Source organism: Pseudomonas sp. P9_35, from assembly GCF_034008205.1.
GTDB classification, from domain to species: Bacteria; Pseudomonadota; Gammaproteobacteria; order Pseudomonadales; family Pseudomonadaceae; genus Aquipseudomonas; species Aquipseudomonas kilonensis.
Map to the genome: position 1 here is coordinate 1,711,649 of NZ_CP125373.1, position 110,278 is coordinate 1,821,926.

Here is a 110,278-nt window from a genome sequence, read left to right on the forward strand (position 1 = left end):
ACCGGCGAAGGCACCCTGGAGATCTGGATCCCGCTCAAGCCAAACTGATCGTCGCGGGTCCCTGTGGGAGCGAGCTTGCTCGCGATAGCGGCGGATCAGCCAACGTCGATGGCGACTGATATGCCCTCATCGCGAGCAAGCTCGCTCCCACATTTAGCATCTATTGATCGTTGACTCTGTTTGTCAAAACACCAACCCCATCCGCCGCTCGTAACCGATGCGGCCCTTGTAGGCCTCGCCACTGTCGACCCAGCCCAGCCGGGTGTACAGGCCGATGGCCGAGTCGTTATCGGCGTCAACCGACAGTTCCAGCCCGCGGATTTCCGGCCAGGCGGCTCGCGCCACGGCGGGTAGCGCCTGCAGGCAGGCCTTGCCATAACCTTTGCCCTGGACCCGGTGATCGACTTGCAGGGCATGCAGGGTGGCGCTGTGTTCATTGGCCCAGGCGGGCAGTACCGGTGGGCGCTTGAGCAGCAGGAAGGCCACCGGCACCTCTTCAGCCAATAGTGCAAACCCTTTGACCCCCGGGCCGGGCTTGGACAGCAGCGTGTGCAGGGCACCGTGGATATCGCCAGCGAACTTGATCTGTTCGGGGTGGATTTCGATGGCGCTGACCTGTTCGCGTTGCAGCGGGGTCAGGTCTTCATAGGGTACGAGCTGAGCGGTCACAAGAACGTCCGTTGTTTGCCGGCAGAATAGGACCTGGATTCTAGCGAATTTTTTCTTTGAATTATTTTTGTTGGGTTGTCGATTCGCTGTTTCTCCAAACGACAAAGGGTGTCTTCAACAAAAACCTGCGGAGAATCACCATGAATACCCAAGCCACTGAAACCGAAATCCAGGCCCTGATCGACACCTATCGCCAAGCGGTCATGGCCAAGGACGTTGAAAAGGTCATGGCACTCTATGACGAAGACATCGTCTCGTTCGATGCCATCCAGGCCTTGCAATTCAAGGGCAAGACCGCTTACCGGGCCCATTGGCAAGCCTGCATGGAAATGTGCCCCGGCCCGCACAAGTTCGACTTTCATCAGGTCAAGATTACCCCGGCAGAGAACATCGCCTTCGCCCACTGGCTGACCTATTGCGGCGGCACCAACGACAAAGGCGAGGAGCAGGCCTGCTGGATGCGTGTGACGGCCTGCTACCGGCGTGTAGCCGGGCAATGGCGGATCGTCCATGAACATTGGTCCGCGCCGTTCGACCCGATGGCCGGTACGACGCTGTTCGACCTGCAACCCTGATCGTCGGTTTTTTTGCTGAGCCTCATTCTGCCGTCCATAGTTGATCAGTCCGATCACGGAGCCTTCCATGAAGTACCTATGCCTGGTGTATAGCAACGAACACACGCTGCACAACTCGCCCGACAGCCCGGAGGACGCCGAGTGCATGGCCTATGCCGAGTCGATCCAGGGCAGTGGGCGGATGCTGGCCGCCGAGGCCCTGGAGTCGGTGCAGACCGCCACCACGGTGCGCATGCGCGGCGGCAAGCTGTCGATCACCGACGGTCCGTTCGCCGAAACCAAGGAGCAACTGGCGGGCTTCTACCTGATCGATGCCAAGGACCTCAACGAAGCCATCCAGGTCGCCGGCAATATCCCGGCGGCCCGGGTCGGCTGCGTCGAAGTACGACCGGTACGCCAACTGAACCCCTGAACAACAAATACAAACAGGACTTCATTCATGAACCTTGCAACTGCTCCTTACGCGTTATCCATCAACCGAATGATCGACGCCCCGCGTCAGAAGATTTTCTGCGCCTGGAGCGAGCCGATCTTGCTGGTCCAAGGGTGGGGCTTCCAAGGCATGCCCGACTGATGTCGGTCGAAGCGGTCAAGGCGCGGGTCGAGCAGGTTTATCGGCAAGACTCGCGGCGGATCCTGGCGACGTTGATTCGCCTGCTGGGGGACTTCGACCTCGCCGAAGAAGCCATGCACGAGGCCTTCTTCATTGCGGTCGAGCGCTGGCAGCGCGACGGGGTGCCGGATAACCCGCGGGCCTGGCTGGTATCTGCCGGCCGTTTCAAAGCCATCGACAGTTTGCGCCGGCGCGCGCGTTTCGCCGCGTCCCGGCCGATGTTGATCGCCCAGCTCGAAGCGCTGGAGCAGGGCCAGTGGAGTGACGAAGACGTGGAAGACGATCGCCTGCGGCTGATTTTCACCTGTTGCCACCCGGCCCTGGCGGCGGACGCCCAGGTACCCCTGACGCTGCGGGAAGTCTGTGACCTGACCACCGAGCAAATCGCCCGGGCGTTCCTCGCCGCCCCGGCAGCCATTGCCCAGCGTATCGTGCGGGCCAAGGCGAAAATCCGCGATGCCAGGATCCCCTACCAAGTACCGTCCCGCGCGGAACTGCCGGAACGGCTGGACAGCGTGCTGCGGGTGATCTACCTGGTGTTCAACGAAGGTTATTCGGCCTCGATGGGCGCCGAGCTGACCCGCGAAGACCTGACGCGCGAAGCCATTCGCCTCGGGCGTCTGCTGATGGAGTTGCTGCCCGAGGCTGAGGTCATGGGGTTGCTGGCGTTGATGCTGCTGCACGAATCCCGGCGCCCGGCGCGAGCGTCATCGACCGGTGAGCTGATCCTGCTGGATGAACAGGCGCGATCCTTATGGGATGCCGAGCTGATCGCCGAGGGCTGTGCGTTGGTGGAAGCCGCGCTGAAAACCCGGCGGTTCGGGCCGTACTGCCTGCAAGCGGCGATTGCGGCGGTGCATGCCGAAGCCCCGACGGCGCAGGAGACCGACTGGCCGCAGATCGTCGGGCTTTATGATGTGCTGTTGCGGGCCGTGCCGTCACCGGTGATCGAACTCAACCGCGCCGCCGCTCTGGCCAAGCGCGATGGGCCGGAAGTCGGCTTGCGCCTGGTCGAGGCGATCCTGGGGCGTGGGGAATTACTCGACTATCACCTGGCCTACTCGGCGAAGGCGGAGTTCTGTCGTCAACTGGGACGATTGGACGAGGCGAGGGCGGCGTATCGACGCGCGCTTGAGTTGACGCAGCAATTGCCGGAACGGCGGTTTATCGAAGGGCGGCTGGCGGGGTTGCAGTGATGACCACGAGCGACGAAATTCCTGTGGGAGCGAGCTGGCTCGCGAAAGCGTCGGCACAGTCAGCATCGCTGTTGCTTGACCCACCGCTATCGCGAGCAAGCTCGCTCCCACAAGGGAAGTGATGACTGATCACGCATTTTCGAACCACCGGAAACCACTGTGGGAGCGAGCTTGCTCGCGATAGCGGCGGATCAGCCAACATCAATGTCGACCGATAGACCCCAATCGCGAGCAAGCCCGCTCCTACAAGGGAAGTGATGACTGACCACGCATTTTCGAACCACCGGAAACCACTGTGGGAGCGAGCTTGCTCGCGATAGCGGTAGACCAGCCAACATCAATGTCGACCGATAGACCCCAATCGCGAGCAAGCTCGCTCCCACAGGTGTGTGGCTTGGCTGGCTGCGTTAATCCGCTTCAGCCAGCCGGCGTTGATCAGAACTCGTGATCAGCGTTGTCCGGGTTCAGGTCGCTGATGCCCAGTTTGCCCGCTGCCTGTTCGATCGAACCGGTCTGCTTGACCAGTGCGGCGATGGCGTCGCGCACGATCTGGTTGCCCGCGGTGTTGCCGGCGGCGATCAGTTGGTCGTAGTGCTCACCTTTGTTGGCGTGATCGACCATGACCTGGATCTTGGCTTCGGTGTCGGCCAGGTCAGCCTTGAGCGCGGTGTCCGCGGCCGGATCGGCCTTGGCGACCAGGGACGACAGGCTCGCGCCGGTCATCTTGGTGCCGTCGGCGCGGGTGTATTCGCCCAGGTACACGTTACGCACGCCCTTGGCATCGTAGAAGTGCGAGTTGTGGGTGTTGTCGCTGAAGCAATCCTGCTCGTCTTCTGGCGAGTTGGCTTCCAGGGACACCTTCATGCGCTCGCCCGCCAGTTCACCCAGGGACAGGCTGCCCATGCCGAACAGCATCTTGCGCAGGCCGCTTTCGGCGGGCTCGGCTTCCAGGGTGGCGCGGTAGTTTTCGGCCACGTTCGGCTTCCAGTTGCCGACCATCTCTTCGAGGTCGTTGACCAGCAGTTGGGTCACAGACTTGAGGTAGGCACGACGACGGTCGTTGTGACCGCCGGTGGCGCCAGCACCTTGCAGGTAGTCCGACGCAGGGCGGTTGCCCGCACCCGGGCCGGTGCCGTTGAGGTCCTGGCCCCACAGCAGGAATTCGATGGCGTGGTAGCCGGTGGCGACGTTGGCCTCGGAACCGCCCAGCTCGTTCAGGCTGGCGAGTTTTTCCGGGGTGATGTCCTTCACGTCGACCTTGTCTTCGCCGACCTGGACTTCGGTGTTGGCGATGATGTTGGCGGTGGCGCCCGGGTTACCCAAGGCGTGCTCGTAGGATTTGTCGACGTAGTCGATCAGGCCCTCGTCCAGGGGCCAGGCGTTCACCTGGCCTTCCCAGTCGTCGATGATAGTGTTGCCGAAGCGGAACACTTCGCTTTGCAGGTAAGGCACGCGTGCGGCGACCCAGGCAGCCCGGGCGGCCTTCAGGGTCTCGGCGTTCGGCTTGGCCAGGAACGCGTCGACGGCGGTTTGCAGGGTTTTTGCCGTGGATTCGGCATCGCTGTAGACGGCATAGACGATGTCGGCATAGTGCGCGACAACGGCCTTGGCGGCAGCTTCGTCGACTTTGCCGGTGGCAGCAGGGGCGACCGGTGCCGCGGTGCTGGCGGCAGGCGTTGGCGCTTGCGGCGCGGCGGCCTTGTCTTTGCCTTCACCGCAACCGGCGAGGGAAATAGCGATAGCCAGCAGACTGGCGGTAGCCAGGGGCATACGAATCATGGCAAACATCCTGCTTCGATGATGGATGGGACAGGCGCGAGGGTGCGCAAAACTGCGACATAATGCGAAAGATTTGCATTATGTGTAAAGGGTTGCAGGTGTAAATATTTCTTATTTAATGATGGGAGATTGCCGCCTTCGATAGCGTCTGTAGGAGCTGTCGAGCGAAGCGAGGCTGCGATCTTTCCCTGGACGCTTGAGTCTCAAGCGAGCAAACCAAAGATCGCAGGCTTCGCCAGCTCCTACAGGGACGTGGCAGATGGGGGAGAAATCAGATGATGGAAACCTTGCTGCGCTCGGCCTGCTTCAAGTAAAGGCCTAATTCCCGTGCCGGCAGCGGTTTGCTGTAGTAATACCCCTGACCTTCGTGGCAGCCCTCGGCGATGATGTAGGCTTCCTGCTCGACCGTTTCGACGCCTTCGGCAATGACCTGCATGCCCAGGCTCTTGCCCAACTGGATGATGGCCCGGACGATGGTTGCATCGTCCTCGTCGTCGAGCAGGTCCTGGACGAAGCTCTTGTCGATCTTGATCTTGTCCAGCGGCAGGCTCTTGAGGTAGCTCAGGGACGAATAGCCGGTCCCGAAGTCATCGATCGCAATCAGCGCCCCGGAGCGGCGCAGGCTCAGCAAATGCTGGGCAGCGGTGGTGATGTCCTCCATCAGGCCGGTCTCGGTGACTTCCAGCTCCAGGCTGCGCGGCGGCAGCCGGTACATTTGCAGGAGATTGTTCACCACCCTCGGCAGTTCGGCGTGGTGCAGTTGCACCGTCGACAGGTTGACCGCCATGCGCAGGTCGAGGAAGCCCTGGTCGTGCCATTCGCGCAATTGCCTGCACGCCTGGTCCAGCACCCATTCACCAATGGCGATAATGGTGCCGTTCTGCTCGGCCAGGGGAATGAACAGATCCGGCGGCACCAGGCCGTGCTCGGGATGGTGCCAACGGATCAGGGCTTCGGTGCCCACCACCCGCAGGTCGCGGTAGCTGATCTGCGGCTGGTACACCAGGCTGAATTGCTCGCGGGCCAGGGCCTCGCGCAGGTCTTTTTCCAGTTCGCGACGGCGGCGCATCTCGCTGTCGACGCTGGCGATGTAGAACTGGTAGCGATTGCGCGAGCGGCTCTTGGCCAGGGTCATGGTCTGCTCGGCTTTCTGCAACAGTTTCTCGGTGCTGTCGCCGTCTTCGGGGAAGAGGGTGATGCCGATGGTGGCCCGCAGGCGGATTTGTTGATCGTCGATGGCGAACGGCGCTTCCAGGTCGTCGAGGATACTCTGGGCCAGTTCGGCGGCTTCGTAAGGCTGTTCGATGTCGGCCTGGACCAGGGCGAACTGATCGCCCCCCAGCCGCGCCAGTGCGCCGAGCCGGCCGCTGTGGGCCCGCAGCCGATCGGCCAGGGCCAGCAGCAGCTGGTCGCCGGTCTGATAGCTGAACTGTTCGTTGATGCCCTTGAAATCATCCAGCCCCACACACAGCACCGCCACCCGGCGTTGCAGGCGCCCGGCGTCCACCAGGATCTTGTCCAGTTGCTGTTGCAGCTGCTGGCGGTTGGGCAGGCCGGTGAGGAAGTCGTACTGGGCCATGCGCAGCAGGCTGTTTTCCGCTTCGTGGCGCAGGTGCGTGTTGCGCTCGATGGATTCGAGCAGTTGGTTGGCCGTATTGATCCACAGGCCCAGCTCGTTTTGTTCGTGGCCGCGCAACTGCGGGATCTTGTGGGCGCTGGGGCGATCGGGGTTGATTTCGGTCAGGTGCTGGATGATCCGCGACAACGGTTTGGTCAGCAGCCAGTGATAGACCAGGTACAGCACCAGGCCCATGGCCAGGGCCCGCAGCATCCCGGAAATGAAAATGATCACCGAGCTGACGATGAAACCCTCGCCGTAGGTGGCGGTGTCGAGGGTAATGCTCAGGTCGCCGTAATATTCGCTATAGGGGCCGCGTCCCACCAGTTGCGTGGTGAAGGTGCGCTCCTTGCCCAGGATCAGGTCGGTCAGCCAGCGGCTTTCGGAGTGCTGCAAGGGCCGGGTTTTTTCGGCGAGCATGGTTTCGCGTGGATGGCCGATGGAAGCCATGCGTACGGCTTCGTCCTGGAACAGCCCCTCGATCACTTGCATGCCCATCTCCCGGTCCAGGCTGTAGACGGCCTGGGTCGAAGGATCGCGGAACATGTCGAGGATCCGTTGGGCGTCACTGGCGACGGCCTGGTTGGTTTTGTAGGCATCGAACACAATCTGGGCGCAGCTCAAGACCATGCCAACGATCAATGCCGAGAGGAGCACGACTCGGAGCAACTTCACAGACAAGCTGTTCTTGAGTTCCAGCTTCAAAGAGTGGTTCCTTGTTCCGTGCGGGTAGCGTCAAGTTGCCATGAGTATTGGCAATCCTGTGATGTCAGTCAAAGGGACAATCAAACACAAGGGTTTTCGCTTGAAACCTGACCGATGTACGTTCTTTCCAGAGTGATTGCTCTACGACCATTGTGTCGGTTGGAAGGGGCCGGAACTTGAGGCCTCCAGGGATTTTTTCTTGGGGTTCCAGACGCGAGGTATTTTGCCTGCGGTCATTTTTTTCCGGCAAAAAAAACCCGGCACGACGCCGGGTTTTCTTGTCTGGCATCGGCGCTTAGGCGGTGAAGGCTTTGCCTTCGAACTGCTCGGCGACGAATTTCCAGTTGACCAGGTTCCAGAACGCTTCGACGTATTTCGGACGAACGTTGCGGTAGTCGATGTAGTAGGCGTGTTCCCACACGTCGCAAGTCAGCAGCGGAGTGTCGCCGCTGGTCAGCGGGTTGCCGGCGCCGATGGTGCTGGCCAGGGCCAGGGAACCGTCAGCCTTTTTCACCAGCCAGCCCCAGCCGGAACCGAAGGTGCCGATGGACGTCTTGCTGAATTCTTCCTTGAACTTGTCGAACGAACCGAAGGCCTTGTTGATGGCTTCAGCCAGCGCGCCGGTTGGTTGACCGCCGGCGTTTGGCGCCAGGCAGTTCCAGTAGAAGGTGTGGTTCCAGACCTGAGCGGCGTTGTTGAAGATACCGCCCGAGGAAGTCTTGACGATTTCTTCCAGGCTCTTGCCTTCGAACTCGGTGCCAGGCACCAGGTTGTTCAGGTTCACGACATAGGTGTTGTGGTGCTTGTCGTGGTGGTATTCCAGAGTTTCTTTGGAGATGTGCGGCTGCAGTGCATCGTGTGGATAGGGCAGCGGCGGCAATTCGAAAGCCATGGTGATTCTCCTAATCAGGTCAGTTGCGGTGAGCGCAAGGCCGATCACGGGCGGCCAGACTAGCGCCGGGGAGTTTGTACTCTTTGCGGCGCAGGAGTCGGATCATAGCACCGGGGGTGCGGCATAACCACGCAACAACTGTGTGGAATAGAGGTTCCAGAGCGGTTTGGAATAATCAGCCGTTGACGATCAATTGCACCGCCACGGTCAACATCATCACTGCCACCAACAGGTCCAGGATCCGCCAGGTGCTTGGACGGGCCAACCAGGGGGCCAGCCATGCCGCGCCGATGGCCAGGGTGAGGAACCACAGCAGCGAGGCACTGGCCGCGCCCACGACATAGGCACCGGGTACGCTCTGCTGGGCACCGAGGGAACCGATCAGCAGCACGGTGTCGAGGTAGACGTGGGGGTTGAGCAGCGTCACCGCCAGGGCGCTGAGCAGCACCGCCCGCAGCGAGCGCACGGCCTGGTTCTCACCTTGCTGCAGGCTTTGTTTCGAACAAGCCCGACGCAACGCCTGGCTGCCGTACCAGAGCAGGAAAACCGCGCCACCCCAGCGGGCAATTGCCAGCAACATCGGGCTCTGGGCCAGCAGCGTTGCCAGTCCGAATACGCCAGCGGCCACCAGCAGTGCATCGCAGGTGATACACAATGCGGCTACCGGCAAGTGATGCTCGCGGCGCAGGCTCTGGGCCAGCACAAACGCGTTCTGCGCGCCGATGGCCATGATCAGCCCGAGGGCCACCAGCAGTCCGTTCACATAACTTTGCCACATGATTTTTACTCCCCATCGATACCTGAATGCTGGCCATTCTCCGGTGGCAAGCTGTATAAGAAAAACCAATCCTGCTGATTGCTCATTAGGAAAACTGATGTTCGATTACAAATTGCTTTCTGCCCTGGCTGCCGTGGTCGAGCAGGCCGGTTTCGAGCGCGCGGCCCAGGTGTTGGGTTTGTCGCAATCGGCCATCTCGCAACGGATCAAGCTGCTGGAGGCTCGGGTCGGCCAGCCGGTGCTGGTGCGTGCCACGCCGCCGGCACCCACGGAAATCGGCCGACGGCTGCTCAACCACGTGCAGCAGGTGCGTCTGCTTGAGCGCGACCTGCAAAGCCTGGTGCCGGCGCTGGATGAAGAGGGCCTGCCGGAGCGTTTGCGCATCGCCCTGAACGCCGACAGCCTGGCGACCTGGTGGGCGGCGGCGGTGGGCGATTTCTGCGCCGAGCAGCATCTGTTGCTCGACTTGGTGGTGGAGGACCAGACCGTTGGCCTCAAGCGCATGCGCGCCGGTGAAGTGGCGGCGTGTGTCTGCGCCAGCGAACGCCCGGTGGCGGGCGCCCGCAGTGTTTTGCTGGGGGCGATGCGCTACCGGGCGCTGGCCAGCCCGGCGTTCATCGCCCGGCATTTCCCAGGCGGCGTGCGGGCCGATCAACTGGCCCGTACGCCGGCATTGGTGTTTGGCCCGGATGATTTCCTGCAGCACCGCTACCTCGCGTCCGTGGGCGTGGAGGGCGGTTTCGAGCACCATCTGTGCCCCTCGTCCGAAGGTTTCATTCGTCTTGCTGAAGTCGGGCTCGGCTGGGGGCTCGTGCCGGAGCTGCAAGCGCGCGAACAGCTGGAGCGCGGCGTGCTGGTGGAATTGCTGGCAGATAAACCGATCGATGTGCCGCTGTACTGGCATCATTGGCGCAATGGCGGGCAGTTGCTTGGCTTGTTGACCGAACAGTTGATCCGCGCCTCCCGGCAGTGTCTGGTGCCTTGGGAGGCGCCGTAGACGTCAAGCTGCAGGTAAAGCGGCGCACAGATAAATTTGCAGGTTGTAGCGCGAGGCTCGTAACCGCATTTCTTAGGAGCATTCATGAAAATTCTGGTCACCGGCGCGAGCGGCTTCATCGGCGGGCGCTTTGCGCGTTTTGCCCTGGAGCAGGGCCTGGATGTACGGGTCAATGGTCGCCGGGCCGAGAGCGTGGAACACCTGGTGCGTCGCGGTGCACAGTTTGTCCAAGGGGATCTGAGCGACCCGCTGCTGGCCCGGGATTTGTGCCTGGATGTCGAGGCCGTGGTGCATTGCGCCGGCTCCGTGGGGCTTTGGGGTCGCTACCAGGATTTCCACCAGGGCAATGTCCAGGTCACGGAAAATGTCGTCGAGGCCTGCCTCAAGCAAAAGGTTCGCCGGCTGGTTCATCTGTCCTCGCCGTCCATCTACTTCGACGGTCGTGACCATCTCGGGTTGACCGAAGAACAAGTGCCCAAGCGTTTCAAGCACCCTTACGCCGCCACCAAGTACCTGGCCGAGCAGAAAGTCTTCGGCGCCCAGGAGTTCGGCCTCGAAGTGCTCGCCCTGCGCCCGCGTTTCGTGACCGGTGCCGGTGACATGAGCATTTTTCCGCGGCTGTTGAAAATGCAGCGCAAGGGGCGCCTGGCGATTGTCGGCAACGGGCTGAACAAAGTGGATTTCACCAGTGTGCAAAACCTCAACGAAGCGCTGCTCAGCAGCCTGCTGGCTACTGATTCAGCATTGGGCAAGGCCTATAACATCAGCAATGGGGCACCGGTTCCGCTGTGGGATGTGGTCAATTATGTGATGCGCCAGATGGAAGTCCCACAGGTCCGGCGTTATCGTTCCTACGGCTTGGCTTATAGTGTCGCGGCCCTGAATGAAGGTTTCTGCAAATTGTGGCCGGGCCGCCCCGAACCAACGCTGTCGCGCCTGGGCATGCAGGTCATGAACAAGAATTTCACCTTGGACATCAGCCGGGCCCGGCATTATCTCGATTACGACCCGCAGGTCAGCCTGTGGACCGCCCTCGATGAATTTTGTGCGTGGTGGAAGGGTCAGTGGCCTGTATGACTCGTCGCAGCGCCTTGGCTATGAATTTCTGGCATCCGAATTTGAACTAACGAACTAGCCATACAGGCAACCGAACACCCGCTGATCGGCCCGTCATGAACCGAGTGCCATGTTTGGGGTCAATCGGTGCGGCGGGCGAGGGGGTTATACTTGCCGTATCAAGCCATCACCGGTTTCCCAAAGGTTGAACCAATGCCCATGCGTAACGATGCCAACGACGACTTCGACGATGTACCGAGCCTGCGGATGCGGGCCGACATTCCCGATGACGATGACTTTCTGCCCAACCGCCAGCCCCCTGCGCAAGCCCGCTCTGCGCCCGCTGCCGCGGCGGCCAAGGTCAAGGGCCCCAGCACCGGGCCGCTGTGGGCATTGGTCGGTGCGTTGTTGTGTGCGTTCGGTTTCCTGGCATGGTGGAGCTTCCAGCAGATTTCCCTGATGGAACAGCAATTGGTGGCGACCCAGGAAAGCTTCGCTCGGATCAGTGAAGATGCGGCGGGGCGCTTACAGGAATTTTCCGGCAAGGTCGTCGCCGGCCAGTCCAATGTGATGAGCGACAGTGAGGCCTTGAAGCTGCAGATCAAGCAGTTGGAAAGCAAGCTGCAGGATCAGGGCAAGCAATTCGACAGCAAACTGCTGGAGCAGTACAAGCAACAGCAAGCTACCTTCGGTCCGTCCGCCGACCTGGACAAGGAACTGGCCCAGCTCATTGCCCAGGCCACTGAACAGCAGAACACCAACACCCAGTTGCAAGCGTCCAACAAGGAGCTCCAAGCCCAGGTCAAGACGCTGGTGGCTGAAGTTACCGCCCTGAAAAGCCAAGGCGAGGGTGGTGCCCTGGATGCTCAACTCAAGAGCATCGGTGCCGACATCACTGCCCTGAAAAGAGCCACCTCCAACTCGGCCATCGACCGCCTGGAGCAAGACGTGATCGTGCTCAAGAGCCAGCAGGACAAGGGCGGCAACACTGCCGAGTTCGACGCCTTCCGTGGCCAGGTCACCCGTAACATCAACACCTTGCAAGCGCAGATCCAGAACTTGCAGCAGCAACTGCGCAGTCAATAAGCCTGTTGGCGTTTGTTCGCGATAGTGGCGTGTCAGTGCGCATCATGCTGAATGTGCCGCCGCTATCGCGAGCAAGCTCGCTCCCACCGGGTAAGCACCTCCAGTGTGGGAGCGAGCTTGCTCGCGATGACGTCCTGTCAGTCAGTATCAATACCCACTGACGCACCAGGCCTCCCCAGCAATTCCCTGAATACTCCAACATCACCCCACGCCGTCTACGCTCTTGAAACACCAACAAGAACGAGGGGCGCGCATATGGGTTTTTTTAACAGGATGGCCTGGCTGGGCGCAATGCTTGTGCTGGGGCTGGCACCGGTTCATGCAGCGACACCGGATGACGGCCAGGCGGCCCGCTCGCTGCTGGAAAAGGCCTTGGCCTACTACCACGACAACGGCGACAAAGCTTTTGCCGCCTTCAGTCGCCAGGGGGAATTCGTCGACAAGGATCGCTACGTATTCGTGGTGGATACCCAGGGTGTGATGCTCGCCAGCGGCGGGCCTTCCTCAGCGTTGATCGGGCGAGACGTGTCTGAAGTGCTGGGCCCGGACCTGCGCAAAGCCTTCAAGGACGCCTTGAAGACTCCCGAGGCCAGTGGCATCCAGCAAGCCGAGTACCGTTGGCAGAACTGGTCGGACGGCAAGGTCGAGCGCAAGCATGTGTATTTCCAGCGCGTTGGCGAGCGGATCCTGGCCGTCGGCTACTACCTGCCACGGGCTTCCGCCGAACAGGCCAGGGCGTTGCTGGACAAGGCCTCGAGCGACCTGCTGAAAAACGAGAAAGCCACGCTGACGGCGGTCAATTCCCTCAAGGGCGGTTATCTGCAGGATGACCTGTATGTCTTTGTCGTTGACCTCAATACCCGGCGGTATGTCGGCCACGGCACCAACCTGCGCTTGATCAATACCGATTTCGCCAAGGTCAAGGACCCCGATGGCAAGCCGGTGGGGGAGCCGATCCTGGCCATGATCGGCAAGCAGGATGTGGGGGAGTATGAGTATCGCTGGAAGAACCCGGTGACCGGGAAGGTCGAGGACAAGCATGCGTACCTGAAGAAGGTTGGGCATTTTCTGGTGGCGGTGGGGTATTACAGTCCTTGAGGGAGCTTCGTTTGGTGTGTATATCCGTTTCTGCGGTAACGGCGGCTGACGGTTCCGCCCTTACGGCGGGTCACTTTTGGAAGAGCCGGGAGCCGGACCAGCCAAAAGTAACCAAAAACGCTCATGCCCCACCACTCGGTGCCTCGCCTAGGCTCGGCATGCCTGAACGAAGGCATTGCTCCGTGGGCCGCCGCGAAGGGCCATCCATGGCCCAGCGCGGCTACCTCGGCATCCATGCCGAGGTGCCCACTGCGCAATGCCTGCGTTCGGCCATCGTGGTTAACGGGGCGCCCGAGATCAACGTCCGCCACGAGGCGGCCTGATAGCCGACCTGGTTCTTGGTGGGACCGCGTTTCTCCTGTGGGAGCGAGCTTGCTCGCGATGGCGGTGGTTCAGTCACATGGATGTTGTGCTGACTGGCCCCATCGCGAGCAAGCTTTGCTCCCACAGATCTGATGGGTGTACGACCGGGAGAGCCAGGTCGGCTATCAGGCCGCCTCGGTGAGGACGTTGATTTCGGCGCCCCGTTAACCACGCTGGCCGAACGCAGGCATTGTGGAGTGGGCATCCCGGCATGGATGCCGGGATAGCCGCGCTGGGCCATGGACGGCCCTTCGCGGCGGGCCCACGGAGCAATGCCGGAGTGAGGGCATGCCGAGCCTAGGCGAGGCACCGAGTGGTGGGGTATGAAGCGTTTTGCTTACTTTTGACTGGGCCGGCTCCCGGGCTTCTCAAAAGTGAGCCGCTGTAAGAGCGGAACCGTCAGCAGCCGTTACCGCAGCAACGGATATACACCCGATAAAACCACCACAACGGCCCCAGCCAAACTCAGCCCGCCACCAACACCCGAATCGCCTCCAAACGCAACGCCGCCTTCTCAAGCATCGCCAGCCCTTGCTCGCGCTGTTGGCGCAGGGCTACCAGTTCGCTGTCGCGCACGGTCGGGTTGACCGCTTGCAGGGCGGTCAGGCGGGCCAGCTCCTCGTCGGTATCGGCGGCCAGGCGACGCTGGGCCTCGGCCACGCGTTCGGAGTGACGCGGGGCGATCTTTTCTTCGCCGGCATTGATCCGTGGCGTGAGCTGGTCGCGCTGGGCCTGGATGAACTTGTTGGCGCTGGCGCGTGGCACGCTTTCGAGCTGGTCGTTCAAGGTTTCGAACGAAACCCGGGCGGCCAGGTCGTTGCCGTTGGCGTCAAGCAGGCAGCGCAGGGCGGCCGGCGGCAGGTAGCGGCCCAGTTGCAGCGAGCGCGGGGCCACTACCTCACTGACGTAGAGCAGCTCCAGCAACACGGTGCCGGGCTTGAGGGCCTTGTTCTTGATCAGCGCCACGGCAGTGTTGCCCATGGAACCGGACAGCACCAGGTCCATGCCGCCTTGCACCATCGGGTGCTCCCAGGTGATGAACTGCATGTCTTCGCGCGACAGCGCCTGGTTGCGGTCGTAGGTGATGGTCACGCCTTCGTCGTCGCCCAGCGGGAAGCTGGCGTCGAGCATTTTTTCGCTCGGCTTGAGGATCAGCGCGTTTTCCGAATGATCCTCGCTGTCGATACCAAAGGCGTCGAACAGGGTTTCCATGTAGATCGGCAGGGCGAACTGGTCGTCCTGCTCGAGAATGGCTTCCACCAGCGCATCGCCTTCACCGGCACCGCCGGAGTTGAGCTCCAGCAAACGGTCGCGACCGGTGTGCAGCTCGGCCTCCAGGCGCTCGCGTTCGGTGCGGGCTTCGTCGATCAGCGCTTGCCACTGGCCATCGTCGGCCTCTTCCAGCAATGGCAGCAGGCGCGGGCCGAACTGATGCTGCAAGGCGTTGCCGGTCGGGCAGGTGTTGAGGAAGGCATTCAGGGCTTCGTGATACCACTGGAACAGCCGCGCCTGTGGGCTGGTTTCCAGGTACGGCGCGTGCAGCTCGATGGTGTGCTTCTGGCCGATCCGGTCCAGACGGCCGATACGTTGCTCGAGCAGGTCCGGGTGCGCTGGCAGATCGAACAGCACCAGGTGATGGGCGAACTGGAAGTTGCGCCCCTCACTGCCGATTTCCGAACAGATCAGCACCTGGGCACCAAACTCTTCGTCGGCGAAATAGGCCGCTGCGCGGTCGCGCTCCAGGATGTTCATGCCTTCGTGGAACACTGTGGCCGGAATGCCGGAACGTACGCGCAGGGCGTCTTCCAGGTCCATGGCGGTTTCGGCGTGGGCACAGATCACCAGTACTTTGGTGCGCTTGAGCATCTTCAGGGTGTCGATCAGCCACTCGACCCGCGGGTCGAAACGCCACCAGCGTTCTTCTTCGCTGGCGTCCGGCTGGGCTTGGAAGCTGACTTCCGGGTACAGCTCGGGGTGATCGCCCAGGGGCAGCTCGAGGTACTCGTCCGGGCACGGCAGCGGGTAGGCGTGCAGCTTGCGCTCGGGGAAGCCCTGCACTGCGGCGCGGGTGTTGCGAAACAGCACGCGGCCGGTGCCGTGGCGGTCCAGCAGTTCACGCACCAGGCGGGCACTGGCTTCGACATCGCCATCATTGACGGCGGTCAGCAAGGCTTCGCCTTCGTTGCCCAAAAAGCCGTGGATGGTCTTGTGGGCCTCAGGCGAGAGACGGCCTTTGTCCAACAACTCCTGCACGGCTTCGGCCACTGGGCGATAGTTTTCGCTCTCGGCGCGGAAGGCCTTGAGGTCGTGGAAGCGATTCGGGTCCAACAGGCGCAGGCGAGCAAAGTGGCTGTCCTGGCCCAGTTGTTCCGGGGTCGCGGTCAGCAGCAGCACGCCCGGGATCGTCTCGGCGAGTTGTTCGACCAGTGCGTATTGCGGGCTGGCCTGGTCTTCGTGCCACACCAGGTGATGGGCCTCGTCGACCACCATCAGGTCCCAGCCGGCGGCGAACAGCGCGTCCTGGGCCTTCTCGTCGTCCACCAGCCACTCCAGCGCCACCAGGGCCAGTTGAGTGTCTTCGAACGGGTTGCTGGCATCGCTTTCGATGAAGCGCTCTTCGTCGAACAGCGCGACTTGCAGGTTGAAACGTCGACGCATTTCCACCAGCCATTGGTGCTGGAGGTTTTCCGGCACCAGGATCAGGACGCGGTTGGCGCGGCCGGACAACAACTGACGGTGGATGACCAGGCCGGCCTCGATGGTCTTGCCCAGGCCCACTTCGTCCGCCAGCAACACCCGCGGCGCAATGCGGTCGGCTACTTCACGGGCAATGTGCAATTGGTGGGCGATAGGCTGGGCACGGACGCCGCCCAGGCCCCAAAGCGAAGACTGCAACTGGCGGCTGGTGTGTTCCAGGGTGTGGTAGCGCAGGGAGAACCAGGCCAATGGGTCGATCTGGCCGGCGAACAGACGGTCGCTCGCCAGGCGGAACTGGATAAAGTTCGACAGTTGGGTTTCCGGCAGGGTGACGACTTCGTTCTGTCCGTTGAGGCCGTGATAGACCAGCAGCCCGTCGACGTCATCGACTTCGCGCACGGTCATTTTCCAGCCTTCGAAGTGAGTGATCACATCGCCCGGCGAAAACCGTACACGGGTGAGCGGCGCATTCCGTAGCGCGTACTGGCGAGTGTCGCCAGTGGCCGGATAGAGCACGGTCAACAAGCGGCCGTCCTGTGCCAGAACGGTGCCTAAACCCAGCTCGGCTTCGCTGTCACTGATCCAGCGTTGCCCCGGTTGATACTGCTGCGCCATGCTGCCTGACTCCCGCCTTGAAAAAGCCGGTTATCTTAACGGAAGGATCCCTCAGACCAAAGGAATTACGTACGTTGATTAGTGAGCGACGGCACGGAACTTACGCGTGCCCAGCGATCAAACAAGCTCGGCCCTGGGGATCGCTGTAATGCCAACTGGGTCACAAGTTTCAGACCGGCGGTTCAAGCTGCCACTTTATCAGCCGACAACCTGAAGACAGGAGACCTTTATGTTGCCACCCATGCTCCCTTTGAGCGCCGTACCCATCACCGCTCAACAGGATCCGGTTCGCCAGCGACCGGACATACCGCCCGTGGTCCCGGTGCAGCAAAGTTCCAACGAAAGCACCATCGACCTGCAAAACCGCGACCCGGAAGAGGCCGCGCTGCTGTTGCGCGAGGAACAGCGTCGCCGGCAGGAGCGCGACAAGCGCCACCGCGAGGCCAATGAAGATCCTGAAGAACATCTGGCCGTACCGGGTACCGAACTCAACGCCGACAACACCGTGCCGGTGGTGCCGCTGATAGACGAAGAGTCGCGCCAGGGCTTGTGGGTCGATATCCAGATCTGATTCAGGCGTTTGCCGACGTACGCAGGCTGGTCAACGCCGCCGACAGCCCGCATCATGGACGCATCCGCAATTCACTGCACGATGCCCACACGCCATGAGCCAAGACGACAAGCTGATCGACCTCAGTGCCGAGCGCGCCAAGCGCGTTCACGACCTCAACGAAAAACGCCTCAATGAAGTCCGCCAGGCTTTCGAGCAGGCCATGCCGTTGGGCAAGCCCAAGAAAAAGTCGAAAAACAAACCGAAAAAGCGCTGAACCCCCTCGATCCATTGATGCAGATCAGTTATTTCCCCACCTTTTCGCCCCGTTGCGGGCGTTATTGACCCCGGTCAATTTTCATCCGGGCCTGATTGGTTAACTTGAACCCATCGCAACAGGGGCAAGACCAGGAGGCCAGTCATGTTTTTCGATAATGTGGTGTTTGCCGGGGTGTTGACGGTCGGCCTCATGTTCGTATTTTTCGCAGGCTTTGGATTATTCATCTGGAAAGACGCACACAAGCGGAAAAAACCGTAGGTCTTTCCGGCTAAAACGAGCACGCAAGGCATTTTGGGCGACTTCGGTCGCCCTTTTTTTTGGGGCAAGTTTTCTGTTTTACACAAAGCCATTGTGGGAGCGAGCTTGCTCGCGATAGCGGTATGCCTGTAGATACATGTGTTGACTGACCCACCGCTATCGCGAGCAAGCTCGCTCCCATAGATGTCTGACGTCAGGGCATAAAAAAAGGTGCGAACCGCAAGGATCGCACCTTCTTTTTTGAGCCGCTGGAATCAGCTGCCCAGGGCCTTGGACGCCAGCCAGAACAGCCCGGCCGACAGCGCCACCGTTGCTGGCAGGGTCAGCACCCAGGCCAGCAGGATATTGCGCACGGTGCCACCTTGCAGGCCGCTCTTGTTCGCGACCATGGTACCGGCCACGCCCGAGGACAATACGTGGGTGGTGGAAACCGGCAGGCTGAAGATGTTCGCCATGCCAATCATGCATGCGGTGGTGATCTGCGCCGACATGCCCTGGGCGTAGGTCATGCCTTGCTTGCCGATCTTCTCGCCGATGGTCAGTACCACACGCTTCCAGCCGACCATGGTGCCCAGGCCCAGTGCCAGTGCGACCGCCAGGATCACCCAGAACGGGGCGTACTCGGTGGTGCCGGTCAGGTCCTTGCGCAGTTTGTTCAGGTCGTCTTTCTCACGAGCTGCCAGGCCTGGCAACTTGCCGACCTTCTTCGCCGTGTCGTCCAGGCAGAGCAGGTAGCGACGCACTTCGATACGGCTTTCCGACGGCAGCGAATGGTAGTCCGCCACGCCCTTGAGGGTGCTGAGCAGGGCATCGATGGTGGGTTCGGTCTGCTGTGGGTTGCAACGGAATTTTTCCGGCAGATCGCCTTCCACGCTCTTGCCCAGTGCCAGGAATTCACCCAGGGATTCGTTGTTGCGCTGGTAGAACTGACTCAGGTGCAGGGTCGCGTCGCGGGTCCGCTCGATCTGATACGTGGTGCTGCTCAGGTCGAGTACGAACTGCGAAGGCACGATACCGATCAGCACCAGCATGATCAGGCCGATGCCTTTCTGGCCATCGTTGGAGCCGTGCACAAAGCTGACGGCCATGGCCGAAATCACCAGCACCAGGCGATTCCAGAACGGTGGGTGCTTCTTGTCATCGATCTTGCGACGCTGTTCCGGTGTCTTGTGCATCTTCGACAGCGGACGCCACCATTTCAGGCCGATCAGCACCAGGGCAGCGATCAGGAAGCCGGCCATGGGCGAGAACACCAGGGAGGCGCCGATATCGATCGCCTTCTGCCAGTTCACCCCATCGGCCAACGGGATATCGTTGATCAACGCGTTGGCCAGGCCCACGCCGAGGATCGAGCCGATCAACGTGTGGGAGCTGGACGCCGGGATACCGAAGTACCAGGTGCCCAGGTTCCAGGTAATGGCCGCTGCGAGCAGCGAAAACACCATGGCGAGCCCGTGTCCGGTGTTCACATTGATCAGCAGCTCTACGGGCAGCAAGTGAACGATGGCGTACGCCACCCCCACACCGCCCAGCAGCACGCCGAGGAAATTGAACACACCGGAAAAGAACACCGCCAGATGGGGCGGCATGGCTTTGGTGTAGATAACAGTGGCAACCGCGTTAGCGGTGTCATGAAAGCCGTTGATGAACTCGAAGGCGAGGACAAAAGCCAGGGCGAGCAAGAGGCTCACAAGCACCCAAGCATCCAGTCCGCTGAATAAATCGATCATGAAGGTTTTCTGACCCGGTCATAAGGGGGCGCGATTATGCCAGAAAACCATGGCAATCGATGCATTGCCTGCTCATCGGCAACATTCTTCAACGAAATAATTTGTAGGAATACCTCTGGCGCGAGGTTTTCCGTGGGGCGCGTAACCCTTTGATTCAGGGGCGCAAAGCCTCCCGGAACCTGATCGCCGCCCGCTGTAGAGCACTTCGAGCGGTTGTATGAAATATCTGAAAAGAAGGTCGGCCATGAGCCTTCCCGGCCGTCGGACGGGAGCGGATGGCGGCCCGCTCATGGCGGGCGTGCGCTGCGGTTTCCGGCCTGGGTGGCGGCCGGAGACCTCTTCACAAGAACATCAGGCCCAGAGCGTCACTGCTCTTCGGCTTTGAGTTCTTTTTCCATTTTCTGGAGTTCCTGGGTGAAGGCCTGGTCCTGAACGGTGGCGCGCTTACGCCAGGGTTTGCGTTCCGGTTCAGGTTGTGCGGCGTAGGTGGTGACTTCCCCGCCGTAAACTTCCTTGTAACGTTGTTCCTGGCGCTCAAGTTCCGCGCGCAGTTCGTCTTTCGTCACAGTTGTACCTAATTAATTGAAATTGAATCTGGTGATACGCACTGCATGTAGACATGCAGACGGCCACGGCACCAGAGCTGACAGCTGACGTAGCATCAGGGCTTCGTGTTGTTGCCAATACAGGGGAAGCGACCCTAAAGGTGCTTCGGGCACCAGGGTATTAACCAAGGTGCCTGCGTACGGGAGCGGTCGATTGGCCGTACCGTCGCTGAGTTGCATTATAGCGGTCCAGCTGAATAACACTATCGGGAAATATTTAAAGGGGGCCTGTTGTTGTGTGAAACGATGTTTGTATGTGCAAACTTGTGTCAATCAGGTTTCAGAAGATGCTTGCTAGTGCCGATATCCTGATGCCGTTCAAGGCGACAAGTTCAATATCGCCGACGTCTTCACGTCAAATCGCTTGTCACTCTCGCTCAACTTGTTATGGCGCGTTCGACGGCTGGCGAACTCATGATGCCGGGCAGGATTGCGATTATCGGTTGCTGGTTCGATAATCGAACACTGTTGACGGTCCGAGCCTTGTCTGTCCGTCGGACAGCCGCTTGTAATAGCCGTCATTCCCGGGGAAGGATCAGACATGAACGACCAATTGCGCAATGCTTTCACTTCAGTCGCGCCACCGATCGTCGCCTCACCGGCCAAGCGGATCCAGGCCCTGACCGGCGATCCTGATTTCATGACGTCCCTGGCCCGCGGGTTGGCTGTGGTCCAGGCCTTCCAGGAGCGCAAGCGGCACCTGACCATCGCCCAGATCAGCCATCGTACGGAAATCCCTCGCGCCGCCGTCAGACGTTGCCTGCATACCTTGATCAAGCTTGGCTACGCCACCACGGATGGACGGACCTACTCACTGCTGCCCAAAGTGCTGACCCTGGGGCACGCCTATCTGTCCTCGACGCCTTTGGCCGTTTCTGCCCAGCCGTACCTGGACCGCATGAGCGAGCAACTGCACGAAGCCTGCAACATGGCGACGCTCGAAGGCGACGACATCCTCTATATCGCCCGGTCAGCCACCACCCAGCGCCTGATTTCGGTCGATCTGTCGGTCGGCGGGCGTCTTCCAGCCTATTGCACTTCGATGGGCAGGATTCTCCTGGCGGCCCTGGATGATGCTTCGCTGCGCGACTACCTGGACCATGCCGACCTGCAAGCCAAGACCAGCCGCACCTTGCACACTCCCGAGGCATTGCTTGAATGCCTGCAACAGGTGCGGCAGCAAGGCTGGTGCATCGTCGATCAGGAACTGGAACAGGGCCTGCGTTCGATTGCCGTGCCCGTGTACGACGCTTCCGGTCAAGTGGTGGCCGCGCTCAACGTCAGCACCCATGCCGGGCGGGTCAGCCGCAATGAGCTGGAACAGCGTTTCCTGCCAGGCCTGCTGGGCGCCAGCCGCGACTTGAGCGCGCAACTGTTCACTTAAGCTGTTCGATAAACGCACACAGTCGGCGGCGATGAATTGACGGTATTTGCTTGCCCTCATTAATGTCGCGCAGCGTCATCCGGCGTGTTTCGCCGGTCCCTGATCGTTCGCCTGCGTTTATCGCGTGGAATAAAAATAAAATGAACCAGCCCCAGACCTCCGTAGGCAACTGCCTCGATGTGCAATCCTTCATCAATGCCCAACCCATTTCGCGCTACCAGTGGAGGGTGGTGATTCTCTGTTTCCTGATTGTTTTCCTCGACGGCCTTGATACAGCGGCCATGGGCTTCATCGCCCCGGCGCTGTCCCAGGATTGGGGCATCGATCGCGCCAGCCTTGGCCCGGTGATGAGCGCCGCGCTGATCGGCATGGTGTTCGGCGCGCTGGGCTCAGGGCCACTGGCTGACCGCTTCGGGCGAAAAGTCGTACTGGTGGGCGCGGTCCTGCTGTTCGGCGCGTTCAGCCTGGCGTCGGCCTACAGCACCAATGTCGATCAACTGTTGGTATTGCGTTTCCTGACCGGCCTGGGATTGGGCGCCGGGATGCCGAACGCCACCACCTTGCTCTCGGAATACACCCCGGAACGCAAGAAATCCCTGTTGGTGACCAGCATGTTCTGCGGCTTCAACCTGGGCATGGCCGGCGGTGGGTTCATCTCCGCCAGGCTGATACCGGCGTTCGGTTGGCACAGCCTGCTGCTGATTGGTGGGATCCTGCCGTTGATCCTGACCGTCGTGTTGCTGTTCTGGCTGCCGGAGTCGGCGCGTTACCTCGTGGTGCGCAATCGCGGCACCGACAAGGTGCGCAAGACCCTGGCACCGATCGAACCGAACACGGTGGCCCAAGCGGCGAGCTTCAGTGTGCCGGAACAGAAAACCGTGAAAGCCCGCAATGTGCTGGCGGTGATTTTCTCCGGCACCTACAGCGCTGGCACCTTGCTGCTGTGGCTGACCTATTTCATGGGGCTGGTGATCGTCTACCTGTTGACCAGTTGGCTGCCGACCCTGATGCGCGACAGCGGCGCGAGCATGGAGCAGGCCGCGTTTATCGGTGCTTTGTTCCAATTCGGCGGCGTGTTGAGCGCCGTCGGTGTGGGTTGGGCGATGGACCGGTTCAATCCGCACAAGGTCATCGGCCTTTTCTATCTGATGGCCGGGGTGTTTGCCTACGCAGTGGGGCAGAGCCTGGGCAGCATCACCTTGCTCGCCACCCTGGTGCTGGTGGCCGGCATGTGCGTCAACGGCGCGCAATCGGCGATGCCTTCCCTGGCCGCGCGTTTCTACCCGACCCAGGGTAGGGCCACCGGTGTCTCGTGGATGCTGGGCATCGGTCGTTTCGGTGCGATCCTCGGCGCCTGGATGGGCGCGACCCTGTTGGGCCTGGGCTGGAACTTCGAACAGGTCCTGACCGCCCTGGTGATCCCGGCGGCCCTGGCGACCACGGCGGTGGTGATCAAGGGCATGGTCAGTCATGCGGATGCGACCTGAGCCCACGATCTAACTCCAGTGGAAACAAATCTGAGGGCATGCAGGGCACTTGTGGGAGCGAGCTTGCTCGCGATAGCGGTGGATCAGACATGCATCCATCGCTGACACATTGCTATCGCGAGCAAGCTCGCTCCCACAGGGGGCTCTGTGTCCTTGGATGAATCGATAGCTCAACAACAATATGTTCGATAAACGAACACTTAGTCGATTATCGGATTGTTTGGCTTTTCCCCCAGGCTTAATCTTCAGTCACTGCGGCGCTTAACCTCGCGCCTTTTTCTTCATGTCGGTCTACTGGAAAACGGGAGCCTGCCCCATGGCTGAAATCCTTTCGCTGCACGACGCGGTGAAGCAATTCGTCAACGACGGCGATATCGTCGCGCTCGAAGGCTTCACTCACCTGATTCCTACGGCGGCGGGTCATGAAATCATTCGTCAGGGAAAGAAAGATCTGACCTTGGTGCGCATGACACCTGACCTGATCTACGACCAGTTGATCGGCGCCGGTTGTGCTCGCAAGTTGATTTTCTCCTGGGGTGGCAACCCTGGCGTAGGGTCGTTGCACCGCTTGCGCGATGCCGTGGAGAAACAATGGCCGCACCCGCTGGAGATCGAGGAACACAGCCACGCCGACCTGGCCAACGCCTACGTCGCCGGCGCTTCCGGCCTGCCGTTCGCGGTGCTGCGAGCCTACGCCGGTTCCGACCTGCCGAAGGTCAACCCGCTGATCAAGAGCGTGACCTGTCCCTTCACCGGTGAAGTATTGGCCGCTGTACCATCGGTGCGCCCGGACATCACGGTGATCCACGCCCAGAAAGCCGACCGCAAGGGCAACGTGCTGCTGTGGGGCATCCTCGGTGTGCAGAAAGAAGCCGCCCTGGCCGCCAAACGTTGCATCGTCACCGTGGAAGAAATCGTCGACGACTTGAACGCACCGATGAACGCTTGCGTACTGCCGACCTGGGCATTGAGCGCCGTGTGCCTCGTGCCGGGTGGCGCTCATCCGTCCTACGCCCACGGCTACACCGAGCGTGACAACCGTTTCTACCAGGCGTGGGATCCGATCGCCCGGGACCGTGAGACCTTTACCGCATGGATCAACGAATACATCCATGGCACTAAAGACTTCAGTGAATTCCAGGCCAGACTGGCAGCCGCTTCGCAGGTGAAACCATGACTTACTCCACCAACGAAATGATGACCGTCGCCGCGGCGCGTCGCTTGAAGAACAATGCCGTGTGCTTCGTTGGCATCGGCCTGCCGTCGAAAGCGGCCAACCTGGCGCGGCTGACGTCGTCGCCGGACGTCGTGCTGATCTACGAATCCGGCCCGATCGGTGCCAAGCCCAGCGTACTGCCGTTGTCCATCGGTGACGGTGAACTGGCGGAAACCGCCGATACTGTCGTGCCGACCGGTGAGATTTTTCGCTACTGGCTGCAGGGCGGGCGTATCGACGTCGGTTTCCTCGGCGCAGCCCAGGTCGACCGTTTCGGCAACATCAACACCACAGTGGTGGGCGACTACCATCAGCCGAAAGTCCGCCTGCCAGGTGCCGGTGGCGCGCCGGAAATCGCCGGTTCGGCCAAGAGCGTGTTGATCATCCTCAAGCAGTCGGCTCGCTCGTTTGTCGACAAGCTGGATTTCATCACTTCGGTCGGCCACGGTGAAGGCGGCGATTCGCGCAAACGCCTGGGCCTGCCAGGCGCCGGTCCCGTCGGTATCATCACCGACTTGTGCATCATGGAACCGGAAGCCGGCACTCATGAGTTCGTGGTCACTGCGCTGCACCCCGGCGTGACCCGCGAGCAAGTCATTGCGGCCACCGGGTGGGCGATCCGTTTCGCCGACCAGGTGCAAACCACCGCCGAGCCGACCGAAGTGGAGCTGCGCGCACTGCGCGACCTGGAAGCTCGTACCGCGGCGGCCCACGGCCAGGCACCGGGAGAAGCCTGATGCGCGACGTTTATATCTGTGATGCGATTCGAACCCCCATCGGTCGGTTTGGCGGCGGTTTGTCCGCCGTGCGTGCCGATGACTTGGCGGCCGTGCCGATCAAGGCGCTGATGGAGCGCAACCCATCGGTGGACTGGAGTGCGGTGGACGAAGTGTTTCTCGGCTGCGCCAACCAGGCCGGCGAAGACAACCGCAACGTGGCGCGCATGGCGCTGCTGCTGGCGGGCCTGCCGGAAAGCATTCCCGGTGTGACCCTCAACCGCCTTTGCGCCTCGGGCATGGATGCCATCGGCACGGCGTTCCGCGCTATCGCCAGTGGTGAAATGGAACTGGCCATCGCCGGTGGGGTGGAGTCGATGTCCCGTGCGCCGTTCGTAATGGGCAAGGCCGACGCGGCGTTTTCCCGCAACATGAAGCTGGAAGACACCACCATCGGCTGGCGTTTCATCAACCCATTGATGAAAGCCCAGTACGGTGTGGATGCGATGCCGCAGACCGCTGATAACGTGGCTGATGACTACGCCGTGTCCCGCGCCGACCAGGACGCTTTCGCCTTGCGCAGCCAACAGCGCACGGCAGCGGCCCAGGCGGCAGGCTTTTTCGCCGAAGAAATCGTTCCAGTGCGCATCACCCATAAAAAGGGTGAAACCGTGGTCGAGCAGGATGAGCATCCTCGCGCCGACACCACGCTGGACACCTTGAGCAAACTCAAACCGGTCAACGGCCCCGACAAGACCGTCACGGCTGGCAACGCCTCGGGTGTCAACGATGGCGCGGCAGCACTGATCCTGGCGTCGGCCGAGGCGGTGAAGAAACACGGCCTGACGCCGCGCGGCAAAGTGCTGGGCATGGCCAGTGCCGGCGTGGCGCCCCGAGTGATGGGCGTCGGTCCGGTGCCGGCGGTGCGCAAGCTCATTGAGCGCTTGGGCCTGGCGGTCGCGGATTTCGATGTGATCGAACTCAATGAAGCGTTTGCCAGCCAGGGCCTGGCGGTGTTGCGCGATCTCGGCCTGGCGGACGATGCGCCCCAGGTCAACCCGAACGGCGGCGCCATCGCCCTCGGTCATCCCCTGGGCATGAGCGGGGCGCGCTTGGTGATGACGGCGCTCCATCACTTGGAAAAGACCGGCGGCAAGAAAGGCCTGGCGACCATGTGTGTCGGCGTCGGCCAAGGGCTGGCGCTGGCGATCGAACGCGTCTGACGCGTCGTCCTACTAATAAGAAATCGAGGAACGCTGCATGACTGACAAGCCTGGTTATCGTCGCCCCCAAGCGGGCACCCAGCCGGAGTATCTGCATCCGCCGTACCAGTCCACCAACCTGCGCTCGCCGTCCAAGCCGTTGGTGTTCCTGCCTCATTCGCTGTCGGAAATTACCGGCCCGACTGTCGGTGCCGACCGCGTGCAAGAGAAGGACCACGACCTGACCGCCCAGCATGCCGGCGAGCCGCTGGGGGAGCGGATCATCATTCACGGGCGCGTGCTGGATGAGCATGGCCAGCCGGTGCCGGGCATCCTGGTGGAGATCTGGCAGGCCAACGCCGCCGGTCGCTACAACCACGACCGTGACGACCATGACGCGCCGCTGGATCCGAATTTCACCGGCACCGGTCGTACCGTCACCGACGCCGATGGCTGGTATCAGTTCCAGACCATCAAGCCTGGCGCCTATCCGTGGGGTAACCACCACAACGCCTGGCGCCCGGCGCATATCCATTTCTCACTGTTCGGGCCGAGCATTCTGACGCGCCTGGTGACGCAGATGTATTTCCCTGGCGACCCGTTGCTGGCCTACGACCCGATCTACAACTGCGTGCCGGACACCCGTGCCAAGGAACGTCTGATCGCCAGTTTCGACCTGGAAAAAACCGTCCCTAACTATGCCCTCGGTTACCGCTGGGACATCGTCTTGCGCGGCCGCGATGCCACGCCGATGGAGAAATAAGATGACGCTCACCGCCACCACGTCCCACACCGTTGGCCCGTACTACCACATCGGCCTGACCTGGCTGAACCGCGAAGACCTGACCGACACACAAACCCTCGGCCAGCGCGTGGCGATCACCGGCCAGGTGGTCGACGGCAATGGCCAGTTCGTCAACGACGCGATGCTGGAAGTCTGGCAGGCCAACGCCGCCGGTAAATACGCCCACCCGGAAGACGACCAGGACAAACCCCTGGACCCGCACTTCGAAGGTTTCGGCCGGGTGCCGGTGGATGCCGAAGGGCGTTTCCGGTTCACCACCATCAAGCCGGGCACTGTGCCAGGGTTGAACGGTACGACCCAGGCACCGCACCTGGTGGTGCTGGTGTTCGCTCGCGGGTTGGTCAAGCATTTGCTGACGCGTATCTATTTCGACGGCGAACAGGCCAACGAAACCGACCCGCTGCTGGCCTGCGTACCCGAGGAGCGTCGCGCCACGATCGTGAGCAAGCCTGATGCATCGGGCGTGTATCAGTGGAACGTGATCCTGCAGGGCACAGATGCCGAGACGGTGTTCTTCGATTACTGAGCCGCGGCTTCTTGTGGCGAGGGAGCTTGCTCCCGCTCGGCTCTGTAGGAGCTGGCGAAGCCTGCGATCTTTTGATCTTTCACTTGAAACTCAAGTGATTGGGAAAAGATCGCAGCCTCGCTTCGCTCGACAGCTCCTACGGGCGCAAGCCAGCGGGAGCAAGCTCCCTCGCCACAGAGATGACACACGCCCTGTGGGAGCGAGCTTGCTCGCGATGGCGACGGTACAGGCGCTGCTGCTTGAAAGTCTGTTTGTGGAACGGGGCTGTTACTAAGTGTGTCTAGACTTTGTTAAGTCCCCAACGAGTGAATAACCCATGACCACCCCAATCAGCCACTACACCGGTGAAGAACGCAGCAAGCGCATCTTCGCCATCGTCGGTGCTTCATCCGGCAACCTGGTCGAATGGTTCGACTTCTACGTCTACGCGTTCTGCGCGATTTATTTCGCGCCAGCGTTCTTCCCCTCGGACAACCCTACGGTGCAACTGGTCAACACGGCCGGTGTGTTCGCCGCCGGGTTCCTGATGCGACCCATCGGCGGCTGGATTTTCGGCCGGGTGGCGGACCGTCATGGGCGCAAGAATTCAATGATGATCTCGGTGCTGATGATGTGCTTCGGCTCGTTGCTCATCGCCTGCCTGCCCACCTACAAGGACATCGGCGTCTGGGCGCCGCTGTTGCTGTTGTTTGCGCGCTTGCTGCAGGGCCTGTCGGTGGGTGGCGAATATGGCACCACTGCCACCTACATGAGCGAAGTCGCCCTCAAGGGCCAACGCGGCTTTTTTGCTTCGTTCCAGTACGTGACGCTGATCGGCGGGCAATTGCTGGCGGTGTCGCTGGTGGTGATCCTGCAACAGTTCCTCAGTGAAGACGAACTGCGTGCCTATGGCTGGCGGATTCCATTCGTGGTGGGCGCCGTGGCTGCATTGATTTCCCTGTTCCTGCGGCGCTCCCTGAAGGAAACCAGCAGCAAGGAAATGCGCGAGAACAAGGACGCCGGCAGCATCATGGCGTTGTTTCGCAATCACAAGGCCGCGTTCATCACCGTGCTGGGCTACACCGCCGGCGGCTCGCTGATTTTCTACACCTTCACCACCTACATGCAGAAATACCTGGTGAACACCGCTGGCCTGCACGCCAAGACCGCCAGCTACATCATGACCGGCGCGCTGTTCCTGTATATGTGCATGCAGCCGTTGTTCGGCATGTTGGCGGACAGGATCGGCCGGCGTAATTCCATGCTCTGGTTCGGAGCCCTGGGAGCGTTGTGCACGGTGCCGATCCTGCTGACCCTCAAAAGCATCAGCAGCCCGTTCCTGGCGTTTGTCCTGATTACGTTGGCGCTGGCGATTGTCAGTTTCTACACCTCCATCAGTGGCCTGGTGAAAGCGGAAATGTTTCCACCTGAAGTGCGGGCGCTGGGAGTAGGGTTGGCTTACGCGGTGGCCAATGCGATTTTTGGCGGTTCGGCGGAGTACGTTGCCTTGAGCCTGAAGGCCCAGGGCATGGAGAACACTTTTTACTGGTATGTCACGGTGATGATGGTGGTGGCGTTCCTGTTCAGCCTGCGCCTGCCCAAGCAGCCGGCGTATTTGCACCACGACCTTTGACCCTACCGCGCCGGCCGTGAGGCCGACGCACCCAAGGACTGTTTATGAGCGAACGACCGGGCAATCAGCTGTTCGATGCCTATTTCACGGCCCGCGACATGCGCGAGGTGTTCTGCGATGCGGGGCGGGTCCAGGCCATGCTGGATGTCGAGGCCGCGCTGGCCCGGGCCGAGGCGCGGGTAGGGTTGATCCCCCGGGATGCGGTGGCGCCGATCGAGAGCGCCTGCCGTGCCCAGTTGTACGATTTTTCTGCATTGAGCGAAGCGATTGCCAGTGCCGGCAATTCGGCGATCCCGTTGGTCAAGGCATTAGGCAAGCGCATCGCCACCGAGAACGCCGAGGCCGAGCGCTATGTGCACCTGGGCGCGACCAGCCAGGATGTGATGGACAGCGGGCTGGTGCTGCAACTGCGCCAGGCGTTGGGCTTGATCGAGGCAGAACTGGCGCAACTGGCTGGCACCCTGGCCCGACAAGCCGAACGCTACGCCGCTACGCCGCTGGCCGGGCGCACTTGGCTGCAACACGCGACGCCGGTGACCCTGGGCATGAAAATCGCCGGTTGGCTGGGGGCGATCACCCGCAGTCGCCAACGTTTGAATGAACTCAAGCCGCGCTTGCTGGTGCTGCAATTCGGCGGCGCCTCCGGGACGCTCGCCGCCTTGGGTGAACAGGCCTTGCCCATCGCCGAAGCCCTGGCCGCCGAGTTGCAACTGAACCTGCCGGAACAACCGTGGCATACCCAGCGCGATCGCCTGGTGGAGTTCGGCGCGGTGCTGGGTTTGATCGCCGGTAGCCTGGGCAAGCTGGGCCGTGACATCAGCCTGTTGATGCAGACCGAGGCCGGCGAAGCGTTCGAGCCGTCGGCGCCGGGCAAGGGCGGTTCGTCCACCATGCCGCACAAGCGCAACCCGGTGGGTGCGGCAGTGCTGATCGGCGCGGCGACGCGGGTGCCCGGTTTGTTGTCGACGCTGTTCAGCGCCATGCCCCAGGAACACGAGCGCAGCCTGGGCCTGTGGCACGCCGAATGGGAAACCCTGCCGGAGATCTGCTGCCTGGTGTCCGGTGCCTTGCAACAGGCGCGGCTGCTGGCTGAAGGGCTGGAAGTGGACGCGGCGCGCATGGCCCGCAACCTGGAACTGACCCAGGGGTTGGTGCTGGCCGAAGCGGTGAGCATCGTCCTGGCCCAGCGTGTCGGGCGCGACACGGCGCACCATCTGCTGGAGCAATGTTGCAAGCGCGCCGTGGCCGAGCAACGGCATTTGCGTGATGTGCTGGGGGATGAACCTCAGGTCACTGCGCAGCTATCCGCGACCGAGCTTGATCATCTGCTCGACCCGGCGCACTACCTCGGACAAGCCCAGACCTGGGTCGCCCGGGCCGTGGCCGAACACCTTGCCTTGAATGCCTGAAAGGAGATTGTTGTGGGATTCGTCAAACTCGCCGAGGGCGATCTGAACTATCGTTTTGATGGGCCGCAAGACGCCCCTGTGTTGGTGCTCTCCAATTCCCTGGGCACCGATCTGCACATGTGGGACGAGCAGGTCGCGGCCTTCAGCGAACACTTTCGCGTGTTGCGCTTTGACACGCGCGGCCATGGCCAGTCGCTGGTCACCGAAGGACCGTACAGCATCGAACAACTGGGCCGCGATGTGCTGGCGATGCTTGATCAGTTGAACCTCGACAAGGTGTATTTCTGTGGCTTGTCCATGGGCGGTTTGATCGGCCAGTGGCTGGGGATCAACGCCGGCGAGCGCCTGCACAAACTGGTGGTGTGCAACACCGCGGCCAAGATCGGCGATCCGTCGGTGTGGAACCCGCGCATCGAAACCGTGCTGCGCGACGGCAAGGCGGCGATGGTAGCGTTGCGCGATGCCTCGATTGCCCGTTGGTTTACCCCTGACTTTGCCGAAGCCCAGCCTGCGATGGCAAAAAAAATCACCGACATGCTCGCCGCCACTTCGCCTCAGGGCTATGCCGCCAACTGTGCGGCGGTGCGTGATGCCGATTTTCGCGAGCAGTTGTCGTCGATTCGCGTACCGTTGCTGGTGATCGCTGGCACCGAAGATGCCGTGACGCCGCCGTCGGGTGGGCACTTTATCCAGGAGCGGGTCCGTGGGGCCGAGTACGCCGAGTTCTACGCCGCGCACCTGTCCAACGTCCAGGCCGGCGCCGCGTTCAGCGCGCGGGTGCTGGATTTCCTGCTTGATTCTGGCCGTGCCTGAGGAGTTTTTTGTGGACGAGAAACAACGTTACGACGAAGGCATGCAAGTACGCCGCGCGGTGCTGGGCGATGCCCACGTCGATCGCAGCCTCAATGCCCTGACCGAGTTCAACAGCGAGTTCCAGGAGATGATCACCCGCCACGCCTGGGGCGACATCTGGACCCGCCCGGGCCTGCCGCGCCACACCCGCAGCCTGATCACCATTGCCATGCTGATCGGCATGAACCGCAACGAAGAACTCAAGCTGCACCTGCGCGCCGCCGCCAACAACGGTGTGAGCCGCAGCGAGATCAAGGAAGTGATCATGCAGAGCGCCATCTACTGCGGCATCCCGGCGGCCAACGCCACCTTCCACCTGGCCGAGTCGGTGTGGGATGAATTGGGCGTCGAATCGCGGGCTTGAGAACCACCGCCAATCCCTGTGGGAGTCAATGCTGTGGGAGCAAAGCTTGCTCGCGATGCAATGCCACACTCACCAGAAATGCCACTGACCCACCGCGATCGCGAGCAAGTTTTGCTCCCACACGGGATCTTCAGTGAGCACAGGTTTTGTGCTCGGCACCGATTCCCTGTGGGAGCGAGCCTGCTCGCGATGACGGTGGTACAGCCTCCATCCAGGTTTGGCTTTTACAGCAAGCTGATCGGATAGCTGATGATCAACCGGTTCTCATCGAACTCATTGGTGCTGTAATCCCGACGCATCGTCGAGTTGCGCCACTTCACATTGAGGCTCTTCAGCGCGCCGCTCTGCACGGTATAGGCCAGCTCACTTTCACGGCCCCATTCCTTACCGTCGTCGACCGTGGCGGTGTGCACGTTGTCACCGCTGATATAGCGGTTCATCAGGGTCAGGCCCGGCACGCCGACGGCGGCGAAGTTGAAGTCGTGGCGCAGTTGCCAGGACTTTTCCTTGGCATTGTCATAACTGGAGTTGTAACTGTCGTTCGCCAGGGTGCCGCCGCTGGTGCCGTTGACGCGCATCCAGGCATCGTCACCACCGACTTTCTGCAGGCCGACATAGAAGGTGTTGCCGCCGTATTTGGCCGAGAGCATGGCGAACGCGGTCTTGTTGTCCAGGTCGCCGGCCAACGCACTGCCGTTTTCCTTGCCGGTGAAGTAACCGAGGTTGGCGCCCAGGGTCCAGTCGCCGATGGGCTGGCTGTGGGTCAGGTTGAAATATTGCTGCTGGTAGATGTCGGACAGTTCCGCGTACCACACGCCGACCTGGGTGCGTTTTTCGTTGAAGGCGTATTCACCGCCGCCAAAGTTGAAACGGTCGGAGGTGAACGCGCCGCGGCCGTTCATGGACATGTCTTCCATGCTCGCGTCGTTGCGCGGGCTGTTGCCACGGAACTGGCCGCCGTAGAGGCTCAGGCCGTTGATTTCAGTGGAAGTGACCTGGCCGCCGCGGAAGGTCTGCGGCAGGGAACGGCCGTCGTCGGAGCGCAGGATCGGCAGCACCGGCATCCACTCACCGACTTTCAGTTCGGTCTTCGACACCTTGGCCTTGAGGGCGACGCCCAGGCGACCGAAGTCATCGGCTGGACGACCGTCATCGTGCACCGGCAGCAGTTGCGTACCGGCCGTACCACGACCGCCGTCGAGCTTGACCGAGTACAGGCCCAGCACGTCCACGCCGAAACCGACCACACCCTGAGTGAAACCGGACTTGGCGTCGAGGATGAAACTCTGGGTCCATTCCTCGGCTTTACCTTGGGTGGCGTTCGAGTTGGTGAAGTTGCGGTTGAAGTAGAAGTTGCGCAGGTTGAGGTTGACCTTGGCATCTTCGACAAACCCCGATTCCGCGGCCAGGACGGGCAGGGCGGTACTGGTCAGGGCGACGGCAATGAGGCTGGGGATAAAGTGCTGTGTGGGCTTCATGGGCGTTGTCTCTATTTTTTGTGGACGAAGCGAGTTGCTGCCGCACGTTTGAGGTGCAGGCGCTAAGGGTGGAGCCAGGGTCGTCAGGGCGATTGGGGATCAGCCGGGTGAGGCGGGGTGTAGGGGCATGGCGTCGAACCTGTTGTTATTGGTTTTGTGCGAGCGATGGTGAAGGGCCGCCCGGGATTGGTTCAATTGGCGTTTGCGGGTTTTGGGCGATTATCGAACGGCAAAACAACTGATTGAATGGACGCATTCCACTGTGGGAGCGAGCTTGCTCGCGATGGCGGCCTGTCAGCTGTCGAGTACATATCCATTGCTGCGGTAACGGCTACTTATGGTTCCGCTCTTACAGCGGCTCACTTTTGCGCTCTTCAAAAGTGAGCCTCCGTCAGGGCGGAACCCTAAGTCGCCGTTACCGAGAAAATGGATATGTACTCAGTCAAAAACATCCTGGCCGACTGACAGGCCGCCATCGCGAGCAAGCTCGCTCCCACAAGATTTGTGGCCGGTCTGACAGACGCGACGACTTTTCCGACGAGGTTTTAAGGTTGCTGCTCGGAAGCGGTATCTCTAGCTTGTTCGGGTCGCTGCCCATTCAGCGATCGGGACTGCAAGCCCGCCGAATTCGTTAGGCGCCAGCGCCCGGACCCAATGTCTCGGGCTCCAATTGATGCAGGAGCGCCGTTATGAAAAAACATCATCCTTCTTCGCCATCAGAGAGCACCTTCCCCTACAACGACCCCGATCCAGAAAAGCTCCAAGAGGCCGCAGACCGAGCACTCGATTACCATCTGGGCACCCACCCTGATCCCAAACCCAAAACCTCAACTCAAGTTTTCACCGTCATCGATACCCTCGACACCGAGTGCCTACTGGCAAATCTCAGCGAAACCCTGGCCTCGGCCAGTGCCATGGTCAATGACCTGGCGTTCGATCTGAAAGGCTCTCGGCGGCATGTCGCATTAGGCGTGGCGCAGATGATTGACTTGAGTGAGTTGTTGGCCAATCGAGCGCTGGATCTCGTCGACCCGCGTTAACCAAGTGTGGCGAGGGGATTTAGCGAAGCGTCGCATCGCCCCGCTGGGCTGTGGGAGCAAAGCTTGCTCGCGAAACAGGCGCCTCGGCTCCTGAAAGCCCGCATCGCCTCCATCGCGGGCAAGCCTTGCTCCCACATAGGCCAGCGTTAAAGCGCACACAAACAAAAAGCCCACCTTTCGGTGGGCTTCGTGTTTCAACACTCAGGCATCAAATCAGAACAACTTCATCTTCGGCGCTTCTTCTTTCACCGGTTCGTTCTTGCCCGTCTCGGCGTTCCAGCCACCGCCCAGTGCCTTGTACAGATTGACCTCACTGGTCAGTTGCGCAAGACGGTCAGTGATCAGCGATTGTTGCGCGCTGAACAACTGGCGTTGGGCGTCGAGGAAGGTCAGGTTGCTGTCGACGCCGATGCGGTAGCGACGCTCAGCCAGGCGGTAGTAGTCCTGGTTGGCGGCGACAAAGTCAGTCTGGGCCTGCAACTGTTCGTTGTAGGTCTGGCGCGCGGCCAGGCCGTCGGAGACTTCCTGGAACGCCGTCTGAATCGACTTCTCGTACTGCGCGACGTTGATGTCTTTCTGGATCTTGGCGTAGTCCAGGCTCGCACGCAGGCTACCGGCGTTGAAGATCGGCAGGTTGATTTGCGGCGCGAAGGTCCAGGTGCCCGAACCACCCTTGAACAGGCCGGACAGGTCCGGGCTCAGGGTGCCAGCGTTGGCCGTCAGGCTGATGCTCGGGAAGAACGCGGCCCGTGCGGCGCCGATGTTGGCGTTGGCAGCCAGCAGGTTGCGTTCGGCCTGGAGGATATCCGGACGACGCTGCAGCAGGTCCGACGGCAGCCCGGCCGGCACTTCGCTGAGCAGGTCATCGCTCAGCGGTTGCGAGTTCAGGTTGGCCGGCAGGCCGGTGCCCAGCAGCAGGGTCAGGCTGTTTTCGTCCTGTGCGACCTGGCGGGTGTAGCGGGCCAGTTGCACACGGGCGTTTTCCACGGCGGTGCGGGCCTGGCTCAGGTCCAGGGCCGAGGCCACGCCGACTTCGGCGCTGCGCGAGGTCAGCTTGAAGCTTTGTTCGTAGGCACCGAGGGTTTCCTGGGTCAGCTTGAGCAGTTCCTTGTCGGCTTGCCAGGTCAGGTAGGCATTGGCGACGTTGGCCACCAGGCTGATCTGGGTGCTGCGACGGGCTTCTTCGGTGGCGAAGTAGCTTTGCAGCGCTTGCTCGCTCAGGCTGCGAACCCGACCGAACAGGTCCAGTTCATAGGCGCTGATGCCCAAGGTCGCCGAATACGAACTGCTGATCGCCGCTTCACCGGTTTGCGAAGCCCGTGCCGGTACCCGCTGGCGGCTGCCGGAGCCGGTGGCCGAGACCGCCGGGAACAGGTCCGCGCGCTGGATGCGGTACTGCGCGGCATAGGCATCGATGTTCAGCGCCGCGACACGCAGGTCGCGGTTGTTTTCCAGGGCGACCTGGATCAGCTGTTGCAACGCCGGGTCATGGAAAAACTGTTTCCAGCCTTGCTCGGCGGCGGCCTGGCCGGGCGCATTGGCCGCCTCGTAGGCCGGCCCTTGCGGGTATTGCGCCGCGACCGGTGCTTCGGGCCGCTGATAGTCGGGGATCAGCGAGCAACCGCTGAGCACGACGGCGGCGATGGTCAGGGAGAGTAGCGACTTGCTCATTGGCCAGCCTCTTTGGAAGTTTCAGGAGTGTCGTGCTCGTCGGTGTTTTTTCGACGGCCTATCGACGACACGGTCACGAAGAACAATGGCACCCAGAAGATCGCCAGGATGGTAGCGGTGATCATACCGCCAATCACCACGGTACCGATGGCGTGTTGGCTTCCCGAGCCGGCACCCGTGGAAATGGCCAGTGGCACCACCCCGAGAACGAAGGCCAGGGACGTCATGATGATCGGGCGCAAACGCATGCGGCAGGCCTCAATGGCGGCCTCCTGCAAACTCCTGCCCTGTTCATGCAGGTCTTTGGCGAACTCGACGATCAGAATGGCGTTTTTCGCTGCCAGACCGATGGTGGTCAACAGACCTACCAGGAAGTACACGTCGTTGGAAAGACCACGCAGGCTGGTCGCCATCAACGCACCGACAATCCCGAGTGGCACCACGAGCACGACCGCAATCGGAATCGACCAGCTTTCATACAGCGCCGCCAGACACAGGAACACCATCAGAATGGACAGCGCGAACAACGCTGGTGCCTGAGAGCCTGCCAATCGTTCTTCGTAAGACAGGCCTGTCCAGGAAATACCAACACCGGCTGGCAGCTTCTTGGCCAGTGCTTCGACTTCGGCCATGGCTTCACCGGTGGAGTAACCTGGTGCCGGAGTCCCGAGGATTTCCATGGCTTCCACGCCGTTGTAACGAGCCAGCTTCGGCGATCCGTAGACCCACTCACCCTTGGCGAATGCGGTGAACGGCACCATGGTCCCGGCGCTGTTGCGTACGTACCACTTCTTCAGGTCTTCGGGGCTCATGCGCGCGCCTGGCTGGCCTTGCACGTACACCTTCTTCACCCGACCACGGTCGATGAAGTCGTTCACATAGCTACTGCCCAGGGCAATCGACAGGGTGTTGTTGATGTCCGACAAGGTGATGCCCAGCGCGCTGGCCTTCTCGTCATCGATCTCCAACTGGTATTGCGGTTCGTCGTTCAGGCCGTTCGGACGCACCTGGGCCAGCACCTTGCTCTGGGATGCCATGCCCAGGAACTGGTTACGGGCTTCCATCAACTTGTCATGACCGATACCGGCACGGTCCTGCAGGAATACGTCGAAACCGGTGGCGTTACCCAGTTCCATCACCGCCGGCGGTGCGAAGGCGAACACCATTGCGTCGCGGAAGGTGAAGAAGTGTTGCTGGGCGCGGCCAGCGATCTTGAACACGGAGTTGTCAGCGTTACGCTCTTCCCACGGTTTGAGCATGATGAATGCCAGGCCGGAACTCTGGCCTCGACCGGCGAAGTTGAAGCCGGTCACGGTGAACACCGAGGCCACGCCATCACCTTCACCGCCGTCCTTGCTCGGACGCAGCAGGAACTCCCGCATCTTGTCCACCACCACCTGGGTACGCTCGGCGCTGGACCCGGCCGGTGTCTGCACTTGGGCAAACAGCACGCCCTGGTCTTCTTCCGGGAGGAACGAGGATGGGATGCGCATGAACAGCCAGATCATGCCGGCGAAGATGATCACGTATACCAGCAGATACGGCGCCTTGTTGCGCAGAATATTGCCAACGCCACGTTCGTAGCTCATCACGCTGCGATCGAAGTTGCGGTTGAACCAACCGAAGAATCCGCGTTTTGGTACGCCGTGCTCGCCTTTTGGAATGGCTTTAAGCATGGTGGCGCACAGGGCAGGAGTGAAAATAAGCGCCACCAGTACCGACAGGGCCATGGCCGAGACGATGGTGATGGAAAACTGCTTGTAGATCACACCGGTGGAGCCGCCGAAGAACGCCATCGGCAGCAGTACTGCCGAGAGCACCAGGGCGATACCCACCAGTGCGCCCTGGATCTGCCCCATGGATTTCTTGGTGGCTTCCTTGGGCGACAGGCCTTCTTCGCTCATCACCCGTTCGACGTTTTCCACCACGACGATGGCGTCGTCCACCAGCAAACCGATGGCCAGCACCATGCCGAACATGGTCAAGGTGTTGATGCTGAAACCGAACGCCGCGAGGATCCCGAAGGTCCCCAGCAGTACCACCGGCACGGTCATCGTGGTGATGATGGTGGCGCGGAAATTCTGCAGGAACAGGAACATCACCAGGAACACCAGCGCGACCGCTTCGACCAGGGTTTCAACCACACCCTTGATCGACTCGCTCACTACCGGCGTGGTGTCGTAGGGGAACACCACTTCCAGGCCTTGCGGGAAGAATGGCTTGAGGTTTTCCACGGTCTGGCGCAGGGCCTTGGCCGTATCGAGGGCGTTGGCACCGGTCGCCAGTCGCACCGCCAGGCCGGAGGCCGGGGCGCCGTTGAACTGGGCATTAATGGCGTAGCTCTCACCGCCCAGGCCAACATCCGCCACATCGCCGACGCGCACTTGCGAGCCGTCCGGATTGACCTTGAGCAAAATGGCCTTGAACTGCTCGGCGGTCTGCAGGCGGGTCTTGCCGATGATGGTGGCGTTCAATTGTTGACCGGGCATGGCCGGCAGGCCGCCGAGTTGGCCGGACGAGACCTGGACGTTCTGCGCGGAAATGGCCGTGCTCACATCCACCGGGGTCAGGTTGAAGTTGTTCAACTTGGCCGGGTCGAGCCAGATCCGCATCGCGTATTGGGCACCGAAGACCTGGAAGTCACCAACGCCCTTGGTGCGCGAGATCGGGTCCTGCATGTTGGACACGATGTAGTTGGACAGGTCTTCCCGGGTCATGCTGCCGTCGCGCGACACCACGCCGATCACCATCAGGAAGTTTCTCACTGACTTGGTCACGCGGATGCCCTGTTGCTGCACTTCTTGCGGCAGCAGCGGGGTGGCCAGGTTCAGCTTGTTCTGGACCTGGACCTGCGCGGTATCGGAGTTGGTGCCTTGCTCGAAGGTGGCAGTGATGGTCATGCTGCCGTCGGAGTTACTTTCCGACGATACATAACGCAGGTTGTCGATGCCGTTGAGCTGCTGCTCGATCACCTGCACCACGGTGTCCTGCACGGTTTGCGCGGACGCGCCCGGGTAGGTCACCTGGATCGCAATGGCCGGCGGCGCAATGCTCGGGTACTGGTTGATCGGCAACTTGAGAATCGATAGAGCCCCGACCAGCATGATCACCAGGGCGATCACCCAGGCGAAAATCGGACGGTCGATAAAGAATTTCGACATGGTTTACTCCCCTTTGCCGCCGGCGGCTTTTTCAGCTGCCTGTGCGGGGGCCGGGTTCTTGGTATCGACGTTGGTGGCCTCGGTGGCTTTGACTTCCACGCCCGGGCGTACGAACTGCAACCCTTCGGTGATCAGGCGATCGCCGGCCTTGAGCCCGTCTTCGATCAGCCATTGGCTGCCAACGGTGCGGCTGGCCTTGAGCTGACGCAGTTCGACCTTGTTGTCAGCGCCAACGACCAAGGCGGTCGGCGTACCCTTGAGGTCACGGGTCACGCCTTGCTGCGGGGCGAGGATCGCCGCGCTGTTCACGCCGGCCTGCAGTTGTGCATGGACGAACATGCCCGGCAGCAGGGTGTGGTCAGGGTTGGGGAACACGGCGCGCAAGGTCACCGAACCGGTGGTCTGGTCAACCGACACTTCGGAAAATTCCAGCTTGCCCTCGTGCGGGTACAGGCTGCCATCTTCCAGGGTCAGCTTGACCATGGCGGCGTTATCGCCAGCCTTTTGCAGACGGCCGCTTTCCAGCTCACGGCGCAGTTGCAGCAACTCGACCGAACTCTGTGTCACGTCGACGTAGATCGGGTCCAGTTGCTGGATGGTTGCCAGGGCATCGGCCTGACCATTGCTCACCAACGCGCCCTCGGTCACCGAGGAACGACCGATGCGGCCGGAGATCGGCGCGTAGACTTTGGTGTAGCGCACATTGATCTGGGCAGTTTGCAGATTGGCTTCCGACTCCAGGCGGTTGGCCACGGCGGTGTCGTATTCCTGACGGCTCACCGCCTGTTCGTCCACCAGTTGCTTGTAGCGATCGGCAATCGACTTGGTGGAACGCAGGTTGGCCTCGGCGCTCTTGAGAGTCGCTTCATAGACGGCTGGGTCGATCTGGTACAGCTGCTGGCCGGCCTTGACGTCGGCGCCTTCCTTGAACAGGCGCTTGAGAATGATGCCGTTGACCTGTGGCCGCACTTCCGCGACGCGGAACGCGCTGGTGCGCCCCGGAAGCTCCGACGTCAGGGTGAAAGGCTGGGTCTTGAGGGTTACGACGCCGACCTGAGGAGGCGGAGGAGCAGGTGCAGCCTCTTCCTTTTTGCATCCGCTGAGCAGCGATGCCAGGGCGATGGCAGTAACCAGGGCAGTAACAGCTGGCTTGAATTGCATGGAAATCCTCGGGTCCAGGCGCGCAACTGGCGCACTCGAAAGGTGGAAAGGTAAAAAGGCGCACTATTTCAATTAGTAGGATGCTAAGAAATATACTTACGTACATGGTTGTTTGTAAACAGCCAAATTGCGTAACATCCGGATTTACAAAAGCCTGACAAAGGCCAGCGTAGATCGGGGACGCGTTCCAAGAGACGTCGCCTCATATTTTGTTCCGTTGATTCTTACGCATTGCTGACGTGTTGCTGTCGCGTTGCTGACGCATCCTGATTGAGGTGTTTACTGCCATGGTCCGTCGTACCAAAGAGGAAGCCCTGGAGACTCGCAGCCAGATACTCGAAGCCGCCGAAAAGGCGTTTTTCGAGCGAGGCGTGGCGCGTACGACCCTGGCCGACATCGCGACACTGGCCGGAGTGACGCGCGGCGCCATCTATTGGCATTTCAGCAACAAGGCGGACCTGCTCCAGGCCATGCTCGATACCCTGCACGAGCCGCTCGATGAGTTGGCCCGTGCCAGTGAGAATGAGGAGGAGCTTGACCCGCTGGGCTGTATTCGCAAGCTGCTGGTCCGGTTGTTCCAGCAAGTGGCCCTGGACCCGAAAACCCGGCGCATTAATGAGATCCTGTTCCATAAGTGTGAATTCACCGATGAAATGTGCGATTTGCGCCAGCAGCGACGCGAGGTCAGCCTCGACTGCAATGTGCGCATCGCCCTGTCGTTGCGCAATGCGATGAAACGCGGCCAGTTGCCGGATGATCTGGATCCCGAAAGGGCGGCAGTTGCCATTCATGCCTACATCGACGGCATCTTGTACCAATGGCTACTGGCCCCCGACAGCTTCGCCCTGGCGGCTGAGGCCGAGCGCTGGGTGGAGATCGGGCTGGACATGCTGCACTTGAGCCCCAGCCTGCGCAAATGAAACAAAACGCGTAATTGCGTCGGTTTGTGTCAATACGTCCGCGTAAGGATGCTTTTATAAACCGACACTGGCGCGGTTGGTAGGCAATTGGCGGCGAATTTTGTAGGAAATTTGTTTCGCGCGGGTGAATGTGCAGGAAGAATCCGCTCGGCAAGGTCATCCGACCGGGCCGCCAGATGCCTCGCCAGACGGCCCTGGCGAGGCTGTAATACTGTTCTTAAGAAAAACTATGAACCTGTGGCGAGGGAGCTTGCTCCCGCTTGAGTGCGAAGCGCTCACAAGAAAGGGCTGCTACGCAGCCCAGCGGGAGCAAGCTCCCTCGCCACAAGGATTCAGGCAAGCCTTAAGTGAACAGCATTACGGGCGAGGCCGAATTGTTTAGCTCAGCGTGAGTTCCACAGTAAAACCATAGGGCTCTTCACTGGCGGTGCGAGTGATTCGAGTCGTGCATTGGATCGGGCTTGTTCCAATAGAAGTCAATATGTGGGTCCGGACGGGTGTCAGCGTCGGTGAAATAACACCGAAGGATGTATTGACGCGCAAACCAAAGTCAAAGCGAAAGCCAAACTCTTTATCGCCGAATACAATGAAGTGTTTGAATATCTCCCTACTGGGACTGCCCAGGCGTCGGGTATAAGCGAAGTCGAACTTCCAGGTTTGGATATCCCAGGGAAGAATCAGTGTGGGGTGTTGCTCGTGCGCATTCAACGGCAAGTTGTGTTCGCCGACTTCAAAATCCAAATCGGTATGATTGATCAACTTTACGATGAGACGGGTACGGTTTGGGTTGATGCGCTCCTGTTCCCAGGCTTGAACCTGCTCGTTGACCTTGTCGTTCAGGTTCGCTTTCTCTATCAGTGCCGTGAGCATCGGCATGTATTCTTGCGTATCGAGTGACTTGAGGTATTGGTACAACACGGCCAACGGTGCCCAACTGAATTGAGAGGCGATGAGTTCATAAATGCCATTGTTGGTCTGTTGACTGTTTTCAGGGGAGGCGTTCATTTGAAATCCTTTTCAAAGAGAGTGACTGCAAGCAAGACGTTTTGTCTTGTTGCTGGCGATAATAGGAAGGGTTGAACGGCTTTTAGAAGTTTGGATGTTTGACTGGATATTTAGCGCACATAAAAAAGCCCTGGCTCTTTCGAGGCAGGGCTTTTGTTTTTTACGACTTAGAGTACGGGGTAATCGATATAGCCCACCGGACCCTTGCCATAGAAGGTCTGCGGATGCGCTTCGTTCAGCGGTGCATCGGCTTGCAAGCGTGCTGGCAGGTCCGGGTTGGCAATGAACGGCACACCGAAGGCCACGGCATCGGCCTTGCCCTCGGCCAGCCAGGCATTGGCGCTGTCCTTGGTGAAGCGTTCATTGGCGATGTACGGGCCGCCGAAAGCCTGCTTGAGTTGCGGGCCGATGCTGTCGTCGCCTTCCTTCTCACGGGAGCAGATGAAGGCGATGCCACGCTTGCCCAGCTCGCGAGCCACGTAGCTGAAGGTTTCCAGGCGGTTCTCGTCACCCATGTCATGGGAGTCGGCGCGCGGTGCCAGGTGCACGCCAACCCGGCCGGCGCCCCAGACTTCAATGGCCGCGTCGGTCACTTCCAACAGCAGGCGGGCACGGTTTTCCAGGGAGCCGCCGTAGCTGTCGGTGCGCTGGTTGGTGCTGCTTTGCAGGAACTGGTCGAGCAGGTAGCCGTTGGCGCCGTGGATTTCCACGCCGTCGAAACCGGCAGCCTTGGCGTTCTCGGCACCGACTCGGTAGGCGTCGACGATGTCGGCGATTTCAGCGGTTTCCAGTGCGCGTGGGGTCGGGTAGTCGGCCAGCGGACGCACCAGGCTCACGTGGCCCTTGGGCTGGATCGCGCTGGGTGCCACCGGGGTTTCGCCGTTCAGGTACGACGGGTGGGAGATCCGGCCCACGTGCCACAGTTGCAGGAAGATCTTGCCGCCAGCGCCGTGGATCGCCTTGGTGACGTTGGACCAGCCGCGCACCTGGTCGTTGGACCAGATGCCCGGGGTGTCCGGATAGCCCACGCCCATCGGCGTGACCGAAGTTGCTTCGCTGAGGATCAGGCCGGCGGAGGCGCGTTGCACGTAGTACTCGGCCATCAGCGCGTTGGGCACGCGACCTGCGTCGGCGCGGCAGCGGGTGAGCGGGGCCATGATGATGCGGTTTTTCAACTCGATGTCGCCGAGTTTGATGGGGTCGAAAATAGTCGCCATGAAAACAACCTCGAAAGTGGAAGGGGTTAAAAGTCAGTGAGTCGCCGGGGCCAGGTCGGCATTGCCGCCCTGGCGGAAAGTGATCAGGGTGACCAGCAGCGCCAGCACGGCCAACGCGCCGGCGGCCAGCGGCACGGAGGTCAGGCCCAGGCCATGGTCGATGACACTGCCGCCGACCCAGGCGCCCAGGGCGTTGCCGATGTTGAAGGCGCCGATGTTCAGGGTGGAGACCAGGTTGGGCGCATCTTTGCCGAAGGTCACCACGTTGACTTGCAGGGCCGGCACGGCGGCGAAGCAGGCGGTGGCCCAGAGGAACAGGGTGATTTCGCTGGGGATCAGCGCCACGCTGGTCCAGCTCAATACGGTGGACACCACGGCCATGGTGAGGAAGACGCCCATCAGCGTGTTCGCCAGGCTCTTGTCCGCCAGCTTGCCGCCGATGATGTTGCCCAGGGTCAGGCCCAGGCCGATCAGCACCAGGGTCCAGGTCACGCCGCGGGGCGATACGCCGGTCACTTCACCCAACAGCGGGGCGACATAGGTGAACAGGGTGAACACCGAGGCGGAGAACAGCGCGGTCATGCTCAGGGACAGCCACAGGCCGGCCCCCTTGAGCGCCATCAGTTCCGAGCGCATATCGAGCGTTTCTTCATCGCGCTTGGCCGGCAGGAAGCGGATCAGGCCGATCAGCGCAATTACGCCAATGACAGTCACTGCCCAAAAGGTCGAACGCCAGCCGGCTTCCTGGCCCAGTGCGGTGCCCAGCGGTACGCCGAGTACGTTGGCCAGGGTCAGGCCGGTGAACATCAAGGCCACGGCTGAAGCGCGCTTGTTGGGCGCCACCAGACCGGCAGCCACCACCGAACCGATACCGAAGAACGCGCCGTGGCACAGGGCCGTGACGACCCGGGCAAACATCAGCACGTTGTAGTCGCTGGCAATGGCGCAGAGCAGGTTGCCGACGATGAAAATCCCCATCAACACCACGAGGGCGGCCTTGCGCGGCAGTCGCGCAGTGGCCAGGGCCATGAACGGCGCACCGATGGCCACGCCCAGGGCGTAGCCGGTCACCAGCCAGCCGGCGCCAGGAATCGACACGCCCAGGTCGGCCGCCACGTCGGGCAACAGGCCCATGATGACGAACTCGGTGGTGCCGATGGCGAAGGCGCTCAGGGCCAGGATCAGGAGTGAGAGGGGCATGATGAGGTCCTTGTCAGGTCAGAGCTCTTGGCTCATTTGCTTGAGGAACTGCTGGATCACTTCCTCGTTGCGCTTGAAGAAGTGCCATTGACCGACCTTCTGGCTGGTGATCAGCCCCGCCCGTTGCAACACCGCCAAATGCGCAGACACCGTCGATTGCGACAGGCCGCAACGCTGGTCGATCTGTCCGGCGCAAATGCCGAATTCGTGGTTGTGCAACTGTTCCGGGAACTGGACCTTGGGGTCTTTGAGCCAGTTGAGGATGTCTCGCCGTACTGGGTGCGCCAGGGCTTTTATTATTTCGTCGAGGTCAAGGGTCATGGGTGGCAAGCTCGGGGTTGATAAAACGCTATATCGCGATGGAACGAACCTTAAATCGTTATTTCGCGATATACAAATATGGATTTGATCTGAATGCCGAACAAATCGCTATATCGGGTTATAACGATATTGGCGGGGTGGTGCTAAGCTGCGGGCCATGAACTATCTCGCGCACCTGCACCTCGGCGGCCCTGGCCGGGAACAACTGCTCGGCAGTCTCTATGGCGATTTCGTCAAGGGACCGCTGCAAGGGCTCTACGACCCACGGATCGAAGCGGCGATTGCCCTGCATCGGCGCATTGACATGTACACCGACCGCCATCCCTTGGTGGACATCGCCCTGTCGCGCTTTTCCACGGTGCGACGGCGCTATGCCGGAATCGTGCTCGACGTGTTTTTCGACCACTGCCTGGCCCGGGACTGGGCGTTGTACGGCGAAGGGCCGCTGGTGGATTTCACGGCCCGGGTGTACCAGGTGCTCGGCACCGAACCGCAGTTGCCGGGGCGCCTGGCGCACATCGCACCGCATATGGCGGCGGATGACTGGCTGGGGTCTTATCAGGAGTTCGAGGTGCTTGGGCAGGTGCTGCGCGGCATTTCCCGCCGGCTGTCCCGGCCCGAGGAACTGGCCGGGGCGATGCCGGAGCTGATCAGGCTCTATGAGCCGTTGAACGAGGATTTTCGGTTGTTCTACCCACAGCTGCAGGATTTTGCTCAAAACCAAGTCACGCCGCAGGACTAATTGTGGGAGCGAGCTTGCTCGCGATAGCGGAGTATCAGCCAGCGCATCTGCTGAATGTTAAGCCGCTATCGCGAGCAAGCTCGCTCCCACAAGGGGGGCTGCGCTGAGATCGGATCAGGCCGCAATCGCAGCAGGTCGCATCGGCGCTTGCTGTTTCTCTGGAAGCACCCCGAACAATGCCTTGTGCACCGCCTGTTGCGCCTGGAATGCCAGTGCCGCGCGTTCCTGGCCGTGGCAGGCAATCGGTTCCAGCAGATGGATTTCCACCTCACCCCGATCATTGGCAAACAAGCGCATCAGGTGCGACAGCAAATCATCATCGCCAATGAACGGTGCCAGCGAATCCGGTTCACCGTTGCGCAGGTAACGGATCGCCACCGGCTGCAGCGCGACATCGGCGTCGATGGCCGCTGACAGCAGGCGACCGTGGAAGGTGCGCAAGGTCTGGCCATCGGTGGTGGTCCCTTCGGGGAACATCAACAGCGAATGGGCCTGTTCCAGATGGCGGCTCATCTGCTTGCGGATCAATTGGCTGTCACCCGAACCGCGCCGGATAAACAGGCTGCCGGCCTTGGCTGCCAGCCATCCGGCCACCGGCCAGGTGCGCACTTCGGCCTTGGACAGGAACGACAGTGGCGTGAGCATCCCCAGCAACGGGATGTCGGTCCAGGACACATGGTTGCTGACCCACAGCATCGGCCGTTGCGGCAGGTGACCGTGGACGGTGACTGAAAAGGGCAGGGCACGGCTCAGCCGTGCCATGAAGAACCGCGACCAGCGCTGGCGGCGGACCATCGAGTTGGCGATCCCCAGGCGTTCGAACAGACCGAAGACACTGGCCATGCTCAGGCCCAGCGCCACCACCAGCAATACTCGCGCGATTCGCGCGTACACCCGCAGCCGGCTCATCAGACCGCTGCCTTGAAGTGGCGGGCGTAGCGCGGGCAGAGCTCGTCGCGCTTGAGCAGGATGAACACGTCGGCCACCTGGAAATCCTCGTCCCAGCACGGCTCGCCGCAAATCTTCGCGCCCAGGCGCATGTAGGCCTTGAGCAGCGGTGGCATCTCGGCGATGACGTTGGACGGCACGTCCAGGGTCGGCAAGGGTTTTTTCGGTACGGCTTGCAGGTGTTCGGTGCACAGGTAGCGTTCGCGCAGGCGCTGCATGATCGCCTGGGCCTGGATCCCGCCGTCCTGCATCGGAATGCTCGCGCAGCCCATCAGGTAGCTGTAGCCGCCTTCGTTCAGGACTTCGGCCAGCTCGCCCCAGAGCACCGCGATGGTGCCACCGTTGCGATAGGCCGGGTCGACGCAGGTACGGCCGATTTCCAGGATCGGGCCCTTGAGATGGACCAGGCCGTGGAGGCTGAATTCTTCTTCGCTGTAGAACCGACCCAGGCTGCTGGCGGCCTGGTGGTCGAGCAGGCGAGTGGTTGCCACGAGGCGGCCGGTGTTCAGGTCGCGTACGCCGATGTGGGCGCAGTGAACATCATAGTCATCCATGTCCAGACCCATTTCCGCGCCCTTGAGCTTGGCGTTGAATTCGCCGCTGAAGACGTTGAAACGCAGGGCCTGTGCTTCTTGCAAGGCTTGGGCGCCGATCAGGCGTTCGGCTTGCAGGCGGCGTTCATTGCCGGTGTCGCTGATGCGGGCGATCTGGGTCATAGCGAATCTCCGTGCGGGCTGTTCAGTTGCAGCCAATCGACTTTCTTTATGCAGCCATGTTGTGCAAAGTCAGGCTATGTAGCCCCGGTGTCATCGCCATGAAGCTTTGGTGATGCTTATATGACAGCCCTCGAGGAGCTCCCCATGCCCTGGCACACCCTGATCGAACGCGGCGAGCGCCTGCCCGCCCATCCGGACCTGGCCGAAGGTTATGCCGCGTTGTTGCAACGCCTGGGGCCGGTGACGCCGTTCGAGCTGGCCGTAACCGGAGCGCGGTTGATGGCGACACCGGGGCTGGCGTTCCTGGTGGGGTATCAGGCGGCGCTGCGGGTGCTTTGGCCCAGTGCGCCGCAGAGCCTCGGCGCCTTGTGTGCCACCGAACAGCGCAGCCTGCGCCCGGCGGACATGCAAACCCGCCTCGACGACTTGCGCCTGAGCGGACGCAAGGATTTCGTCACCGCGGGCGATGCCGCCGAGTGGCTGTTGATTGCCGCTCGCTGCGAAGCACCCGGTGAAACGCCACGGCTGAACCTGGCAGTGGCCTATGCGGGCGAGCCCGGCGTGACCCTGGAAAAACTCCCCGCCATTGCCCTGATGCCGGACATCAGCCATGGCCGCGTGCTGCTCGACGGCGCGTTGTGCGAGTTGCTGGCAGGCGACGGTTGGGACGCCTACGTCAAACCGTTCCGCACCCTGGAAGACCTTTATGTGCTCAGCGCGATGACTGCCTGGTTGTATGGCGTCGGGCAGGAATGTGCCTGGCCCCAGGCGTTGCAATTGCGCCTGCTGGCGTTGCTCGCCGGCTGCGCGCAGGTGAGTCGGCATAACCCGTCCAGCGCTGCCGGGCACGTGCTGCTGGGCGGGTTGTTCGCTCAGTTCCAGGGGCTCGACGGCGAACTCAACGTTGCCCTGGCCGCCGGACCTGCGGCGTGGCGCGAGATGTGGACACGGGATAAAGGGGTGATGGAGATTGGAGCGGGGGCGCGGGCCAAGCGGCTGGCCAAGGCGTTGGGCTAGTCCCTCAAGCGACTGCCCCCTGTGGGAGCGAGCTTGCTCGCGATAGCGGAGTGTCAGCTAAGCATATGGCGACTGACAAACCGCCATCGCGAGCAAGCTCGCTCCCACAGGGGAGCACACAAGCCTCGAAACTGTCATCAAGTCTGAATAGGCTCTGAAGGTTCAATCCTGCGAGCCCCGAGCATGTCCAAAGGCTGGTTCCTGATCCCGCTGCTGTTGCTCAACCTGAGCGCCCACGCCGAAGACTGGCCCGGCGAGCAATGGCCAAGTGGCCCGACCCCGAGCGGGCCGGCCATCGAAGCCTTGGAGCGATACGCCTTCCCGCCCCGGGACGATGCGAGCCGCGAAGGCATCCGCACCGATGCGCTGCTGGTGATCCAGGACGGTCGGCTGGTCTACGAACGCTACGCCGGGCCGACCACTGCCCAGACCCCGCACCTGACCTGGTCCATCAGCAAAAGCCTGCTGGCGACGGTGTTTGGCGTGGCCTACGGGGAAAAGCTGTTTGGCCTGCAAGACCCGGCCGCCAAGTACTACCCACCACTGAGCCGGCACCCGGGCCTGACCCTGGCCGATCTTTTCCACTGGGCCTCGGGCCTGGATTGGCAGGAAGACTACGAATACGCGCCGCTCAACTCTTCGGTGGTGGCGATGCTCTATACCCGCGGGCGTCATGACATGGCGGCGTTCACTGCGCAGCATGAAAGCGCCAGCCCGCCGGGGCAGGCGTTCCGTTATTCCAGCGGTGACAGCAACTTGCTGGCGGCGGCCTTGAAAACCATCGTCGGCCCGGTGCGCTACCCCGACTTCCCCTGGACGGCCTTGTTCGAGCCCCTCGGTATCCGCCACGCCATCTGGGAAACCGACGCCAGCGGCACGTTCGTGGGATCGTCCTATGCCTACCTCACCGCGCGAGACCTGGCGCGTGTCGGGTTGTTGATGCAACGGGACGGTCGCTGGGGCGAACGGCAACTGCTACCCAAGGCATGGGTCGCGTTCAATCGCCAACCTTTTGCCCACTTCCAGGCCGGCCAGGACGAAGCCGTGCCCGGCGGGCATTGGTGGCTCAACCGCGCCGCCGATCCGGCAATCCAGCCTTGGCCCGATGCGCCGCCGGATACCTTTGCCGCGTTGGGTCATTGGGGCCAGGCGTTGTACGTCATCCCCAGCGCCAAACTGGTGATCGTGCGCTACGGCGACGACCGCGACGGCAGCTATCGCCATAACGAACTGCTCAAGCGCGCCATGGAGGCGTTCACCGGGACGGTGCAGCCATGAAGCGCAGAGTGTTGCTTACCCTGTTGTCGATGCTGCTCATCGCCCTGTTCACTTGGGTCTGGCTGGAGCGGGTGGCATTGCGGGCCTTCCCCGACATCATCAGCGCCTACACCGCCAAGGAATATTGCTCATGCCGCTATGTGATGGAGCAATCGGCGGACTACTGCCGTGGCTATGTGAAGCAGTCGGTGCCTATCAGCGAATTTCTCGAGACCGCTGAAGCGAAACGCATCACCGTCAGCGGGTTGGGGCGTAGCAACAGCGCGCGGTGGATGGGGGAGCGGAAGGGGTGTCGGTTGGTGCCCTGAACTAACCGTTGGCAACAAGGCCTGTGGGAGCAAGGCTTGCCCGCGATGGCATCCTTGAGGCCGCCATCGCGGGCAAGCCTTGCTCCCACAGATAAACCCCTTCATCTCAGGTTCTCTGTATTCCTGATCGTTGTTGCAACAGACAGTTTGCAAGCGCCCTCGGCCCGGTTAAGGTTCGCCACAGGTTTATCTGCCCTCCGAGTGTGTATGTTCAAGCGGTTTTTCCCTCACGCTGCCGCCAGCTTGCTGCTGGCCTGCGCCGCGCTGCCAGCCCAGGCCGACTGGTACCTGGACGGCGAGTCGTCGCGGCTGTCGTTTATCAGTAGCAAAAACGGCAATGTTTCCGAGGTCCAGCGTTTCCTGGTGCTGCACGGTCAAGTCCAGCCCGAGGGCTTGGCGCGCCTGGAAGTGGAGCTGGAGTCCGTCAACAGCGGCATTCCCCTGCGCGATGAGCGCATGCGGGCCGAGCTGTTCGAGATCAAGCAGTTTGCCGAAGCCACCGTCACCGCCAAGATCGACCTGGCGCCGATCCAGGACCTGGCCAGCGGCGCGCAGTTGGAATTGCGCCTGCCGCTGACGGTGAACCTGCACGGCAAGCAGCACGAATACAACGTCGAACTGCTAGCGACGCGCCTGGACGAACGCCGCTTCCAAGTGGTGACACTGGAACCGGTGGTGCTCAACGCGGCGGATTTCGATCTGGCACCGGGGCTGGAAAAGCTGCGAAACCTGGCCGGGTTGTCGGCCATCAGCCTCTCGGTGCCGGTGAATGCGGTGCTGATCTTCACGGCGCGCTGACATGAGCGGCCCGGTATTTCCCTGGCGTGAAGGCAATCGCTTCGAGCTGTTGATCGATGGCCCGCAGTTCTTCCCGCGCATGTTGGTGGAAATCGCCCGTGCCCAGGAACAGGTCGAGCTGGAACTCTATCTGGTGGAGGCGGGCACATGCGCCGAGGCGATGGTCCAGGCGCTGGTGCAGGCCGCCGAGCGTGGCGTTCGCGTGCGGTGCCTGTTCGATGACTACGGCAGCCTGGCGTTTACCCTGGCCCTGCGCAAGCGTCTGACCGAGGCCGGGGTGGAGTTGCGTTTCTACAATCGCCTGAGCTGGCGTCGCTGGGTGCGCAACCTTTACCGGGATCACCGCAAGCTGCTGTTGGTGGACCAACGCCTGGCCGTGGTCGGCGGCACCGGGGTGACCGATGAATTCTGGAACCCCCTCGACGACCGCAGTGAGTGGCACGAAGTGATGGTGGAAATCGTCGGCCCGCTGGTGCTCGACTGGCAGTTGCTGTTCGACCGCCAGTGGCTCGCCAACCGCCATCGGCGAGCCTGGAAACCGGCGTCCAACTTCGGTTTGCCGCGCCTGCCGCGCGTACCGCCAGTGGGCGAGGGCATGGGCCGGGTGGCGTATGCCGACGCCCGCCAGCATCGCGACATCCTGCAATCGCTGTCGCGGGCATTGAACAGCGGCCAGAAACGCATCTGGATGGCGACGCCGTATTTCCTGCCGACCTGGAACGTGCGCCGTTCCTTGCGCAAGGCCGCCGCCCGCGGCATCGATGTGCGCCTGCTGCTGACCGGCCCGCGCACCGATCATCCGTCCGTGCGCTACGCCGGGCACCGTTACTACCCGCGATTGCTCAAGGCTGGCGTGCAGATTTTCGAATACCAGCCATGTTTCCTGCACCTGAAGATGGTGCTGGTGGACGACTGGGTCAGCATCGGCTCCTGCAACTTCGATCACTGGAACCTGCGCTTCAACCTGGAAGCCAACCTCGAAGCCCTGGATTCCAGGCTCAGCAGTGCAGTGGCGGCCAGTTTCGAGCGGGACTTCACCCAGAGCCTGCAAGTCAGCCTCGACGCCTGGCAGCGCCGGCCATTGTGGAAGCGCTTCAAGCAGCGGTTGTGGGGGTTGGTGGATCGGGTGGTGGTGAACTTGCTGGATCGACGCGGCTAGCCCGAACACCCAGATACAACTGTGGGAGCGAGCTTGCTCGCGATGGCGGTCTGATATTCAACATCTGAGTTGAATGTTAAGCCGCTATCGCGAGCAAGCTCGCTCCCACATGGGGTTTGTGTTGCCTGGGGATCAGAGCAACTCAAAACTCTGCTGCTTCACGTCCTGGGAATCCAGGCCGATCTGCACGTTGAACTTGCCCGGCTCTGCCGCGTACTTGAGTTGGGCATTGAAGAACTTCAGGTCGTCTTCGGTGATGGTGAAGTGGATGACTTTCTTTTCGCCGGCCTTGAGCATCACCTTGCGGAAGTTCTTCAGTTCCTTCACCGGGCGAATGATCGAGCCGGTCACGTCCTGGATGTACAGCTGCACCACGGTTTCGCCGTCACGCTTGCCGGTGTTTTCCAACGTCACGCTGGCATCGAGCTTGCCGGTCTTGTTCAGCGTGGTCGACGACAGGGCCATGTCCGACAGGCTGAACTCGGTGTAGCTCAAGCCGTAACCGAAAGGATAGAGCGGGCCGGTGGTGTCATCGAAGTACTGTGAGGTGTAGTTGCCCGGCTTGCCTGGCGTGAATGGCCGGCCGATGCTCAGGTGGTTGTAGTAGGTCGGAATCTGCCCCACCGAGCGTGGGAAGGTGATCGGCAGTTTGCCCGACGGGTTGTAGTTGCCGAACAGCACATCAGCGATGGCGTTGCCGCCTTCGGTGCCGCTGAACCAGGTTTCCAGGATCGCATCGGCCTGCTGCTTCTCGTCCAGCAATGCCAGCGGACGGCCATTCATCAGCACCAGCACCAGCGGCTTGCCGGTGGCCTTCAGAGCCTTGATCAGTTCGCGTTGGCTGGCCGGGATGTTCAGGTCGGTACGGCTCGAGGATTCATGGGACATGCCACGGGACTCGCCTACGGCGGCCACCACCACATCGGCATCCTTGGCGGCTTTTACCGCTTCGTCGATCAGCACCTGGGCCGGACGCGGGTCGTCTACTACTTCCGGAGCATCGAAGTTGAGGAAGTTCAGGTAGTCGAGCACCTTCTTGTCGCCGGTGATGTTGGCGCCACGGGCGTAGATCAGCTTCGAGTCAGCGCCCAGGGCGCGGGTCATGCCGTCGAACAGGGTGACCGATTGCGCAGGACGCCCGGCCGCGGCCCAACTGCCCATCATGTCGATCGGAGCCTTGGCCAACGGGCCGACCAGGGCGATTTTTGCTGTCTTCTTCAGGGGCAGGGTCTGGTTGCGGTTTTCCAGCAGGACCAGGCTGCGGCGCGCCACGTCACGGGCGTCGGAGCGGTGCATGCGGCTTTCGGCGTAGGTGTCGGCCGGGTCGTCCTCGGCTTTGCCGATGCGCAGGTACGGGTCCTTGAACAGGCCCATGTCGTATTTCGCCGCGAGCACTTCGCGCACCGCGTTGTCGATGTCGCTCTGCTCGATTTCACCGGCCTTGAGCAACCCTGGCAGTTCCTTGCCATAGAGCGAGTCGTTCATGCTCATGTCGATGCCGGCCTTGATCGCCAGTTTCGCCGCTTCGCGACCGTCCTTGGCAACGCCGTGCTTGATCAGTTCGAAAATGGCGCCGTGGTCACTGACCGCCAGGCCCTTGAACCCCCATTCCTTGCGCAGCAGGTCGTTCATCAGCCAGGTGTTGGCCGTGGCCGGCACGCCGTTGATGGAGTTCAGCGCGACCATCACCCCACCGGCCCCGGCGTCGATGGCGGCGCGGTAGGGTGGCAGGTAGTCCTGGTACATTTTCAGCGGACTCATGTCCACGGTGTTGTAGTCCCGGCCACCTTCCACTGCGCCATACAGGGCGAAGTGCTTGACGCTGGCCATGATGCTGTCGGCCGCGTTGGCGCCGTTGCCCTGGAACGCCTTGACCATCACCCCGGCGATGCGCGACACCAGGTAGGTGTCCTCGCCGAAACCTTCGGAGGTGCGGCCCCAGCGCGGGTCGCGGGAAATGTCGACCATCGGCGCAAAGGTGATGTCCAGGCTGTCGGCCGCGGCTTCCTGGGCCGCGATGCGGCCGGAGTGGTAGATCGCGTCCATGTCCCAGCTCGAGGCCAGGGCCAGGGGGATCGGGAAAATCGTGCGGTGGCCGTGGATCACGTCATAGGCGAAGAACATCGGGATCTTCAACCGGCTGCGCATGGCCGCGTCCTGCATCGGACGGTTTTCATCGCGCGTGATGGAGTTGAACGTGCCCCCGATGTTGCCGGCGGCGATTTCCTTGCGAATCATCTCCCGGGGCATTTCCGGGCCGATGCTGATCAGGCGCAATTGGCCGATCTTCTCTTCGAGGGTCATCTGCTTCATCAGGTGGCTGATGAAGGCGTCCTTGTTCTCTATGGGGGCTGGCAGGTTGTCGGCTAATACGGATTGACTGGCCAGACTGACAAACAGGCCCAGCAAACACAGCTTCTTCATGAATAATTTTCTCGCAAGCCTAAAGGGCGGTAATCAGGACACGCCGGTCAGCCAAAATGTGAGGAGCGGCTATTGTTGTTCAGTTAAATGCAGCACACTTTCGAACCCATTGGGCTGAACTTAGTTTCGCACTGCGCATCTTTTAGCCCATCGACCCGTTTCAATCCAGTGCGGCGGCAGATTATGCCCCAGGCGCCGGTGAGATAGGTGGCCGTGTTTTTCCAATGTCATGCAACGGAGAGCTCCACCCGATGAATCCACGACTGAACCACCTTCGCAGCTTGCCGATGCTGGCCCTGATGCTGCTCACCACGTTGCTGGCCGGTTGCGGCATCAATAACATCCCGACCCTGGACGAACAGGCCAAGGCCGCCTGGGGCCAGGTGCAGAACCAGTACCAGCGCCGCGCCGACCTGATTCCCAACCTGGTGGAAACCGTCAAGGGCTACGCCCAGCACGAGCAGGAAACCCTGACCGCGGTGATTGAAGCGCGGGCCAAGGCGACGTCGATCCAGGTCGATGCCAGCACCCTGGACAACCCGGAAAAACTCAAGCAGTTCCAGCAGGCCCAGGACCAGCTGACCGGCGCGTTGAGCCGGCTGATGGTGGTGTCCGAGCGTTACCCGGACCTCAAGGCCAACCAGAATTTCCTGGCGTTGCAGTCGCAGCTTGAAGGCACCGAGAACCGCATCGCCGTGGCCCGCCGCGACTTCATCCTGGCCGTGCAGAAGTACAACACCGAAATTCGCACGTTCCCGGGGCGCCTGTGGCACAGCGTGATGTACAGCGACCTGCCGATCCGCGAAACCTTCGAGGCCACCAGCCCCAATGCCGAAAAAGCCCCTGAAGTGAAGTTCTGAAAAAACTGTGGGAGCGAGCCTGTGGGAGCAAAGCTTGCTCGCGATGAACGATAACGCGGTCATTAGAAAGACCGAGGTGCCTTCATCGCGAGCAAGCTCAGCTCCCACACCCGCTCTCTCCCACACAGGAGTTCCAATGCGCGTGTTGAAATTTGGCCTGGTGCTGTTGCTCTGGGTGTTTGCCATCACGGCCCAGGCCGAGCTGAAGTTTCCGGCATTGACCGGGCGGGTGGTGGACGCCGCCCAGATGCTCGAACCGTCGGTGCGCGCGCAATTGGAAGCGCAGCTCAAGGCCCATGAACAGGCCACCGGCGAACAGGTAGTGGTGGTCACGCTGGCGGATTTGCAAGGCAGCAGCATCGAAGACTTCGGTTATCAACTGGGGCGCCACTGGGGCATCGGGCAGAAGGATAAAAACAACGGCGCACTGCTGATCGTCGCTCGGGATGACCGTAAACTGCGCATCGAAGTGGGCTACGGCCTGGAGGATCGCCTGACCGATGCGCAGAGTTCGGTGATCATCAACCAGGTGATCACCCCGGCTTTCAAGACCGGCAACTTCAACAAAGGCATCAGCGACGGCGTCGCGGCGATGCTGGTGGTGCTGGGCGGCAGCCCGTTGGACGAGCCGGCACCGGCGTACAGTGCGCACGGGCAGCAAGAGCCGAGTGATTTCGTCGAGCGCCATCCCGGGCTGTTCATCTTCCTGGTGATCCTGTTTATTTTGACGATATGGGTCTGCCAGATGCTCGGTATCCTGCCGACCGGAAGCGGTGGCTCCAGCCGTTCGGGCGGTTCCGGTGGAGGCTTCGGCGGCGGAGGCGGCGGGGGCTTCAGTGGTGGCGGTGGCGGCGGGGGCTTCAGTGGTGGCGGTGGCAGTTTCGGGGGCGGCGGTTCGTCGGGCGGCTGGTGATAATAATAATGAGCAGGCACTTTTAATATGGCATTACTGACTGAACACGAACAACGCAAAGTCGCCGAGGCCATCGCCCGGGTCGAGCGGTATACCGACGCTGAACTGGTCACGGTGCTGGCCGCCCGTGCCGACGACTACGCCTATATCCCGCTGTTATGGGCCAGCCTGCTGGCCCTGGTGGTGCCCGGTGTGGTCCATTACCTCTCCGGTTGGTTGACGATGCACAGCCTGTTGCTGGTGCAGTGGGTCAGTTTCATTGTGCTGTGCCTGGTGTTTCGCATCCCCAGGATCACCACGCACCTGATCCCCCGTTCCGTGCGTCACTGGCGGGCCTCCAATCTGGCGCGCCGGCAATTCCTCGAACAGAACCTGCACCACACGGTGGGCAGCACGGGGATACTGATCTTTGTCTGCGAGGCTGAGCGGTACGTGGAAATCCTGGTGGACGAAGGCATTTCCAAGCGCCTGGACAACAAATGCTGGGATGCCATCGTCGCAGCGTTCACCCAGCAGGTTCGCCAGGGGCAGACCTTGCAGGGTTTCGTGACCTGCATCGAAGCGTGCGGCGAATTGCTCAAGGAGCACGTGCCCGTGACCCAGGAACGCAATGAACTGCCGAATCGGTTGGTGGTGCTGGGCTGAAAATTCGCTGCCAGCACAAGCCTGTGGGAGCAAAGCTTGCTCGCGATGAACGATAACGCGGTGAGCCTGCACTATCGCGGCGTATTCATCGCGGGCAAGCCTTGCTCCCACAGAGGCTACTGCTTGCCACACGAACTTTTCCGTGCCCTCGCTGCCCATCCCCCCTAAAATACCCGCCATTCCCGATTTGCCCCGCCCCGAGGCCGTTTTTTCATGTCTGCCACCGCAACGCCCGTCCGTCCCGCGCCGGATCACCACGCCCAGTTCATCGAGCTGCTGCGCACCAGCCTTGAACAGAACGCTTTCATCAAACTGGTGCTGGCCAAGTACGTGGGTGAAGAAGCGGACCTCCAGCGGCTGATCATCAAGCAGCTGACGGTCAAGGATCAGCCGTGCCTGTCCTTCGTCTACCGCTACAAGACCCGCGACATCACCAAGAATTTCCCTGTGGCCGAAGGGGTGGAAACCATTGCTGCGCTGTTGCCGGCATCGTTCAAGAACGCGCATTTGCTGGCGGTCACCGACGAGGCGCAGCTGGAGTACAGCAAGAAGGGCAAGAGCTCGCTGTTCAAGAGCCAGCCCCAGCAACTGCGAGAAGTGCCATCTGCCGAGCACAACCGTGAGAAAAACCGCTTTCTCGACCTGAGCCGGCCATTTTTGGCCGACCTGGGCGTGACCAACCACAAGCACGAGCTGATTCCGGCGATGTCGCGCAAGTGGAAGCAGATCAACAAGTTCATCGAGGTCTTCAGCCATGCGCTGACGTCTTCGCCGCTGGCCCTGGACAAGCCGGTGCGGGTCTCGGATTTCGGTTCGGGCAAAGGCTACCTGACGTTCGCCATCCACGATTACCTGCGCAACACCTTGCAGGCCGAAGGCGTGGTGACCGGTGTCGAGCTGCGCGAAGACATGGTCAAGCTGTGCAACGAAGCCGCCGCGCGCCTGGAACACCCGGGCCTGAGTTTTCAGCACGGTGACGTGCGCAGCGTGGCGCCGAGCGCGGTGGATGTGATGATCGCCTTGCACGCCTGCGACATCGCCACCGACTACGCGATCCACATGGGCATTCGCTCGGGCGCCTCGATCATCATGTGCTCGCCGTGCTGCCACAAGCAGATCCGCTTGCAGATCCAGAGCCCGGCCTTGCTCAAGCCGATGCTGCAATACGGCCTGCACCTTGGCCAGCAGGCGGAAATGGTCACCGACAGCTTGCGGGCGCTGTTCCTGGAAGCTTGCGGCTACGAGACCAAGGTCTTCGAGTTCATCTCCCTGGACCACACCAACAAGAACAAGATGATCCTGGCCGTCAAACGCGCCGACCCGGTGGACCCCACCGAGCTGCTGGCCAAGATCCAGGAGCTCAAGGCCTTCTACCACGTTACCGAGCACTGCCTCGAAACGCTGCTACGGGCCGATGGTTACCTCGCCTGAGGCTGGTGCCCCAAATACTGTGGGAGCAAAGCTTGCTCGCGATAAGGGCGACACGGTTTAACGGCTAGAACCGCGTCATCGTTCATCGCGAGCAAGCTTTGCTCCCACAGGACTCGCTCCCACAAGGGCTGAGGTGCATCCCGTCAGGTAATCAGCGCTTATCCCTCATCTACCGACGTAGCGGGCTACCTTTAATGCGTTAACCACTCACGCATCCCCCAAAGGAGCCCTTCCCATGGCCGCGAAGAAAATCCTCATGCTGGTCGGCGATTACGTCGAAGATTATGAAGTCATGGTGCCGTTCCAGGCCCTGCAGATGGTCGGCCACACCGTGCACGCCGTGTGCCCGGACAAAACCGCTGGACAGACGGTGCGCACGGCGATCCACGATTTCGAAGGCGACCAGACCTACAGTGAAAAACCGGGGCACTTGTTTGCCCTCAACCATGACTTTGCCAACGTCCAGGCCGCCGACTACGACGCGCTGCTGGTGCCGGGTGGGCGAGCGCCGGAATACCTGCGCCTGAACGAAGCGGTCCTGCAACTGGTGCGCGATTTCGATCTGGCGGGCAAGCCGATTGCCGCGGTGTGCCATGGTGCGCAATTGCTGGCGGCGGCGGGCATCCTCGAAGGGCGTGAATGCAGCGCCTACCCGGCGTGTGCGCCGGAAGTGCGGCTGGCGGGCGGGACCTATATCGACATTCCCGTGACCCAAGGCCATGTCCAGGGCAACCTCGCAACCGCACCGGCCTGGCCTGCGCATCCGAATTGGCTGGCGGGGTTCCTGACCCTGCTGGGCACGGCGATCACTTTGTAGTAACGCACTGGCAAGGCAAGCGCGGCGGGTCTTTACTCTCGGAGCATGTCTTCATTGCCAGGAGAAAAATCATGTCCGGATGGTACGAAATCAGCAAAAGCAGCAGTGGCCAGTTTCGGTTTGTACTCAAGGCGGCCAACGCCGAGACAATCTTGACCAGTGAGCTGTACACCACCCGCAGCGGTGTCGACGGTGGCATTGCTTCGGTGCAGAAAAACAGTCCGTTGGCCGAGCGTTATGAACTCAAGAACACCAAGGACGGCCATCCGTATTTCAACCTCAAGGCGGCCAACCATGAAGTGATTGGCAGCAGTGAGGCTTATTCATCGGACGCGGCCCGGGACAAAGGCATCGCCAGCGTCAAGGCCAACGGACCGACGACGGTCATCAAGGACAAGACCGTGGCTGCGCTCTGAACCCATCCCTATGGGAGCGAGCCTGCTGTAACGAGTGGGCTTTTGTGGCGAGGGAGCTTGCTCCCGCTGGACCGCGGAGCGGTCCCCATCGGTTCCAAGGCCAGGCAGCAGGCTCACAAAATGACGACTGCTGCGCAGCCGAGCGGGAGCAAGCTCCCTCGCCACAGTCATGCGCTGACCTGGCATTGAGTTTCCAGGTCATGTAGTCCGAGACTAAACCTCCACCGGCACCGACAATTTCGGATCACCCAGCGGGTGGCTCTTCGCGTCGAAGAAGTGCAATTGCACCTCCAGCCCCTGGAATACCTTGGCGTAATGCCGCTTCTGATGCTGGATGAACGCCTGGCTACGGGGATAGATCGAAATCGCCACGGTTTTCGGTGCGGCCAGGCGCAAGGCTTGCACAATGTGGTTGTCCTGCTCGCCCAGGGCATGGCCGAACAGGCACAGGTTGTCGCCATGCTGCAGCAACTGGTCGTAGCAGAACGACAGGTAATCGCTGCTGCGGATGGTCTTGAGCTTGTCCTGGCTCGGGCCTTCATTGACGAACAGCGGCACATCGTCGAGGGTCTTGATCGTGTTGTTGATGGCGAAACTGCCCAGCAAGGTGCCTTCGGTGGAGGTGAGCTTGCGCGCCGTGCCGTCCTGGTTGCGCACCAGGTGCAGGCCGCCGTGCAGGTACAACAGGCGTGGTTTGTCGGTGGTCGCCTGGCTCAGGTCGAAACTGTGGTCATCGCCGAAGAACAGGTCGCTGATGCTCTCGGGCGCCTGCTGGATCGCCCAGTAGTTGAGCAGGTCGTAGTTGGTGGTGAACACCGTGCGGTAGCGGCCCAGCTCCTGGTTGAGCGCCGCCAGGGTCGACGGTTGCACCAGCCGCCATGGGATGTGCACCGCATGCACGGTGTTGATCAGCGCTTCCTTGATCGCGTAATAGCGATTGCGCGGCGCGGCAGAGCTGACGGCCAGGGCCTTGTTGACCCGACTGGTGGTTTTCAGCGCAGCGAGCACCTGTTCGAAACTGCGCGTCTGCATCGCGTCGAACACGCTCAGCTCCGACGGGCTCAGGGGTTTTTCCTCGACGGTGCGGGCATTTTCGAACAGCGAGTCATAGCCGAAATCATCCCACACTGCGCGGCTGGCCCCATTGCCCACCAACAGGCCGCTGAAGGCGGTGTCGGCGCGCAAGGCCTCCCAGTCTTCGAGCCGGGTGTCGTATTCCTGGAAATCGGTCATCGCAAGGATCATCTCAAAACGTGGCAAAGGCAGGGCGCGACTTTATCACGACCCAGTCTTGAGCCAGATCAAGATGCGTCATGACTACTCGGTCATTCTGTAGGCCCTGCCGATCCGGCCTCAACCAGGAGCGTGACCCCATGAGCAGCACTTTTTTTATTCCCGCCGTGAACATCATGGGGCTGGGCTGCCTCGATGAAGCGATGATCGCTATCCGCAACTACGGCTTTCGCAAAGCCCTGATCGTCACCGACGCGGGGCTGGCCAAGGCCGGCGTCGCCACCAAGGTGGCCGAGTTGTTGGCGATACAGGACATCGACTCAGTGATTTTCGACGGCGCCAAGCCCAACCCAAGCATCGCCAACGTCGAGCTCGGGCTGGGGCTGCTGAAGGAGAGCCAGTGTGATTTCGTCGTGTCGCTGGGTGGCGGTTCCCCCCACGACTGCGCCAAGGGCATTGCCCTGTGTGCCACCAACGGTGGGCAGATTCGCGATTATGAAGGCGTCGACCGTTCGAGCAAGCCGCAGTTGCCGCTGATCGCCATCAACACCACGGCGGGCACCGCCAGCGAAATGACCCGTTTTTGCATCATCACCGACGAGACACGCCACGTGAAAATGGCGATTGTCGATCGCAACGTCACCCCATTGATGTCGGTGAACGACCCGGCACTGATGGTGGCGATGCCCAAGGGGCTGACGGCCGCCACCGGCATGGATGCACTGACCCACGCGATCGAGGCTTATGTCTCCACCGCCGCCAACCCCATCACCGATGCCTGCGCCCTGAAGGCCATCACCCTGATCAGCAACAACCTGCGCCTGGCCGTGCGTGACGGCAATGACCTGACCGCGCGGGAGAACATGGCCTACGCGCAGTTTCTCGCGGGGATGGCGTTCAACAATGCATCGTTGGGTTTCGTGCATGCGATGGCGCATCAGCTGGGTGGCTTCTACGACCTGCCTCACGGCGTGTGCAACGCGGTGCTGTTGCCTCATGTGCAGAGTTTCAACGCTTCGGTGTGCGCCGTTCGCCTGACCGACGTGGCCAATGCCATGGGCGCCGATACACGCGGTTTCAGCCCGGAAGAGGGAGCCCGGGACGCCATTGCGGCGATCCGCAAACTGGCCCATGACGTGGACATTCCGGCCGGTTTGCGTGACTTGGGCGTACGCCTCAACGACGTACCGGTGCTGGCCGCCAACGCCTTGAAAGACGCCTGCGGCCTGACCAACCCACGGGCGGCGGACCAGCGGCAGATCGAAGAGATTTTCCGCAGCGCGTTTTAAACGACCCGCGGCGGCATGCACTTCACACAGAGCATCGCCGCCGCCCCCAGCAGTGCGCACAACGCCGCCAGCGGCCAGGCCTGTTGGCTCAACAACAGGCTGGCCATGGCACCGATCACCGAGGCCATCAGTTGGTGCAGGAACCCGCTCAACGCCATGGCATAAGCGCCGGCCACCGGTGAGCCTTCGTTGGCCAGGGACAGGCTGATGGGGTAGATCAACGACTGGCCAAACACCGCGAAGCAATACGGCAGCCAGAAGAGCAGCGCGATGCTGCTCAAGGTGAGGCTGCCTGCCAGCATCGTCATGCTCCCGCCCAGCACCAGGGCGATGCCCCAGCCCATCATTCGCCGTTGACCGCTACGCAGTACAAAAGCGTTCACCGCCAGCGCCCCAAGCAAGTACGCCGCACTGACCGGCCAGCCCAGCAGGCCGTATTCAATGGGCGACCAGTGGAAGGTCTCCTGCAGGATCAGCGGCGCGGCGGTGTTGAAGGCGACGATCACGCCGTAACCCAGCCCACCGGCCAAGGCCGGCAGCAGGAACGCGCGTTGTCGCAGGATGTGCCCGTAGATGCCCCACGCCGATTGCCCGTTGCCGGCTTGCACCAGCACCGGGAACCTGGCCCGGGACACCGCCGCTGCCATGGCCAGGCTGACGGCACCCAAGCCATGGAAAATCGCCTCCCAGCCAAAAGCGGCCTGGATCAGCGAGCCCAGGTACTGGCCGATACCGAGGGCAATCACAAAGGCGATCGATATCCAGGACAGCGCCTTGGCCAACAGGTCGCCGCTGAAGCTGTCCCGAATCAATACCCGCGCCATCACCGAGATACCGCTGGCGCCGATGCCCTGGATCAACCTGAGCGTCAGGAACGCCTCCACGGTTGTGCCCAGCGGCAGGGCCAGATTGCCCAAACCGTACAACCCCAAGGCCGCCAGCAAGACCGGCTTGCGCCCCAGTCGCTGGCTCAGGCTGCCCCACAGCAACATCGGCAGCGCCATGCCGATCAGGTACACCGACAAGCCCCAGGAAACCCGGGACGCATCGGCGCCCAGGTCCCGGGCGATATCGGGCAGGGCCGGCAAGTAGATGCTCATGCCCAGTTGGGCCAGGAAAACGGTGGCGCAGGTGACGATCAGGGTTGTACGGTTCTTCATCGAGCGTCCTGTCTCAAGGGCGGATGTCACGCCCGTGGGTCAGCAGCAGTTCGGTGACCTTTTCGCAAAACGAGCGAATCACGTTCGGCTCCATGTCGGCGCGCAGGGTAATGCGAATGGCGGCCTTGCCTTGCGGCACCACGGGGAAAAAGACCGCTGAAGTGAAATACCCCAGTTCGGCCAGTTCGACGGCCAGGCTGTTGGCCAGGGTCGCTTCACCGCAGGGCAGCATGCGGATTGCCATGGGATTGCCACGCTGTTCAGTGCGCACGAGGCTGTCGAAGAAGCGGATATTAGCTTGCAAACGCTCCTGCAGGGCGCTGAATTCTCGACTGTGGTGCAGGCGGATCGACGCCATGCCGGCGCCGATGGCCGCTGCGTTCAGGCTCTGGGACCAGTTGCTCGGCCCACCGTAACGCTGCACCAGCGTCTTGTGCCGTTCACTGCCAAACATGATCAGCCCGCCACTGGCGCCAAATGACTTGGCCAGTGAAGCAACGATCAGGGTGCGTTCATCCACGGCCGGGACGCGCGAACGGACCAGGCCTGCGCCGGACTCCCCGACCGCAGACAATGCGTGGGAGTCGTCCAGATAGAGAAACAGGCCATAGCGCTGCTTGAGATACATCAGGCTGTCCAGGTCCGCCAATCCGCCCATGCTGTAGGCGCTGTCGGCCACGTACGCCACGCAGCGCTGGCGTTTGCACAGGTCTTCGATGAAGTCCATGTCGTTGTGCGGGCAGGTGACGACCTGGGTTTCATCGGCGCAGGCGGCCTTGCTGTGGTTCATCGAGTAATGGGCGTATTTGTCGAACACCATGACCGGCGAACACTGGTTGGTGAACGCGCCGCTGGCCAGCAACGGCAGGATTCCAGCACTTGCCGCACTGCACGACAGGGCACTGAGGCAACTGGCCCCGAACAGCTCCGACAATTTGGTTTCGTACTGGTCCAGGATCGCCAGCTTACAGCGATTCCTTGAGTTGGCGACCCGCAGGGTTCCGGTTTCCCACAGGGCAGTCATGGCGCCGTCCAGCAACGCGGGGTGATAGTCCAGGCCCAGGTAGGACGTGGTACAGAAATGATGAAAGGTACGACCGTATTGGTCGACCAGCACATTGGGTGTCTTGACCTCGACATTCAGCCCTGAGATTTTTCCGGCTTCGGTGCCCTGCCAGTTCTGGTCTGCCAGGGAAATCACTTTGCGGTAGTGGGTGAAGTGATGGGGCGCTTGAGCAGTCTGGTTCATGGTGCGATTACATTCCTTGGTGAGTGGTGCTGTCCGTGGGGTGTTTCGATAGCGGGGTGTTTCCAGACTTTACAGATTGTTGTGCAGGGCTTTGAATCGGCTGTTTCCGGCGTGCTTGAGTGTCACTGGAGATTTCTGCGTAGGACTTTGCCTAGGACCTTGGACGGGGAATCCATCAGTGGTGTCGGAGCTTCGGAGCACCCTGGATTTGCCCCAAGCCCGCTGGGTTATCACTCTTTTCTGGAAGGTAGCTTGCTGATGCTCTCAGGCCTCAATCATCTGACCCTCGCTGTCACCGACCTGGATCGCAGTGTGGTTTTTTATGGCGAGCTATTGCAGCTGCGTCTCGAAGCCAAGTGGGACCGCGGGGCCTATTTGTCGCTGCCGGGTTTGTGGTTGTGCCTGGCTTTCGACCCGTTGCGCAGGCCCGAGCCGGCAGCGGACTACACCCATTACGCTTTCAGCATCGCTGCCGAGGATTTCCCGGAGCTGGTGGCGCGGCTGAGCTCGGCCCAGGTGTCATCATGGCGAGACAATCGCAGCGAGGGTGATTCGTTCTACTTTCTCGACCCGGACGGGCACAAGCTCGAGGTCCATGTGGGCGACTTGGCGTCGCGGTTGAAGGCCTGCCGGCAAGCACCGTATGCCGGCATGGTGTTTTTTACGGAGTTCTGACGGGTCGGTGCCGAATCGAGTGGCTGACCTACTTGGCGTTTCATCCCCTACGAATGATTGCCTGCGCTATCCTCATCGGTACTGGGCGCGTCGGTCTCGCTCGTTGTATCGGCGTCAAGAACTGACCAACACTCGCTTCGCTCACCGTTGCATTATCCGGATGACCTCCAGCCCCATGGACACTCGAAGTTCCGCGCCGCTGGCCAGCTACATCGACCTTCTGCTGGACGCCGTATGTGCCGTCGACGGCCAAGGGCGTTTCGTGTTTGTCAGTGCTGCCTGCGAGCAGATTTTTGGCTACACCCCGCAGGAGCTGATCGGCCAGCCGATGATCGACCTGGTGCACCCCGCCGACCGCCAGCGGACCCTCGAGGCGGCGCGGGAGATCATGGACGGCGAGCCCAAGCTCAATTTCGAGAACCGTTACCTGCGCAAGGACGGTCGGGTGGTGCACATCCTGTGGTCGGCGCGCTGGTCGCCGGCGGACCAGCTGCGCATTGCCGTGGCCCGGGACATCACCGAACGCAAACAGGCCGAGTCCCGACAGGCGGCGTTGTATGCGATTTCCGAGGCGGCCCATGCCGCGGCAGACCTGCTGGCGCTGTTCAAACGCATCCACCTGATTATTGGCGAGTGGCTGCCGGCGCTGAATTTTTCGGTTGCGCTGTATGACGAACAATGTTCGCAACTTAACTTCCCTTATCACGTCGACGACCGGGAAGGGCAACCCGAATTGCCGGGCACGGTCACGGGGCGTTTGTGCGCCGAGGTGATTCGCAGCGGCCAGCCAATCCTCCTGACGCCCGGTTGCAACGACTTGCCGCCGGGGTTCGACGACCTTGTGGCGCAGCCGGATGCGCCGTGTTGGCTGGGCGTGCCGCTGAACTCGCAGAGCGGCACGATTGGCGCGCTGATCGTCAAGAGTGCGCCGCACAACGAGCGCTATACCGAGCAGGACAAGGAACTGCTGCAATACGTCTGCGCACAGATCACCGTCGCCATCGAGCGCAAGCAATTGCACGCCCGGTTGCAGCACATGGCTCAGTACGATCAATTGACCCAGGTGCCCAACCGCGAATTGCTCCGTGAACGGTTCAAGTGCGCATTGGCGAGCGCTCGCGCGGCGTCCGGGCGCATGGCCTTGCTGTACATCGACCTGGACCGTTTCAAGCAGATCAACGACACCTATGGCCACGGGGTTGGCGACATGCTGTTACAAGCGGTGGCCAATCGTCTCAAAGGCTGTATCCGCGACACCGACACCGTGGCACGTATTGGCGGGGACGAGTTCGTGGTGCTGCTGCACAGCATCCAGGCCTTGGAGGATGCCCAACGCGTGCAGGAAAAAATCCGCCATGCATTGGCCCAGCCGCTGCGTCTGGACGGGCACTGCCTGAGCATCGAACCGAGCATCGGCGTGGCCTGTTTCCCCGACCATGGCACTGAAGATATTGCCCTGTTCCGCCACGCCGACGAGGCGATGTATGCGGCCAAACGCCAGAATCACAGGACATTTGGCATCTGAAAGCGCGCCACCGTTCGTCGTGGCACGAGCACCTTTCTCAAACCTTCAACCCGTATCCAATTCGAATGTGAGAAGAGGGCTGCGCGCCCTGCATCCACGAATTGGGGGCTGGACCATGCCCGCTTCAGGCGGTATTTATCTGGCAAACATTGCTCATGATCGAACGAAGATGTCCGAAGCGGGTCGCAGAAGTGGGAGAACCACCATCACGACCGTCGATAGAAACCGTCGAAAGTCGAGTCGCACGTTTCGCTGTATTCATGGCTGGTTCTGATTCAACGGTGGATAAACCACCAGAACTTTCATCAGAGGAGGGCGCGACCATGAGCCGTATGGCCAGCTTTTTTCGCACCACCAGTGTTGTCGTGTTGATGGGCCTGGGCGCCAACAGTGCCTGGGCCCAATCGCCTGCCGAATTCATCAACGATGCTTCCGCCAAAGGCATGGCCGACATCGAGACAAGTCGCATGGCCCACGGGAAAGCCGAATCCAGGGAGGTCAAGGACTACACCATCATGGTGATCAATGACCGCACCACGGCCAATCAACACCTGGCGAAGATCGCCAAGAAGCTCGACTTGCCTGTCGCCCCCCGGGAGGAGGTGGCGGACAAGGCCAAGGCCCTGATGCCGCAGGTCAAGGAAGGCGAGTCGTTCGAGGCTGCGTATGCCGCCACCCAGGTCAAGGCCACCGAGGAGGCCATCGCGCAGATCCAGCAGGAGGCCCAGACCACCGAAGTGCCGGAGATCAAGGCCTTCGCCGATGAAACCTTGCCTAAACTGCAGACCCATCTCGAAATGGCCAGGGCGCTGCAAGCCAGCCGCTGATCCGCTGCGTTTTTTGTATTCAGGGCCGGGACGTTCGCGTCCCGGCTGATTTTTGCCCGCCAAAAAGGAGAACCTTCCAGCGCGTCTGCGTCAGCACTGGTTCAGGTCTACTTTGTTCTTTTCTTCCAGACCTTCAAGACTCTTGGCTTCGCCCTGGCCCATGGCCTGGTAATGCTTTCTCAGCGCTTCCAGTTGCTTGAGGTCCAGCGACTCAAGGCCGAGCATGGCATTCTGCGCCTCCTTGGTCGCTCGCAATAACTCATCGACCTTGAGATGCAAAATGTCGGTATCGCGGTTCTGCGTGTTTTGAATCAGGAACACCATCAGGAAGGTAATGATCGTCGTTGATGTATTGATGATCAGTTGCCATGTGTCATTGAAGTCGAAAAGCGGTCCGCTGAGGGCCCAGAGCGCCAACAACACGATGGCCCCCAGAAACGTCTTGGGGCTCCCCGCCCAAAGGGCCAGTTTTTGAGCGATTTTTGCGAAGGTCATTGCTGTGTTCCTTATGGATGCACCTGTCTGGTGTGACAGCAACGAAACGGTGAAAATTCTGCTTACATTTTCAGGCGCCGCTGTTCGGCAAGTTTTTCGTGCAGCCTGAAAATCATCGCAACCAATTGCCGCGTTGGCTGGTCACTCCTTAAGGTCCTCAGCTTCGGAGTCCACCATGAACCTCGCACGCACTGTTTGCCTTGCCTGCTGTTTGTTCGCCCTGCAAGGCTGCTTCGACAACTCGGGTAACGAGACCAAGGACAACACCGATGGCACCAAGTCCTCGGTGCAGATGAAAGAGTCGGGAACGGAAAACAAATAGTCGTCTAGCTCAACCCTGTGGGAGCGAGCTTGCTCGCGATGGCGTCGGCTCAGCAATAGCAAGAGTGCCTGACGCACTGCCATCGCGAGCAAGCTCGCTCCCACAGGTTATGGCGGCTTTCTTAGCGCCCTTGCTGCAACACCTTCAGCGCTGCCGAAGCCAGGAACCCGGAACGGCTCTTCTCTTCAGGGTGGTGCAACACGTATTCATCAATACGATTGAGCAGGTAGCCGGGCAACGTGATGTTGAGTTTCTGCGCCTTGCCCAGGTACTTGGTCACATCGATGTCCACCAGCGCCCAAGTGCAGCCGGCATATGCCGGATTGGCGGCGTGCAAGGTGACGGTGTTGGCCGGCGGAATCGGCGAGCCGTCTTCAGCCAGAATCTCGAAGTGACCCTCGATGGCCTCACGCGCCATCGCCATGGCCTCGTCCAGGTCGTCGCCTGCGGAAAAACAACCGGGAATGTCCGGCACTTCAACACCCCAGGCGTGCTTGTCATCGCCCATGGAAATCGCAATCGGGTAAAGCATATTCATCGTCCTCCGCGAACGTCGCGCAACGGGCCGGCTGAAGCAGTGCCTGTTGCAAAATACTGATGGCCGTTTTCTTGAGCAGGTCCTTCTTCGGATGAGGAACCGTGACCAATCCCGGTTTGGTCGGGTGCTTGAAGTGATGGTGGCTGCCCCGAACCCGCACCAGATACCAACCGTCTGCAATGATCTGGCCTATCAAAAATCGGCTATTCACAACACCTCCGTGTGGTGCGCTTGGTAGGTACTATACCTACTTAAAATGAATGATCAACACTATAACCACCGAAGGTGACCTCGGGAGGCATGCGCAGTCACTGCAACGAAGTCTAGAAGCGGCGTCGCACAAGGGCGGCGGCGAGGCGGGACGGGTTTATTTCGGGATGTGAAGCCGGACGTAATGCTTGTGTGGCGAGGGAGCTTGCTCCCGCTGGGGGGCGAAGCAGCCCTCGAGTTTTAGCTGTTGCAGAAAAAAGTGCAAAAAAACCGGCCATGTTGGACCGGTTTTTTTGATCTTGAGATGCTGCTGCAGATTGGTGTTGAGTCGTTATGTATTACGCAACGTCCGACAGTAGGCTCTCGTAAGGAATTCGCAATCCGTCGTGCAGGCGTTTAATCATCGCCAGACTCAACTTGCGTTTGCGGTTCAGCACTTCAGACACACGGCCGCTCGAACCAAGGAACGGTTCCAAGTCACGCGGAGTCAAGCCTTGTTGATCCATTCGGAATTTAATTGCCTCAATTGGATCGGAGGGGGGCATCGGGTAGTGCTCGTCCTCGTATTTTTCGATTAACAAGGCAAGGATTTCCAGTTCATCGCCTTCAGCCGAACCGACTTCCGCACCCCAGAGCTGTTCGATGCGAGTAAACGCTGCATTCAAGTCATCCTGGTTGCGAATGGGTTTGATGTTCATCATACGGTCTCCGCGTTGATTTGGTCGTACTGGGCGTGGGTGCCGACGAATCGTACAAAACCAAGCTGTCGCTGATAATCGATTGCCAGAATTACTCGGTATTTGTTACCGCCGATGTTGAATACAACCCTGGCGCTTTTGAGAATACTGGCTGTTCTGAGTTCAGCCTTAATCTCTTGAGGCGTTCGATAGGTCGCTTTCTCCATGTGTCGATACCATTCAACCAATGGCGTCTGGGAATCGGCATAAGCTGGATTGCTTTCCCAAAATTCCCGCAAGGTACCTCTCGCGATAATTCGCACCTATTTTCTCCCATTTTGGGAGGAGTCTAGTCTGACTGGGCCGGCGTTGCAATTGGGTTTGTTGGGAAGGTTGATGAACGATTTGCTCGACCCCTAGCACCCCATGCTAGTGCGCTGTTATCAGTTGCGAGGTAGACAATGGATAACGGCCACGCAGCCTATGATCTAGAAGGAAAAATGTATTCGTGGCGAGGGCGTTTGCTCCCGCTGGGGGGCGAAGCAACTCCTGGATTTACAGTCCAAATACCAGGAGCCACTTCGCGAAACTACGGTCGCTATGACTGCTGCACAAACGTCAACCGTACCGCAAAACCAATCAGAAGACTGCCAAACAACCACTGCTGCACGCGCTGGGCCGAAGGCGAACGCTGAAGCCAGCGACCGAGTGCGACACCCGCCAATGCATAGGCGCTATCGAATAGCAGGCCGACGCCGACCAGTACCATGCCCAGAGTCGCGAATTGCCCCAGCACTGGTCCGCCTTGTGGATCGATGAACTGCGGCAACAGCACTGAGCAAAACAGCAAGGCCTTGGGGTTGAGCAGGTTCGTCAGCAGCCCACGCCGAATCGCCTGGTGCCAACGCCGCTTTCCGGCCTCGACAGCGGCGCTTTCAAAACTCGGCAACAAGGTGGTCCGCAGGCATTGAAAACCGATCCATAACAAGTAGGCAGCCCCGGCCAGGCGCACCACATCGAATGTCCATGGTGCTGTCTTGAACAAGGCCGAAAGCCCCAACGCCGCCAATGCAACATGACACCCACGAGCAACCCCCAGGCCCACCGCCGTCGCCAGCGCCGCGCCCCTGCCCTGACGGGCACCGGTTTGCAGCAGCAGAATCATGTCCGGCCCGGGCAACACGTAGACCACCATCAAGGCCATCAGGAACAACCAGAGCTCTGCCACGTGACACCCCTTTGAGCGACGATTTGATAGCGTCAGTCTAGAGCCGAGAGGTAGGGCAGGTGGTTGCGAAGTCAACTTCTAAAGCGTTGCTAATTGGCATAACCTGCCACTTATTCGTGCCATTAAATCGGAATCTGCCAATCCATGAAACTGGACGCCTTCGACCGCAAAATCCTCGCCGCGCTGCAACGGGACGGCCGCCTGAGCAACGTACAACTGGCCGAAGAAATCGGCCTGTCCCCGTCGCCCTGCTTGCGCCGCGTGCGGATGCTCGAAGAAGCCGGTGTCATTCGCGGTTATCAAGCCATCCTGGACCGTGATGAAGTGGGCCTCGGATTAACGATCTTTGTCGGCGTGAAAGTTGAACGGCACAACGACGAACAAGCCGAAGCGTTTCGCCAGGCCGTCACGGCGTTGCCGGAAGTGATCTCGGCGTTTCTGGTGTCAGGCGAATCGGATTTTCTGTTGCAAGTGGTGGTGCCGGATTTGCGGGCCTACGACCGTTTTCTCACTGGGCGGCTGCTGAAACTGCCGGGTGTGAGTGATATCCGGAGCAACTTTGCGATTCATACGGTGAAGACGCCGGGGGCGTTGCCGTTGGGGCATTTGCCGGGGACTGAGCAATGAACGACACAAGTGGGCGGCCAAGATACAAAAAGCCCCGCTGCGAAAAACGCCGGGGCTTTTTGTTTTGTCGTTAGGTGGGAGTCGGTCGGGGACTTGAGAAACCGCCGCCATCCTTTCCTAGATTCGGGTGGCGGCCGTACGTGGGCTAGGAACCGGGAATCAAGGCACCCGGCACACCCGAGGGTGTCCCATGCACAGCCGCCATAAAACATCATCGCAAACACAAAAAACGCCTGCAGTTTTATGGGCGCTGTGCGCCTTGAATTCAACGGGTTCCTAGGCCCGGTCGCTGAATTTGCAGCGACGTCTGGAGAGTAGCCATCGAAGGACAAGGGCAGCAAGGCGAAAACTCGCCGAAAAGCAACGTAAGCGCACCCCCTACGCAATTCTCGGATTTTGCCTACAAATCTCCCGGGTCCATGCAATACGTGGCGAGGGAGCTTGCTCCCGCTGGGCTGCGCAGCGGCCCCTCTTGTGAGCGCTTCGCACTCAAGCGGGAGCAAGCTCCCTCGCCACGGGACTCATTTGTTCTCAGGACTATGTCCGAGGTTGCCTCTACCTAAAAACAAGCGCCAACAAGACGATCAACTGACCGAAAAACAGTTGATTCTCTGTCGTACGCAACTCTCTGATCTTGCCTACAAACGAAGCGGGAGTTACCCGCTATCCACAGCAGGGTAGATAGGAAATAGTGCCCCGCAGAACGGACTGCACGATTAGTGATAAGCCATTGACGTCCGACAGATTTTGCCGGCTTCGCAGAAAACGACGCTTGGTGCGGCGGCTCAAACCTTGGAAGGATGATCAATGCTTCAGAACGACCGCGATAATTTAGAACTCGATAAACTATTGGTCGAAACCCGAAAGCTGTTGGCTGAGACTCGCAAACTTACGGCCGAGGAAACGAAGCTGAAGCACGAGGCCTTCTGGTACCCGTACGCAGTAGGGGCAGGGGTTGCGACCGCCCTTGTCGCCGTTGCGGGTTTTGGGATTAAAATTTGAGCGCTGGTTCGCCAGAATGCGCCAATACCCACCCAACATTACTGGTACTTGAGCTTCGCAAGCATACGGCTCACATTGCTCGAAATGGTTCAGGCTCAGCGCGACCCACGACCTCGGAGGAGAAAGAAACATGCCTACACCTCGTAGTTATCAAGCAAGCATCGAGCAATTGCATCAAGAGGTAGAGGCGTTAGCTGAAGAGATGAGACGCCCGGCTCCGACCACGCTCCGCGTTACGTTGCTGCCGTTCAGCATCGGTGCTGCGTTCGCCTTGACTCTGTTTGCCGTCGTCGCTTTTATCGCAAAACATGTTTGATTCTCTGTCGCCCAAATACTTTTTTCGGCATAGCCCAATCCGGTTCGGTCGGCACCCTTGCCGCCTACCAGTTCCCCTCTTGGCGAGGGCGCGGTGAAATCTTCTTCATGAGCGCTCATTCATGCTCTTGGCGTACTGCTCTTCAAAGCGCCTGCTGCACAACGCCTCGCAATAGCCTTCAGCATGCGCCGACGGATAAGCCCGCTGACCGGCCGAATCAAATACCAATACGACGTAAAACTTCGCAACGCATCCGCGTCGAGGCAATGCACCCGTGTCTGCGTGGTGACCCTCGTCAAGCCCGGTCGCAGCAACTGGCAGGTGAAGCTAATGACCAGCTTCACATTCCCCGACTCATTGAATAGCTCGAACGCTTCGGCATCCGCGACAACGACTTGACCATAGTCAGCTTTCCACAGCTTGCCGGCGAGCCCGTAAGCGACCTCTACATCGCCGTTGCGCTGAAGCAACGTGAAATTATCCATGCCGAAAGAAGCGCGTTGATCAGCCTCTGGGTGCCGGGATCGACCCAGCAGGCGCATGGGGAGTTCGCGAAGCTTGATTGCATACCGAAAAAAACGATCGTCTTCGGGGCGATGGGCGAGGATTGCCGCCATGGCATGGGAAGGGTCTACGGGGATGTCCATGGTATGCAATTCACTGAACTGATACGTAGGCAGATATGAGTCAATCAGGTGCATCCTTGCTCTCCTTCATAGGTACTCGGGTGCCAATCCCACAAAATTCCAGACCAAAAAAAACCGGCCACCAAGAGCCGGTTTTTTAATCCCTCGCCAAAAAAACATACGACGCAGGACCAGAATTCGATTGGAGCGGGTGAAGGGAATCGAACCCTCGTTATCAGCTTGGGAAGCTGGAGTAATGCCATTATACGACACCCGCTCAGAGCGGCTGACTTTGTACCAGATGTGGGCACGGATTTGAAGTTTTTCTTCACGCAACGTGCGGTCAGTCGTCTATGCGAGCCTCAAACCAGAGCGGTCGTTGGCGGGCAAGTCCCGTTGCTGAAGGCGCAGGACGGGGCTTGCTCGCCAGGACTCGGTTTCAGATGGCCAGTGCATGGTAGCCCTGTACGTAGCTATAGCGCGGTCGGCTTTCGTGGTGTTCCGGTGTGAGGAAACCCAGCAAGGCGTTACGGCTGTCGCGGCAGGCGGCTTTGTGTTCCATGTCCAGGAAGTGCCCGGTGGCTTGCAGTGTGCTGAAGCTGCTGTACTGCACGTGATCGGCAAAGAGCCTGGCGTCGTCGGCCGCGGTGTATTCGTCCCATTCGCCGTTCAGGAACAACACCGGCACGTTGATTTTTTTCGCGGCGTTGACGTAGCACAGCTGGTCGCTGTGGAGCACATCGCTGATGTGGAAGTGCATCTGCCCGTACTCATGCTCGGCCAAACTGCTGACATGGCGATAGTTGAAGCGCTTGAACAGCGGCGGCAAATGCTTGCCGATGGTGCTGTTGACCAAGTGCCCGACACGGTCGCCGTCCAGGCTGCCGAGGTAATCCACACCGCGTTCCAGATAGTCGCGCATCGGCGCATTGAGCACCGGCGAGAACGAACTGATCACCGCTTTTTCGATGCGCCGTGGCCGTTGCGCCAAGGCGGTCAGCGTAGCGGCGCCGCCCCAGGAAAACGACAGCACGTGCTCGGCGGCGAAGTGGTCGATCAGTTCCAGGAGAATCTGGCCCTCGATCTCTTTCGTCAGCATTTGCTCATGTCGGTTGTGAGCTTTTGACTTGCCCGCGTAGGGTTGGTCGTACAGCACAACATTGAATTGCGGGTAGAGGTTTTTGGCGGTCTGTGCAAACGACGCGGTGGTGGCCATTGAGCCGTTGACCAGGATGATGGTCTTTTGTGCGGCGTCTGCGCGATAGAACTCCGTGTAAACCCGATACTGACCCTGTATATCCAGCACAGCGATTTCTGGCCTCATGTCATAAGACTCCTGGCAAGCGGGTATGCGCGCAATGAGATTGCACGGGCAATGTGACAGGTAGGCATACGCCTGGAAGATAAAGCCCATGTCGATCCAAAAAAAACGGTCGACGGGTATTGTTATAGGCGGGCAGTTCGCCGGCGGGACAAGGCGGAACCTGAGGGTTCCAGCCGGCAAAAAGTTTCTTGGAAGTATGTTGTGACTCATCGGTCACATTTCGGCCGACGACCTGATTCAAGCAGGGGGACGACCGTTGCGCAAGTACCTATCGGAAAATTGTTCGACACTTCTGCCCAGCGGTAGCAGGTTCAGATGAGATGGACTTCTTCAAGGCTCAAGGCGCGGTACTGGCCCGGCTCGAGATGGGCGTCCAACGTCAGCGGGCCCATGCGCTCGCGGTGCAGGCGCAGCACCTTGTTGTTGAAGTGGCCGAACATGCGCTTGACCTGGTGATAGCGCCCTTCAACGATGCTCAAGCGCGCCGATCTGGGCCCCAGCAGCGTCAGCTCTGCTGGTTGGGTGGTGAGGTCTTCGAAGGCAAAGTACAGGCCCCGGGCAAAGGTGTCGGCGTATTCGGCCGTGATGATTTGCTCGGTTTCGACGTAGTAGACCTTGGGCAGTTTGGTCTGTGGTTGGGTCAGGCGCCGCGACCAGGCGCCGTCATTGGTGATCAGCATCAGCCCGGTGGTGTTGAAATCCAGGCGCCCGGCGATGTGCAGGTCGTCCTTGTCCGGTTCGTCCAGCCAGTCGAGGACAGTGGGGTGTTGCGGGTCGCGAGTCGCACTGACACAGCCGGGCGGCTTGTGCAGCATGAAGTAGCGCGCCGGCCGGCCTGCTTGCAGCACTTCGTCGTCGACTTCTACACGGCTGAATTCACGGACTTGTGCATGGGGATCGCTGACGGTCTGGCCGTCGATCCGCACCCGGCGCTCCACCAGCAACAGGCGCACTTGTTGGCGATTGAATCGCGGCAGATTACTGAGGAAACGGTCGACGCGCATGGGCAGTTCAGGCAAGGCAACGGAGGGCGGGCATCTTACGCGATCGGCTGGGGCTTGGCGCGCAACTGGGCTTCGACCTGGGCGCAGCGTGGGCACAGGCAGGACTGATCACGCAGCTCGGCTGGCAATGCCTCGAGCACGGCCGGGTCGATGCTCACGCCGTAACACCAGCAGGCGCGGTCGGCGGTTCGTGGGTCGGCCAGGGTGCAGTCATTGGCACCGCCGCAGGCCGGGCAAAGATCGGGTTTATTCATAACTGGAGTGAGGCATTTCCACGCAGGTTCGATTGCACCCGGTCTGCCGGGCGCGTTGCAGCGCATGATCGGTCCGCGACAGCAGGCTGTGCAAGGTGTCTTCGTCCTGCAAGGTGGTGAGGCCGAGGCTGACGGTGACCAGCAATTGGTTTCCACTGCAGAAATAGCGCTGCTTTTCGATGTGCTGACGAATTTTCTCAGCGATTTTCAGACCGGTCTGTCCGTCGGTGTCCTTGAGCAGGACGACAAAGGCTTCCGTGCTCCAGCGGCACACGATGTCCGAATACCGCAGGCTTTGCGTCAGGTCGCGGGCGAACCCGGTCAGCAGTTGATCGGTGGCGATATGACCATGGGTGGTGTCCAACCGCTTGAAATCGTCCAGTTCCACCAGCAGCGCAGTCAACGGTTTGGGCTCGCGCTGGGCTTCGTGCAGGGCTTGCACGGCCAGCAGGTCGAAACCACGGCGATTGGGTAGTTCGGTCAGGCTGTCGAGGGTGGCCTGGGCGTCGATGCGTTGTTGGTAGCTGTTGATCAACCGATAAAGGATTGCCAGGACTGCCAGCGTCACGAGTATGCCGATCAGCAGGTTCACGTACAGCGTCTTGAGGATGTTATCGCGTACCGAGGCATGGGCTGCGTAATAGCCCAGCAACGCAATGATCAGGAAACCTATACCGAGCAGCGTCACCACCGCCAGGAGCGGCTTGCGCTGGGAATACAACGGCGAACGGAGCGACATGGCGATTCCCTTGGCGCAGACCCAATGAAATCAGTTTAGTGGCCTTGTGGGAAAAGACATTCGGATTTGCAGGTTTGTAGGACCATGGGGAGGGAGCAAGCTCCCCCGCCACAGGTTCAGCCTTATTCCAGGCTACGCAGATAAGCCCGCCACCCCCCCAGGTGACTGATGTCCCGAGCGCCGTCCAGGCCGTACGATTCGCAGATGAATCCGCTTTCCCAGCGACCATCGGCCAGTTGCACCTTGCCCAGCCCCAACGGTGCGGGGATGCCAGTCAGGAATGAACCCAGTTCGCTGCTCGGCAGTTCCCAGACCTCCACCTCGATTGCCACGCCGCCCTCGCTGACCCGAAGCATGCCGGGGCGCAGGGGTGGGCCCCCGGCCAGGGCGTAGAGGCGGTAATCCGCTGAGCTTTGGGTGGCCTCGATCAGACGCGCACCGCGTTGCTTGAGTTGCCCGTTCAGCGCCAACCCGTCCAGGTGTGCGCCACACACCACCAGCCGCGCCCGGTCGTGGCGCGCCGGCTTGGCGGGCACGGGCAAGGCCTTGTCCTGTTGACGCTGCAGGGCATCGGCCACGCTCAAGAGGTATTGGTCGGTGAAGGCTCGACCGAACAACGTCACGCCCCAAGGCAAGCCGTTGCCCATGAACGCACTGGGAACGGCGACGGCGGCGTAGTCCAGCAGGTTCATGAAATTGGTGTAGTAACCCAGCTCCGAGTTGCGCAGCACCGGTTCGGCGGCCAGTTCGGCGAGGGTCACCGGCCGGCCGATGGTCGGTGTGAGTACGCAATCGAGCGCGTCCATGGCCCGGTCGCATTGGGCTTTGAGTGCTTGCAAACGGTAGCGGGCGCGGAAGGTTTGTACTCCATCCACCGTAGGCGCTTTCGCCAGGACGGTGCGGATGACCGGCAGTACGGCTTCCGGCTCACGCTCCATCAAGGGGCCGGCAACGCTGTAGCGTTCGGCCACCCAGGGGCCTTCATACAGCAGCCGTGCGGCTTCCAGGAACGGCGACAAGTCCAGTTCCATGGCTTCGCCGCCCAGGCGTTCGAGTCGGTCGATGGCTTCCTGAAACAGTTGCGGACCTTCCTGGCAGCCGAAAAATGCCAGGTCCTGCTGGCGCGGCACACCGAAGCGAAAGCGCCGGGGCGCGCCGAACGCGGCGCCGTCGTTCCACTGCGGGTTGTGGCGGCTGTAGTCGTCACGAGGGTCTGGACGGGCTGTCAGCGCCAAGAGCTGGCTGGCTTCCTTGGCCGTCGCCGTGAAGGTGGTGACGCAGTCCAGCGTGCGACAGGCCGGGACCACGCCCGCCGTGGAGATCAACCCCAGGGTGGCCTTCAACCCCACCAGGCTGTTCAACGCTGCGGGCACCCGCCCGGAGCCGGCGGTGTCGGTGCCCAAGGCAAAGCTCGCCACGCCCAGGGCCACGGCCAGCGACGAGCCGGCGCTCGAACCGCCTGCCGGATAGTCGGGCAACACGCTGTTGCGGCAGGCGCCGTAGGGCGAGCGAGTGCCATTGAGCCCGGTGGCGAATTGGTCGAGGTTGGTCTTGCCCAGAGGGATCGCGCCCAGTGCCAGCAACTGCTCGACAATGGTCGCCGAAAGGTCTGGCACGTAGGCAAACGCGGGGCAGGCGGCGGTGGTTGGAATGCCGGCCAGGTCGATGTTGTCCTTGATGGCAAACGGCACTCCGTACAGCGGCAGGCTCTCCAAGTCGCGGCTTTCCAATGCGGTCAGGTAGGGTTCCAGCTCCTCTGCCGTCAGCAGGTGGATGAACAGGTGATAGTCCGGGTTCAGCGCCGCGGCTTTTTCCCGCAGGCCCAACAGCAATTGGCGTGGCGTCAGTTCGCCGCTGCGGTAGGTATTGCGCAGGTCGTCCAAGCGAAGAGAGAAGTTCATGGTGTTAATCCTTTGATTGAGTTCAGTCACGGTCCAGCACCACGACGCGCTGTCCGGCGCGCACTGCAGAACCGGGTTGGACACGCACCTCGCGCACCACGCCGGCCGAGGGCGCAAGCAGCGGGATTTCCATTTTCATCGACTCGAGAATAACCAGCACATCGCCGGCGGCGACCCGTGCGCCAACGTCTACCTGCACCTGCCAGAGGTTGCCGGCGATGTGGCTGTCGACACTCAGTTGACCGTCAGTCAGTTGCGAATCTTCGCTCGGCGCGATGGCCGGTTCTTCACTGTCGAAGTGCGCCTGGCCGCTGGCGATCCAACGCTCGCGCTCGGCGTCGAAGGCGCCTTGTTGCCGTTGGCGGAACGCGGCGATGCCGTCGGCTTCCTGCACCAGGAAACGCTGGTAGTCGGCGAGGTTGAGCTGGCTGTGCTCGATCTCCAGGTCGAAGCGGCCCAGGGGGAACTCGCGGCGGATGCGCAGCAGTTCGTCGGCGCTGACCGGATAGAAGCGGATCTGGTCGAAGAACCGCAGCAGCCACGGCTTGCCGTCGAAGGCGGCGACGTCCCGATAACGGTTCCACATCTGCAACGTGCGCCCGACGAACTGATAGCCGCCAGGACCTTCCATGCCGTACACGCACATGTAGGCGCCGCCGATGCCCACCGAGTTTTCTGCGGTCCAGGTGCGGGCCGGGTTGTATTTGGTGGTTACCAGTCGATGGCGCGGGTCGAGCGGCGTGGCGACCGGCGCGCCGAGGTAGACGTCCCCCAGGCCCATCACCAGGTAGCTGGCGTCGAACACCGTGCGTTGCACTTCATCGAGGTTGGGCAGGTCGTTGATGCGCCGGATGAACTCCAGGTTGCTCGGGCACCAGGGCGCGTCCTTGCGCACCGTGGTCATGTATTTTTCGATGGCCAGCTGACAGGCCGGGTCATCCCAGGACAGCGGCAGGTGGACGATGCGCGACGGCACTTGCAGGTCCTGGGCGGCGCACACCGCGTCCCACTCACCGGCGACGATATTCAGTAGATCGGCCAGGGGCATTTGCTCGGGTTGGTAGTGCACTTGCAGCGAGCGAATGCCCGGCGTCAGGTCGATCACGCCGGGCAGGTGTTTGTGTTCCAACGCCTGCATCAAGGCATGGGCGCGAAAGCGCAGCACCAGGTCCAGTTCGGGGGCGCCGATTTCCAGCAGCAGGTGGGTGTCGCCAGATAGCCTTGCCACCAGGCGGGTATCGTCCTGGCCGATATCCAACACCACAGGCGACACCACTCCCTGTGGGAGCGAGCTTGCTCGCGATAGCGGCGGGACATCCAGAATCGATGGGACTGACAGACCGCTATCGCGAGCAAGCTCGCTCCCACAGGGGGACCATTGCAGGGCCAGTGAGCGGGCGGTGGAGATATCTACCGGCACAAACCGCACCTTGTCTCCCGCCTTGAGTTGCCCCAACTGCCACAGGTCCGCTTCGATCACCGTCACCGGGCAGACGAAACCGCCCAGGCTTGGGCCGTCGGGGCCGAGGATGACGGGCATGTCGCCGGTGAAGTCCACGGCGCCGATGGCGTAGGGGTTGTCATGGATGTTGGAAGGGTGCAGCCCGGCCTCGCCACCGTCGGCGCGGACCCATTCGGGTTTCGGCCCGATCAGGCGCACGCCGGTGCGGCTGGAGTTGAAGTGCACTTCCCAGGCCGTGTCGAAGAAGGTCTGGATGTAGTGCTCGGTGAAGTATTCGGGCGCGCCGTGCGGGCCGTAGATCACGCGGATCTGCCGCACGCTTGGCAGTTCCAGGATCGGCGCGCTCGTTGGCGGCAGCGTCGTGTGTTCGTCCAGCGGCGCCAGGTGCAACACGTCGCCGGTACACAGCGCTCGTCCGCCGTGGCCGCCAAACTGGCCGAGGGTGAAGGTGCTTTTACTGCCCAGGTAATCTGGCACTTGCACGCCGCCTTGCAGGCACAGGTAGCTGCGCGCCCCGGCGCCAGAGATGTTGCCGATCGCGAGGGTGGCGCCGGCAGCAATCGACAACGGTGTGTTCATCGGCACCGCTTCGCCGTCGAGCGTGAGGGCAATCACCGCACCGGTCACCGCCACTCGGGCAGCGCAGTTGAAACGCAGCAGCGGCCCGTTCATGGTGATTTCCAATGCCGCCGCACCTTCTTCGTTGCCCAGCAGGCGATTGCCCAGGCGCAACGAACGGCTGTCCATCGGCCCCGACGGCGGCACCCCCACCGCCCAATAACCGAGGCGGCCGGGATAGTCCTGGACGCTGGTCTGGGTGCCGGGGCTGAGCACTTCAACGGTGTTGGCGCGATAGACCAACGCCTCCAGGCAGCGGGTCCAGGGTTGGCCGCTGGCAAACGGTGTGTCGAGGAGAATCTGTTGCAGGTAGTGGCGGTTGGTCTCGACGCCGTACAGCAGGCTGTCGTCCAGCGCTTGGTGCAAGCCCAGGCGTGCCTGCTCGCGGGTCGGCGCCCAGCGAATGACCTTGGCGATCATCGGGTCGAAGTAGGGCGGGATCTGGCAACCGGCCTCGACCCAGGTGTCGATGCGCAGTGCCTTGCCGTCGGCCTGGGGAAATTTCACGGCGGTCAGCAGCCCCGGGCTTGGCTGGAAATCCCGACCTGGGTCCTCGGCATACAAGCGCGCCTGGATCGCGTGGCCCTCGGCTTTCAAACCTTGGCCGAGCTCGTTCAGTGGCGGCAGATCACCGGCCGCCAATTGCACCATCCAGCGCACCAGGTCCACGCCCCACACCTGCTCGGTGACGCCGTGCTCCACTTGCAGGCGGGTGTTCACTTCCAGGAAATAGAAGCGCCCGGCGTCGCTGTCGAACACGAATTCCACGGTGCCGGCGCTGCGGTAGTTCACGGCCTGGGCCAGTTGGATCGCCGCCGCGCAGAGTTCGTCGGCCATGCCCTCGGGCAGGTTCGGCGCCGGGGTTTCCTCGAGGACTTTCTGGTTGCGCCGTTGCACCGAGCAGTCGCGCACGCCCAGGGCGATCACCTGGCCCTGGCCATCGCCGAATACCTGCACTTCCAGATGCCGCGCGCGTTCGATGTACTTTTCGATGAACACCCCGGCGTCGCTGAAGTTGTTCTGGCCCAGGCGCTTGACCGCTTCGAAGGATTCGCTCAGGTCGGCGGCGCTGCGACACACACGCATGCCGATACCGCCACCGCCCGCGGTACTTTTGAGCATCACCGGATAGCCCAGCTGGGTGCCTGCCAAGAGCGCGGCGTCGAGGCTGTCGAGCAGTTCGGTGCCTTCGAGCAGTGGCACTCCGTGCCGGCGCGCCAGGTCGCGGGCGGTGTGCTTGAGGCCGAACACACGCAGTTGGTCTGGCGTCGGACCGATGAAGGCAACACCGGCAGCTTCGCACGCTTGCGCGAAGGCGGCGTTTTCCGAGAGAAAGCCGTAGCCGGGATGGATCGCTGTCGCGCCGCTGCTTTTGGCGATCGCCAGGAGCTTGTCCACCGCCAGATATGTATTGGCCGCCGCGCCTTCGCCCAGGCAGTGGGCTTCATCGGCCTGGAGGATATGCAAGCTGGCGGCGTCGGCCTGGGAATACACCGCAACGCCCTCGACCTTCAGCTCACGCAAGGTCCGCAGGATGCGGCAGGCGATGGCGCCACGGTTGGCGATCAGGATTTTTTCGAACATGGCATTGCCCCCTCAGGCATGCGTGCTGCCTGAACTGGGATGCGGGCCGTCCCGCAGTTTTCGATGGCCGCCGGGGTCGTCCCTGGCGACAAACCTCCAAACACCACTGCCCCCTTGTGGGAGCGAGCTTGCTCACGATAGCGGTGGTACATCCAACCTTGATGTAACTGATAGACCGCTATCGCGAGCAAGCTCGCTCCCACAGGGGATCAGGGCGTTATTTGATGCACTGCCCCGACCGGCTCTGGCACAACACAAACAACCAGCGGCGCAGGCGGGTAAGTTTCAGTTCCATATCAAGAGCTCCGCTGGCGTGGGGTTGTAGGCGTTGCAGGGGTTGTTCAGTTGCGGGCAGTTGGAGATCAACACGATCACGTCCATTTCGGCCTGCAGGTCGACGTATTTGCCCGGCGCCGAGATGCCGTCTTCGAAGGTCAGGCCGCCGTCGGCGGTGACGGGCACGTTCATGAAGAAGTTGATGTTCGGCCCGATGTCGCCCTTGCCCAGCCGCCCGTCGTGGGCGCAGGCCCGCAGGTAGTTGTCACGGCAGCTGTGCATGTAGCGTTTTTCCAGGGCGTAGCGCACGGTGTTGCTTTCCTGGGCGCAGGCGCCGCCGAGGGTGTCGTGGCGCCCGCAAGTGTCTTCGACGATGGTCAGCATCGGGTGGCCGAGGTTGGAATACAGCACGCTGCCGGTGCTCAGGTAAACGCTGTTCTGCCGGCGCAGGGTGCGCTGCACGTCGTAGCGTTCCTTGGGGTTGACCAGGCTGTAGAACAGCGTATCGACCGCCTGGTTGCCTTCCAGGTCGAGGATGCGCAGGGTCTGGCCCTTCTTGACCTCCACCAGCCACGGTTCCCCGGCGGGGATGGTGGCGCGATAGATGGCGGCGTCAGGCTGCTTTTTTACGGTGGCGATGGCGAGTGACATGGCAGCGATCCTCAGGCGAACAGGCGGTCGGTGTTGATGAAGCCGCGCTGGTTTTCCGGGCGCGAATGGCGACAGTGCTCGGCGACGCTGGCGTCAGCGTTCATCCAACTGAGCTTGAGCGGTTGCGGGGCGTATTGCGGGTTCGGGTCCATCGGGTGTTGCAGCGCTGTCAGCACCATCAGGGTGTCCATCGGCGCGTACAGCTCGATGTAGTCGCCGGCCTGGGAGTTGCCTTCAACGAAGTGAAAGCCGCCGGCCTCATCGACATCGACCCGGCTGAACAGGTTGAGGGTCATCAGCAGGTCGGACAGGCCCAGCCCCCATTTACCCAGCTCCACCAGCAGGTTGTCGGTGCCGTTGCGAAAGAAGCCGTTGCGCAGTTCCTGGTAGCGGCCCTGACCATATTTTTCAGCGGCTTCCTCGGCGCAGAGCACGCCGCCGAGGCTATCGCTCCAGCCGCAGGTGTCGGCGGTGATGGCCGCCAGCACCCGGCCCATGTCGGAGTAGAGGCAATGGCCGGCGGTGAGCTTGGCGGTGTGTTGGCATTTGAGGCTGTCGGGCAGGTTCAGGCGTTCGGTTTTTTCGTTGGCATTGAGCATCGTCAGGCTCACGTTGGCCCCGCCGCGCAGGTCGGTCAGGCGCAGCAGTTGGCCGCGCTTGAGCACGAAGGAACGGTGGCCGCCGCCGGGCAGCATTTCTTCGGCGAAGGGTGTAAACAATTGGGTCGAGTCGGTCATGGGAGAAACTCCTTTCAAGCGATACGCAACGTGCCGGCCAGTTCGGCGGGCAGGGCGTCGACGGCGGCACGGGCGGTGCGGCGGTCGCTGTTCAATGGAATGTCGTAGGTAATGCGTGCGCCATAGGCGCCGGGGGCGTGCGGGTCGGTGCGGACCTTGTCGAACACCAGCAGGCGTGTGCCGAGGCTGAAACCTTCGGACAGGTCATGGGTGACCATGAACACCGTCAGCCGGGTTTCGCGCCACAGCTCCAGCAACAGGGCGTGCATGTCTTTGCGAATGCCCGGGTCGAGGGCGCCGAAGGGCTCGTCCAGCAGCAGGACACGCGGCTTCATGATCAGTGCCTGGGCGATCGCCAGCCGCTGTTGCATGCCTCCGGACAGTTGCGCCGGGTATTTATCCAGCGCATGGCCCAGGCCGACCTTGTCCAGCAGTTGTGCGGCTTCTTCGCGGGCCTGGCGCTTGGCGCTGCCGAACAGCCGCCCCAAAAGTGCTGAGCGCGGCAACTCCAGGCCCAGGGTCACGTTGTCCAGCACGCTCAGGTGCGGGAACACCGAATAACGCTGGAACACCACGCCCCGGCTGGCATCCGGCTCGCCGGCCAAGGGCGCGCCGTCCAGGAGAATCTGTCCGCGGCTGGCGCGTTCCTGGCCCAGCAGCAAGCGCAGGAAGGTCGATTTGCCGCAACCCGAGGCACCCACCAGGGTGCAGAACTCACCCTCAGAGACGCTCAGGTTCAAACGCTCCAGGACCACCTGGTCGGCATACTGTTGCCAGACGTTGTTCACCGTAATGAAGCTCATGCCTTCGCCCCCTCGTACCAGGGGAACGCTTGCCGGGTCAGGCGCTTGAGGCCCCAGTCCATCAGCCAGGCGAGCAGGGTGATCCACACCACATACGGCAAGATCACGTCCATCGCCAGGTAACGACGCACCAGGAAAATCCGATAGCCCAGCCCATCCGTAGAGGCGATGGCTTCAGCGGCGATCAGGAACAGCCAGGCCGAACCCAGCATCAGCCGCAGGGAAATCAACAGGCGCGGCAGCAGTTGCGGCAACACCACCCGCAGCATCAGGGTCCAGGTCGACGCACCGAGGGTCTGGGCCTTGATCAGCAGTTCGGGCGGAATTTCCCGGGCGCGCTGTTCCAGGTCGCGCGCCAGGCACGGTGTGATGCCAATCACGATCAGCATCACTTTCGACAGTTCGCCCAGACCGAAGACGATGAACAGGATCGGCAGGATGGCCAGTGGCGGCACCATCGACACCACGGTGAGCAACGGTGACAGCGGTGCGCCAAACAGTGGCAACGTACCGGCGGCAATGCCCAGGCACAGCCCGGCCAGGGCGCTGATGCCCAGGCCGATGGCCAACCGGCGCAGGCTCGACACGGTGTCTTGCCAGAGCAGGTAGTCGCCGCTGCGGGCATCGGCTGTGAAGGCCAGGCGTTTGACCGCATCGGCCATTTGCACAGCGCTGGGCAGGAGCTTGTCGTTGGGGTTGTCCGTCAACCGTTCGGCCGAGCCCATGAAGTAGGCGAACAACACCAGCGCGAATGGCAGGATCACCAGCAACAAGCGGCTGGGACGATCCGGGTAGCGGTTGATCAGGCGCATGCCAGGTCCTCCGGTTTACAGCTTGGCGTCGGCGGCCAGCTGCACGTAGGTCGGATCAAAGCGCAGCTTGAGGTTGGCCTTGTCGCCGCGGGTCACGCCATTGGCGAACGCCATGCCGACCGCGTTGGTGTCCTTGGCGCCTTCACCCAACAAGCCGTGCTGGAACGAGAACTCGGCCACCTTGCCCATGGTGGCGGGCAGTTGCTCGCTGGTGGCGAAGGTGAGCGCTTCCTTGGGCGTGGCGAACAACTTGGTGGTGTCCAGTTGCGCCTGGAAACCTTTGAGGTCGGTGCCTGACGCTTTGGCCATGTGTTCCAGCGCCGTCTTGCTCGCGGCGTTTTTTGCGTTCATCAGTGCCACCACTTCAAACCAGGCGCCGGTCAACGCTTTGCCCAGGGCGGGGTTGTCCTGGAGGGTCTGGGTGTTGACCACCATCATGTCCATGATTTCGCCGGGAACCTGGCTGGAATTGAACACTTCGCTCACACCTGGCTGGGCCTTGATGTCCGAGAGCATTGGGTTCCAGGTGGTGACGGCCTTGACCTGGTCGGTGTTGAAGGCGGCAGAGATATCAGCGTCGGAGGTGTTGACGACTTTCAAGTCTTTCTCGGCGAGACCAACCGAATCCAGGGCGCGGGCCAGCAGGTAGTGGGACACCGACAGTTCCACCAGATTGACGTCCATGCCCTTGAGGTCGGCGACTTTCTTGTCCTCGCCCTTGAGGACGATGCCATCGTTGCCGTTGGAGAAATCGCTGATGATCAGCGCGGTGCTGTCCACGCCACCGGCGGCGGGAATGGTCAGGGCGTCCATGTTGGTCATGGTGCAGCCATCGAACTGACCGGCGGTGTACTGGTTGATGGATTCGACGTAATCGTTGAGCTGCACCACATCGATCTGGATGCCGTATTTTTTCGCCCATTTATCGACGATGCCTTGGCTACCGGCGTATTCCCAGGGCATCCAGCCGGCGTAAATGGTCCAGCAGACGCTGAAGTGGTCTTTTTGGGCGGCGGCGGATGAGAAGCTCGCGAGGGCCGAGAGGGCGGCGAGGAGCAGGGCTGACAGACGAAGCTTGAGCATGGTGGTTCTCCAGTTGATCAAGGGCGGACAGGAGCAACGCGGCACCGCGAACGGTGGCTTGTCTCCCGGGCTTTTGTCCCGCCGTGTAACCTCAACTGGAGGTCGCCAACTCTCGGACCAGCCACTCGCCAGAAGCGAGCCGGAACCCTAGTCAGCCATTGCAAATTGTGGTGCCGCGAACCTGTGATGACTCCTGCACGGGATTTGTTAAAGCGAGAGCCGTGCCAATTCGAGCAAAGGCCCGGGTTAGAGAGGGCAGGTGTAGGGGAGGGATACCTGAGGACGGGTTTGTGCTTGCTTGTGGTGCCGTCGCGCACCGGAAGAGGGCGACGAGCGACATGTTTCTAGTTGTTGCCAGGTCGCACCAGATTCCGATTTTGCTGTCTGAATATGCGTCAGTCACACAAAGTTGGCTGCCGCCCATCAGCGTCGCTGATGTGGCCCATTCGCGGTCCAGGAGGCCGCCATGTATCGACGACTGCTGCTCATTGCGTTTCTCGGTTTGACTCTTTCGGCATGCGTGCCTTATTACGACGGAGACTCAAGCTACTACCGTTCCGAGGTCTACACCTCACCATCGCCGGTCTATTACGGTGGCGGGAGTTATTATTCGGCTCCGCGTGGCTATTACGCCCCGCGGTATTACCAACCGGCGCCGCGCTATTACTCGGCACCGCGTTACTACCAACAAGGCCCACGCTACTACTCGCCACCGCGAGCGGCGTACCGGTCTTATCCGAATCGGGGTGGCTGGGACGGCCATGACCGGGGCGGCTGGAATGACGACCGAGGCGGTCGAGGCGGACGTGATCATCGGGGACGCGGCGATCACGATGGACGGGGCAGTCACCGCTGATCGTTGGGCAACAAGAAGCGGCGCATTGAGCGCCGCTTTTTTTGTGCCTGCAATAAACCCGATGGGATAACTTGTGGGAGCGAGCTTGCTCGCGATTACGGTGTGTCAGGCACTTCGATATTGCTGGCCCACCGTAATCGCGAGCAAGCTCGCTCCCACAGGGATCTTTTTCCTGGATCGTTACTCGTTGGACAAATCCGCCAACGGATGCCGCCCTTCCCACGCCTTGTGGAAATGCGCTTCCACCGCCGCTTCGGGCACATGGTTGATGTCCGGCCAGTGCCAACGGGGCTTGTGGTCCTTGTCGATCAGCCGCGCGCGCACGCCTTCGCTGAATTCCGGATGGCGACAGCAGTTGAGGCTCAAGGTGTATTCCATCCGGAACACGCCGGCCAAGGACAAATGCCGGGCACGGGCGATCTGTTCCCAGACCAGATAAGCGGTCAAGGGCGAACCTTCGGTCATGGTCTTGGCGGCGCGGGCGATCAGTGGGTCCGAGTGGTCCACCAGCAGGCTGAGGGCTTTCCAGGCGCAGCGCACATCGCTGACATCCAGCCATTCATCGATTTTCTGCCGACGTGGCAGCCATTGGGCTTCGGGCATTTGGTCGACCGCTTCCTGTTGCAGGGCCTTGAGCAGGCTGTTGAGCTGCATCTCGGTCTGTTCCTGCCAGTTGAGTTGCAGCAGGCCTTCGATCAGGTCGTCCTGTTGTTCATCCAGCAAAAAGCGGTCGGCCAGGTCCAGGTCGATGGCGTCCCGGGCATTCATGTGGGCGCCGGTCAGGCCGAGAAACAGGCCGAGCTTGCCGGGCAGGCGCGACAAGAACCAACTGGCGCCGACATCCGGGTACAGGCCGATGCTGATCTCCGGCATTGCCAGGCGACTGCTTGGTGTGACGATGCGGGTACTCGCCCCTTGCAGCAGACCCATGCCGCCGCCCAGTACATAACCATGGCCCCAACACAGCAGGGGTTTGGGGTAGGTGTGCAGGTTGAAGTCCAAGCGGTATTCCGCCGCGAAGAATTGTGCAGCCAGCGGCGGTACTTCACCGGGATGGGCACGGCAGGCCTCTACCAGGCTGCGTACTTCACCGCCAGCGCAGAACGCCTTGGCGCCGTTGCCGCGCAATAACACACACACGACCTGCGGCTCCCGGGCCCAGGCATCGAGACGATCACGCAAGGCGTTGATCATCTGCAGGGACAAGGCATTCAGGGATTTTTCGGCGTCCAGGGTGGCGATGCCGATACGGGCACCGTCGATGCCGGTGAGCTCTTCGAAGTGCAGATTCATCGTGACCTCGATCAGAAATTTGAATAATCAGTATGACCGCTGCGTAGGAAAGTGCTGGTTCTGCGTCAGATCAATTGACAAGCCATGTAGGCTTTCCTAGGGTGCGCCCATTGTTTTTACCGGATGCAACCATGACTGCCGACGACCGTATCAAACTCGAACCGAGCTGGAAGCAGGCACTGCGTGCCGAGTTCGACCAGCCCTACATGGCAGAGTTGCGCGAATTCCTGCGTCGGGAATACGCCGCCGGCAAGGAAATTTATCCACCGGCACCGCTGATTTTCAACGCCCTTAATTCCACGCCGCTGGACAAGGTCAAGGTGGTGATCCTCGGCCAGGATCCCTACCACGGTCCGGGCCAGGCCCATGGCTTGTGCTTTTCGGTACAGCCGGGTGTGCCAGCGCCGCCGTCGCTGGTGAACATCTTCAAGGAATTGAAGCGCGACCTGAACATCGATATTCCCAACCATGGCTATCTGCAAAGCTGGGCCGACCAAGGCGTGTTGCTGCTCAACACTACCATGACCGTGGAGCGTGCCAACGCCAACGCCCACGCAGGCAAGGGCTGGCAGCATTTCACCGACCGGGTCATCGCAGTGGTCAGCGAACACCAGCAGAACCTGGTCTTCCTGTTATGGGGCGCCCATGCCCAGGGCAAGCAGAAACTGATCGACGCCACCAAGCACTTGGTGCTGACCTCGGTCCACCCGTCGCCGTTGTCGGCTTATCGGGGTTTTCTGGGGTGCGGGCATTTCAGTCGGGCCAACAAGTTTCTCGAGCAACATGGCGAGGCGCCTATTGATTGGCGGTTGCCGCCGCTTTAAGTGGTCGGCAGTAAGGGCCTCATCGCGAGCAAGCTCGCTCCCACATGGGTTTTGTGGTGGGATGCAAAATGGGTGCTCGCCGCAGATCCTCTGTGGGAGCGAGCTTGCTCGCGATGAAGGCAACTCGGTCTACAAGTCCGAACCCGGCTTGCGCATCCAATACCTGAACAACGGCTCCGCCAGAAACAGCACAAACAACAACCGCATCACCTGCAACGCCGTCACCAATGGCACCGACAGTTGCAACGTCTCGGCCGTCAGGCTCATTTCCGCGATGCCGCCGGGCATCATGCCCAGGGTCAGTGAACGCAGGTCCAGCTGGGTCAGGGTGCTCAGGCCCAACGCCGCGAGAGTGGCGATCAGCATCGTCAACACCGTGCCGATCAGGGTACGCCCCATGAACGACGGCGCCCGACGAAAGAACTGCCGGTTGAAATGACAACCCAATCCGCTGCCGATCAACCACTGGCCGACCTGGCTGGCGCCGTTGGGCAGGCCGATGTGCAGGTCCCAACCGACGCTCACCGCCGCACTGACCAGCAATGGTCCGAACAACCAGGGATTGGGTTGGCGCAAGCGCTCCCAGACCCAGGCGAGCAGGGCGCCCGCCGGGAACAGCATCGCCAGCCACAGCCAGTCCACCGTCGTGGCGTGTTGCACCGGTGCACCTTCGCCCAACAGGTACTTGAAGGCCGCCGGTACGCACAGCACCACTACCAGCACTCGCAGGCTCTGGCCCGCCGCAACACGACTGAGGTCGGCGCCGTTGCGGGCGCCGAGGTTGACCATTTCGCCGGAACCGCCCGGCATGCTCGAGAAGAACGCGGTGGCGCGATCCTCGCCGGTGCGACGCATCAGCCAGACACTCACCACGCTGGACACGCTGGTGATCAGCGCGCCGAAGAAGATCAGGCCGAAGTGGCTCAGGACCTGCTCCATCACCACCGGGGTGAAGTGCAGGCCGATACCGATGCCCACCACCCATTGGCCGCATTTACGGCCACCGGGGATTTCCATCAGTTGCCACGGCGTAAGACAGCGCACCAGGATGATCGCCAGCAACGAGCCGACCATCCAGGGCAAAGGCCAGCCGATCAGGCTGGCCAGGTAACCGCCGGCCAGGCCGACCAGCGGTGTTCCCCACCATTGTCTGAATATCGCCTCAGACATTGGCCAGGGCGCGACGTTGTGCGGCGCGGCGCCGCCAGATCCGCAGCAATGGCATGAACAGCATGATCGCCGTCAGCACCCAGCAGCCGAAGGTGATCGGGCTCGACCAGAGGATCTCCAGCGCACCGTTGGAAATCGACAGCGCACGACGCAGGTTCTGCTCCATCAGGCCACCGAGGATGAAGCCCAGCAGCACCGGCGACAGCGGGAAGTCCAGCTTGCGCAGGATATAGCCGAAGATGCCGATACCGATCATCAGGAACAGGTCGAACGTGGTGGCATGCACCGCATAGACACCGATCCCGGTGATGATCGCGATGACCGGAACCAACGCCCAGTTCGGCACGGCCAGGATCCGGGTGAAGATGCGGATCATCGGGATGTTGAGAATCACCAGCATGACGTTGGCGACGAACAACGACGCGATCAGGCCCCAGACGATGTCCGGCTGTTGCTGGAACAGCAGGGGACCAGGCGTGATGTTGTACAGCGACAGCGCGCCGATCATCACCGCCGTGGTGCCCGAGCCGGGAACACCGAGGGTCAGCATCGGCACCAGCGCACCGCAGGCCGCGCCACCGATAGCGGTTTCCGGGGCGGCGAGGCCGCGCTTGTCGCCCTGGCCGAACGTGCCACCGGCGCCGGCAATGCGTTTTTCGGTCATGTAGGCCACGGCACTGGCCAGGGTCGCACCAGCACCCGGCAGCACGCCCATGATGAAACCGAGTACGCCGCAGCGCAGGTTCACAGTGAAGACCGACGCGGCTTCCTTGAAGTTGAACATCATCCGCCCGGTGGCTTTTACCGCTTCCTGGCCGCGATGGGTTTTTTCCAGCAGCAACAGGATTTCGCTGATGGAGAACAGGCCCAGCACCAGCACGACGAACTGGATGCCGTCGGTCAGGTGGATGTTGTCACCGGTGAAGCGGTAGACGCCGCTGTTGGCATCGATCCCGACACTGGACAGGAACAGGCCGATCAGCGCCGCGATGAAGGTCTTGAGCGGTCGGTCGCCGGCCATGCCACCGAGGCAGACAATGGCGAACACCATCAGCACGAAATATTCCGCCGGCCCGAAGGCAATCGCCCATTTGGCCAGCAGCGGTGCGAACAACACCATGCCGCAGGTGGCGATGAACGCGCCGATGAACGAACTCCACGCCGACAGCGACAACGCCACGCCGGCCAGGCCTTGGCGGGCCATCGGGTAGCCGTCGAGGGTGGTCATCACGGTGGAGGCTTCACCCGGGATGTTGAGCAGGATCGAGCTGATACGTCCGCCGTATTCGCAACCCAGGTACACCGCGGCCAGCAGGATCAGCGCCGATTCCGGCGGCAGCCCCAGGGCAAAGGCAATCGGGATCAGCAGCGCCACGCCGTTGATCGGGCCCAGGCCCGGCAGCAGGCCGACCACGGTGCCGATCAGGGTGCCGGTCAGTGCTGTGACGAGGTTGTAGGGAGTCAGTGCAACGCCAAAACCCTGGCCGAGATAATTCAGGGTATCCATATCAATTCTCCAGGACGTCGAGCAGGCCCAGGGGCAGCGGCACGTCCATCAGCTTGTCGAACAACAGATAAAGACCGATGGCCATCAGGCTGATGATCACCACGCTCGGCACCCAGCGACCGCCGTAAAGGCGCGCCATCGGCACGCCGATCAGGATGCTGGCAAGGATGAAGCCCAGGGGTTCGAAGGTCCCGGCGAATACCAGCAGCAGCACCACGCAGATGCCGATTTTCTGCAAGGTTTCGCGGTCCAGGTGCGGGTCTTCGTCGCTGTGCACGATGGGTGTAGGGCGAAACACCATGTACAGCAATGCCAGCCCCATCAGCCCGAGCATCAGCAAGGGAAAGGCGCGCGGGCCGACCGGTTCGTAGGAAAAGGCGGCTTGATAGGGCCAAGCCATCAGCGCCAGGCCGATACAGACCAGTAGCAGCACCGCGGCAAAAATACGTTGGATGGTGAGCATGACTAACTCCTGGGCGACGCCGACAGTGCCGGCGCCGCCGCGAGAACAGAGACGGTTACTGGATCAGGCCGAACTCTTTGGCCAGCACCTTGTAATCAGCCACTTGTTTCTTCACATAGGCATCCAGTTCCGGTCCGGTCATGGCGAACGGGAACAGCTCGCGCTGGTCGCGCAACTTGGCGAACTCTTCGGAAGCCAGCAGTTTGTCGAACGCGTCTTTCCACCAGGCGTAGTCTTCATCGCTGACCTTCGGCCCGAGGTAGAAGCCACGGACCACTGGCCAGAGGATGTCGTAGCCTTGTTCGCGAGCGGTCGGGATGTCTTTCATTTCCGGCTCGTCCAGGCGTTTATCGGAGAACACTGCCAGCAGGCGCATGTCACCACTCTGGATGTGCGGCATGGAGTCGGAAATGTCCGTACTGCCGACCTGAATATGACCGCCGAGCAGGGCCGTGGCGATTTCACCACCGCCTTCGAGTGCCACGTAGCGCAGTTTGCGCGGGTCGATGCCGGCAGCCTTGGCGATCAGGGCTGTTTGCATCCAGTCCTGGCTGCCGACGGTGCCGCCGGAGCCGATCACCACCGAGCCTGGATCTTTCTTCAGGGCCTGCACCAGATCGTCGAGGTTCTTGTAGGGCGAATCGCTTTTTACCGCGATGGCGCCGTAGCTGGTACCAACGGCCGCCAGCCAGCGCACGGCGTTTTCATCGAAACGACCGAACTTGCCTTGGGCCAGGTTCAGCAACGAACCACTGGACCAGGCCACCAGCGTGCCGGCGTCGGCCGGACGTTGGGCGACCACTGCGTTGTACGCCACCGCGCCAACACCGCCGGGCATGTAGGTCACGCGCATGGGTTTGGTCAGCAGCTTCTGGTTCACCAGCGCGCTTTGCGCCAGTTTGCACGTCAGGTCGAAACCGCCGCCCGGTGCCGCCGGGGCGATGCATTCGGGGCGCTTGGGCTCTTTGGATGGATCGGCGGCGAGCAACTGCCCGGCGAACATCAGGCATCCGGCGGCCAGGGCTACTTTACGCAGTGATAGGTTCATTGTTGTCTCCACAGGATTGTTGTTATGTGTGGTGAAAATGTGTCGTGACGGATCCCGCCCAGGTCATCGCTGATGGGGCGCGCAGGTCGTTACCGGGATTGAATACAGGGCGACACCGCCCAAGGCGGTCTGGTTGGAGCGAGAAGGGCGAGCAGGCGCTGGGGCCTGTAGCTGCATGGACAGCATGGTGAGTACTCCGCTTTTATTTTTCTTATTTTAGGACGAAAACGCTTCGTGGCATTTTTCATTCGCGATCGGGCCGCGGCGGTCAGTCGAAACTATCCGTAAAGTGACTCTAACGGCCTAACCTTTCGCTAACCTTTCAAAAGCTTTCAGCGTGTTTTTTGCCTTCACAGTCGCGGATGCGGCTGTAAACTCCGCGCCAAAGAATGGCGTCGGCCATCCCTGAATCGAGGAATAATCCATGCGTGTTCTGCTCGTCGAAGACCATCTGCAGCTCGCCGAAAGCGTTGCCCAAGCGCTCAAGAGCACTGGTTTGACCGTGGACGTGCTGCACGACGGCGTCGCGGCCGACCTGGCCTTGAGCAGCGAGGAATACGCAGTAGCGGTCCTGGATGTCGGGCTGCCGCGCATGGACGGTTTCGAGGTTCTGGCGCGTCTGCGGGCCCGCGGCAAGACCTTGCCGGTGCTGATGCTGACCGCTCGCAGCGACGTCAAGGACCGTGTCCATGGCCTGAACCTCGGCGCCGACGATTACCTGGCCAAGCCATTCGAGCTCACTGAGCTGGAGGCTCGGGTCAAGGCACTGTTGCGCCGCAGCGTGCTGGGCGGTGAACGCCAGCAGCGCTGTGGCGGGCTGGTCTATGACCTGGACACCCGCCGCTTTACCCTCGACGATGAGCTGTTGACCCTGACGTCCCGCGAGCAAGCCGTGCTGGAGGCGTTGATCGCCCGGCCGGGGCGGGTGATGAGCAAGGAGCAACTGGCGGCCCAAGTGTTCGGCCTGGACGAAGAGGCCAGCCCCGACGCCATCGAAATCTACGTCCATCGCTTGCGCAAGAAACTCGATGGTCGTGCGGTGGCGATCGTGACGTTCCGCGGCCTTGGCTACCTATTGGAAAATCGCAATGCATAAGCCCGACAGCCTGCGCTGGCGGCTGCTTCGCAACCTCGCACTGCTGCTGGTGGTCTTGATGCTCGCCAGCGGCTTGAGCGCCTATTGGAACGGTCGCGAGGCTGCCGACACCGCCTACGATCGGACCCTGCTGGCCTCGGCCCGGACCATCGCCGCGGGCCTTTCGGCGCGTGACGGCAGCCTCAGTGCGGATGTGCCCTACGTGGCCCTGGATACTTTCGCCTACGACAGCGCCGGGCGCATTTATTACCAGGTCAATGACATCGACAAGAAGCTGATTTCCGGCTACGAAAACCTCCCCGGCCCGCCGCCCGGCACGCCGCGCACGGACGATTACCCAGCCCTGGCGCGTTTTTACAACGCTCGCTATCAGGGTCAGAACGTGCGGGTGGTGAGCCTGCTCAAGGCCGTGAGCGAGCCGAACATGAACGGCATGGCGGAAATTCGCGTAGCGGAGACTGAAGAGGCGCGGGTCAGCATGGCCCGCGGGCTGATGGCCGACACGCTGTTGCGCCTGGGCATGCTGGCCGTGGGCGCGCTGCTGTTGGTGTGGTTTGCAGTCAGCGCGGCATTGCGCCCGCTGGAGCGCTTGCGCACGGCGGTGGAGGAACGCCAGTCGGATGATCTGCGACCGTTGCCGCTGGTGGAAGTGCAGCACGAATTATGGCCACTGGTGCGGGCCCTCAACCATTTCACCGAGCGTCTGCGCGGGCAATTCGAGCGTCAGGCGCAGTTCATCGCTGATGCCGCCCATGAGCTGCGCACGCCCTTGGCCGCGCTCAAGGCGCGTCTTGAGCTGGGCTTGCGAGCCAGCGAGCCAGCGACCTGGCGTGAAACCCTGGAAACTGCGGCCCAAGGTACTGACCGGCTAACCCACCTGGCCAACCAACTGCTGTCCTTGGCGCGTGTGGAAAACGGCGCCCGGGCCATTGCCGAGGGCGGTGCGCAACTGCTTGATCTCAGTCAGTTGGCCCGTGAGTTGGGCATGGCCATGGCGCCGCTGGCCCATGCCCGAGGGGTGGCGCTGGCCCTGGAAGCCGACGAACCGGTATGGCTGCGGGGCGAGCCGACCTTGTTGAACGAGTTGTTGAGCAACCTGGTGGACAACGCCCTGGCCCATACCCCATCGGGCGGCAATGTAATCCTGCGGGTTTCTGCCCCGGCCGTGCTGGAGGTCGAGGACGATGGCCCCGGCATTCCGCTGCACGAGCGGGACCGGGTGTTCGAGCGCTTCTATCGACGCAACCAGCAAGTGGCCGGTTCGGGGCTGGGCTTGGCGATCGTCGGCGAAATCTGCCGTGCGCACCTGGCGCAGATCACCTTGCACGATGGGCAGGAGCGCGGGTTGAAGGTGCGGGTGAGTTTTATCCCAGGGTAACCCTGACGATGCAAAATCCTGTGGCGAGGGAGCTTGCTCCCGCTGGGGTGCGAAGCAGCCCGAAGCTTTTGCGGCCGCTGCGCGACCGAGCGGGAGCAAGCTCCCTCGCCACAAAAGCGTCTCCTGACCACAAAAGAGCGGCATGGCCAGAGAGGCCTTCGTGGCTTCAGATGTCTCTAATAGAACATCGACCGCGCGTCTTCGATATCCGCGCAGCGGGCCTTGTTCTCCGGGTCGATGCCCAGTTTCTTGAAGGCGGGAACCCCGGACATGTCAATCATGCTCAGTGGATGGTCGGTGTCCTTGTAGCAATACAGCGCTGCGACCTGCACCAGGTCGACATAATCGATTTGCTTGGAATCCCGGGTGAAATCCAGATACAGCCCCGGCAGTTTCACCAGCCGCTCCGGAAACTCCCAGACGCTGAGTAGTTTGTCCCCCAGCACCGGGTGAATCGTTTCGATGACGTGATTGAGGCTGACCGGGTCCGACAGCAATTCATTGTTGTCTTGCGCATACGTCAGGATCGGCAACACGCCGATCTGGTGCACCAGCCCACCCAACGCAGCCTGGTCGGGCTTGAGTTGGGTGTAACCGCGACACAGCGCATAGCTGACGCCGGCGATCTCCAGGCTCTTGCGCCAGACGTCGCGCATCTTCAGTTCCACCACCTCGGAGCGGGCGTGGAAAATCTGCTCCATGACCAGGCCGATGGCCAGGTTGCTGCTGTAGTTGACGCCCAATCGAGTGATGGCCGTGTGCAGGTCGGTGACTTCCTGGGTGGCGCGCAGCAGTGGGCTGTTGACCACTTTTATCAGGCGTGCCGAGAGGGCCGTATCGCGGCCGATCACTTTGCTCAGGTTGCTGACGCTGATTTCCGGGTCTTCGGCGGCCCGGCGAATCTGCAGGGCCACTTCCGGTAATGTCGGCAGAACCAAGTCATCGTTGTCGATGGCCTGCACCAAATCCCGTTGGACCTTATCCGCCAAATCGCTCATTTCGGTTCTCTAGGGTATTGCGGCAAATGCTGCGATCAGCGCTGGATTTCGCGGTCGCGATCCAGTTCGTAAGGCAGGTCCAACTGTTGAAGGCGTGGGCCTTCCAAGGTACCGAGATGCAAATTGTCGTCTTCTGCTGCTTCGGCCTGCAATACCGCCAGTAGTTCGATGCTTCCTTCGCCGCGGGCAGCCATCACCACTTCGCCGATGGAACTGCCATGTGTGGGGGAGAACAGCGCCGTGCCGGGTTCCGGCAGTTCGCTGGCGTCCAGCTGCAAGCGGTACAGGCGTCGCTTGAGCTTGCCCAGGTATTGCATGCGGGCGACGATTTCCTGGCCGGTGTAGCAGCCTTTCTTGAAACTGACGCCGCCGACGGCTTGCAGGTTGAGCATCTGCGGGATGAACAGTTCGCGGGTGGCTGGCATGACCTGGCCGATTCCGGCGCGGATCTGGCCCAGCAGCCAGGGGTTCAGGTCCGCTTCGGCCAATTCTGCGCCCAGGCGGGTTCGCAGCTTCTGTGCCTGTTCGGCGGGTGCCCACAATTCGGCGCGACCGGGAGATACGCGGATGGCGATCAAGGCTTCATGACGAGCCACGCTGTCGGTGTCGCTTGGCAGTTCGAGGCCCAGGCCAGTCAGCGCCTTGTCGGCGTTTTCCAGGCCGAAGCGAACCCAGGCCGCGCTTTCGTCGGTGAGCTTGGATTTGGAGAACACGGCATATTTTTTCAGGTCGGCCAGTTGCGGTTCGAGCAGTTCGGCGGCCATGGCCATCAACACACCGTCGCCTTCGAGCAGGATGCGGAAGCTCGATTGCATCCGGCCTTTCTGGGTGCAGCGGGCGCCGAGGCTGGCCCGGCTGTCGCTCAGGTAGTCGAGGTTGCAGGTCAATTGGCCTTGCAGGAATTTGCTGGCATCCACGCCGCGGACCGCGAGGACGCCTTCGTGGGACAGGGTGCAGAAAAAAGCGGAATCAGCCATGGGTCATCGCAGGATAAAAGGTCTGGTGGACATCATAAGGTGGCGCCCTTGAAATGGGTAGTTCACAAAGGATCGGTGGTGCCCGACCAAAGCTGTCTGTTCCACTGCGGCGGGGCCTGTATACTTGCGCTCTATTTGAGGAGCGCTCCATGGTCGAAGATGTTGAACTGAATCGCCTCTACTGGCACAGCCGCCGCGGCATGCTTGAACTGGACGTGTTGCTGGTGCCATTCGTCAAAGAGGTTTATCCCCATCTCAATGAAGTGGACCGCGCGTGCTATGTCCGCCTGCTCGAATGCGAGGATCAGGACATGTTCGGCTGGTTCATGGAGCGCAGCGAATCCGAAGACCCTGAGTTGCAGCGCATGGTCCGGATGATTCTGGACCGTGTCCAACCCAAGTAAGCGCTTCGAATGCCGCTGGCAGGCCTCCGGGCAACTGCTGGCGGCCTATCTGCTGGCCCAGGTGTTTGCCCTGGGTTCGTTGTTCCTGTTGTCCGTACCGTCCTGGTTCGCAGCGCTTGGCATCGTATTGTGCCTGGCCCATGGCGCCTGGGTGATTCCCCGATATGTAGTGCTGACCCATCGCCGGGCTTTCTGCGGGCTGCGTCGTAATGCCGCTGGCTGGCAACTCTGGAGTCGGGCCGATGGGTGGCGGGCTGTGCAACTGCGCCCCGATAGCCTGGCGTTGCCGATGATCGTCGTGCTGCGTTTTCGCTTGCAGGGTGAACGGCGGGTCCGGTCGGTGTGTGTGCCGCGCGACGCGCTGGCGCCGGATATCCATCGGCGCCTGCGGGTGCGGCTCAGGTTCAGTCGGCGTAGGTGGGCGGCACCAGGATAGTATCCCGTGCCTCGGGCAGCAGGTTCGGGTAGTCCAGCGTGTAATGCAGCCCCCGGCTTTCCTTGCGTTCCATGGCCGAGCGAATCATCAGTTCGGCCACCTGGGCCAGGTTGCGCAGCTCGATCAGGTCGCGACTGACTTTATAGTTGCTGTAGAACTCGTCGATTTCATCCAGCAGCAGGCGCACCCGATGTTGCGCCCGTTGCAGGCGCTTGTTGGTGCGCACGATGCCCACGTAGTCCCACATGAATCGCCGCAGTTCGTCCCAGTTGTGCGCGATGATCACGTCTTCGTCCGAATCGGTGACCTGGCTGGCGTCCCACGAGGGCAGGGCGGCTGGAACGGCAATCTGCGGCAATTGCGCCAGGATGTCTGCCGCCGCCGAGCGGGCGTAGACAAAGCATTCCAGCAGCGAGTTGCTGGCCATGCGGTTGGCGCCGTGCAGGCCGGTGAAGCTGGTTTCGCCGATGGCATACAGGCCAGGCACGTCGGTGCGGCCCTGTTGGTCGACCATCACGCCACCGCAGGTGTAATGCGCCGCCGGCACCACCGGGATCGGCTGCTTGGTGATGTCGATGGAAAACTCCAGGCAGCGTTCGTACACCGTCGGGAAGTGGCTCTTGATGAACGCTTCGGGCTTGTGGCTGATGTCCAGGTAAACACAATCGATACCCAGGCGCTTCATTTCGTGGTCGATGGCCCGGGCGACGATGTCGCGCGGTGCCAGTTCGGCGCGCGGATCGAAGCGCTGCATGAAGCGTTCGCCGTTGGGCAGCTTCAAGTGTGCACCTTCGCCACGCAGGGCTTCGGTGATCAGGAAGCTCTTGGCCAGCGGGTGATAGAGACAGGTGGGGTGGAACTGGTTGAACTCCAGGTTCGCCACCCGGCAACCCGAACGCCAGGCCATGGCGATGCCATCGCCGCAGGCGCCGTCGGGGTTGCTGGTATAAAGATAGACTTTTGCTGCGCCGCCGGATGCCAGGATGACGAAGCGCGCGCCGTAGGTGTCGACTTCACCGGTGCCGCGATTGAGCACGTAGGCGCCGAGGCAGCGATCGCCGTCCAGGCCCAGGCGTTTTTCGGTGATCAGGTCGACCGCGACGCGCTGTTCCAGCAATTCGATGTTCGGCCGCAGTCGCGCTTGTGCGAGCAGGGTCTTGAAGATCGCTGCTCCAGTGGCGTCGGCCGCATGGATGATGCGCCGATGGCTGTGACCGCCTTCGCGCGTCAGGTGGAACTCGAAACCGCCGTCTTCGGTGCCCGATTGTTCGTCACGGGTAAACGGCACACCCTGGTCGATCAGCCACTGGATGGCTTCCCTGCTGTGCTCCACGGTGAAACGCACCGCCTGTGGATTGCACAGGCCACCGCCGGCGTTGAGGGTGTCGTCGACATGGGATTCAATGGTGTCGGTATCGTCCAGTACGGCTGCGACACCGCCCTGGGCCCAGAAGGTCGAACCGTTGGCCAGGTCGCCCTTGCTCAGGACTGCAATGCGCAAATGCGCAGGCAACGTCAGTGCCAGGCTCAATCCGGCGGCTCCGCTGCCGATTACCAGAACATCGTGTTGAAACTGTTGGCTCATTCGAATGGTTTCCGCTCAAGGCGACCCGGGTCGGGGTTGGCGCAAGACACCGCTTCAACGGGTCAGGCAGCCACGCAGCCCACTAGTATATAGAGGGGGGGATCGGCACAATAGCCGGGCATTCATGGCAATGTGAAACCAGCGTGACAGAAAAGCGACACGCTTCGTCGGATCGCCGGTTTGGGTACAACATCGATAAGGCCGCCGTTTCGAGGACAGAACGCTGTTTATCTCGTCACGGTTGCCTGATATTCAGTGTGCAGCGCTATAAATAGCGGGAACTTTTGCCGAGCGCCTACGTTCAATAGACGGTTGTCTGCAAAAGGGAGCAGCGTCGGGTTGGTGCAAGATTTCGATTGGAGTCTCTGCCGTCAGTCCCGGTGACAGATTATTCGCGCAGCCGGGGAATCTCCTGCTGCGTTTTTCGTGCGTGCCGAGATCAGAGCGCGCCGGAAACTTGCTTGGAAGGGGGAGAACTTTTGCGAAAAGCCCGAGTCTATGTTTGCAAGCCCGGTCAATTAGTAATGCAAGCCTCCTTCGAGCTTATCGAGGAGTGTTCATGCTAACCCAGGAAGAGGATCAGCAGCTGGTCGAGCGCGTCCAACGCGGCGACAAGCGAGCTTTCGATCTGCTAGTGCTTAAATACCAGCACAAAATTCTCGGGTTGATCGTGCGTTTCGTGCACGACACCCATGAAGCGCAGGATGTCGCTCAGGAAGCCTTCATCAAGGCCTACCGCGCACTTGGTAATTTTCGCGGGGACAGCGCGTTTTACACGTGGCTTTACCGCATCGCCATCAACACGGCGAAAAACTATCTGGTTTCACGCGGCCGCCGGCCGCCGGATAGCGATGTAAGTTCTGAGGATGCCGAGTTCTATGATGGCGATCATGGCCTCAAGGATCTCGAGTCACCAGAACGCGCGTTGCTGCGGGATGAGATCGAAGGCACTGTCCATCGAACCATCCAGCAATTGCCCGAAGATTTGCGTACGGCTTTAACTTTACGCGAATTCGACGGTCTGAGTTACGAAGACATTGCGAGCGTCATGCAATGTCCTGTAGGCACCGTGCGCTCCCGGATCTTCCGCGCCCGGGAGGCCATTGATAAAGCCCTGCAACCTTTGTTGCAGGAAAACTAGAGACAGCGGCGACAGCCAAGAGAGGAACGCCATGAGTCGTGAAGCCCTGCAGGAATCGCTGTCCGCAGTTATGGACAACGAAGCGGACGAACTGGAATTGCGTCGGGTATTGAATGCCTTCGACGATGTTGAAACCCGTGAGACCTGGGCTCGTTACCAGATCGCCCGGGCCGTGATGCACAAGGACTTGTTGCTTCCACGCCTGGACATCGCTGCGGCCGTTTCCGCTGCATTGGCTGACGAAGCCGTACCGGCAAAAGCCTCCCGCGGACCATGGCGCAGCCTGGGTCGCCTGGCAGTAGCCGCTTCGGTCACCGTGGCCGTACTGGCCGGTGTGCGCCTGTACAACCAGGATGAGATTGCCGGCGTGCAGATGGCGCAACAGTCCAACCAGCCAGGCCTGGTCGCTCCACAGGTCAAAGGCCCAGCAGTACTGGCCGGTTACAGCGAAGGCTCGGAAACCGCAGGCCCGATGGTCAATGGTGTTCTGCAAGGCCAACCTGGCTGGCATGATCAGCGTCTGCCCAACTACCTGCGTCAGCATGCTCAGCAAGCTGCCCTGAAAGGTACTGAAAGCGCGCTGCCTTACGCCCGTGCAGCCAGCATGGAAAACCGTTAATAAGGAAAACCATTGCGCGCCATACCTCTATTCACGCTTCTGCTTGGTGGCTGGTGTGCGATTCCAGCCCATGCCGATGAGGCTCAGGATTGGTTGAACCGCCTGAGTCAAGCCGAGCAGCAGCAGAGCTTCCAGGGCACTTTCGTTTACGAGCGCAACGGTAGTTTTTCTACCCATAACATCTGGCATCGCGTCCAGGATGGCAAAGTCCGCGAGCGGTTACTCCAGCTCGACGGCTCGGCACAGGAAGTCATGCGCATTGATGGACATACTCAATGCGTCAGTGGCTCCTTGATCGCGGGGCTGGGCAATACGCCTGACGGCACCTCACGTGCGCTCGATCCGCAAAAACTCAAGAATTGGTACGACCTGGCCGTCATTGGCAAGTCGCGCGTGGCCGGGCGTCAAGCGGTCATTGTGGCGTTGACGCCCAAGGACCAGCATCGTTATGGCTTCGAGCTGCACCTGGACAAAGAGACTGGCTTGCCGCTCAAGTCCCTGTTGCTCAATGACAAGGGCCAGTTGCTCGAACGTTTCCAGTTCACCCGCTTGAATGTCGCGGCGCCGACAGACGGTGATCTGCAAGCCAGCGCCGAATGCAAGGCTGTCACGCAGGATTCCGTCAAGGTCGTCGCGGTGAAAGCCGCCTGGCACTCGGACTGGCTGCCGCCTGGTTTCGAGCTGTCCAGCAGTGCCGTGCGCAAGGACCCGGACACCCAGGTCCAGGTCAACAGCTTGATGTACGACGATGGCCTGGCGCGCTTCTCGGTGTTCCTGGAACCGTTGAACGGTGCCAACGCCACTGATACCCGTACTCAGCTCGGCCCGACGGCTGCCGTCTCCCGCAGGCTCACGACGCCCCAGGGCGAAATGATGGTCACGGTGGTCGGTGAGATTCCTATCGGTACGGCGGAACGGATTGCGCTTTCCATGCGCTCCGACGTCACGGCGACTCAATAGCCTGCTGGCTGCATGGGTGGTTCGATTGTGCGAGAGGCTGATGATGCCAGGGCTTGATCGAAATGCCGAAACTTCCTGTCAGTATTTTCATTTGCAAAAAACCAGCTTTTTTTCTATAGGTCAGAGCCGCTCGGCCCTGGCCTTGTCTGTTCCGGAACAAAAATACCGGCGTATCTTTTCCTGGTATTCCTTGCTCCATATCGCTTAACCATGCTCGTCGTAACGGGAGCCGTATGTCGATACCACGCTTGAAAACCTATCTCTCTATCCTTGCCACCGTGCTTGTGCTCGGCCAGGCCGTTCCTGCCGTGGCGGTCGAGTTGCCCGACTTTACGCAATTGGTCGAGCAGGCGTCGCCCGCCGTAGTGAACATCAGCACGACCCAGAAACTGCCGGATCGCCGCGTATCGGACCAGCAAATGCCGGACCTGGAAGGCTTGCCGCCGATGCTGCGAGAGTTCTTCGAGCGCGGCATGCCGCAACAACCCCGTTCGCCCGGCGGTGGTCGCCAGCGCGAAGCGCAATCCTTGGGTTCGGGTTTCATTATTTCGCCTGATGGCTACATCCTGACCAACAACCATGTGATCGCCGATGCCGACGAAATCCTGGTACGCCTGGCCGATCGCAGTGAGCTCAAGGCCAAGCTGATCGGCACCGATCCACGTTCCGACGTGGCGCTGTTGAAAATCGAAGGCAAGGATCTGCCCGTGCTCAAGCTGGGCAAATCCCAGGACCTGAAAGCCGGCCAATGGGTCGTGGCCATCGGTTCGCCGTTCGGCTTCGACCACACCGTGACCCAGGGCATTGTCAGCGCCATCGGTCGCAGCCTGCCGAACGAAAACTACGTGCCGTTCATCCAGACCGACGTGCCGATCAACCCGGGTAACTCCGGTGGCCCGCTGTTCAACCTCGCGGGTGAAGTCGTCGGCATCAACTCCCAGATCTATACCCGTTCGGGTGGCTTCATGGGCGTGTCCTTCGCGATTCCGATCGACGTTGCCATGGACGTGTCCAACCAACTGAAAAGCGAAGGCAAGGTCAGCCGTGGCTGGTTGGGCGTGGTCATTCAGGAAGTGAACAAGGACCTGGCCGAGTCGTTCGGGCTGGAAAAACCGGCCGGTGCGCTGGTGGCGCAGATCCAGGAAGGTGGCCCGGCTGCCAAGGGCGGCCTGCAAGTGGGTGACGTGATCCTGAGCATGAATGGTCAGCCGATCGTCATGTCTGCCGACCTGCCGCACTTGGTGGGTGCCCTCAAGGCCGGTGCCAAGGCCAATCTGGAAGTGATTCGTGAAGGCAAGCGCAAGAACGTCGAATTGACCGTCGGCGCCATTCCTGAAGAAGGCAAGGAGTTGGATTCGCTGCCCAAGTCTGGCGTCGAGCGCAGCAGCAACCGTCTGGGCGTGGCGGTGGCCGAACTGACTGAAGAGCAGAAGCGCACCCTGGAGCTCCAGGGCGGTGTGGTGATCAAGGAGGTGCAGGATGGTCCTGCCGCCCTGATCGGCCTTCAGCCGGGCGACATCATTACGCACCTGAACAACCAGGCCATCGGTTCCGCCAAGGAGTTCACCGACATCGCCAAGGCGTTGCCGAAGAATCGTTCGGTGTCGATGCGGGTCCTGCGCCAGGGGCGTGCCAGCTTCATCACCTTCAAGCTGGCCGAATGACCGGTTAGCGGCTCAAAAAAAACCGCCTCGAGAGAGGCGGTTTTTTATTGCCTGGCAAATGCTCAGCCCATCATGTCCTTGACCATGCGTTCCTGCTCCATGAGTTCCCGCTGTCGGGCATCGATGCGTGACGACAGGGGAAAATTGGTGCCGGCGCGCCGTTTGGCGAAGTCCAACTGCTGAATGGCCTGACGGTAGTCGCCTACCAGTGCGAAGTACTCGGCACGAGCCTGATGCAGGCCGATGATGTTGCCCGACAGCCCGCGGGTCTCGGCCACCATGTACCAGACGTCCGGATCGTCCGGGCGGGTCTTGAGCAAGGATTCCAGGGCCTTCTCGGCATCGGCGGGGCGGTTCTGCTTGAGCAGCAGGTCGACGCGTACCTGGTTGAGTGGATAGTTGCCTGGGTATTGGCCCAGCATCCGCTCGACGCGCGATTGAGCGTCGGCCAGTTTGTTGTTGGTGATGTCCAGGTCCACCTGGGCGAGGTTGTAGATGATCTCGTTGGGCGATTTGGCCAGCAACGGCTGGAGGTTCTCCCGGGCTTCATTCAACTGGCCCCCCTTGATCTGCGCGATCGCCAGGCCATAGCGTGCCACGTCGTTCTTCGGGTTCTCATCCAGCTGCGCCCGGAAGCGCTTGGCGGCCAGGCCCGGGGTTTCTTCGTAGGTCAACTGGACCCGAGCGCGAATCAGTTGATAGCGCACACTGTCCTCGATACCGCCCGGCTTGGCCTGTTCGGCGCGGTTGCGGGTGTCGGCGATCCGGGATTCGGTCACCGGGTGAGTCAGCAGGAATTCCGGGGGTCTGGCGTCGAACCGGTACTGGCGCATCAGACGCTCGAACATGGTCGGCATGGACCGTGGATCATAGCCGGCTTTCTCGAGGTTCTGGATGCCGATGCGGTCCGCTTCCTGTTCGTTCTGGCGCGAGAAACGCCGTTGTTCCTGGATGGCCGCAGCCTGGGTCCCGGCGATGGCCGCGATCCCCGCGTCACCGCCACCGGCGGCGGCAATCACGATGCCGGCCAGCAGCGCGGCCATCATTGGCACTTGCATGCGCTGCTGGGCTTCGACGCCGCGGGCGAAGTGGCGTTGTGACAAGTGCGCCAGTTCGTGGGCCATGACCGAGGCGTATTCGCCTTCGGTCTGTGCATTGAGGAACAGGCCGCCGTTGACCCCGACGATTCCGCCAGGTGCGGCGAAGGCGTTGAGCTGCGGGCTGTTGATCAGGATGAACTCCAGGCGTCGGTCGTTGACCTGGCTGGTTTCCACCAGTTTATAGACGCTGGATTCGACGTAGTCCTTGAGCTGTGGATCGTTGAGCTGTGAAACCTGGCTGCGCAGCAGGGCCAGCCAGGCGCGGCCCAGTTGGTGCTCCTGTTCTGGCGAGACGATGGCAGAACTGGCATCGCCAAGTGACGGCAGGTCGTCGGCGAAGCCCGGTGAGGCAAGCAGGCAAGCGAGCGTCAGCAGGGTGGGGCGCAGAAATGTCATGCACGAAGCCTTAGTCGACAAAGACCTTACTGTAGCCGGACACCGGGCCCGGGACCAGATATTCTAGGCCGCTCAACGATCTGCCGCGGAGTGAACCCATGACTGATGCTGTAGCCCACGATGCCGAACTGGACGCCAGCGGCCTGAACTGTCCGTTGCCGTTGCTCAAGGCCAAGCTGGAACTCAATCGCCTGGCCAGCGGCAGTGTGCTCAAGGTGATCGCCACGGACGCGGGCTCGCAGCGTGATTTCCGCACCTTCGCCCGATTGGCCGGTCATACGCTGCTGCGTGAAGAAGACGATAACGGCGTCTACCGTTACTGGCTGAAAAAGGCCTGAAAACCGACAGCGTTTCTTAAGGATTTTTAATGTTCAAAGTGTTACGCGACTGGATCCAGCGCTACTTCTCCGATGAAGAAGCTGTGGTCCTGGCAGTGCTGCTATTCCTGGCCTTTACCGCCGTGCTCACCCTGGGCGGCATGCTGGCGCCGGTGCTGGCGGGGATGGTGCTGGCGTACCTGATGCAAGGGTTGGTCACGACCCTGGAGCGCTTGCGGTTGCCGGGTGCGGTGGCGGTGGGCTTGGTGTTCGCCCTGTTCATGGGCTTGTTGTTGGTGTTCATAATCGTGATCGTGCCGCTGCTCTGGCACCAGTTGGTGACGCTCTTCAACGAGTTGCCGGGGATGCTTGCCAAATGGCAGTCCGTGCTGTTGCTGTTGCCCGAGCGTTATCCGCACCTGGTGTCCGACGAGCAGGTGTTGCAAGCCATTGAAGTCGTGCGCGGCCAGATTGGCAAGTTCGGCCAGTGGGCGCTGACGTTTTCGCTGTCCAGCCTGCCGCTTTTGGTCAACATCATGATCTACCTGGTGTTGGTGCCGATCCTGGTGTTTTTCTTCCTCAAGGACCGGGAAATGATCGGCCGTTGGGTCCGAGGCTACCTGCCGCGTGAGCGAGCGCTGATTACCCGGGTGGCCCAGGAGATGAACCGGCAGATCGCCAACTACATTCGCGGCAAAGTCATCGAGATTTTCATCTGCGGTGGCGTGACCTACATCGGCTTCGTCGCCCTGGGGCTCAATTACGCCGCCTTGCTGGCGCTGCTGGTGGGCATCTCGGTGGTAGTGCCTTATGTCGGCACCGTGGTGGTGACCGTGCCGGTGGCCTTGATTGCGCTGTTCCAGTGGGGCTGGAGCGATCAGTTCATCTACCTGATGGCGGTCTACGGGATCATCCAGACGCTGGACGGCAACGTGCTGGTCCCGCTGCTGTTTTCCGAGGCGGTGAACCTGCATCCGGTGGCGATCATCTGCGCGGTGCTGCTGTTTGGCGGGCTGTGGGGGTTCTGGGGGGTGTTCTTTGCGATTCCCCTGGCGACGCTGTTCAAGGCGGTGCTGGATGCGTGGCCGAGCAAGGAGCCGGTGGTGGCGCCGTTGTTGTAGCTTGGGTAATGGGGTGAGGCTTTTGGCCCCATCGCGAGCAAGCTCGCTCCCACAGGGATTTGATTAACACCACCAATCCAGTGTGGGAGCGAGCTCGCTCGCGATAGCGCCAGTACAGGCAGCGAAAATTTCAGCCCTTGTTGAGGGCCTGAGCCGCCGCCAACACCGCATCCACATGCCCCGGCACCTTCACGCCACGCCATTCCTGGCGCAGCACGCCGTTCTTGTCGATCAGGAATGTGCTGCGATCAACGCCCAGGTACTCCTTGCCATAGAGCTTTTTCAGCTTGATCACGTCGAACAGCTGGCAGACGGCCTCGTCCTTGTCGCTGATCAGCTCGAACGGGAATTCCTGCTTGCACTTGAAGTTCTCGTGGGACTTGAGGCTGTCCCGGGAGACGCCGAACACTTCGGTGTTGGCGGCCTGGAACTGCGCATACTGGTCCCGAAAACCCTGGCCTTCGGTGGTGCAGCCCGGGGTGCTGTCCTTGGGGTAGAAGTAGATCACCACCTGTTTACCCTTGAGGGCGGCGAGGCTGATGGTCTGCCCGCTGGTGGCGGGTGCCTGGAAATCGGTAACCGGCTGGTCGACTGCAACGGCCATGAACGCTTCCTTACATTGGGTTTTGTGGGCGCCACGGTTCGATCAGGGCATCCAGGTTCATCGCATCGGCGAAATCCAGGAACTGATCGCGCAGCCAGCTGATCTGGGTGCCGGCCGGCAGGGTCACGGTGAACGTGGCATTGAGCATGGTGCCGCCGGTCTGTGGGGCCTGGTAGGTGTCGCAGGTCAGGTTTTCCAGCTCGACGTGATGGTCCATGAAGAACTGGCACAGCTCGTTGATGATGTCCGGACGATAGGCCGAGCTCACATAGGCCACGTAGGGCAGGGCCTGGGGACGGTTCTCCAGCGCGGCGCTACGCACCACGTTGACGGTGAAGGCATGCTTCTTGGCCAGCGCCGGCAGGCTGCCTTCCAGGCGAGCCAGGGCGTCCCAGCTGCCGGAGATCTCGAGCACGAGTGCACTGCATTCGCCATGACGGGTCAGGCGTGAGGTCACGACGGCGCAGCGATTTTCATGGCTGGCGCGGCACAGGACGTTAGTCAGCTCCATGGGGTTGGCGCCAAGGGCACTGATAACAAGGAATTGTTCGCGGACTGTGGGGGTGGACATGCAGCATTCCTAAAGCGATGAGCGGTCGGTACTGTTGCCGCTCGATACAGCGCCAGGCCCTGAGAAACGAACGGCTCAAGCCTTGTGCCCGGGGTTGCGCTGCATTCCATGACAGCAGGAACGCACCAGGACAAACCCGGGATCGGGGCTTGCGGCGACGAAAACGGAGGCTGGAAACCGGCGTATGAGCTTGTCGGTACCGATCAAAGCCTGAAGGGTAGCGAAAACCATCGCCAAGGGGAATGGTAGTTCGCTTGTACAAGCATCTTGGCGCCAGTACCATTACCGCTCTCTTTTTCCGGCAGGAGCGGTTTCATGATTGCGGGCAGTATGGTGGCACTGGTCACACCCATGGATGCACAAGGGCATCTTGACTGGGCCAGCCTCAGCAAACTCGTGGACTTCCACCTTGAGAACGGCACCCATGCCATTGTCGCTGTCGGTACCACCGGCGAGTCGGCAACCCTCGACGTCAATGAGCACATCGAAGTCATCCGTGCCGTGGTCAAGCAGGTCAACGGGCGCATTCCCGTCATCGCCGGCACCGGCGCCAACTCGACCCGCGAGGCCGTCGAGCTGACCCGCAACGCCAAGGAAGCCGGTGCCGACGCTTGCCTGCTGGTCGTTCCGTACTACAACAAGCCGACCCAGGAAGGCTTGTACCAGCACTTCAAGCACATTGCCGAAGCCGTCGACATCCCGCAGATCCTCTATAACGTTCCCGGCCGCACCTCCTGCGACATGCAGGCCGAGACCGTGATCCGCCTGTCCACCGTGCCGAACATCATCGGCATCAAGGAAGCCACCGGCGACATGAAGCGCGCCAAGGCCATCCTCGATGGCGTGAGCAAGGACTTCATCGTGCTGTCCGGCGATGATCCGACCGCGGTCGAGCTGATCCTGCTGGGCGGCAAGGGCAACATCTCCGTCACCGCCAACGTTGCTCCGCGCGAAATGGCCGACCTGTGCGAGGCCGCGCTCAAGGGCGACGCCGAGACCGCACGGGCCATCAACGAAAAACTGATGCCATTGCACAAGGACCTGTTCCTCGAGGCCAACCCGATTCCGGTGAAGTGGGCCTTGGTTGAAATGGGCCTGATGCACGAAGGCATCCGCCTGCCACT

General features: G+C 61.3%; 108 protein-coding genes, 1 tRNA gene, 2 pseudogenes and 1 riboswitch (2 of these 112 cut by a window edge). Of the genes and pseudogenes, 59 read left to right on the top strand and 52 right to left on the bottom strand.

Translation table 11 applies throughout. The annotated features are described in order from the left end of the window. Positions 1–48, top strand: partial view of a GyrI-like domain-containing protein gene (locus QMK47_RS07580; RefSeq protein WP_253472103.1) — the final stretch only. Its footprint begins 441 nt before the window's first position; 48 of the gene's 489 nt are visible here — the last part of the coding sequence; the start codon falls outside the window, past its left edge; the stop codon is at positions 46–48. A gap of 135 nt (positions 49–183) precedes the next feature. On the opposite strand, the gene QMK47_RS07585 is transcribed toward QMK47_RS07580, so the two are convergent. Beyond that, positions 184–669 carry a GNAT family N-acetyltransferase gene (locus tag QMK47_RS07585; protein WP_253472105.1) on the bottom strand — a complete coding sequence of 162 codons (486 nt, stop codon included), beginning with the start codon at positions 667–669 and terminating at the stop codon, positions 184–186. Positions 670–809: 140 nt separating this feature from the next. Here QMK47_RS07585 and QMK47_RS07590 point away from each other — a divergent pair, with 140 nt between their 5' ends. The 4 genes from QMK47_RS07590 to QMK47_RS07605 all read left to right on the top strand — a co-directional run bounded on the left by QMK47_RS07590 (position 810) and on the right by QMK47_RS07605 (position 3,053). After that, the gene (locus QMK47_RS07590; protein ID WP_214511665.1) at positions 810–1,244 is read left to right on the top strand and encodes a YybH family protein; all 435 of its coding nucleotides are present in this window, start codon (positions 810–812) and stop codon (positions 1,242–1,244) included. A 67-nt stretch (positions 1,245–1,311) separates the two neighbouring features. Then, entirely contained in the window at positions 1,312–1,656 is a 345-nt protein-coding gene (locus tag QMK47_RS07595) for a YciI family protein (protein WP_003198606.1), read from the top strand. Positions 1,657–1,683: 27 nt separating this feature from the next. Then, positions 1,684–1,818: a hypothetical protein gene (locus QMK47_RS07600; protein WP_320390015.1), complete on the top strand. Its 135-nt coding sequence runs from the start codon at positions 1,684–1,686 to the stop codon at positions 1,816–1,818. Further along, positions 1,818–3,053 (top strand): RNA polymerase sigma factor, encoded by a 1,236-nt coding sequence (locus tag QMK47_RS07605; protein ID WP_253472107.1) that lies wholly within the window; start codon positions 1,818–1,820, stop codon positions 3,051–3,053. Before QMK47_RS07600 ends, QMK47_RS07605 begins: the two co-directional genes overlap by 1 nt. Positions 3,054–3,488: 435 nt before the next feature. On the opposite strand, the gene QMK47_RS07610 is transcribed toward QMK47_RS07605, so the two are convergent. The 4 genes from QMK47_RS07610 to QMK47_RS07625 all read right to left on the bottom strand — a co-directional run bounded on the left by QMK47_RS07610 (position 3,489) and on the right by QMK47_RS07625 (position 8,825). Further along, a complete protein-coding gene (locus tag QMK47_RS07610) occupies positions 3,489–4,832 on the bottom strand; it encodes an imelysin family protein (protein ID WP_320390016.1) in 1,344 nt (447 codons plus the stop codon). A gap of 271 nt (positions 4,833–5,103) precedes the next feature. After that, on the bottom strand, positions 5,104–7,155 hold the full coding sequence (locus tag QMK47_RS07615) for a putative bifunctional diguanylate cyclase/phosphodiesterase (protein WP_214511668.1): 2,052 nt from the start codon (positions 7,153–7,155) through the stop codon (positions 5,104–5,106). A gap of 295 nt (positions 7,156–7,450) precedes the next feature. Further along, a complete protein-coding gene (locus QMK47_RS07620) occupies positions 7,451–8,047 on the bottom strand; it encodes a superoxide dismutase (RefSeq protein ID WP_024619656.1) in 597 nt (198 codons plus the stop codon). 175 nt (positions 8,048–8,222) lie between these two features. After that, positions 8,223–8,825 carry a LysE/ArgO family amino acid transporter gene (locus QMK47_RS07625; RefSeq protein ID WP_253472112.1) on the bottom strand — a complete coding sequence of 201 codons (603 nt, stop codon included), beginning with the start codon at positions 8,823–8,825 and terminating at the stop codon, positions 8,223–8,225. 97 nt (positions 8,826–8,922) lie between these two features. On the opposite strand from QMK47_RS07625, the gene QMK47_RS07630 reads away from it, so the two are divergent. The 5 genes from QMK47_RS07630 to QMK47_RS07650 all read left to right on the top strand — a co-directional run bounded on the left by QMK47_RS07630 (position 8,923) and on the right by QMK47_RS07650 (position 13,385). Further along, positions 8,923–9,822, top strand: coding sequence for a LysR family transcriptional regulator ArgP (locus tag QMK47_RS07630; protein ID WP_253472114.1), 900 nt, complete (start codon positions 8,923–8,925; stop codon positions 9,820–9,822). Positions 9,823–9,906: 84 nt separating this feature from the next. Next, positions 9,907–10,899: an NAD-dependent epimerase/dehydratase family protein gene (locus QMK47_RS07635; protein ID WP_253472116.1), complete on the top strand. Its 993-nt coding sequence runs from the start codon at positions 9,907–9,909 to the stop codon at positions 10,897–10,899. Between the two features lie 192 nt (positions 10,900–11,091). Then, positions 11,092–11,964, top strand: coding sequence for an ATPase (locus QMK47_RS07640; protein ID WP_258690510.1), 873 nt, complete (start codon positions 11,092–11,094; stop codon positions 11,962–11,964). 255 nt (positions 11,965–12,219) lie between these two features. Continuing rightward, positions 12,220–13,062: a cache domain-containing protein gene (locus tag QMK47_RS07645; RefSeq protein WP_253472120.1), complete on the top strand. Its 843-nt coding sequence runs from the start codon at positions 12,220–12,222 to the stop codon at positions 13,060–13,062. A gap of 182 nt (positions 13,063–13,244) precedes the next feature. Continuing rightward, a complete protein-coding gene (locus QMK47_RS07650; protein ID WP_253478700.1) occupies positions 13,245–13,385 on the top strand; it encodes a hypothetical protein in 141 nt (46 codons plus the stop codon). 505 nt (positions 13,386–13,890) lie between these two features. Here QMK47_RS07650 and rapA read toward each other — a convergent pair. Next, positions 13,891–16,737, bottom strand: a complete 2,847-nt coding sequence (gene rapA / locus QMK47_RS07655) for an RNA polymerase-associated protein RapA (protein WP_253472122.1) — start codon at positions 16,735–16,737, stop codon at positions 13,891–13,893. Positions 16,738–16,966: 229 nt separating this feature from the next. On the opposite strand from rapA, the gene QMK47_RS07660 reads away from it, so the two are divergent. The 3 genes from QMK47_RS07660 to ccoM all read left to right on the top strand — a co-directional run bounded on the left by QMK47_RS07660 (position 16,967) and on the right by ccoM (position 17,825). Further along, positions 16,967–17,308 carry an aspartate-semialdehyde dehydrogenase gene (locus tag QMK47_RS07660; RefSeq protein ID WP_230152715.1) on the top strand — a complete coding sequence of 114 codons (342 nt, stop codon included), beginning with the start codon at positions 16,967–16,969 and terminating at the stop codon, positions 17,306–17,308. A 94-nt stretch (positions 17,309–17,402) separates the two neighbouring features. Next, positions 17,403–17,564 carry a hypothetical protein gene (locus QMK47_RS07665; protein WP_003198631.1) on the top strand — a complete coding sequence of 54 codons (162 nt, stop codon included), beginning with the start codon at positions 17,403–17,405 and terminating at the stop codon, positions 17,562–17,564. Positions 17,565–17,708: 144 nt separating this feature from the next. Then, positions 17,709–17,825, top strand: coding sequence for a cytochrome c oxidase subunit CcoM (ccoM, locus tag QMK47_RS07670; RefSeq protein ID WP_025212288.1), 117 nt, complete (start codon positions 17,709–17,711; stop codon positions 17,823–17,825). Between the two features lie 254 nt (positions 17,826–18,079). Here ccoM and QMK47_RS07675 read toward each other — a convergent pair whose 3' ends face one another. Together QMK47_RS07675 and QMK47_RS07680 are read right to left on the bottom strand one after the other, a co-directional pair. After that, positions 18,080–19,555, bottom strand: coding sequence for an inorganic phosphate transporter (locus QMK47_RS07675; RefSeq protein WP_253472123.1), 1,476 nt, complete (start codon positions 19,553–19,555; stop codon positions 18,080–18,082). A 365-nt stretch (positions 19,556–19,920) separates the two neighbouring features. Then, positions 19,921–20,121, bottom strand: coding sequence for a hypothetical protein (locus QMK47_RS07680; RefSeq protein ID WP_003184509.1), 201 nt, complete (start codon positions 20,119–20,121; stop codon positions 19,921–19,923). A gap of 580 nt (positions 20,122–20,701) precedes the next feature. Here QMK47_RS07680 and pcaR point away from each other — a divergent pair. The 11 genes from pcaR (at position 20,702) to pcaC (ending at position 31,733) form a co-directional block, all read left to right on the top strand. Then, the gene (pcaR, locus tag QMK47_RS07685; protein ID WP_003184507.1) at positions 20,702–21,544 is read left to right on the top strand and encodes a pca regulon transcriptional regulator PcaR; all 843 of its coding nucleotides are present in this window, start codon (positions 20,702–20,704) and stop codon (positions 21,542–21,544) included. Positions 21,545–21,684: 140 nt separating this feature from the next. Then, complete coding sequence (locus tag QMK47_RS07690; protein WP_320390017.1) at positions 21,685–23,031, top strand: MFS transporter; 1,347 nt, start codon at positions 21,685–21,687, stop codon at positions 23,029–23,031. Positions 23,032–23,347: 316 nt separating this feature from the next. Further along, positions 23,348–24,208 carry a CoA transferase subunit A gene (locus QMK47_RS07695; RefSeq protein ID WP_320390018.1) on the top strand — a complete coding sequence of 287 codons (861 nt, stop codon included), beginning with the start codon at positions 23,348–23,350 and terminating at the stop codon, positions 24,206–24,208. Further along, the gene (locus tag QMK47_RS07700) at positions 24,205–24,984 is read left to right on the top strand and encodes a CoA-transferase subunit beta (RefSeq protein ID WP_053178376.1); all 780 of its coding nucleotides are present in this window, start codon (positions 24,205–24,207) and stop codon (positions 24,982–24,984) included. Before QMK47_RS07695 ends, QMK47_RS07700 begins: the two co-directional genes overlap by 4 nt. Then, entirely contained in the window at positions 24,981–26,186 is a 1,206-nt protein-coding gene (gene pcaF / locus QMK47_RS07705; RefSeq protein WP_258691209.1) for a 3-oxoadipyl-CoA thiolase, read from the top strand. Before QMK47_RS07700 ends, pcaF begins: the two co-directional genes overlap by 4 nt. 37 nt (positions 26,187–26,223) lie before the next feature. Further along, positions 26,224–26,928, top strand: a complete 705-nt coding sequence (pcaH, locus tag QMK47_RS07710) for a protocatechuate 3,4-dioxygenase subunit beta (RefSeq protein ID WP_320390019.1) — start codon at positions 26,224–26,226, stop codon at positions 26,926–26,928. Between the two features lies 1 nt (position 26,929). Beyond that, positions 26,930–27,496 (top strand): protocatechuate 3,4-dioxygenase subunit alpha, encoded by a 567-nt coding sequence (gene pcaG, locus QMK47_RS07715; RefSeq protein ID WP_024619589.1) that lies wholly within the window; start codon positions 26,930–26,932, stop codon positions 27,494–27,496. 316 nt (positions 27,497–27,812) lie between these two features. Further along, positions 27,813–29,108 (top strand): MFS family transporter, encoded by a 1,296-nt coding sequence (locus tag QMK47_RS07720; protein ID WP_253472127.1) that lies wholly within the window; start codon positions 27,813–27,815, stop codon positions 29,106–29,108. A 44-nt stretch (positions 29,109–29,152) separates the two neighbouring features. Then, positions 29,153–30,517 carry a 3-carboxy-cis,cis-muconate cycloisomerase gene (locus tag QMK47_RS07725; RefSeq protein WP_320390020.1) on the top strand — a complete coding sequence of 455 codons (1,365 nt, stop codon included), beginning with the start codon at positions 29,153–29,155 and terminating at the stop codon, positions 30,515–30,517. A 12-nt stretch (positions 30,518–30,529) separates the two neighbouring features. After that, positions 30,530–31,330 (top strand): 3-oxoadipate enol-lactonase, encoded by an 801-nt coding sequence (gene pcaD, locus QMK47_RS07730; RefSeq protein WP_253472131.1) that lies wholly within the window; start codon positions 30,530–30,532, stop codon positions 31,328–31,330. Positions 31,331–31,340: 10 nt separating this feature from the next. Continuing rightward, positions 31,341–31,733 (top strand): 4-carboxymuconolactone decarboxylase, encoded by a 393-nt coding sequence (gene pcaC, locus QMK47_RS07735; protein WP_014336968.1) that lies wholly within the window; start codon positions 31,341–31,343, stop codon positions 31,731–31,733. A gap of 224 nt (positions 31,734–31,957) precedes the next feature. Here pcaC and QMK47_RS07740 read toward each other — a convergent pair whose 3' ends face one another. After that, positions 31,958–33,211 (bottom strand): OprD family porin, encoded by a 1,254-nt coding sequence (locus tag QMK47_RS07740; protein ID WP_258690514.1) that lies wholly within the window; start codon positions 33,209–33,211, stop codon positions 31,958–31,960. Between the two features lie 689 nt (positions 33,212–33,900). Here QMK47_RS07740 and QMK47_RS07745 point away from each other — a divergent pair. Further along, positions 33,901–34,251 (top strand): DUF6124 family protein, encoded by a 351-nt coding sequence (locus QMK47_RS07745; RefSeq protein ID WP_027911689.1) that lies wholly within the window; start codon positions 33,901–33,903, stop codon positions 34,249–34,251. Positions 34,252–34,464: 213 nt separating this feature from the next. Here QMK47_RS07745 and adeC read toward each other — a convergent pair whose 3' ends face one another. From adeC to QMK47_RS07760, 3 genes are read right to left on the bottom strand one after another with little or no spacing between them, the layout of a single operon-like run. Then, positions 34,465–35,922 carry an AdeC/AdeK/OprM family multidrug efflux complex outer membrane factor gene (gene adeC / locus QMK47_RS07750; RefSeq protein WP_053119222.1) on the bottom strand — a complete coding sequence of 486 codons (1,458 nt, stop codon included), beginning with the start codon at positions 35,920–35,922 and terminating at the stop codon, positions 34,465–34,467. After that, positions 35,919–39,083 carry an efflux RND transporter permease subunit EmhB gene (emhB, locus tag QMK47_RS07755; RefSeq protein ID WP_214512138.1) on the bottom strand — a complete coding sequence of 1,055 codons (3,165 nt, stop codon included), beginning with the start codon at positions 39,081–39,083 and terminating at the stop codon, positions 35,919–35,921. Before emhB ends, adeC begins: the two co-directional genes overlap by 4 nt. A gap of 3 nt (positions 39,084–39,086) precedes the next feature. Then, positions 39,087–40,244 (bottom strand): efflux RND transporter periplasmic adaptor subunit, encoded by a 1,158-nt coding sequence (locus QMK47_RS07760; RefSeq protein ID WP_214512137.1) that lies wholly within the window; start codon positions 40,242–40,244, stop codon positions 39,087–39,089. Positions 40,245–40,531: 287 nt separating this feature from the next. Here QMK47_RS07760 and QMK47_RS07765 point away from each other — a divergent pair, with 287 nt between their 5' ends. Continuing rightward, complete coding sequence (locus QMK47_RS07765; RefSeq protein WP_214512136.1) at positions 40,532–41,164, top strand: TetR family transcriptional regulator; 633 nt, start codon at positions 40,532–40,534, stop codon at positions 41,162–41,164. A 378-nt stretch (positions 41,165–41,542) separates the two neighbouring features. Here QMK47_RS07765 and QMK47_RS07770 read toward each other — a convergent pair whose 3' ends face one another. From QMK47_RS07770 to QMK47_RS07785, 4 genes are all read right to left on the bottom strand, one after another. Continuing rightward, on the bottom strand, positions 41,543–42,169 hold the full coding sequence (locus QMK47_RS07770; protein WP_253472137.1) for a hypothetical protein: 627 nt from the start codon (positions 42,167–42,169) through the stop codon (positions 41,543–41,545). Between the two features lie 167 nt (positions 42,170–42,336). Continuing rightward, positions 42,337–43,386 (bottom strand): alkene reductase, encoded by a 1,050-nt coding sequence (locus tag QMK47_RS07775; RefSeq protein WP_214512134.1) that lies wholly within the window; start codon positions 43,384–43,386, stop codon positions 42,337–42,339. 33 nt (positions 43,387–43,419) lie between these two features. Next, positions 43,420–44,586 (bottom strand): MFS transporter, encoded by a 1,167-nt coding sequence (locus QMK47_RS07780; RefSeq protein WP_214512133.1) that lies wholly within the window; start codon positions 44,584–44,586, stop codon positions 43,420–43,422. Positions 44,587–44,604: 18 nt separating this feature from the next. Next, on the bottom strand, positions 44,605–44,907 hold the full coding sequence (locus QMK47_RS07785) for an ArsR/SmtB family transcription factor (protein ID WP_003198672.1): 303 nt from the start codon (positions 44,905–44,907) through the stop codon (positions 44,605–44,607). 157 nt (positions 44,908–45,064) lie between these two features. Between QMK47_RS07785 and QMK47_RS07790 the strand changes: the two genes are divergently transcribed. Beyond that, positions 45,065–45,649 (top strand): ACP phosphodiesterase, encoded by a 585-nt coding sequence (locus QMK47_RS07790; protein WP_258690517.1) that lies wholly within the window; start codon positions 45,065–45,067, stop codon positions 45,647–45,649. Positions 45,650–45,763: 114 nt separating this feature from the next. Here the strand turns inward: QMK47_RS07790 and QMK47_RS07795 are convergent, their stop codons facing one another. Beyond that, positions 45,764–46,558, bottom strand: a complete 795-nt coding sequence (locus QMK47_RS07795) for a lysophospholipid acyltransferase family protein (protein WP_253472143.1) — start codon at positions 46,556–46,558, stop codon at positions 45,764–45,766. Further along, positions 46,558–47,313 (bottom strand): L-ornithine N(alpha)-acyltransferase, encoded by a 756-nt coding sequence (olsB, locus tag QMK47_RS07800; protein WP_003198679.1) that lies wholly within the window; start codon positions 47,311–47,313, stop codon positions 46,558–46,560. Before olsB ends, QMK47_RS07795 begins: the two co-directional genes overlap by 1 nt. Before the next feature lie 144 nt (positions 47,314–47,457). Between olsB and QMK47_RS07805 the strand changes: the two genes are divergently transcribed. The 5 genes from QMK47_RS07805 (at position 47,458) to QMK47_RS07825 (ending at position 51,873) form a co-directional block, all read left to right on the top strand. Then, positions 47,458–48,330 (top strand): acyl-CoA dehydrogenase family protein, encoded by an 873-nt coding sequence (locus QMK47_RS07805; protein ID WP_253472145.1) that lies wholly within the window; start codon positions 47,458–47,460, stop codon positions 48,328–48,330. A gap of 183 nt (positions 48,331–48,513) precedes the next feature. Then, positions 48,514–49,608, top strand: a complete 1,095-nt coding sequence (locus QMK47_RS07810) for a serine hydrolase domain-containing protein (RefSeq protein WP_258690518.1) — start codon at positions 48,514–48,516, stop codon at positions 49,606–49,608. Continuing rightward, the gene (locus tag QMK47_RS07815; RefSeq protein WP_258690519.1) at positions 49,605–49,916 is read left to right on the top strand and encodes an amidase; all 312 of its coding nucleotides are present in this window, start codon (positions 49,605–49,607) and stop codon (positions 49,914–49,916) included. The genes QMK47_RS07810 and QMK47_RS07815 overlap by 4 nt, the downstream gene beginning before the upstream one ends. A gap of 207 nt (positions 49,917–50,123) precedes the next feature. Then, positions 50,124–50,714, top strand: a complete 591-nt coding sequence (locus QMK47_RS07820; RefSeq protein WP_214512127.1) for a YceI family protein — start codon at positions 50,124–50,126, stop codon at positions 50,712–50,714. A 1-nt stretch (position 50,715) separates the two neighbouring features. After that, positions 50,716–51,873 carry a phospholipase D-like domain-containing protein gene (locus QMK47_RS07825; RefSeq protein ID WP_258690520.1) on the top strand — a complete coding sequence of 386 codons (1,158 nt, stop codon included), beginning with the start codon at positions 50,716–50,718 and terminating at the stop codon, positions 51,871–51,873. 132 nt (positions 51,874–52,005) lie between these two features. Here the strand turns inward: QMK47_RS07825 and bglX are convergent, their stop codons facing one another. Beyond that, the gene (bglX, locus tag QMK47_RS07830; protein ID WP_320390021.1) at positions 52,006–54,297 is read right to left on the bottom strand and encodes a beta-glucosidase BglX; all 2,292 of its coding nucleotides are present in this window, start codon (positions 54,295–54,297) and stop codon (positions 52,006–52,008) included. A 251-nt stretch (positions 54,298–54,548) separates the two neighbouring features. Between bglX and QMK47_RS07835 the strand changes: the two genes are divergently transcribed. The 6 genes from QMK47_RS07835 to QMK47_RS07860 all read left to right on the top strand — a co-directional run bounded on the left by QMK47_RS07835 (position 54,549) and on the right by QMK47_RS07860 (position 59,379). Then, positions 54,549–55,157, top strand: coding sequence for a LemA family protein (locus tag QMK47_RS07835; protein WP_003198691.1), 609 nt, complete (start codon positions 54,549–54,551; stop codon positions 55,155–55,157). Positions 55,158–55,293: 136 nt separating this feature from the next. After that, positions 55,294–56,070 (top strand): YgcG family protein, encoded by a 777-nt coding sequence (locus QMK47_RS07840; protein WP_320390022.1) that lies wholly within the window; start codon positions 55,294–55,296, stop codon positions 56,068–56,070. Between the two features lie 27 nt (positions 56,071–56,097). Beyond that, positions 56,098–56,715, top strand: coding sequence for a TPM domain-containing protein (locus QMK47_RS07845; protein WP_253472157.1), 618 nt, complete (start codon positions 56,098–56,100; stop codon positions 56,713–56,715). A 213-nt stretch (positions 56,716–56,928) separates the two neighbouring features. Then, positions 56,929–58,146, top strand: a complete 1,218-nt coding sequence (locus QMK47_RS07850) for an SAM-dependent methyltransferase (RefSeq protein ID WP_320390023.1) — start codon at positions 56,929–56,931, stop codon at positions 58,144–58,146. A 235-nt stretch (positions 58,147–58,381) separates the two neighbouring features. Beyond that, positions 58,382–58,963 (top strand): DJ-1/PfpI family protein, encoded by a 582-nt coding sequence (locus tag QMK47_RS07855; protein WP_253472161.1) that lies wholly within the window; start codon positions 58,382–58,384, stop codon positions 58,961–58,963. 71 nt (positions 58,964–59,034) lie between these two features. Then, complete coding sequence (locus QMK47_RS07860) at positions 59,035–59,379, top strand: YegP family protein (protein WP_057449704.1); 345 nt, start codon at positions 59,035–59,037, stop codon at positions 59,377–59,379. A 213-nt stretch (positions 59,380–59,592) separates the two neighbouring features. Here the strand turns inward: QMK47_RS07860 and QMK47_RS07865 are convergent, their stop codons facing one another. Beyond that, positions 59,593–60,612, bottom strand: coding sequence for a DUF4917 family protein (locus tag QMK47_RS07865; RefSeq protein ID WP_320390024.1), 1,020 nt, complete (start codon positions 60,610–60,612; stop codon positions 59,593–59,595). Positions 60,613–60,752: 140 nt separating this feature from the next. Here QMK47_RS07865 and yiaY point away from each other — a divergent pair, with 140 nt between their 5' ends. Beyond that, positions 60,753–61,901 (top strand): L-threonine dehydrogenase, encoded by a 1,149-nt coding sequence (yiaY, locus tag QMK47_RS07870; protein WP_320390025.1) that lies wholly within the window; start codon positions 60,753–60,755, stop codon positions 61,899–61,901. Here the strand turns inward: yiaY and QMK47_RS07875 are convergent. Continuing rightward, positions 61,898–63,061, bottom strand: a complete 1,164-nt coding sequence (locus QMK47_RS07875) for an MFS transporter (RefSeq protein ID WP_214512118.1) — start codon at positions 63,059–63,061, stop codon at positions 61,898–61,900. The genes yiaY and QMK47_RS07875 overlap by 4 nt on opposite strands. A gap of 13 nt (positions 63,062–63,074) precedes the next feature. Further along, positions 63,075–64,310, bottom strand: a complete 1,236-nt coding sequence (locus QMK47_RS07880; protein WP_258690527.1) for an aminotransferase class I/II-fold pyridoxal phosphate-dependent enzyme — start codon at positions 64,308–64,310, stop codon at positions 63,075–63,077. Between the two features lie 258 nt (positions 64,311–64,568). Between QMK47_RS07880 and fos the strand changes: the two genes are divergently transcribed. The 3 genes from fos (at position 64,569) to QMK47_RS07895 (ending at position 67,337) form a co-directional block, all read left to right on the top strand. Further along, positions 64,569–64,985, top strand: coding sequence for a fosfomycin resistance glutathione transferase (gene fos, locus QMK47_RS07885; protein ID WP_258691210.1), 417 nt, complete (start codon positions 64,569–64,571; stop codon positions 64,983–64,985). Between the two features lie 175 nt (positions 64,986–65,160). Then, positions 65,161–66,510 (top strand): GGDEF domain-containing protein, encoded by a 1,350-nt coding sequence (locus QMK47_RS07890; RefSeq protein WP_258690528.1) that lies wholly within the window; start codon positions 65,161–65,163, stop codon positions 66,508–66,510. A 323-nt stretch (positions 66,511–66,833) separates the two neighbouring features. Next, positions 66,834–67,337, top strand: a complete 504-nt coding sequence (locus QMK47_RS07895; protein ID WP_027911683.1) for a DUF4142 domain-containing protein — start codon at positions 66,834–66,836, stop codon at positions 67,335–67,337. Between the two features lie 90 nt (positions 67,338–67,427). Here the strand turns inward: QMK47_RS07895 and QMK47_RS07900 are convergent, their stop codons facing one another. Then, a complete protein-coding gene (locus tag QMK47_RS07900; RefSeq protein ID WP_057449713.1) occupies positions 67,428–67,832 on the bottom strand; it encodes a low affinity iron permease family protein in 405 nt (134 codons plus the stop codon). 175 nt (positions 67,833–68,007) lie between these two features. Here QMK47_RS07900 and QMK47_RS07905 point away from each other — a divergent pair, with 175 nt between their 5' ends. Beyond that, the gene (locus QMK47_RS07905; protein ID WP_253472194.1) at positions 68,008–68,154 is read left to right on the top strand and encodes a hypothetical protein; all 147 of its coding nucleotides are present in this window, start codon (positions 68,008–68,010) and stop codon (positions 68,152–68,154) included. Between the two features lie 121 nt (positions 68,155–68,275). Here the strand turns inward: QMK47_RS07905 and QMK47_RS07910 are convergent, their stop codons facing one another. The 5 genes and pseudogenes from QMK47_RS07910 to QMK47_RS07930 form a co-directional block, all read right to left on the bottom strand. Further along, positions 68,276–68,686, bottom strand: a complete 411-nt coding sequence (locus tag QMK47_RS07910) for a type II toxin-antitoxin system HicB family antitoxin (RefSeq protein ID WP_053186365.1) — start codon at positions 68,684–68,686, stop codon at positions 68,276–68,278. A gap of 40 nt (positions 68,687–68,726) precedes the next feature. Then, a pseudogene (locus tag QMK47_RS07915) lies at positions 68,727–68,903 on the bottom strand (type II toxin-antitoxin system HicA family toxin); the annotation flags it as partial. A 337-nt stretch (positions 68,904–69,240) separates the two neighbouring features. After that, entirely contained in the window at positions 69,241–69,600 is a 360-nt protein-coding gene (locus QMK47_RS07920) for a helix-turn-helix domain-containing protein (protein ID WP_018606969.1), read from the bottom strand. After that, positions 69,600–69,902 carry a type II toxin-antitoxin system HigB family toxin gene (locus QMK47_RS07925; RefSeq protein WP_024616086.1) on the bottom strand — a complete coding sequence of 101 codons (303 nt, stop codon included), beginning with the start codon at positions 69,900–69,902 and terminating at the stop codon, positions 69,600–69,602. Before QMK47_RS07925 ends, QMK47_RS07920 begins: the two co-directional genes overlap by 1 nt. A gap of 275 nt (positions 69,903–70,177) precedes the next feature. Then, positions 70,178–70,807: a LysE family translocator gene (locus tag QMK47_RS07930; RefSeq protein ID WP_253472196.1), complete on the bottom strand. Its 630-nt coding sequence runs from the start codon at positions 70,805–70,807 to the stop codon at positions 70,178–70,180. A gap of 144 nt (positions 70,808–70,951) precedes the next feature. Here QMK47_RS07930 and QMK47_RS07935 point away from each other — a divergent pair, with 144 nt between their 5' ends. The 3 genes from QMK47_RS07935 (at position 70,952) to QMK47_RS07945 (ending at position 72,752) form a co-directional block, all read left to right on the top strand. After that, positions 70,952–71,434 carry an Lrp/AsnC family transcriptional regulator gene (locus QMK47_RS07935; RefSeq protein WP_024616088.1) on the top strand — a complete coding sequence of 161 codons (483 nt, stop codon included), beginning with the start codon at positions 70,952–70,954 and terminating at the stop codon, positions 71,432–71,434. An 807-nt stretch (positions 71,435–72,241) separates the two neighbouring features. Then, complete coding sequence (locus QMK47_RS07940) at positions 72,242–72,436, top strand: hypothetical protein (protein ID WP_024616091.1); 195 nt, start codon at positions 72,242–72,244, stop codon at positions 72,434–72,436. 130 nt (positions 72,437–72,566) lie between these two features. Continuing rightward, positions 72,567–72,752: a hypothetical protein gene (locus tag QMK47_RS07945; RefSeq protein ID WP_253472198.1), complete on the top strand. Its 186-nt coding sequence runs from the start codon at positions 72,567–72,569 to the stop codon at positions 72,750–72,752. 119 nt (positions 72,753–72,871) lie between these two features. Here QMK47_RS07945 and QMK47_RS07950 read toward each other — a convergent pair whose 3' ends face one another. The 13 genes and pseudogenes from QMK47_RS07950 to QMK47_RS08010 all read right to left on the bottom strand — a co-directional run bounded on the left by QMK47_RS07950 (position 72,872) and on the right by QMK47_RS08010 (position 86,626). Then, positions 72,872–73,453 carry a hypothetical protein gene (locus QMK47_RS07950; protein ID WP_258690531.1) on the bottom strand — a complete coding sequence of 194 codons (582 nt, stop codon included), beginning with the start codon at positions 73,451–73,453 and terminating at the stop codon, positions 72,872–72,874. Positions 73,454–73,581: 128 nt separating this feature from the next. After that, positions 73,582–73,655, bottom strand: a tRNA-Gly gene (locus QMK47_RS07955). Between the two features lie 162 nt (positions 73,656–73,817). Further along, a complete protein-coding gene (locus QMK47_RS07960; RefSeq protein WP_024616094.1) occupies positions 73,818–74,702 on the bottom strand; it encodes an alpha/beta fold hydrolase in 885 nt (294 codons plus the stop codon). Between the two features lie 311 nt (positions 74,703–75,013). Beyond that, positions 75,014–75,706, bottom strand: coding sequence for a pseudouridine synthase (locus QMK47_RS07965; RefSeq protein WP_253472202.1), 693 nt, complete (start codon positions 75,704–75,706; stop codon positions 75,014–75,016). Positions 75,707–75,741: 35 nt separating this feature from the next. Next, complete coding sequence (locus QMK47_RS07970) at positions 75,742–75,960, bottom strand: cysteine-rich CWC family protein (RefSeq protein WP_018606955.1); 219 nt, start codon at positions 75,958–75,960, stop codon at positions 75,742–75,744. Continuing rightward, positions 75,953–76,570, bottom strand: a pseudogene (locus QMK47_RS07975) (GGDEF domain-containing protein); the annotation flags it as partial. The pseudogene QMK47_RS07975 and the gene QMK47_RS07970, both read right to left, overlap by 8 nt. 251 nt (positions 76,571–76,821) lie before the next feature. After that, positions 76,822–78,600, bottom strand: a complete 1,779-nt coding sequence (gene atzF / locus QMK47_RS07980) for an allophanate hydrolase (protein WP_320390026.1) — start codon at positions 78,598–78,600, stop codon at positions 76,822–76,824. A gap of 22 nt (positions 78,601–78,622) precedes the next feature. After that, on the bottom strand, positions 78,623–82,264 hold the full coding sequence (gene uca / locus QMK47_RS07985) for an urea carboxylase (RefSeq protein ID WP_320390027.1): 3,642 nt from the start codon (positions 82,262–82,264) through the stop codon (positions 78,623–78,625). Between the two features lie 285 nt (positions 82,265–82,549). Beyond that, complete coding sequence (locus QMK47_RS07990; RefSeq protein ID WP_253472208.1) at positions 82,550–83,191, bottom strand: urea amidolyase associated protein UAAP2; 642 nt, start codon at positions 83,189–83,191, stop codon at positions 82,550–82,552. A gap of 11 nt (positions 83,192–83,202) precedes the next feature. Further along, positions 83,203–83,928 carry an urea amidolyase associated protein UAAP1 gene (locus QMK47_RS07995; RefSeq protein ID WP_253472210.1) on the bottom strand — a complete coding sequence of 242 codons (726 nt, stop codon included), beginning with the start codon at positions 83,926–83,928 and terminating at the stop codon, positions 83,203–83,205. A gap of 14 nt (positions 83,929–83,942) precedes the next feature. Then, positions 83,943–84,731 carry an ABC transporter ATP-binding protein gene (locus tag QMK47_RS08000; protein WP_214512102.1) on the bottom strand — a complete coding sequence of 263 codons (789 nt, stop codon included), beginning with the start codon at positions 84,729–84,731 and terminating at the stop codon, positions 83,943–83,945. Then, positions 84,728–85,543, bottom strand: coding sequence for an ABC transporter permease (locus QMK47_RS08005; RefSeq protein WP_258690533.1), 816 nt, complete (start codon positions 85,541–85,543; stop codon positions 84,728–84,730). Before QMK47_RS08005 ends, QMK47_RS08000 begins: the two co-directional genes overlap by 4 nt. A 15-nt stretch (positions 85,544–85,558) precedes the next feature. Continuing rightward, positions 85,559–86,626 carry a putative urea ABC transporter substrate-binding protein gene (locus tag QMK47_RS08010; protein ID WP_253472214.1) on the bottom strand — a complete coding sequence of 356 codons (1,068 nt, stop codon included), beginning with the start codon at positions 86,624–86,626 and terminating at the stop codon, positions 85,559–85,561. 60 nt (positions 86,627–86,686) lie between these two features. Next, positions 86,687–86,788, bottom strand: a riboswitch (guanidine-I (ykkC/yxkD leader). Between the two features lie 304 nt (positions 86,789–87,092). Here QMK47_RS08010 and QMK47_RS08015 point away from each other — a divergent pair. Beyond that, positions 87,093–87,482, top strand: coding sequence for a hypothetical protein (locus QMK47_RS08015; protein ID WP_214512099.1), 390 nt, complete (start codon positions 87,093–87,095; stop codon positions 87,480–87,482). Between the two features lie 180 nt (positions 87,483–87,662). On the opposite strand, the gene QMK47_RS08020 is transcribed toward QMK47_RS08015, so the two are convergent. After that, positions 87,663–88,775, bottom strand: coding sequence for an enoyl-CoA hydratase/isomerase family protein (locus QMK47_RS08020; RefSeq protein ID WP_258690534.1), 1,113 nt, complete (start codon positions 88,773–88,775; stop codon positions 87,663–87,665). 131 nt (positions 88,776–88,906) lie between these two features. Here QMK47_RS08020 and ung point away from each other — a divergent pair, with 131 nt between their 5' ends. Further along, positions 88,907–89,599 carry a uracil-DNA glycosylase gene (gene ung, locus QMK47_RS08025; RefSeq protein ID WP_320390028.1) on the top strand — a complete coding sequence of 231 codons (693 nt, stop codon included), beginning with the start codon at positions 88,907–88,909 and terminating at the stop codon, positions 89,597–89,599. A 129-nt stretch (positions 89,600–89,728) separates the two neighbouring features. Here the strand turns inward: ung and QMK47_RS08030 are convergent, their stop codons facing one another. The 4 genes from QMK47_RS08030 to QMK47_RS08045 are packed head-to-tail and all read right to left on the bottom strand — an operon-like array spanning position 89,729 to position 93,787. Further along, positions 89,729–90,769: an AbrB family transcriptional regulator gene (locus QMK47_RS08030; RefSeq protein WP_258690536.1), complete on the bottom strand. Its 1,041-nt coding sequence runs from the start codon at positions 90,767–90,769 to the stop codon at positions 89,729–89,731. Beyond that, complete coding sequence (locus tag QMK47_RS08035; RefSeq protein ID WP_253472220.1) at positions 90,762–92,276, bottom strand: tripartite tricarboxylate transporter permease; 1,515 nt, start codon at positions 92,274–92,276, stop codon at positions 90,762–90,764. The genes QMK47_RS08030 and QMK47_RS08035 overlap by 8 nt, the downstream gene beginning before the upstream one ends. A 1-nt stretch (position 92,277) precedes the next feature. Further along, a complete protein-coding gene (locus QMK47_RS08040; protein ID WP_253472222.1) occupies positions 92,278–92,739 on the bottom strand; it encodes a tripartite tricarboxylate transporter TctB family protein in 462 nt (153 codons plus the stop codon). A gap of 55 nt (positions 92,740–92,794) precedes the next feature. Beyond that, entirely contained in the window at positions 92,795–93,787 is a 993-nt protein-coding gene (locus QMK47_RS08045; RefSeq protein ID WP_003198777.1) for a Bug family tripartite tricarboxylate transporter substrate binding protein, read from the bottom strand. Between the two features lie 424 nt (positions 93,788–94,211). Here QMK47_RS08045 and QMK47_RS08050 point away from each other — a divergent pair, with 424 nt between their 5' ends. After that, the gene (locus QMK47_RS08050; RefSeq protein WP_253472224.1) at positions 94,212–94,883 is read left to right on the top strand and encodes a response regulator; all 672 of its coding nucleotides are present in this window, start codon (positions 94,212–94,214) and stop codon (positions 94,881–94,883) included. After that, the gene (locus QMK47_RS08055; protein WP_214512093.1) at positions 94,876–96,261 is read left to right on the top strand and encodes a sensor histidine kinase; all 1,386 of its coding nucleotides are present in this window, start codon (positions 94,876–94,878) and stop codon (positions 96,259–96,261) included. Before QMK47_RS08050 ends, QMK47_RS08055 begins: the two co-directional genes overlap by 8 nt. 176 nt (positions 96,262–96,437) lie before the next feature. On the opposite strand, the gene QMK47_RS08060 is transcribed toward QMK47_RS08055, so the two are convergent. Together QMK47_RS08060 and QMK47_RS08065 are read right to left on the bottom strand one after the other, a co-directional pair. Beyond that, positions 96,438–97,259, bottom strand: coding sequence for an HDOD domain-containing protein (locus QMK47_RS08060; RefSeq protein WP_320390029.1), 822 nt, complete (start codon positions 97,257–97,259; stop codon positions 96,438–96,440). Between the two features lie 35 nt (positions 97,260–97,294). Then, positions 97,295–98,236, bottom strand: coding sequence for a folate-binding protein YgfZ (locus QMK47_RS08065; protein ID WP_320390030.1), 942 nt, complete (start codon positions 98,234–98,236; stop codon positions 97,295–97,297). Between the two features lie 149 nt (positions 98,237–98,385). Here QMK47_RS08065 and QMK47_RS08070 point away from each other — a divergent pair, with 149 nt between their 5' ends. After that, complete coding sequence (locus QMK47_RS08070) at positions 98,386–98,640, top strand: succinate dehydrogenase assembly factor 2 (protein WP_003184348.1); 255 nt, start codon at positions 98,386–98,388, stop codon at positions 98,638–98,640. Next, entirely contained in the window at positions 98,624–99,076 is a 453-nt protein-coding gene (locus QMK47_RS08075) for a protein YgfX (RefSeq protein WP_258690539.1), read from the top strand. The genes QMK47_RS08070 and QMK47_RS08075 overlap by 17 nt, the downstream gene beginning before the upstream one ends. Here the strand turns inward: QMK47_RS08075 and nadB are convergent. Continuing rightward, positions 99,045–100,661 (bottom strand): L-aspartate oxidase, encoded by a 1,617-nt coding sequence (gene nadB, locus QMK47_RS08080; protein WP_253472232.1) that lies wholly within the window; start codon positions 100,659–100,661, stop codon positions 99,045–99,047. The genes QMK47_RS08075 and nadB overlap by 32 nt on opposite strands. 559 nt (positions 100,662–101,220) lie before the next feature. Between nadB and rpoE the strand changes: the two genes are divergently transcribed. From rpoE to QMK47_RS08100, 4 genes are all read left to right on the top strand, one after another. After that, positions 101,221–101,802: an RNA polymerase sigma factor RpoE gene (gene rpoE, locus QMK47_RS08085; RefSeq protein ID WP_003172477.1), complete on the top strand. Its 582-nt coding sequence runs from the start codon at positions 101,221–101,223 to the stop codon at positions 101,800–101,802. 31 nt (positions 101,803–101,833) lie between these two features. After that, entirely contained in the window at positions 101,834–102,421 is a 588-nt protein-coding gene (locus QMK47_RS08090; protein WP_057449745.1) for a sigma-E factor negative regulatory protein, read from the top strand. A gap of 12 nt (positions 102,422–102,433) precedes the next feature. Next, positions 102,434–103,381, top strand: coding sequence for a MucB/RseB C-terminal domain-containing protein (locus QMK47_RS08095; RefSeq protein ID WP_253472234.1), 948 nt, complete (start codon positions 102,434–102,436; stop codon positions 103,379–103,381). Positions 103,382–103,614: 233 nt separating this feature from the next. Next, complete coding sequence (locus QMK47_RS08100) at positions 103,615–105,045, top strand: DegQ family serine endoprotease (RefSeq protein ID WP_072347114.1); 1,431 nt, start codon at positions 103,615–103,617, stop codon at positions 105,043–105,045. Between the two features lie 62 nt (positions 105,046–105,107). Here the strand turns inward: QMK47_RS08100 and QMK47_RS08105 are convergent, their stop codons facing one another. Then, complete coding sequence (locus QMK47_RS08105; protein ID WP_258690541.1) at positions 105,108–106,541, bottom strand: M48 family metalloprotease; 1,434 nt, start codon at positions 106,539–106,541, stop codon at positions 105,108–105,110. Positions 106,542–106,639: 98 nt separating this feature from the next. Between QMK47_RS08105 and QMK47_RS08110 the strand changes: the two genes are divergently transcribed. Next, positions 106,640–106,879, top strand: a complete 240-nt coding sequence (locus tag QMK47_RS08110; protein ID WP_014337032.1) for a sulfurtransferase TusA family protein — start codon at positions 106,640–106,642, stop codon at positions 106,877–106,879. A 29-nt stretch (positions 106,880–106,908) separates the two neighbouring features. Then, on the top strand, positions 106,909–107,979 hold the full coding sequence (locus QMK47_RS08115) for an AI-2E family transporter (protein WP_014337033.1): 1,071 nt from the start codon (positions 106,909–106,911) through the stop codon (positions 107,977–107,979). A 130-nt stretch (positions 107,980–108,109) separates the two neighbouring features. Here the strand turns inward: QMK47_RS08115 and QMK47_RS08120 are convergent, their stop codons facing one another. Then, positions 108,110–108,583 carry a peroxiredoxin gene (locus tag QMK47_RS08120; RefSeq protein WP_024616115.1) on the bottom strand — a complete coding sequence of 158 codons (474 nt, stop codon included), beginning with the start codon at positions 108,581–108,583 and terminating at the stop codon, positions 108,110–108,112. 10 nt (positions 108,584–108,593) lie between these two features. Further along, complete coding sequence (locus tag QMK47_RS08125; protein ID WP_214512086.1) at positions 108,594–109,154, bottom strand: glycine cleavage system protein R; 561 nt, start codon at positions 109,152–109,154, stop codon at positions 108,594–108,596. Positions 109,155–109,469: 315 nt separating this feature from the next. Between QMK47_RS08125 and dapA the strand changes: the two genes are divergently transcribed. Beyond that, positions 109,470–110,278 carry the 5' portion of a 4-hydroxy-tetrahydrodipicolinate synthase gene (gene dapA / locus QMK47_RS08130; protein ID WP_253472239.1) on the top strand. Its footprint extends 70 nt past the window's final position, so 809 of the gene's 879 nt are visible here — the first part of the coding sequence; it begins with the start codon at positions 109,470–109,472; its stop codon lies off the right edge, out of view.

What these genes read in the sequence shown, in the direction of transcription:
- QMK47_RS07645 (WP_253472120.1), top strand. Translation starts at nt 12,220, where the DNA reads ATGGGTTTTTTTAACAGGATGGCCTGGCTGGGCGCAATGCTTGTGCTG.
- QMK47_RS07640 (WP_258690510.1), top strand. Translation starts at nt 11,092, where the DNA reads ATGCCCATGCGTAACGATGCCAACGACGACTTCGACGATGTACCGAGC.
- QMK47_RS07855 (WP_253472161.1), top strand. Translation starts at nt 58,382, where the DNA reads ATGGCCGCGAAGAAAATCCTCATGCTGGTCGGCGATTACGTCGAAGAT.
- QMK47_RS08050 (WP_253472224.1), top strand. Translation starts at nt 94,212, where the DNA reads ATGCGTGTTCTGCTCGTCGAAGACCATCTGCAGCTCGCCGAAAGCGTT.
- QMK47_RS07990 (WP_253472208.1), bottom strand. Translation starts at nt 83,191, where the DNA reads ATGTCACTCGCCATCGCCACCGTAAAAAAGCAGCCTGACGCCGCCATC.
- QMK47_RS08070 (WP_003184348.1), top strand. Translation starts at nt 98,386, where the DNA reads ATGGTCGAAGATGTTGAACTGAATCGCCTCTACTGGCACAGCCGCCGC.
- QMK47_RS08020 (WP_258690534.1), bottom strand. Translation starts at nt 88,775, where the DNA reads ATGAATCTGCACTTCGAAGAGCTCACCGGCATCGACGGTGCCCGTATC.
- QMK47_RS08100 (WP_072347114.1), top strand. Translation starts at nt 103,615, where the DNA reads ATGTCGATACCACGCTTGAAAACCTATCTCTCTATCCTTGCCACCGTG.
- QMK47_RS07945 (WP_253472198.1), top strand. Translation starts at nt 72,567, where the DNA reads ATGCCTACACCTCGTAGTTATCAAGCAAGCATCGAGCAATTGCATCAA.
- QMK47_RS07790 (WP_258690517.1), top strand. Translation starts at nt 45,065, where the DNA reads ATGAACTATCTCGCGCACCTGCACCTCGGCGGCCCTGGCCGGGAACAA.
- QMK47_RS08030 (WP_258690536.1), bottom strand. Translation starts at nt 90,769, where the DNA reads ATGTCTGAGGCGATATTCAGACAATGGTGGGGAACACCGCTGGTCGGC.
- QMK47_RS07920 (WP_018606969.1), bottom strand. Translation starts at nt 69,600, where the DNA reads ATGAACATCAAACCCATTCGCAACCAGGATGACTTGAATGCAGCGTTT.
- QMK47_RS07905 (WP_253472194.1), top strand. Translation starts at nt 68,008, where the DNA reads ATGAACCTCGCACGCACTGTTTGCCTTGCCTGCTGTTTGTTCGCCCTG.
- QMK47_RS07815 (WP_258690519.1), top strand. Translation starts at nt 49,605, where the DNA reads ATGAAGCGCAGAGTGTTGCTTACCCTGTTGTCGATGCTGCTCATCGCC.
- QMK47_RS07940 (WP_024616091.1), top strand. Translation starts at nt 72,242, where the DNA reads ATGCTTCAGAACGACCGCGATAATTTAGAACTCGATAAACTATTGGTC.
- QMK47_RS07765 (WP_214512136.1), top strand. Translation starts at nt 40,532, where the DNA reads ATGGTCCGTCGTACCAAAGAGGAAGCCCTGGAGACTCGCAGCCAGATA.
- QMK47_RS08125 (WP_214512086.1), bottom strand. Translation starts at nt 109,154, where the DNA reads ATGTCCACCCCCACAGTCCGCGAACAATTCCTTGTTATCAGTGCCCTT.
- QMK47_RS08015 (WP_214512099.1), top strand. Translation starts at nt 87,093, where the DNA reads ATGTATCGACGACTGCTGCTCATTGCGTTTCTCGGTTTGACTCTTTCG.
- QMK47_RS07960 (WP_024616094.1), bottom strand. Translation starts at nt 74,702, where the DNA reads ATGAGGCCAGAAATCGCTGTGCTGGATATACAGGGTCAGTATCGGGTT.
- bglX (WP_320390021.1), bottom strand. Translation starts at nt 54,297, where the DNA reads ATGAAGAAGCTGTGTTTGCTGGGCCTGTTTGTCAGTCTGGCCAGTCAA.
- QMK47_RS07950 (WP_258690531.1), bottom strand. Translation starts at nt 73,453, where the DNA reads ATGCACCTGATTGACTCATATCTGCCTACGTATCAGTTCAGTGAATTG.
- QMK47_RS07775 (WP_214512134.1), bottom strand. Translation starts at nt 43,386, where the DNA reads ATGGCGACTATTTTCGACCCCATCAAACTCGGCGACATCGAGTTGAAA.
- QMK47_RS07900 (WP_057449713.1), bottom strand. Translation starts at nt 67,832, where the DNA reads ATGACCTTCGCAAAAATCGCTCAAAAACTGGCCCTTTGGGCGGGGAGC.
- QMK47_RS07695 (WP_320390018.1), top strand. Translation starts at nt 23,348, where the DNA reads ATGGCTGAAATCCTTTCGCTGCACGACGCGGTGAAGCAATTCGTCAAC.
- QMK47_RS08000 (WP_214512102.1), bottom strand. Translation starts at nt 84,731, where the DNA reads ATGAGCTTCATTACGGTGAACAACGTCTGGCAACAGTATGCCGACCAG.
- QMK47_RS08065 (WP_320390030.1), bottom strand. Translation starts at nt 98,236, where the DNA reads ATGGCTGATTCCGCTTTTTTCTGCACCCTGTCCCACGAAGGCGTCCTC.
- QMK47_RS07780 (WP_214512133.1), bottom strand. Translation starts at nt 44,586, where the DNA reads ATGCCCCTCTCACTCCTGATCCTGGCCCTGAGCGCCTTCGCCATCGGC.
- QMK47_RS07825 (WP_258690520.1), top strand. Translation starts at nt 50,716, where the DNA reads ATGAGCGGCCCGGTATTTCCCTGGCGTGAAGGCAATCGCTTCGAGCTG.
- QMK47_RS08035 (WP_253472220.1), bottom strand. Translation starts at nt 92,276, where the DNA reads ATGGATACCCTGAATTATCTCGGCCAGGGTTTTGGCGTTGCACTGACT.
- QMK47_RS07970 (WP_018606955.1), bottom strand. Translation starts at nt 75,960, where the DNA reads ATGAATAAACCCGATCTTTGCCCGGCCTGCGGCGGTGCCAATGACTGC.
- QMK47_RS07620 (WP_024619656.1), bottom strand. Translation starts at nt 8,047, where the DNA reads ATGGCTTTCGAATTGCCGCCGCTGCCCTATCCACACGATGCACTGCAG.
- pcaR (WP_003184507.1), top strand. Translation starts at nt 20,702, where the DNA reads ATGAACGACCAATTGCGCAATGCTTTCACTTCAGTCGCGCCACCGATC.
- QMK47_RS07935 (WP_024616088.1), top strand. Translation starts at nt 70,952, where the DNA reads ATGAAACTGGACGCCTTCGACCGCAAAATCCTCGCCGCGCTGCAACGG.
- QMK47_RS07595 (WP_003198606.1), top strand. Translation starts at nt 1,312, where the DNA reads ATGAAGTACCTATGCCTGGTGTATAGCAACGAACACACGCTGCACAAC.
- QMK47_RS08090 (WP_057449745.1), top strand. Translation starts at nt 101,834, where the DNA reads ATGAGTCGTGAAGCCCTGCAGGAATCGCTGTCCGCAGTTATGGACAAC.
- QMK47_RS07810 (WP_258690518.1), top strand. Translation starts at nt 48,514, where the DNA reads ATGTCCAAAGGCTGGTTCCTGATCCCGCTGCTGTTGCTCAACCTGAGC.
- QMK47_RS07785 (WP_003198672.1), bottom strand. Translation starts at nt 44,907, where the DNA reads ATGACCCTTGACCTCGACGAAATAATAAAAGCCCTGGCGCACCCAGTA.
- QMK47_RS07880 (WP_258690527.1), bottom strand. Translation starts at nt 64,310, where the DNA reads ATGAACCAGACTGCTCAAGCGCCCCATCACTTCACCCACTACCGCAAA.
- QMK47_RS07995 (WP_253472210.1), bottom strand. Translation starts at nt 83,928, where the DNA reads ATGACCGACTCGACCCAATTGTTTACACCCTTCGCCGAAGAAATGCTG.
- QMK47_RS08110 (WP_014337032.1), top strand. Translation starts at nt 106,640, where the DNA reads ATGACTGATGCTGTAGCCCACGATGCCGAACTGGACGCCAGCGGCCTG.
- QMK47_RS07840 (WP_320390022.1), top strand. Translation starts at nt 55,294, where the DNA reads ATGCGCGTGTTGAAATTTGGCCTGGTGCTGTTGCTCTGGGTGTTTGCC.
- QMK47_RS08005 (WP_258690533.1), bottom strand. Translation starts at nt 85,543, where the DNA reads ATGCGCCTGATCAACCGCTACCCGGATCGTCCCAGCCGCTTGTTGCTG.
- ung (WP_320390028.1), top strand. Translation starts at nt 88,907, where the DNA reads ATGACTGCCGACGACCGTATCAAACTCGAACCGAGCTGGAAGCAGGCA.
- QMK47_RS07590 (WP_214511665.1), top strand. Translation starts at nt 810, where the DNA reads ATGAATACCCAAGCCACTGAAACCGAAATCCAGGCCCTGATCGACACC.
- nadB (WP_253472232.1), bottom strand. Translation starts at nt 100,661, where the DNA reads ATGAGCCAACAGTTTCAACACGATGTTCTGGTAATCGGCAGCGGAGCC.
- QMK47_RS07665 (WP_003198631.1), top strand. Translation starts at nt 17,403, where the DNA reads ATGAGCCAAGACGACAAGCTGATCGACCTCAGTGCCGAGCGCGCCAAG.
- QMK47_RS07805 (WP_253472145.1), top strand. Translation starts at nt 47,458, where the DNA reads ATGCCCTGGCACACCCTGATCGAACGCGGCGAGCGCCTGCCCGCCCAT.
- QMK47_RS08040 (WP_253472222.1), bottom strand. Translation starts at nt 92,739, where the DNA reads ATGCTCACCATCCAACGTATTTTTGCCGCGGTGCTGCTACTGGTCTGT.
- QMK47_RS07965 (WP_253472202.1), bottom strand. Translation starts at nt 75,706, where the DNA reads ATGCGCGTCGACCGTTTCCTCAGTAATCTGCCGCGATTCAATCGCCAA.
- QMK47_RS07600 (WP_320390015.1), top strand. Translation starts at nt 1,684, where the DNA reads ATGAACCTTGCAACTGCTCCTTACGCGTTATCCATCAACCGAATGATC.
- QMK47_RS07605 (WP_253472107.1), top strand. Translation starts at nt 1,818, where the DNA reads ATGTCGGTCGAAGCGGTCAAGGCGCGGGTCGAGCAGGTTTATCGGCAA.
- QMK47_RS07740 (WP_258690514.1), bottom strand. Translation starts at nt 33,211, where the DNA reads ATGAAGCCCACACAGCACTTTATCCCCAGCCTCATTGCCGTCGCCCTG.
- QMK47_RS07875 (WP_214512118.1), bottom strand. Translation starts at nt 63,061, where the DNA reads ATGAAGAACCGTACAACCCTGATCGTCACCTGCGCCACCGTTTTCCTG.
- QMK47_RS07760 (WP_214512137.1), bottom strand. Translation starts at nt 40,244, where the DNA reads ATGCAATTCAAGCCAGCTGTTACTGCCCTGGTTACTGCCATCGCCCTG.
- rapA (WP_253472122.1), bottom strand. Translation starts at nt 16,737, where the DNA reads ATGGCGCAGCAGTATCAACCGGGGCAACGCTGGATCAGTGACAGCGAA.
- QMK47_RS07845 (WP_253472157.1), top strand. Translation starts at nt 56,098, where the DNA reads ATGGCATTACTGACTGAACACGAACAACGCAAAGTCGCCGAGGCCATC.
- QMK47_RS08115 (WP_014337033.1), top strand. Translation starts at nt 106,909, where the DNA reads ATGTTCAAAGTGTTACGCGACTGGATCCAGCGCTACTTCTCCGATGAA.
- yiaY (WP_320390025.1), top strand. Translation starts at nt 60,753, where the DNA reads ATGAGCAGCACTTTTTTTATTCCCGCCGTGAACATCATGGGGCTGGGC.
- QMK47_RS08010 (WP_253472214.1), bottom strand. Translation starts at nt 86,626, where the DNA reads ATGCTCAAGCTTCGTCTGTCAGCCCTGCTCCTCGCCGCCCTCTCGGCC.
- QMK47_RS07820 (WP_214512127.1), top strand. Translation starts at nt 50,124, where the DNA reads ATGTTCAAGCGGTTTTTCCCTCACGCTGCCGCCAGCTTGCTGCTGGCC.
- QMK47_RS07610 (WP_320390016.1), bottom strand. Translation starts at nt 4,832, where the DNA reads ATGATTCGTATGCCCCTGGCTACCGCCAGTCTGCTGGCTATCGCTATT.
- ccoM (WP_025212288.1), top strand. Translation starts at nt 17,709, where the DNA reads ATGTTTTTCGATAATGTGGTGTTTGCCGGGGTGTTGACGGTCGGCCTC.
- rpoE (WP_003172477.1), top strand. Translation starts at nt 101,221, where the DNA reads ATGCTAACCCAGGAAGAGGATCAGCAGCTGGTCGAGCGCGTCCAACGC.
- QMK47_RS07895 (WP_027911683.1), top strand. Translation starts at nt 66,834, where the DNA reads ATGAGCCGTATGGCCAGCTTTTTTCGCACCACCAGTGTTGTCGTGTTG.
- olsB (WP_003198679.1), bottom strand. Translation starts at nt 47,313, where the DNA reads ATGACCCAGATCGCCCGCATCAGCGACACCGGCAATGAACGCCGCCTG.
- QMK47_RS07835 (WP_003198691.1), top strand. Translation starts at nt 54,549, where the DNA reads ATGAATCCACGACTGAACCACCTTCGCAGCTTGCCGATGCTGGCCCTG.
- adeC (WP_053119222.1), bottom strand. Translation starts at nt 35,922, where the DNA reads ATGAGCAAGTCGCTACTCTCCCTGACCATCGCCGCCGTCGTGCTCAGC.
- QMK47_RS07635 (WP_253472116.1), top strand. Translation starts at nt 9,907, where the DNA reads ATGAAAATTCTGGTCACCGGCGCGAGCGGCTTCATCGGCGGGCGCTTT.
- QMK47_RS07770 (WP_253472137.1), bottom strand. Translation starts at nt 42,169, where the DNA reads ATGAACGCCTCCCCTGAAAACAGTCAACAGACCAACAATGGCATTTAT.
- pcaG (WP_024619589.1), top strand. Translation starts at nt 26,930, where the DNA reads ATGACGCTCACCGCCACCACGTCCCACACCGTTGGCCCGTACTACCAC.
- QMK47_RS07725 (WP_320390020.1), top strand. Translation starts at nt 29,153, where the DNA reads ATGAGCGAACGACCGGGCAATCAGCTGTTCGATGCCTATTTCACGGCC.
- QMK47_RS07630 (WP_253472114.1), top strand. Translation starts at nt 8,923, where the DNA reads ATGTTCGATTACAAATTGCTTTCTGCCCTGGCTGCCGTGGTCGAGCAG.
- pcaH (WP_320390019.1), top strand. Translation starts at nt 26,224, where the DNA reads ATGACTGACAAGCCTGGTTATCGTCGCCCCCAAGCGGGCACCCAGCCG.
- QMK47_RS08120 (WP_024616115.1), bottom strand. Translation starts at nt 108,583, where the DNA reads ATGGCCGTTGCAGTCGACCAGCCGGTTACCGATTTCCAGGCACCCGCC.
- fos (WP_258691210.1), top strand. Translation starts at nt 64,569, where the DNA reads ATGCTCTCAGGCCTCAATCATCTGACCCTCGCTGTCACCGACCTGGAT.
- QMK47_RS07660 (WP_230152715.1), top strand. Translation starts at nt 16,967, where the DNA reads ATGTTGCCACCCATGCTCCCTTTGAGCGCCGTACCCATCACCGCTCAA.
- emhB (WP_214512138.1), bottom strand. Translation starts at nt 39,083, where the DNA reads ATGTCGAAATTCTTTATCGACCGTCCGATTTTCGCCTGGGTGATCGCC.
- QMK47_RS07860 (WP_057449704.1), top strand. Translation starts at nt 59,035, where the DNA reads ATGTCCGGATGGTACGAAATCAGCAAAAGCAGCAGTGGCCAGTTTCGG.
- atzF (WP_320390026.1), bottom strand. Translation starts at nt 78,600, where the DNA reads ATGAACTTCTCTCTTCGCTTGGACGACCTGCGCAATACCTACCGCAGC.
- QMK47_RS07720 (WP_253472127.1), top strand. Translation starts at nt 27,813, where the DNA reads ATGACCACCCCAATCAGCCACTACACCGGTGAAGAACGCAGCAAGCGC.
- QMK47_RS08045 (WP_003198777.1), bottom strand. Translation starts at nt 93,787, where the DNA reads ATGAACCTATCACTGCGTAAAGTAGCCCTGGCCGCCGGATGCCTGATG.
- uca (WP_320390027.1), bottom strand. Translation starts at nt 82,264, where the DNA reads ATGTTCGAAAAAATCCTGATCGCCAACCGTGGCGCCATCGCCTGCCGC.
- QMK47_RS07675 (WP_253472123.1), bottom strand. Translation starts at nt 19,555, where the DNA reads ATGATCGATTTATTCAGCGGACTGGATGCTTGGGTGCTTGTGAGCCTC.
- QMK47_RS08105 (WP_258690541.1), bottom strand. Translation starts at nt 106,541, where the DNA reads ATGACATTTCTGCGCCCCACCCTGCTGACGCTCGCTTGCCTGCTTGCC.
- QMK47_RS07700 (WP_053178376.1), top strand. Translation starts at nt 24,205, where the DNA reads ATGACTTACTCCACCAACGAAATGATGACCGTCGCCGCGGCGCGTCGC.
- QMK47_RS07795 (WP_253472143.1), bottom strand. Translation starts at nt 46,558, where the DNA reads ATGAGCCGGCTGCGGGTGTACGCGCGAATCGCGCGAGTATTGCTGGTG.
- QMK47_RS07865 (WP_320390024.1), bottom strand. Translation starts at nt 60,612, where the DNA reads ATGACCGATTTCCAGGAATACGACACCCGGCTCGAAGACTGGGAGGCC.
- QMK47_RS07690 (WP_320390017.1), top strand. Translation starts at nt 21,685, where the DNA reads ATGAACCAGCCCCAGACCTCCGTAGGCAACTGCCTCGATGTGCAATCC.
- QMK47_RS07625 (WP_253472112.1), bottom strand. Translation starts at nt 8,825, where the DNA reads ATGTGGCAAAGTTATGTGAACGGACTGCTGGTGGCCCTCGGGCTGATC.
- QMK47_RS07910 (WP_053186365.1), bottom strand. Translation starts at nt 68,686, where the DNA reads ATGCTTTACCCGATTGCGATTTCCATGGGCGATGACAAGCACGCCTGG.
- QMK47_RS08060 (WP_320390029.1), bottom strand. Translation starts at nt 97,259, where the DNA reads ATGAGCGATTTGGCGGATAAGGTCCAACGGGATTTGGTGCAGGCCATC.
- QMK47_RS07745 (WP_027911689.1), top strand. Translation starts at nt 33,901, where the DNA reads ATGAAAAAACATCATCCTTCTTCGCCATCAGAGAGCACCTTCCCCTAC.
- QMK47_RS07890 (WP_258690528.1), top strand. Translation starts at nt 65,161, where the DNA reads ATGGACACTCGAAGTTCCGCGCCGCTGGCCAGCTACATCGACCTTCTG.
- QMK47_RS08055 (WP_214512093.1), top strand. Translation starts at nt 94,876, where the DNA reads ATGCATAAGCCCGACAGCCTGCGCTGGCGGCTGCTTCGCAACCTCGCA.
- QMK47_RS07850 (WP_320390023.1), top strand. Translation starts at nt 56,929, where the DNA reads ATGTCTGCCACCGCAACGCCCGTCCGTCCCGCGCCGGATCACCACGCC.